This window comes from Agrobacterium sp. MS2, assembly GCF_003261015.1.
Taxonomy (GTDB): domain Bacteria; phylum Pseudomonadota; class Alphaproteobacteria; order Rhizobiales; family Rhizobiaceae; genus Agrobacterium; species Agrobacterium pusense.
In genome coordinates, this window is record NZ_QLNF01000084.1 from 461,296 (window position 1) to 559,968 (window position 98,673).

General features: G+C 59.0%; 87 protein-coding genes, 1 tRNA gene, 1 other RNA gene and 1 riboswitch. Of the genes, 45 read left to right on the top strand and 44 right to left on the bottom strand.

Annotated elements, in window-relative coordinates:
• Positions 1-27: 27 nt before the first annotated feature.
• Complete coding sequence (locus DOU54_RS22435; protein ID WP_004439220.1) at positions 28-666, top strand: trimeric intracellular cation channel family protein; 639 nt, start codon at positions 28-30, stop codon at positions 664-666.
• A gap of 75 nt (positions 667-741) precedes the next feature.
• Here DOU54_RS22435 and irrA read toward each other — a convergent pair whose 3' ends face one another.
• A complete protein-coding gene (gene irrA, locus DOU54_RS22440) occupies positions 742-1,161 on the bottom strand; it encodes an iron response transcriptional regulator IrrA (RefSeq protein WP_003493135.1) in 420 nt (139 codons plus the stop codon).
• 316 nt (positions 1,162-1,477) lie between these two features.
• Between irrA and fabA the strand changes: the two genes are divergently transcribed.
• The 5 genes from fabA to DOU54_RS22470 all read left to right on the top strand — a co-directional run bounded on the left by fabA (position 1,478) and on the right by DOU54_RS22470 (position 5,478).
• Positions 1,478-1,993 carry a 3-hydroxyacyl-[acyl-carrier-protein] dehydratase FabA gene (fabA, locus tag DOU54_RS22450; protein WP_003507274.1) on the top strand — a complete coding sequence of 172 codons (516 nt, stop codon included), beginning with the start codon at positions 1,478-1,480 and terminating at the stop codon, positions 1,991-1,993.
• A gap of 75 nt (positions 1,994-2,068) precedes the next feature.
• Complete coding sequence (gene fabB, locus DOU54_RS22455; protein WP_006699799.1) at positions 2,069-3,292, top strand: beta-ketoacyl-ACP synthase I; 1,224 nt, start codon at positions 2,069-2,071, stop codon at positions 3,290-3,292.
• Between the two features lie 6 nt (positions 3,293-3,298).
• The gene (fabI, locus tag DOU54_RS22460) at positions 3,299-4,105 is read left to right on the top strand and encodes an enoyl-ACP reductase FabI (RefSeq protein WP_022555382.1); all 807 of its coding nucleotides are present in this window, start codon (positions 3,299-3,301) and stop codon (positions 4,103-4,105) included.
• A gap of 186 nt (positions 4,106-4,291) precedes the next feature.
• Positions 4,292-4,888, top strand: a complete 597-nt coding sequence (locus DOU54_RS22465; RefSeq protein WP_004439213.1) for a TadE/TadG family type IV pilus assembly protein — start codon at positions 4,292-4,294, stop codon at positions 4,886-4,888.
• The gene (locus tag DOU54_RS22470; protein ID WP_037089524.1) at positions 4,885-5,478 is read left to right on the top strand and encodes a TadE/TadG family type IV pilus assembly protein; all 594 of its coding nucleotides are present in this window, start codon (positions 4,885-4,887) and stop codon (positions 5,476-5,478) included. The genes DOU54_RS22465 and DOU54_RS22470 overlap by 4 nt, the downstream gene beginning before the upstream one ends.
• A 36-nt stretch (positions 5,479-5,514) precedes the next feature.
• On the opposite strand, the gene DOU54_RS22475 is transcribed toward DOU54_RS22470, so the two are convergent.
• The 3 genes from DOU54_RS22475 to DOU54_RS22485 form a co-directional block, all read right to left on the bottom strand.
• A complete protein-coding gene (locus DOU54_RS22475; protein ID WP_113380838.1) occupies positions 5,515-7,284 on the bottom strand; it encodes a diflavin oxidoreductase in 1,770 nt (589 codons plus the stop codon).
• Positions 7,281-12,785, bottom strand: coding sequence for a glutamate synthase-related protein (locus DOU54_RS22480; RefSeq protein WP_113380837.1), 5,505 nt, complete (start codon positions 12,783-12,785; stop codon positions 7,281-7,283). Before DOU54_RS22480 ends, DOU54_RS22475 begins: the two co-directional genes overlap by 4 nt.
• A gap of 406 nt (positions 12,786-13,191) precedes the next feature.
• Complete coding sequence (locus tag DOU54_RS22485; protein WP_113731823.1) at positions 13,192-14,520, bottom strand: MFS transporter; 1,329 nt, start codon at positions 14,518-14,520, stop codon at positions 13,192-13,194.
• Between the two features lie 306 nt (positions 14,521-14,826).
• Between DOU54_RS22485 and cyoA the strand changes: the two genes are divergently transcribed.
• From cyoA to DOU54_RS22530, 9 genes are all read left to right on the top strand, one after another.
• Positions 14,827-15,900 (top strand): ubiquinol oxidase subunit II, encoded by a 1,074-nt coding sequence (gene cyoA / locus DOU54_RS22490; protein ID WP_034496355.1) that lies wholly within the window; start codon positions 14,827-14,829, stop codon positions 15,898-15,900.
• A gap of 72 nt (positions 15,901-15,972) precedes the next feature.
• A complete protein-coding gene (gene cyoB / locus DOU54_RS22495) occupies positions 15,973-17,976 on the top strand; it encodes a cytochrome o ubiquinol oxidase subunit I (RefSeq protein ID WP_004439200.1) in 2,004 nt (667 codons plus the stop codon).
• 6 nt (positions 17,977-17,982) lie between these two features.
• Complete coding sequence (cyoC, locus tag DOU54_RS22500) at positions 17,983-18,609, top strand: cytochrome o ubiquinol oxidase subunit III (protein WP_006699805.1); 627 nt, start codon at positions 17,983-17,985, stop codon at positions 18,607-18,609.
• On the top strand, positions 18,609-19,004 hold the full coding sequence (gene cyoD, locus DOU54_RS22505) for a cytochrome o ubiquinol oxidase subunit IV (RefSeq protein WP_004439196.1): 396 nt from the start codon (positions 18,609-18,611) through the stop codon (positions 19,002-19,004). The genes cyoC and cyoD overlap by 1 nt, the downstream gene beginning before the upstream one ends.
• A gap of 172 nt (positions 19,005-19,176) precedes the next feature.
• On the top strand, positions 19,177-19,938 hold the full coding sequence (locus tag DOU54_RS22510; RefSeq protein WP_113380836.1) for an SURF1 family protein: 762 nt from the start codon (positions 19,177-19,179) through the stop codon (positions 19,936-19,938).
• Positions 19,939-20,051: 113 nt separating this feature from the next.
• Positions 20,052-21,272 (top strand): phosphopentomutase, encoded by a 1,221-nt coding sequence (locus tag DOU54_RS22515; RefSeq protein WP_006699806.1) that lies wholly within the window; start codon positions 20,052-20,054, stop codon positions 21,270-21,272.
• Complete coding sequence (locus tag DOU54_RS22520) at positions 21,269-22,246, top strand: adenosine deaminase (protein WP_113380835.1); 978 nt, start codon at positions 21,269-21,271, stop codon at positions 22,244-22,246. Before DOU54_RS22515 ends, DOU54_RS22520 begins: the two co-directional genes overlap by 4 nt.
• A gap of 95 nt (positions 22,247-22,341) precedes the next feature.
• On the top strand, positions 22,342-22,971 hold the full coding sequence (gene upp, locus DOU54_RS22525; RefSeq protein WP_004439188.1) for a uracil phosphoribosyltransferase: 630 nt from the start codon (positions 22,342-22,344) through the stop codon (positions 22,969-22,971).
• Between the two features lie 131 nt (positions 22,972-23,102).
• On the top strand, positions 23,103-23,624 hold the full coding sequence (locus DOU54_RS22530; RefSeq protein WP_004439183.1) for a TIGR02281 family clan AA aspartic protease: 522 nt from the start codon (positions 23,103-23,105) through the stop codon (positions 23,622-23,624).
• Here the strand turns inward: DOU54_RS22530 and deoA are convergent.
• The 10 genes from deoA to DOU54_RS22580 all read right to left on the bottom strand — a co-directional run bounded on the left by deoA (position 23,617) and on the right by DOU54_RS22580 (position 32,842).
• Positions 23,617-24,933 (bottom strand): thymidine phosphorylase, encoded by a 1,317-nt coding sequence (deoA, locus tag DOU54_RS22535; protein WP_113380834.1) that lies wholly within the window; start codon positions 24,931-24,933, stop codon positions 23,617-23,619. The genes DOU54_RS22530 and deoA overlap by 8 nt on opposite strands.
• Positions 24,930-25,703 carry a deoxyribose-phosphate aldolase gene (deoC, locus tag DOU54_RS22540; protein WP_004439179.1) on the bottom strand — a complete coding sequence of 258 codons (774 nt, stop codon included), beginning with the start codon at positions 25,701-25,703 and terminating at the stop codon, positions 24,930-24,932. The genes deoA and deoC overlap by 4 nt, the downstream gene beginning before the upstream one ends.
• A gap of 2 nt (positions 25,704-25,705) precedes the next feature.
• Positions 25,706-26,506 (bottom strand): purine-nucleoside phosphorylase, encoded by an 801-nt coding sequence (locus DOU54_RS22545; protein ID WP_006699811.1) that lies wholly within the window; start codon positions 26,504-26,506, stop codon positions 25,706-25,708.
• A complete protein-coding gene (locus DOU54_RS22550) occupies positions 26,506-26,922 on the bottom strand; it encodes a cytidine deaminase (protein ID WP_004439175.1) in 417 nt (138 codons plus the stop codon). Before DOU54_RS22550 ends, DOU54_RS22545 begins: the two co-directional genes overlap by 1 nt.
• Positions 26,923-26,926: 4 nt before the next feature.
• Positions 26,927-27,898, bottom strand: a complete 972-nt coding sequence (locus DOU54_RS22555) for an ABC transporter permease (protein ID WP_004439173.1) — start codon at positions 27,896-27,898, stop codon at positions 26,927-26,929.
• A 6-nt stretch (positions 27,899-27,904) separates the two neighbouring features.
• The gene (locus DOU54_RS22560; protein WP_004439171.1) at positions 27,905-29,008 is read right to left on the bottom strand and encodes an ABC transporter permease; all 1,104 of its coding nucleotides are present in this window, start codon (positions 29,006-29,008) and stop codon (positions 27,905-27,907) included.
• A gap of 7 nt (positions 29,009-29,015) precedes the next feature.
• Positions 29,016-30,521 (bottom strand): ABC transporter ATP-binding protein, encoded by a 1,506-nt coding sequence (locus DOU54_RS22565; RefSeq protein WP_034496172.1) that lies wholly within the window; start codon positions 30,519-30,521, stop codon positions 29,016-29,018.
• An 82-nt stretch (positions 30,522-30,603) separates the two neighbouring features.
• A complete protein-coding gene (locus tag DOU54_RS22570) occupies positions 30,604-31,596 on the bottom strand; it encodes a BMP family lipoprotein (RefSeq protein WP_004439166.1) in 993 nt (330 codons plus the stop codon).
• A gap of 214 nt (positions 31,597-31,810) precedes the next feature.
• Entirely contained in the window at positions 31,811-32,461 is a 651-nt protein-coding gene (gene msrA, locus DOU54_RS22575; protein WP_113380833.1) for a peptide-methionine (S)-S-oxide reductase MsrA, read from the bottom strand.
• 63 nt (positions 32,462-32,524) lie between these two features.
• A complete protein-coding gene (locus DOU54_RS22580; RefSeq protein WP_004439161.1) occupies positions 32,525-32,842 on the bottom strand; it encodes a hypothetical protein in 318 nt (105 codons plus the stop codon).
• A gap of 220 nt (positions 32,843-33,062) precedes the next feature.
• Between DOU54_RS22580 and DOU54_RS22585 the strand changes: the two genes are divergently transcribed.
• From DOU54_RS22585 to dnaJ, 3 genes are all read left to right on the top strand, one after another.
• Positions 33,063-33,152, top strand: a tRNA-Ser gene (locus DOU54_RS22585).
• 307 nt (positions 33,153-33,459) lie between these two features.
• A complete protein-coding gene (gene dnaK, locus DOU54_RS22590; RefSeq protein WP_004439158.1) occupies positions 33,460-35,361 on the top strand; it encodes a molecular chaperone DnaK in 1,902 nt (633 codons plus the stop codon).
• Positions 35,362-35,450: 89 nt separating this feature from the next.
• Positions 35,451-36,587 carry a molecular chaperone DnaJ gene (dnaJ, locus tag DOU54_RS22595; RefSeq protein ID WP_004439156.1) on the top strand — a complete coding sequence of 379 codons (1,137 nt, stop codon included), beginning with the start codon at positions 35,451-35,453 and terminating at the stop codon, positions 36,585-36,587.
• Between the two features lie 66 nt (positions 36,588-36,653).
• Here dnaJ and DOU54_RS22600 read toward each other — a convergent pair whose 3' ends face one another.
• The 10 genes from DOU54_RS22600 to polA form a co-directional block, all read right to left on the bottom strand.
• Positions 36,654-37,205 carry a DUF924 family protein gene (locus DOU54_RS22600; protein ID WP_072493789.1) on the bottom strand — a complete coding sequence of 184 codons (552 nt, stop codon included), beginning with the start codon at positions 37,203-37,205 and terminating at the stop codon, positions 36,654-36,656.
• A 12-nt stretch (positions 37,206-37,217) separates the two neighbouring features.
• Positions 37,218-37,430: a SlyX family protein gene (locus DOU54_RS22605; RefSeq protein WP_006699817.1), complete on the bottom strand. Its 213-nt coding sequence runs from the start codon at positions 37,428-37,430 to the stop codon at positions 37,218-37,220.
• 148 nt (positions 37,431-37,578) lie between these two features.
• Positions 37,579-39,084, bottom strand: coding sequence for a tripartite tricarboxylate transporter permease (locus DOU54_RS22610; protein ID WP_004439149.1), 1,506 nt, complete (start codon positions 39,082-39,084; stop codon positions 37,579-37,581).
• A gap of 9 nt (positions 39,085-39,093) precedes the next feature.
• Positions 39,094-39,555, bottom strand: a complete 462-nt coding sequence (locus DOU54_RS22615) for a tripartite tricarboxylate transporter TctB family protein (RefSeq protein WP_004439147.1) — start codon at positions 39,553-39,555, stop codon at positions 39,094-39,096.
• A gap of 100 nt (positions 39,556-39,655) precedes the next feature.
• Positions 39,656-40,639 carry a tripartite tricarboxylate transporter substrate-binding protein gene (locus tag DOU54_RS22620; protein ID WP_006699819.1) on the bottom strand — a complete coding sequence of 328 codons (984 nt, stop codon included), beginning with the start codon at positions 40,637-40,639 and terminating at the stop codon, positions 39,656-39,658.
• A gap of 198 nt (positions 40,640-40,837) precedes the next feature.
• A complete protein-coding gene (locus DOU54_RS22630) occupies positions 40,838-42,184 on the bottom strand; it encodes a sigma-54-dependent transcriptional regulator (protein WP_004439142.1) in 1,347 nt (448 codons plus the stop codon).
• A complete protein-coding gene (locus DOU54_RS22635) occupies positions 42,181-44,007 on the bottom strand; it encodes a sensor histidine kinase (protein WP_113380832.1) in 1,827 nt (608 codons plus the stop codon). The genes DOU54_RS22630 and DOU54_RS22635 overlap by 4 nt, the downstream gene beginning before the upstream one ends.
• A gap of 160 nt (positions 44,008-44,167) precedes the next feature.
• Complete coding sequence (gene rpmF / locus DOU54_RS22640; protein WP_003507205.1) at positions 44,168-44,353, bottom strand: 50S ribosomal protein L32; 186 nt, start codon at positions 44,351-44,353, stop codon at positions 44,168-44,170.
• A 192-nt stretch (positions 44,354-44,545) separates the two neighbouring features.
• Complete coding sequence (locus tag DOU54_RS22645) at positions 44,546-45,265, bottom strand: DUF1868 domain-containing protein (RefSeq protein WP_113380831.1); 720 nt, start codon at positions 45,263-45,265, stop codon at positions 44,546-44,548.
• A 75-nt stretch (positions 45,266-45,340) separates the two neighbouring features.
• On the bottom strand, positions 45,341-48,337 hold the full coding sequence (gene polA, locus DOU54_RS22650) for a DNA polymerase I (protein ID WP_113380830.1): 2,997 nt from the start codon (positions 48,335-48,337) through the stop codon (positions 45,341-45,343).
• Between the two features lie 90 nt (positions 48,338-48,427).
• Between polA and DOU54_RS22655 the strand changes: the two genes are divergently transcribed.
• The 4 genes from DOU54_RS22655 to DOU54_RS22670 all read left to right on the top strand — a co-directional run bounded on the left by DOU54_RS22655 (position 48,428) and on the right by DOU54_RS22670 (position 51,531).
• A complete protein-coding gene (locus DOU54_RS22655) occupies positions 48,428-48,811 on the top strand; it encodes a hypothetical protein (protein ID WP_113731824.1) in 384 nt (127 codons plus the stop codon).
• Between the two features lie 42 nt (positions 48,812-48,853).
• Positions 48,854-49,222 carry a hypothetical protein gene (locus DOU54_RS22660; protein WP_022555355.1) on the top strand — a complete coding sequence of 123 codons (369 nt, stop codon included), beginning with the start codon at positions 48,854-48,856 and terminating at the stop codon, positions 49,220-49,222.
• Positions 49,223-49,540: 318 nt separating this feature from the next.
• Positions 49,541-49,975 carry a MarR family winged helix-turn-helix transcriptional regulator gene (locus DOU54_RS22665; RefSeq protein WP_022555354.1) on the top strand — a complete coding sequence of 145 codons (435 nt, stop codon included), beginning with the start codon at positions 49,541-49,543 and terminating at the stop codon, positions 49,973-49,975.
• A 164-nt stretch (positions 49,976-50,139) separates the two neighbouring features.
• Positions 50,140-51,531: a dipeptidase gene (locus DOU54_RS22670; RefSeq protein ID WP_006699824.1), complete on the top strand. Its 1,392-nt coding sequence runs from the start codon at positions 50,140-50,142 to the stop codon at positions 51,529-51,531.
• 386 nt (positions 51,532-51,917) lie between these two features.
• Here DOU54_RS22670 and DOU54_RS22675 read toward each other — a convergent pair whose 3' ends face one another.
• The gene (locus DOU54_RS22675; protein WP_003492998.1) at positions 51,918-52,127 is read right to left on the bottom strand and encodes a cold-shock protein; all 210 of its coding nucleotides are present in this window, start codon (positions 52,125-52,127) and stop codon (positions 51,918-51,920) included.
• Between the two features lie 470 nt (positions 52,128-52,597).
• Between DOU54_RS22675 and DOU54_RS22685 the strand changes: the two genes are divergently transcribed.
• The 3 genes from DOU54_RS22685 to DOU54_RS22695 all read left to right on the top strand — a co-directional run bounded on the left by DOU54_RS22685 (position 52,598) and on the right by DOU54_RS22695 (position 56,526).
• Positions 52,598-53,056: a YbaK/EbsC family protein gene (locus DOU54_RS22685; protein WP_004439110.1), complete on the top strand. Its 459-nt coding sequence runs from the start codon at positions 52,598-52,600 to the stop codon at positions 53,054-53,056.
• Positions 53,057-53,199: 143 nt separating this feature from the next.
• The gene (locus DOU54_RS22690; protein WP_035206495.1) at positions 53,200-55,509 is read left to right on the top strand and encodes a transglycosylase domain-containing protein; all 2,310 of its coding nucleotides are present in this window, start codon (positions 53,200-53,202) and stop codon (positions 55,507-55,509) included.
• A 288-nt stretch (positions 55,510-55,797) separates the two neighbouring features.
• Positions 55,798-56,526 carry a sugar transferase gene (locus tag DOU54_RS22695; protein WP_035206493.1) on the top strand — a complete coding sequence of 243 codons (729 nt, stop codon included), beginning with the start codon at positions 55,798-55,800 and terminating at the stop codon, positions 56,524-56,526.
• Positions 56,527-56,605: 79 nt separating this feature from the next.
• Here DOU54_RS22695 and DOU54_RS22700 read toward each other — a convergent pair whose 3' ends face one another.
• Positions 56,606-57,181, bottom strand: a complete 576-nt coding sequence (locus tag DOU54_RS22700) for a c-type cytochrome (RefSeq protein ID WP_045533163.1) — start codon at positions 57,179-57,181, stop codon at positions 56,606-56,608.
• Between the two features lie 149 nt (positions 57,182-57,330).
• Between DOU54_RS22700 and DOU54_RS22705 the strand changes: the two genes are divergently transcribed.
• Positions 57,331-58,086: a 3-deoxy-manno-octulosonate cytidylyltransferase gene (locus DOU54_RS22705; RefSeq protein WP_004439098.1), complete on the top strand. Its 756-nt coding sequence runs from the start codon at positions 57,331-57,333 to the stop codon at positions 58,084-58,086.
• Between the two features lie 11 nt (positions 58,087-58,097).
• Positions 58,098-58,961, top strand: coding sequence for a prephenate dehydratase (locus tag DOU54_RS22710; RefSeq protein WP_004439096.1), 864 nt, complete (start codon positions 58,098-58,100; stop codon positions 58,959-58,961).
• A 15-nt stretch (positions 58,962-58,976) separates the two neighbouring features.
• On the opposite strand, the gene nudC is transcribed toward DOU54_RS22710, so the two are convergent.
• Both nudC and DOU54_RS22720 read right to left on the bottom strand, forming a co-directional pair.
• The gene (gene nudC, locus DOU54_RS22715; protein ID WP_077986523.1) at positions 58,977-59,939 is read right to left on the bottom strand and encodes an NAD(+) diphosphatase; all 963 of its coding nucleotides are present in this window, start codon (positions 59,937-59,939) and stop codon (positions 58,977-58,979) included.
• On the bottom strand, positions 59,939-60,367 hold the full coding sequence (locus DOU54_RS22720; RefSeq protein WP_006699828.1) for an HIT domain-containing protein: 429 nt from the start codon (positions 60,365-60,367) through the stop codon (positions 59,939-59,941). Before DOU54_RS22720 ends, nudC begins: the two co-directional genes overlap by 1 nt.
• Positions 60,368-60,432: 65 nt before the next feature.
• Between DOU54_RS22720 and ffs the strand changes: the two genes are divergently transcribed.
• The 3 genes from ffs (at position 60,433) to DOU54_RS22735 (ending at position 62,830) form a co-directional block, all read left to right on the top strand.
• Positions 60,433-60,529, top strand: an RNA gene (ffs, locus tag DOU54_RS22725) — signal recognition particle sRNA small type.
• Between the two features lie 78 nt (positions 60,530-60,607).
• Positions 60,608-62,482, top strand: a complete 1,875-nt coding sequence (locus DOU54_RS22730) for a DNA polymerase III subunit gamma/tau (protein ID WP_113380828.1) — start codon at positions 60,608-60,610, stop codon at positions 62,480-62,482.
• A 24-nt stretch (positions 62,483-62,506) separates the two neighbouring features.
• Positions 62,507-62,830 (top strand): YbaB/EbfC family nucleoid-associated protein, encoded by a 324-nt coding sequence (locus DOU54_RS22735; RefSeq protein WP_004439084.1) that lies wholly within the window; start codon positions 62,507-62,509, stop codon positions 62,828-62,830.
• A gap of 65 nt (positions 62,831-62,895) precedes the next feature.
• On the opposite strand, the gene DOU54_RS22740 is transcribed toward DOU54_RS22735, so the two are convergent.
• On the bottom strand, positions 62,896-63,531 hold the full coding sequence (locus DOU54_RS22740) for an MOSC domain-containing protein (RefSeq protein ID WP_162749539.1): 636 nt from the start codon (positions 63,529-63,531) through the stop codon (positions 62,896-62,898).
• Positions 63,532-63,568: 37 nt separating this feature from the next.
• Here DOU54_RS22740 and recR point away from each other — a divergent pair, with 37 nt between their 5' ends.
• Both recR and DOU54_RS22750 read left to right on the top strand, forming a co-directional pair.
• Positions 63,569-64,174 carry a recombination mediator RecR gene (recR, locus tag DOU54_RS22745; protein ID WP_113380827.1) on the top strand — a complete coding sequence of 202 codons (606 nt, stop codon included), beginning with the start codon at positions 63,569-63,571 and terminating at the stop codon, positions 64,172-64,174.
• Positions 64,175-64,210: 36 nt separating this feature from the next.
• Positions 64,211-65,476 (top strand): lytic murein transglycosylase, encoded by a 1,266-nt coding sequence (locus DOU54_RS22750; protein WP_113380826.1) that lies wholly within the window; start codon positions 64,211-64,213, stop codon positions 65,474-65,476.
• A 163-nt stretch (positions 65,477-65,639) separates the two neighbouring features.
• Here DOU54_RS22750 and DOU54_RS22755 read toward each other — a convergent pair whose 3' ends face one another.
• Positions 65,640-67,268 carry an MFS transporter gene (locus DOU54_RS22755; protein WP_113380825.1) on the bottom strand — a complete coding sequence of 543 codons (1,629 nt, stop codon included), beginning with the start codon at positions 67,266-67,268 and terminating at the stop codon, positions 65,640-65,642.
• Positions 67,269-67,555: 287 nt separating this feature from the next.
• Between DOU54_RS22755 and rimP the strand changes: the two genes are divergently transcribed.
• From rimP to DOU54_RS22800, 9 genes are all read left to right on the top strand, one after another.
• Complete coding sequence (gene rimP / locus DOU54_RS22760) at positions 67,556-68,152, top strand: ribosome maturation factor RimP (protein WP_004439068.1); 597 nt, start codon at positions 67,556-67,558, stop codon at positions 68,150-68,152.
• Positions 68,153-68,215: 63 nt separating this feature from the next.
• A complete protein-coding gene (gene nusA / locus DOU54_RS22765) occupies positions 68,216-69,832 on the top strand; it encodes a transcription termination factor NusA (RefSeq protein WP_003524306.1) in 1,617 nt (538 codons plus the stop codon).
• Positions 69,829-70,530, top strand: a complete 702-nt coding sequence (locus DOU54_RS22770) for an RNA-binding protein (protein WP_035206477.1) — start codon at positions 69,829-69,831, stop codon at positions 70,528-70,530. Before nusA ends, DOU54_RS22770 begins: the two co-directional genes overlap by 4 nt.
• Positions 70,531-70,632: 102 nt before the next feature.
• Entirely contained in the window at positions 70,633-73,368 is a 2,736-nt protein-coding gene (gene infB, locus DOU54_RS22775) for a translation initiation factor IF-2 (protein WP_004439058.1), read from the top strand.
• A 134-nt stretch (positions 73,369-73,502) separates the two neighbouring features.
• A complete protein-coding gene (rbfA, locus tag DOU54_RS22780) occupies positions 73,503-73,919 on the top strand; it encodes a 30S ribosome-binding factor RbfA (protein ID WP_004439055.1) in 417 nt (138 codons plus the stop codon).
• Positions 73,920-73,922: 3 nt separating this feature from the next.
• Positions 73,923-74,870 (top strand): tRNA pseudouridine(55) synthase TruB, encoded by a 948-nt coding sequence (gene truB, locus DOU54_RS22785; protein ID WP_004439053.1) that lies wholly within the window; start codon positions 73,923-73,925, stop codon positions 74,868-74,870.
• A 181-nt stretch (positions 74,871-75,051) separates the two neighbouring features.
• Positions 75,052-75,321, top strand: coding sequence for a 30S ribosomal protein S15 (rpsO, locus tag DOU54_RS22790; protein ID WP_004439050.1), 270 nt, complete (start codon positions 75,052-75,054; stop codon positions 75,319-75,321).
• Between the two features lie 279 nt (positions 75,322-75,600).
• The gene (gene pnp / locus DOU54_RS22795; RefSeq protein ID WP_006699832.1) at positions 75,601-77,748 is read left to right on the top strand and encodes a polyribonucleotide nucleotidyltransferase; all 2,148 of its coding nucleotides are present in this window, start codon (positions 75,601-75,603) and stop codon (positions 77,746-77,748) included.
• A gap of 75 nt (positions 77,749-77,823) precedes the next feature.
• Complete coding sequence (locus DOU54_RS22800) at positions 77,824-78,840, top strand: class I SAM-dependent methyltransferase (protein ID WP_077986513.1); 1,017 nt, start codon at positions 77,824-77,826, stop codon at positions 78,838-78,840.
• 5 nt (positions 78,841-78,845) lie between these two features.
• Here DOU54_RS22800 and DOU54_RS22805 read toward each other — a convergent pair whose 3' ends face one another.
• Positions 78,846-79,790 (bottom strand): AEC family transporter, encoded by a 945-nt coding sequence (locus DOU54_RS22805; protein ID WP_004439041.1) that lies wholly within the window; start codon positions 79,788-79,790, stop codon positions 78,846-78,848.
• Positions 79,791-80,254: 464 nt separating this feature from the next.
• On the opposite strand from DOU54_RS22805, the gene DOU54_RS22810 reads away from it, so the two are divergent.
• A complete protein-coding gene (locus DOU54_RS22810) occupies positions 80,255-81,247 on the top strand; it encodes an adenosine kinase (RefSeq protein ID WP_004439040.1) in 993 nt (330 codons plus the stop codon).
• Here DOU54_RS22810 and DOU54_RS22815 read toward each other — a convergent pair.
• Positions 81,240-81,773: an SH3 domain-containing protein gene (locus tag DOU54_RS22815; RefSeq protein ID WP_034496360.1), complete on the bottom strand. Its 534-nt coding sequence runs from the start codon at positions 81,771-81,773 to the stop codon at positions 81,240-81,242. The genes DOU54_RS22810 and DOU54_RS22815 overlap by 8 nt on opposite strands.
• Positions 81,774-81,953: 180 nt before the next feature.
• On the opposite strand from DOU54_RS22815, the gene DOU54_RS22820 reads away from it, so the two are divergent.
• Positions 81,954-82,958: a 2-hydroxyacid dehydrogenase gene (locus DOU54_RS22820; protein WP_004439034.1), complete on the top strand. Its 1,005-nt coding sequence runs from the start codon at positions 81,954-81,956 to the stop codon at positions 82,956-82,958.
• Between the two features lie 60 nt (positions 82,959-83,018).
• Here the strand turns inward: DOU54_RS22820 and DOU54_RS22825 are convergent, their stop codons facing one another.
• The 3 genes from DOU54_RS22825 to recF are packed head-to-tail and all read right to left on the bottom strand — an operon-like array spanning position 83,019 to position 85,409.
• A complete protein-coding gene (locus DOU54_RS22825) occupies positions 83,019-83,495 on the bottom strand; it encodes a GNAT family N-acetyltransferase (RefSeq protein ID WP_113380824.1) in 477 nt (158 codons plus the stop codon).
• A complete protein-coding gene (locus DOU54_RS22830; protein WP_037089577.1) occupies positions 83,492-84,259 on the bottom strand; it encodes a molybdopterin-synthase adenylyltransferase MoeB in 768 nt (255 codons plus the stop codon). The genes DOU54_RS22825 and DOU54_RS22830 overlap by 4 nt, the downstream gene beginning before the upstream one ends.
• A 22-nt stretch (positions 84,260-84,281) precedes the next feature.
• Positions 84,282-85,409 (bottom strand): DNA replication/repair protein RecF, encoded by a 1,128-nt coding sequence (recF, locus tag DOU54_RS22835; protein WP_113380823.1) that lies wholly within the window; start codon positions 85,407-85,409, stop codon positions 84,282-84,284.
• A gap of 152 nt (positions 85,410-85,561) precedes the next feature.
• Between recF and DOU54_RS22840 the strand changes: the two genes are divergently transcribed.
• Complete coding sequence (locus tag DOU54_RS22840) at positions 85,562-86,674, top strand: alpha/beta hydrolase (RefSeq protein ID WP_113380822.1); 1,113 nt, start codon at positions 85,562-85,564, stop codon at positions 86,672-86,674.
• Between the two features lie 25 nt (positions 86,675-86,699).
• On the opposite strand, the gene nrdF is transcribed toward DOU54_RS22840, so the two are convergent.
• From nrdF to DOU54_RS22880, 8 genes are all read right to left on the bottom strand, one after another.
• Positions 86,700-87,674, bottom strand: a complete 975-nt coding sequence (gene nrdF, locus DOU54_RS22845; protein WP_113380821.1) for a class 1b ribonucleoside-diphosphate reductase subunit beta — start codon at positions 87,672-87,674, stop codon at positions 86,700-86,702.
• A gap of 16 nt (positions 87,675-87,690) precedes the next feature.
• Positions 87,691-89,853 carry a class 1b ribonucleoside-diphosphate reductase subunit alpha gene (nrdE, locus tag DOU54_RS22850; protein ID WP_286079953.1) on the bottom strand — a complete coding sequence of 721 codons (2,163 nt, stop codon included), beginning with the start codon at positions 89,851-89,853 and terminating at the stop codon, positions 87,691-87,693.
• Positions 89,854-89,864: 11 nt separating this feature from the next.
• Positions 89,865-90,263 (bottom strand): class Ib ribonucleoside-diphosphate reductase assembly flavoprotein NrdI, encoded by a 399-nt coding sequence (gene nrdI, locus DOU54_RS22855; RefSeq protein WP_004439016.1) that lies wholly within the window; start codon positions 90,261-90,263, stop codon positions 89,865-89,867.
• Positions 90,264-90,274: 11 nt separating this feature from the next.
• The gene (nrdH, locus tag DOU54_RS22860; RefSeq protein ID WP_004439013.1) at positions 90,275-90,496 is read right to left on the bottom strand and encodes a glutaredoxin-like protein NrdH; all 222 of its coding nucleotides are present in this window, start codon (positions 90,494-90,496) and stop codon (positions 90,275-90,277) included.
• A 296-nt stretch (positions 90,497-90,792) separates the two neighbouring features.
• Positions 90,793-91,016: riboswitch (cobalamin riboswitch) on the bottom strand.
• A gap of 132 nt (positions 91,017-91,148) precedes the next feature.
• On the bottom strand, positions 91,149-91,778 hold the full coding sequence (locus DOU54_RS22865; protein WP_113380818.1) for a nucleoside triphosphate hydrolase: 630 nt from the start codon (positions 91,776-91,778) through the stop codon (positions 91,149-91,151).
• The gene (locus DOU54_RS22870; protein ID WP_004439010.1) at positions 91,775-92,557 is read right to left on the bottom strand and encodes an ATP-binding cassette domain-containing protein; all 783 of its coding nucleotides are present in this window, start codon (positions 92,555-92,557) and stop codon (positions 91,775-91,777) included. The genes DOU54_RS22865 and DOU54_RS22870 overlap by 4 nt, the downstream gene beginning before the upstream one ends.
• On the bottom strand, positions 92,557-93,639 hold the full coding sequence (locus DOU54_RS22875; protein ID WP_004439008.1) for an ABC transporter permease: 1,083 nt from the start codon (positions 93,637-93,639) through the stop codon (positions 92,557-92,559). Before DOU54_RS22875 ends, DOU54_RS22870 begins: the two co-directional genes overlap by 1 nt.
• A 224-nt stretch (positions 93,640-93,863) precedes the next feature.
• Positions 93,864-94,886 carry a sugar ABC transporter substrate-binding protein gene (locus DOU54_RS22880; protein WP_004439006.1) on the bottom strand — a complete coding sequence of 341 codons (1,023 nt, stop codon included), beginning with the start codon at positions 94,884-94,886 and terminating at the stop codon, positions 93,864-93,866.
• A gap of 264 nt (positions 94,887-95,150) precedes the next feature.
• Here DOU54_RS22880 and DOU54_RS22885 point away from each other — a divergent pair, with 264 nt between their 5' ends.
• Positions 95,151-96,383: an ROK family transcriptional regulator gene (locus tag DOU54_RS22885; RefSeq protein WP_004439004.1), complete on the top strand. Its 1,233-nt coding sequence runs from the start codon at positions 95,151-95,153 to the stop codon at positions 96,381-96,383.
• Positions 96,384-96,433: 50 nt separating this feature from the next.
• Here the strand turns inward: DOU54_RS22885 and recQ are convergent, their stop codons facing one another.
• Positions 96,434-98,242 carry a DNA helicase RecQ gene (gene recQ, locus DOU54_RS22890; RefSeq protein ID WP_113380961.1) on the bottom strand — a complete coding sequence of 603 codons (1,809 nt, stop codon included), beginning with the start codon at positions 98,240-98,242 and terminating at the stop codon, positions 96,434-96,436.
• Positions 98,243-98,673 lie beyond the last annotated feature (431 nt).

The following is a 98,673-nucleotide window of genomic DNA, read 5'->3' on the forward strand; positions in this document are numbered from 1 at the left end:
CGCCCGTGTTCCGGGGGGAACCTTTTCATGACACTTCTGGGTTTTCTCGACTATGCCGGCGTGGCCGTCTTTGCCGCAACCGGTGCGCTTGCCGCTTCGCGCAAGCAGCTCGACCTGATCGGCTTCCTGTTTTTTGCGGCGGCCACCGGTATCGGCGGTGGCACGGTGCGTGATCTCGTGCTCGGCAGAACGCCCGTGTTCTGGGTCATCAACCCCACCTATATTCTCGTCTGCGTCTCGGTGGCGGTGCTGCTGTTCTTCACGGCACATCTGTTCGAATCCCGTTACCGGGTATTGATCTGGCTCGATGCGCTCGGCCTTTCTGCTTATTGCGTCATGGGAGCGGCCAAGGGCCTCGCAGCAAGCGGTTCGGCAACTGTCGCCATTGTCACCGGCGTTCTGACGGCAACATTTGGTGGGGTTTTGCGCGATATTCTCGCCGGTGAGCCGTCCGTGCTCTTGCGGCCGGAAATCTACATCACCTGCGCGCTTCTGGGCTCTTCCACCTTCATTGTCGTCTATTTCTTCGGCGCGCCGCTTTACGCCGCTTCGGCAGCGGGCGTGCTGATGGCCTTTGGGATCCGGTCCGGCGCGCTGATCTTCGGCTGGACTTTCCCGCCCTATAAAGGCAAGCCCGGCAGACGCCCGGAAGATGTCATGAAGTGACCCATGGAACGACGCTGAAAACAGAAATGGCGCCCGCGGGCGCCATTTGCACATCCATTGTCGAACCGAAGAACTTCAGCCGCGCTTGCGGCGGAGGCGGATCACCACATCCACATGGGCGATTTCCATGCCCTCAGGCGCTTCCGGCAGATTGCCGATCTGGAGATTGTTGACAGGTATATCGAGAACCTCGTTCTCGCCTTCCACGAAGAAGTGATGGTGGTCCGACACGTTGGTGTCAAAATAGGTACGGGCACCTTCCACGGCGAGAACCCGGATGAGACCGGCCTCGGTGAACTGATGCAGCGTGTTGTAGACCGTGGCGAGAGAAACGGGCACGCCAGCTGTCACAGCCTCATCATGCAGTTCCTCGACGGTGAGGTGGCGGTCACCTTTCGCGAAGAGAAGATCGCCCAAAGCCACGCGCTGGCGCGTGGGCCTCAGCCCAGAGCGCCGCAGCCTCGTTCCGATATCCAATGTGGCGTCAAATGCCATGCAATCCCATTCCAAACAGAGGTATGCCACCCGTCAATTGCAATAGCATATATCTTTTGCAGGGAATGCTTTCAATAGTTTCAGCGCCGCCGAGTGTCGCAAATGGCCGCAAACCGGCCATTCCTGCAAATTTCCTCTGGTTCCGGCCGGATGGTTCCTGTATGCGGACGGCATATTGAGGTAATGACTTCTGCAAAGAAGGTTCGAAGACAAAGAATGGGGGCGGAACCGCCTCTGCCCTTGCAGCGCTTCATTTTGAACCTAACTTGCTCTAGTGAAGTCGATCAACACCAGTAATTGGGGAAGTGAAAGCGGTATGGCAACGAGGCAATCAAGTTACAATTACGAGGAGATCCTGTCCTGCGGTCGCGGCGAATTGTTCGGCCCGGGAAATGCACAGCTCCCATTGCCCCCCATGCTCATGGTTCACCGCATCACCGAAATTTCAGAAACCGGCGGCGCGTTCGACAAGGGTTTCATCCGTGCCGAATATGATGTCAGCCCCGATGACTGGTATTTTCCCTGCCATTTCCAGGGCAACCCGATCATGCCGGGGTGCCTCGGCCTTGATGGCATGTGGCAGCTGACCGGCTTCTTCCTCGGCTGGCTGGGCGAAGAAGGCCGCGGCATGGCGCTTTCCACTGGCGAAGTGAAGTTCAAGGGCATGGTGCGCCCTCACACCAAGCTCCTTCAATATGGTATTGATTTCAAGCGCGTGATGCGTGGCCGTCTGGTGCTTGGAACTGCGGACGGCTGGCTGAAGGCGGACGGCGAAACCATTTATCAGGCGACAGACCTGCGGGTCGGCCTGTCCAAGGAAAAGGCTGCCTGAGGCAGACGGAATAGTTCAGACAAACGCCGGGCGGCTTCGGTTGTCCAGCCGAAATCTTAAGAAAAGGTCCCTTTCATGAGACGAGTTGTTGTCACCGGCCTCGGTATTGTTTCTTCCATCGGCGGTGATGCCGCTGAAGTCACCGCGTCGCTGCGCAATGCCAAATCCGGCATTTCTTTTTCGCCGGATTTTGCCGAACACGGTTTCAAGTGCCAGGTCTGGGGCAAGCCTTCTCTCGACCCCACCGATCTGGTCGACCGCCGCGCCATGCGCTTCCTGTCGCAGGGCGGCGCGTGGAACCATGTTGCCATGAAGCAGGCAATCGCCGATTCCGGTCTGGAAGAGAGCGATATCAGCGGCAATGAGCGCACCGGCATCATCATGGGCTCGGGGGGTCCTTCCACCCGCACCATCGTCGAAGCTGCCGATATTACGCTGAAGAACAACAGCCCGAAGCGCATCGGTCCGTTTGCCGTGCCGAAGGCGATGTCCTCCACCGCTTCGGCCACGCTCGCGACCTGGTTCAAGATCCACGGCGTCAACTACTCCATCTCTTCGGCCTGCTCCACCTCGGCGCACTGCATCGGCAACGCCGCCGAGATGATCCAGTGGGGCAAGCAGGACGTGATGTTCGCTGGCGGCCACGAGGACCTCGACTGGTCGATGTCGAACCTTTTCGACGCCATGGGCGCCATGTCGTCCAAATTCAACGAGACCCCGGACGTCGCCTCGCGCGCCTATGACGTCAACCGCGACGGCTTCGTCATCGCCGGCGGTGCGGGCGTTCTGGTTCTCGAAGAGCTGGAACACGCAAAGGCACGCGGTGCCAAGATTTATGCCGAAATCGTCGGTTATGGCGCGACCTCTGACGGTTACGACATGGTTGCCCCCTCAGGCGAAGGCGCAATCCGCTGCATGCGGCAGGCTCTTTCCACCGTCAAGGGCGACATTGACTACATCAATACCCACGGCACCTCGACGCCGGTTGGCGACAGCAAGGAAATCGGCGCGATCCGCGAAGTCTTCGGCGATAAGATCCCGCACATCCAGTCGACCAAGTCGCTGACTGGCCATTCGCTTGGCGCGGCTGGTGTACAGGAATCGATCTACGGCCTCTTGATGATGCAGGAACGTTTCATCGGCGAGAGCGCGCATATTTCCGAACTCGATCCGGAATTTGCGGGCGTTCCGATCGTTCGCAGCCGCATCGACAATGCCAAGATCGACACCATCCTATCCAATTCCTTCGGCTTCGGCGGTACCAACGCCACGCTCGTCTTCCAGCGTCATAACGGATAATTGCCCATGAACGGCATCATGCAGGGTAAACGCGGCCTCATCATGGGCGTCGCTAACAATCACTCCATCGCCTGGGGTATCTCCAAGGCACTTGCGGCACAGGGCGCGGAACTGGCCTTCACCTATCAGGGTGAAGCGCTCGGCAAGCGTGTCAAACCGCTCGCCGCGGAACTTGGCTCCGACTTCATCGTGCCTTGCGATGTCGAAGATATCGCTTCTGTGGACGCGCTGTTTCAGACGATTCGCGAAAAATGGGGCGCGCTGGATTTTGTCGTGCATGCCATCGGCTTCTCCGACAAGAACGAGCTGAAGGGCCTTTACGCGGATACGACGCGCGAGAATTTCAGCCGCACCATGGTCATTTCCTGTTTCTCCTTCACGGAAATCGCCAAGCGCGCCGCCGAGCTGATGACGAATGGCGGCTCCATGCTGACACTGACTTATAACGGTTCGCAGCGCGTCATTCCGAACTATAACGTCATGGGCGTTGCCAAGGCGGCGCTCGAGGCTTCCGTGCGTTATCTCGCTGCAGATTTCGGCCCGCGCGATATCCGCGTCAACGCCATCTCGGCCGGTCCGGTCCGCACGCTCGCAGGTGCGGGCATTTCCGACGCGCGCGCCATTTACGCATGGAACCAGAAGAACGCGCCGCTGAGACGGACGGCGGATATCGACGATATCGGCGGGTCTGCGCTCTACCTTCTGTCCAACCTCTCGCGCGGCGTGACGGGCGAGTGCCATTACGTAGACTGCGGCTATAATATCACCTCGACACCCACGCTCGAGGTTCTGTCCAAAGCGGACGCGGAATAATCACCGTCCCTCGTTTATTAAAGCCCGGCACCGTGCCGGGCTTTTTTCATTTGGCGTCTGTGTCATTTTCATAAATCACTAAAGTATAAATCACCGAGGTAACTGATTTTAAACATCGGTTGATTATGGTCCGCAACAATTCAACGGTTGCGCTTGCCGCATATGCTTAGAGATCGACACTGCCTCATGCGACTGGCCAAACTGAAGCCATTGCTGGAAAAATTCGGAGTTTCGCGCGACGGGACCGCAGCCATCGAATTCGCGATCCTCGCCATCCCTTATTTCCTGGTTGTTTTCGCAATCATCGAAACCTTCATCGCCATGATCGCGGAGCAGGTGGTCGTCAATGCCACCGAAAGCATGGCCCGGCGGCTGAGGACGGGGCAGATCAGCAGTTCGATTTCGAAAGAAGATTTCCGAAAGAACTTCTGCAACGAAGTCTCGGTGATAATCACCTGCTCGGCGGATGAGATCAAAACGGAACAGAAGCTCTATATCGATCTTCGCTCTTTCACCACCTTCAAGGATATCCCCACCGCCATACCTTTGAAGGCCTTCGGAGAATATTACGATCTTGATACGGCGCAATTCGGCTTCAAGCCGGGTGGGCCGGAAACGATCAACATGCTGCGTGTCTATTATCGCTGGCGCGTGACCGCCGATATCATTCGCCCCTATCTTACAAAAATTCGCCCGGCCGATGGATCGATGCCTTCTCACTTCCTGATCGTCGCGACCGACGCTTTCATGAACGAAAAATACACGACAAGCGGGGGCTCCTGATGGCAGGTCTGATTGCCGCCGTGACGCAAGGCAGGCTGCGTTTCATTGCGCTTGCTTCACGCTTCGCAAGAGATCGCCGCGGTGTTGGCGCGGTGGAATTCGCGATCATTTTCCCGATATTGCTCGCACTTTATGTGACGTCCTTCGAACTCACCATCGGCTACAATACCTACAAGCGGGCAAGCAGCGCCGCCGCGACGATCAACGACCTGATTTCGAAAACGGGTTCTGTAGACAAGACCTATCTTGCAGGCATGGGGGATGTAGCATCCGCAGTCTTCGCGCCCTATAGCACGAAGGGTCTCCGCCTGAAAATCAGCGGTATCAAGATCGATGCTCAGAAACAGGCGAAAATCACCTGGTCCTGGGATGAGAAGAACCAGCGGCCCTATGCGGTCGGCTCTGCGGTGGTGGTGCCGACCCGCCTGCTGATTGCTGACAGCTTCCTCATCCATGTCGAACTTTCTGTCCCGCATGAACTGTTGATGTTCATGACCGACATCTCCTCCTCTGGCGTCAAGTCGATCACCATCGGCCGCGATTATTTCTTCAAGCAGCGCGATGCGGAGACAGTCTGCAGCAATTGCTGAATGCACCGTTGCATCCGGATCCCCTCGCGCTGACGACTAGTAGACATCGCGAAGATAGCGCTTTTCGCGCTTCAGCTGGCTGACATATTCGCTTGCTGCTTCCGCAGAGAGGCCGGCCTCGTCAATGATGATCCGGTGCAGGGCATCGTCTACGTCCTTCGCCATGCGGGTCGCGTCACCGCAGACGTAAAAATAGCCCCCCTCTTCGAGCCACTGATAAAGCGCCTTGCCATTCTGCCGCATGCGCGTCTGCACGTAGATCTTTTCCGCCTGATCGCGCGAAAAGGCGAGATCGAGACGCGTCAGCACGCCCGCACGGCTCATTTCACCCAGCTCACTCTCGTAAATGAAATCCGACTGCCGGTGCTGGTCACCAAAAAACAGCCAGTTCCGGCCGGTGGCGCCCCGCGCCAGCCGTTCCTGCAGGAAGGCCCGGAACGGCGCTATTCCCGTGCCCGGACCCACCATGATAACCGGCGCATCGTCGTTCTGCGGCACACGGAACGCCTTGTTGGGCGAAACGAAAAGCCCGGCCGTCCCCCCTGCCTCCACCCGATCTGCCAGATAGGTGGAGCACACGCCGCCGCGCTCGCGGTCGTGAGCGCGATAACGCACGCTGGCGATCGTCAGATGCACGCTGTTTCCCGCGGCAAGGGGGCTGGAGGATATGGAGTAGGCCCGATGCTGCAGCGGTTTCAGGAAAGTCACGAATTCAGCAAGATCGAAAAGACGCCTGCCGCCAAGATTGAGCAGGTCGAGAATATCCTTGCTCCAGAGAAAGGCGGCCAGCTGCTCCCTGTCGCCGTTCGCAAGAACATGCGCCAGTTCGTCATGACCCGCGCGCTTGTCGATTTCGGCGACCAGTTCACGCGAGGGCGTCGAGATTTCGAACATGCGGAGAAATGCGTCTCCCACCGAACGATCCAGCCCGGCCACTTCGCTATCGGCTTCCGCCTCGAAATGGTCGAGCAACGCACCAGCCAGTTTCGGGCAGTTGACGGGAACGACACCAAGGGCATCACCCGCCTCATAGCTGAGGCCGCTTTCCCCGAGATCGAATTCGTAATGCCTGATTTCCTTCGATGAAGCCGGACCGGAAAGACGGTGATTGACGCTTAGCCGCGCCAGATAGGGATTCTTCCGGTTCCATTCCTGTGTCACCCGCCTGGGGAGTTGGGCCGGACGAGGCATCACGACAGTCGCCGCCTGGTCGCCATCGAGCGCAAGTGCAATGGGCAGGGTCTCATCGATCCAGGCGGCGGCAGCGTCCTCGAAGTCGATATCGCAATCAATCCGCGTTTTCATACGTTTGCCGCCGAGCTGCTCAAAGCGCGTATCGATGAGTTTGCCGGCCTGGCAAAATCCGTCATACCCCGTATCACCCAGCGCCAGCACGGCGAAATTCATCGCCTCCAGTCGTGGCGCACCATCAGCGGCAAGCGCTTCCCAGAATAGCTGCGCATTATCGGGCATTTCACCCTCGCCATAGGTCGAGGTCACGACAATGACCCGTTTCATCGAACCGAGGCGTTCCATGGACACGTCGTCAAGCGCCATCACCGCCGGCTGCATACCCTGCGTGCGGGCGGCGGCGGCGATATCCATCGCCAGCGCCTCGGCATTGCCGGTCTGTGTGCCGAAGAGGATGTTCAGCACGCTCGCCGCCGTCTCGGGAGCGGCAGCGGCGACAGATGCCTCCAGGCCAATGGCCGCGCGGGAGTGGAGCCCGGCTAAAAAACCTGCAAGCCAGGCGCGCTGGTCGCCGTTAAAGGGCGCGTCTTCGGGAATGTAGGGTATCTTCATCATGCTGCCCTGTTCTGGCTGGATGCGGCGGTTAGGTCAGGAATGGCGCGGGCCGCGAAAAGCTCTTCGAAGCCCGGCAGACGACCGATCTTCTCGATGTTTTTGCGGCTCTGCTGAATGATCCAGCCATAGGTGCCTGGACTGTCCACCGACCAGATGTTGCGGCGCGCCAGTGCCTGCTTGTAGTCATCAAGTCGCTTGGCGGCGATCATCACCGCAAGCTGTCCGTCGCTATGGTCGGAAAGAGCCTCGCGCGCATATTTCAGCAGACGCTGCATCAGGGCATAATCTTCCGTAAGAATGAGATTGCGCACCGCTTTTTCGATGGCGGCGTCGGAAGGACCCGATGCCATCGGCAATCGCTGCAAGGCGATGGCCTGCGCCATGCTCAACACAGTGTAATTGTTGATCAGTGCGTACATGTCTTCCGTATCCGTTTCGCCATAGGCCGGCACGGTGCCGTTCAATACGGACTTGCGATCTCGATAGGCCAGCTTGAACTTCCGCAGCTGATGGACAGCAAGTGCGGAAGCCAGTTCCTCCAGCAATTCCTTGCGCGGCTTGGCCTTGAGAATTTCGTCACTGTCCTGATAAAGCAGCAGCGCGCGTGGCATGCCGTAAACGAAATTGTGCTGTTCGCTCTCCCAGTTTTCCAGCAGCCATGCGGCCTTCGCTGAGCCAGTCTCCACCGCGTGCCAGTTCAGAAGCTGGTGAACGGCGTGACGATGGATCGCCGCCTGCTCGTCCTCGCCCGTGATGGAGCCAAGCAGGATCGAATCGTGGCTGACTTTCTTCGGCAGGTCGCCATAGGGGTCGTATTGATAGACGAAACCGCCACTCATACCGTTGCCGAAGCCCTTGCCAAAACTGCCGAGGTTAAGCACCGCACCGTTGGTCATGTATTCGCAGGCAAAATCCCCCACGCCCTCCACAACGGCGGTCGCGCCGGAGTTGCGCACCGCAAAACGGTCGCCTGCCTGCCCTTCCACAAAGGTGCGGCCGCCGGTTGCGCCGAACAGTGCGAAATTACCGACCAGCACATTCCCGCCCGCCTCCTGCGAACCGCCGCCGGGAGAACGCACGACGATGGTGCCACCGCAGGCGCTTTTGCCGACGCCGTCATTGCAGGTACCGGTATGGACCATGATCATGCCGTCGTTGCAGAAAGCGCCAAAGGATTGTCCAGCCGAACCTGATGTATCGATGCGCACCGAACCCGCTTCCAGAAATCGACGGCCACGGCTGTCCCGTCTGACGGCCGGCAGCGCATCCGCCTCTTCGCCGGAAAGCTCATGGTTCAGCATACGTTCGATATCGACGGCGAGCTGGCCGCCGACGCTCTTGTTGCAATTGTTAAGGAAACGGTTGCCGCCAAGCTCGATGCTCTCGCGCCCACCGTCGACCAGTGCCGAGCGCACGAGTTCGATGAAGGCATCGTCCAGCGCGAAGTCCTTTTCCATATAGACCGGGCTATCGATCTTCACTTCCTCGACCACGGTTAGCATTGCCCGGAGGTCAAGCTGGCCAACGCTTGCGGGATGATCGAGTAGGTGAAGAAGATCTGAGCGGCCCCGCGCTTCCCGCAGCGAACGCAGCCCGAGTGCGGCCAGGATCTCGCGCGTTTCATGGGCGATGTTCATGAGATATTGCGCCAGCGCCCGCGGGTCGCCGTTAAACGCCTCTTGATTGGTGGTGAGACCGGCCGGGCATTTGATGTTGCAGTTCTTCGCCATTACGCATTTCAGCATCATCAGCGCCGTGGTGCCGAATTCGAAACTATCCCCGCCGAGAAGAGCCGATTTCACGACATCGCTCGCCGTCTGGTGTGCGCCGGAGCAACGCAACAGCACCTTGGCGCGCAGGCCGGTGGCGCAGAGCGCCTGATGCACCTCCGCAACGCCGATTTCTGCGGCGCGCCCAGTATATTTGAGGCTGGTGACGGCCGCCGCCCCCGTGCCGCCGGTATTGCCAGCGACGTTGATGACATCCGCTCCCGCCTTGGCGACACCGACCGCGATCGTGCCGATGCCTTCTGACGAGACCAGCTTGACGATGACCCGCACGCGCGCTGCCTTGGCATCGTGGATGAGTTGGGCCAGATCCTCGATGGAATAGGTATCATGATGCGGCGGCGGCGAGACAAGCTCGACGCCCGGCGTACCGCCACGCGCGGCGGCGATTTCCACCGTGACCTTTGGAGACGGCAATTGTCCGCCTTCGCCGGGCTTTGCGCCCTGGCCGATCTTGATCTCGATCTCTTCCAGCATCGGATCGGCAAGATAGCCGGCCCAGACACCGAAGCGGCCCGATGCGAACTGCTTGATGCGCGAGGCGCGAATGGTGCCGTATCGCGATATATGCTCGCCGCCCTCACCGGAATTTGACATGCCGCCAACCATGTTGGTGCCGTGCGCCACAGCCTCATGGGCGGCCGCGACAAGCGCGCCATGGCTCATTGCACCAGAGGCGAGGGTCATGGTGATCTCGCTGGCATTTTGCACGGCATTGAGCGAAATGCTCGCCGGCGCGGTGCGAACAAGCGAGAGGTAATCGGAAGCCTCGCCCCTCGCCTGAACCAGAAGAGCGCCCCCTTCAAGCCAATGTCCGACTATGTCCTCGCCGAAGCGATCGATCAGCGATTGGCCAAGTGCTGCGAGCCTGGCAAGCTCATGGCCGTGTGGGCCGGTCAATTGCAGCCGGAAGGCGCCTTCCTCTGCGCCTTCGCAGAGCAAGCCCCGTACCATGAAGCTGTTATTGCCCTTGCGGGAAAACCGACCCATTTCACGGCGAAACTCTTCCGCCGAACCGGCGAACGTCACATCCGCCGGCAATTCCAGGACATCGCGCAGGGCGGCGGGGCGACGTGCTCTTTCTTCCGCCATCATACGGGCAAATGCGCGGTAGCCGGGCGTTACCTCGAAGGCATCGATCGCCTCCGGGGTCAACCGGTCAAAACTGGTGTGATAATAGGCCGCGTCGTCTAGACCGAAGGCATCTTCCAAGCGGTTGAGCGGCAGGAGACGTAACGCCTCTTCGTTTTCGGTTCCCTTGTCGAAGCCGATCTTTTCCTCCGTCATATCCACGAAACCGCGGACGGCCGTCGTGCCATAGGAATGGCCGGCCCCTTCGGCACGCTCCTTGAAAAGACCGAGCAGCGGAATGTCGCTTTCTCCCTTTACAGACAGCGCCTTGCGGTGCCAGTCTGCCACGGCCTGGGCGATGACGGCGAAGCTCACGCCGCCGACCGGCGTTTTCACATTCGGGAAATAACGCTTCAGCACGTCATCTTCCGTATCGAGGAAGTTCGGCTCGAAGAACTCGCCCCCGATATAGCTTTCCGCCGTACACAGGCCCACCTTGCCCATGGTCTTCATCAGCGATTTTTCCGCCGCCTTGGCGAAGCGCTTGAAGGCCTTGTCGGCTTCGCTGCCGAATTTCTCCTCGGCGCGGAACTGCACGGCGAGCGGATAGACCGCCGAAGCGCCAAAGCCGAGACCGGCTGCAATGTGATGGGAGGAGGAGAATTGTCCGCTTTCGACGATCAGCGACACACGCAGCCTGAGGCCTTCCTCGATCAGTCGCTGATTGATGGCGGAAACGACCATGATCATCGGCAAAGCGGCACGACGTGCGGAAACATGCCGGTCAGTGATCACGGCAATGCCACCTTCGCCAGCGGCAAAAGCGGCGACCGCGGCGCACAGTCCGTCTATCGCCTCTCTCAATGCCGCTTCATTGGCCTCCCCTTGATCGAAGACGGGCGCATAGAGCATTTCGAAACGGCACACCGGCGTCTCGGTTTGCTCGCGGATGCGCAGCATGTCCAGGTGGCTAAGGATTGGCGAGCGCACGACGATCTGGCGGGCCTTCTTAGCGCCGCTGTTCGGCTTGGCACCCAGGGCCACCCGTAGCGTCATGCCATCAGCTTCGCGAATACTGTCTAGCGGCGGATTGGTGACCTGCGCGAAACGCTGCGAAAAATACTTGGCGACCCCACCTTCCTGATCGGAAAGCGCGTTGATGGCATTGCCGTATCCCATCGCCGAAATTTTTTCGGAACCGGAAGCCAGCATCGGGTCCATCAGGAATTTAAAACTCTCCTGATTGTGCGAATAGGCGACGTAACGCTGATGACGTTCGAGATCACCATTATAACGCAGCGGTGAGCCCTGCTTTTCCGCTGGCACTTCCGGCAGATCCTCCAGCATGACACGGGCTTCGCGCAGCAGGGATGAATAGTCACGGCGCGCGGCGAGAAGCTCCAGCGCCTCTACGGTGGAAAAGGCGCGGCGCGCGGCGTGGTCGTAATAAAGCATGCCGCCCGCCTCGATGCGGCCGCGCCGGATAACGCTCTCCGCCGGAAAGGCGATCTGCCCGGCCTCCGACATGACGCAGAGATATTCGTCCGTCTCGACGGTGCGTAGCGGGCGCAGGCCAAGCCGATCGAGGCGCGCGCCAACGATAGTGCCGTCGCCGAAGATCAGCGCGGCCGGACCGTCATTTTTCTCCTCATAGAGAGAGAAATATTCCAGCATCGCCCTCACGTCCGGCGACAGGGTGTCGTCGTTTTCCCAGGCTGGCGGCATCATCGAGACCACAGCGGTAACGAGGTCAAGACCGTCCTCCATAACCCGCGCCTGCAAGGTCTGGTCCAGACGGCAGCTATCGGACTGGCCTTTCGGCCTGACGATGCTGGCATTCTTCGCCAAGGCGACTGCCGCTTCCGACAGGCGGTTCTTCTTGTCGGTGTTGAGTTCGCCATTATGCGCCATCAGGCGGAAAGGCTGCGCCATGGATGGGTGCGGATCGGTATTGGTGGAGAACCGCGTGTGGAAATACATCGTATGCACTTCATGGCGCGGATCCGTCAGGTCGCAGAAATAGGGCATCACCTCATGGGAGTTCAGGCGGCCCTTCAGGACCTGCGTGCGGGCGCTGAGCGAGAGCGGATAAAAGCCGGCGAGATCAGGCACGGTATAAGCAAGCGCCTCAATGGCAATCAGTGCCTTGTGGATACGCCAGTCGAATTCCGCCAGAGTTGCGCATTCGGCCGGAGCAGAGAAAACCCATTGGCGGATCGGCAACTGGTAAGGGATGGCGGCAGCACGGATGGCCGCGTCATTTACCGGTACATCACGGACGGTGAGGACCGAAAATCCCTGCTCCTGCAGCGCGCTGCCGATAATGCCAACCGCCTCATCATGGAACGCGGAGTTCTGCGGCAGGAAAAAATTGCCGACGCCGAACTGGCCGGTCTGCAAACCGTGTTCGCCAGTCAATTTCCGAAAGAAGGAGAGCGACAAATCCAGCGACACCCCGGCACCATCGCCGACACCTTCTGCCGACATGCCACCGCGATGCGGGACGGCGCAGAGCGCCTCGTGGCCGCGCTTCAACACATCGTGAGTTTGCACACCGTCCTTGCGGGTGATGAAACCAACGCCACAGCTGCTTTTTTCAAAGGCGGCATCGTAAAGGCCGAATTTTTGCTCCGTCACGCTCAAGGCTCTCTCCTCTCATTGCGCAATTCGCGCGGCATCGCCTTTTTCCCGAATCCGGCGCGTCAGCCGGCGCTCTGCGGGCGGAGCCGCAGGCGACCTGGCTGCTCCTCTTCTTCTGCTTATCGGCGTTTGATGGCGCGAACGGTCGTTTTGCGGCCGTCAAACGGCTGGGCGGCAATCGCCGCATTTTCGCAAATAATGATCGTGTTCGTTCGCATCGCGTTCCCTGATGTTCGATTTTCAAGCGCAAAAAAATACGCCGAATTACGTCAGTATTGCTTACGTAATATTTCATGATTAGGAAAGTCAAGATTAAAATCGATCCGGCGCAATAAAAAAACAAAAACGCCGCGAAATCCGACAGGATTCCGCGGCGTGACTGCTTCAGGAGTTTTTTAAATTGCCCAGATCACTCAGACGGCATTTCGAGCGTGCGGCTAAACCAGAGGGCAATAAGCGTACACAGGGCGCCCGACATGAGGTAGATGCCGACCGCGAAAAGGCCGAATTTGGACGAAAATCCGAGCGCCACGAGCGGCGCGAAGCCGGCACCGATCAGCCAGGAAATGTCCGAGGTCAAAGATGCGCCGGTGTAGCGGTACTCGCGGCTGAAGCGGGAGGCGAGCGCGCCACCCGCCTGACCGAAGGACAGGCCCAGCAGCGAGAAGCCGATCAGCACAAAAAGATAACGGCCGATATCACCGGAACTGAGGAGAACGGGGGCCACAAGGCTGAAGAGACCAATCAGGACCGCCGCGATGGCGAGAAGTTTCCGCCGCCCTATGCGATCCGCCAGAATGCCCGAAACGACAATCATGCCGCCGGCAATGATGGCGCTGACGAACTGCACGAAGAGGAAGTCCGACACGCGCTGGCTGGTGTTGAGAGAAACCCAGCTCAGCGGGAAGACGGTGACGAGATGGAAGAGCGCAAAGCTCGCCAGCGGCACGAATGCGCCGGTGACAACCACCGGGAACTGCGACCGCAGCATTCTGAACATGGGACGCGGCTCCAGTTCATGCTGTTCCAGCATGGCCTGGAATTCCGGCGTTACGATCATGCGAAGGCGGGCAAAGAGCGCAAGCACGTTCAGCGCCAGCGCCACGAAGAAGGGGAAACGCCAACCCCAGGCCAAAAACTCTGCACTGGAAAGCTGCGTGACGAAAACGATGAAGAAGGCGCTGGCGAGACCAAAACCCATGGCCGCCCCGATTTGCGGCATCATGGCGTACCAGCCGCGCTGCCTCGGCGGAGCGTTCATGGCGAGCAGCGAGACAAGGCCATCCCAGGCGCCGCCGAGGCCAAGGCCCTGGCCGATACGGAAAACCGCCAGCAGGCAGGGAGCCAGCATGCCAGCCTCGGCATAGGATGGAAGGAAGCTGATCGCCATGGTGGAACCGCAGAGCGTGAAGAGCGCGGCCATCAGCTTGAAGGCGCGGCCGAACCTGCGGTCGATCTGGAGGAAGATCAGAGAACCGATCGGCCTTGCGATAAAAGCGAGAGAGAAGACAGCGAAGGAATAAAGCGTGGCCGTCAGCGGATCCACATAAGAGAAGAAGACATGCGGAAAAACGAGCGCGGAGGCGATGGCGTAAATGAAAAAATCAAAAAACTCCGTCATTCTCGCAAGAATGACTGCAATCGTAATGCGATCCGGATCGACCTTTACGGGGCCGGCACCGTGTCCGTTCGCCTCTGGCGCCTGCCCAAAAGATGGAGCAGCATTCGTATAACTCATAATATTCCTCCTGCGTCATGGACGAACCATTTCATGTAACGCGCAGGCTCCTCTTCCGTTGCGTTACGATGCGACGGATTGTCACACGCACCCTACGTAACGTCAATTGAAGTTTGAGAAGAAAGGCTTGCCCCACGGGCTTCCTATGCGATAATGCACGCGCTCCGCCTGTAAACGCAGCTTTGACCGCCACATGGTGCATCGCAACGATTTCGCTGCACCGCGACAATATACCTCATTTGAAAAATGATGTTCGGCAATTATTCGCGGCATAATCCAAACTGTACGAGTTCAAAGAACGTGCGCATGATCAAAAAACTCCCATCCGCCCTCCTGGCAATTCCGGCAATGCTGCTGCTCAGCGGCTGTAACCTTGTTGTCATGAATCCCTCGGGCGACGTCGCCATCCAGCAGCGCGATCTTATCATCACGTCCACGGTCTTGATGCTGCTGATCATCGTTCCCGTCATTGCCCTGACGCTGTTCTTCGCATGGAAGTACCGCGAGTCGGCGAAGGCCGAGGATTACGATCCCGAGTGGCACCATTCCACGCGCCTTGAGATGGTGATCTGGTCGGCACCCGTCGCGATCATTCTGATGCTCGGTACCGTGACTTGGATTTCCACCCACCGACTCGACCCTTATCGGCCGCTGGAGCGCATCGACGAGAACCGTCAGGTCACCGCCGATATCAAGCCGATCACCGTCGAAGTTGTGGCCATGGACTGGAAGTGGCTGTTCTTCTACCCTGAACTCGGCATTGGCAGCGTCAATGAATTCGCCGCTCCGGTCGATGTTCCGATCAATTTCAAGATCACCGGCACGACGGCGATGAACTCCTTCTTCGTTCCAGCACTGGCCGGCCAGATTTATGCCATGGGCGGCATGCAGACCAAGCTGCATGCCGTGATCAACAAGGAAGGCGTCTATGACGGCTTCTCGGCCAACTTCTCCGGCCCCGGCTTCTCGCATATGCGCTTCAAATTCCACGGCCTCAGCCAGCAGGGCTTCGACCAGTGGGTGGCCAAGGCAAAGGAAGGCGGCAAGGGCTTCGGGCGCCAGGAATATCTCGAATTCGCCAAGCCTTCGGAACGCGAGCCGGTGCAATATTTCGCTTCGGTCGATCCGGAACTCTACAGCGCCATTCTCAACCGTTGCGTGGAGCCCAACAAGCTCTGCATGCGTGACATGATGCATATCGACGCCAATGGCGGCGGCGGCAAGGAAGGCATCGACATCGCCAAGGCGCTTAACTCCGTCGTCTGCACCCCGCTTGCGCCTTATGGCGTCGCCAGCGGTCCACAATCCACTCCGGCTGCTATCGAAGGCCAGACTTTCGAACCTGCGGCGCTGCCGGAAACCAAACAAGTCGCTGGCTGACGATACGTCCCGGCATTCTGCGGCGCGGCCTGTCCGCGCCGAATTTACGTCTTTGAATCGCAAGAGGCTAAAATGGTCGTCAACTCCGATCAAACGTCGTTCCTGTTCGGACGGCTAACCTGGGAGTCAATCCCGCTTCACGAGCCCATTCTTGTCGCCACCTTCGCGGCCGTGGCTCTGGGCGGCATCGCCGTCGTCGGCGCCATCACCTATTTCAGGCTGTGGGGCTACCTCTGGAATGAATGGTTCACGAGCATCGATCACAAGAAGATCGGTATCATGTACATCATTCTGGCGCTTATCATGCTTCTGCGCGGTTTTGCCGACGCCATCATGATGCGCGTGCAGCAGGCCATCGCCTCCGGCGGATCGGAGGGATATCTTCCGCCGCATCACTACGACCAGATATTCACCGCCCACGGCGTCATCATGATCTTCTTCATGGCCATGCCGATGATCACCGGTCTCATGAACTTCGTCGTGCCGCTGCAGATCGGCGCCCGCGACGTTTCATTCCCGTTCCTCAACAATTTCTCCTTCTGGATGACCACGGCTGGCGCCGTCATCACCATGATCTCGCTGTTCATCGGTGAATATGCGCAGACGGGCTGGCTTGCCTATCCGCCGCTTTCCGGCATCGACGGAAGCCCGGGAGTGGGGGTCGACTATTATATATGGGGTCTGCAGATCGCGGGTGTCGGAACGACGCTGTCAGGCATCAACCTGATCGTGACCATCATCAAGATGCGCGCGCCGGGCATGACCATGATGCGTATGCCAATCTTCGTCTGGACGTCGCTGTGTTCGAACATCCTGATCGTGGCATCCTTCCCGATCCTGACCGCAACGCTCGCGCTTCTGACCCTTGACCGCTACGCTGGTACGAATTTCTTCACCAACGACCTCGGCGGCAATCCGATGATGTATGTCAACCTCATCTGGATCTGGGGCCATCCGGAAGTTTATATTCTGGTACTGCCGGCTTTCGGTATCTTCTCCGAAATCGTCGCCACCTTCTCGGGCAAGCGCCTCTTCGGTTACGCGTCGATGGTCTACGCCACTGCCGTCATCACCATCCTGTCCTATATCGTCTGGCTGCACCACTTCTTCACCATGGGTTCGGGCGCAAACGTCAATGCCTTCTTCGGCATCACGACGATGATCATCTCGATTCCGACGGGTGCGAAGATCTTCAACTGGCTCTTCACCATGTATAAGGGCCGCATCAAGTTCGACGTGCCGATGCTGTGGACGATCGGCTTCATGATCACCTTCGTCATCGGCGGCATGACCGGCGTCCTTCTCGCCGTACCGCCAGCGGACTTCGTGCTGCATAACTCGCTGTTCCTGATCGCCCACTTCCACAACACGATCATCGGCGGCGTGGTGTTCGGCGTTCTCGCCGGCATCGTCTACTGGTTCCCGAAGGCCTTCGGCTATCGTCTCGATCCGTTCTGGGGCAAGCTGTCCTTCTGGTTCTGGTTCACCGGCTTCTATTTTGCCTTCATGCCGCTCTATATTCTCGGCCTGATGGGCATTACCCGCCGCCTCAGCCAGTTCGAAGACAACTCTCTTCAGATCTGGTTCCTGATTGCCGCCTTCGGTGCCTTCCTGATCGCGCTCGGCATCGCCTCCTTCGTCATCCAGCTCATCGTCAGCTTCCTGAAGCGCGACAAGCTGCGTGACGTCACCGGCGACCCCTATAATGGCCGCACGCTGGAATGGTCGACGTCTTCGCCGCCGCCGCAGTATAATTTCGCCTTCACGCCCGTCATTCACGATGTTGACGCCTGGACGGACATGAAGAAGCGCGGTTACAGCCGCCCGCTGGAAGGCTTCATCCCAATCCACATGCCGAAGAATACAGGCTCGGGCGTCATCATCAGCGCCATCAGCGTGGTGCTGGGCTTTGCCCTGGTGTGGCACATCTGGTGGCTGGCAGTTCTGTCGTTCATCGGCATCGTCGCGGTCTCGATCGCCCATACCTTCAACTACAATCGCGAATACTACATTCCAGCCTCCGACGTCTCCACGGTTGAGGCGGAGCGTACCAAGCTGCTCGCGAAACAGGCGTAACGAAACATGGCTCATACACCTGCACAAAGCGTCGACGGCGCTGAACCACCGGTCTTTTACCTGAAGGAAGACCATCATCCCGAGAACGGCACTTCGATCGGCTTCTGGCTCTACCTGATGAGCGACTGCCTGATTTTTGCCGTGCTCTTCGCCACCTACGCCGTCCTCGGCCGCAGCTATGCGGCCGGACCTTCGGGCGCGGATCTGTTCGATCTCAAGCTCGTTGCCATCAACACCGGCTTCCTGCTTTTCTCCTCCATCACCTATGGCTTTGCCATGCTGGAAATGGAAAAGCAGAAGGTGAAGACGACCCTGGTCTGGCTCGGAATCACCGGTCTCTTCGGCCTCGCCTTCCTTGCCGTCGAACTTTACGAGTTCCATCACCTGATCGAAGAAGGAGCCGGTCCGCACCGTTCGGCTTTCCTGTCGTCGTTCTTCGCGCTGGTCGGCACGCACGGTTTGCACGTCACCTTCGGCATCATCTGGCTCGTCACGCTGATGGTGCAGGTCGCCAAGCACGGCCTGATCGCGGCGAACAAGCGTCGCCTGATGTGCCTGTCGATGTTCTGGCACTTCCTCGACGTCATCTGGATCGGCGTCTTCTCCTTCGTTTACCTCATGGGAGTTCTTTGATGAGTTCCGAAGCACACGCACATCACGACGCGCATGGCGACGACCATCATCACCATGATGGCGCGAGCCACGGCACGTTCAAAAGCTACATGATCGGCTTCATCCTTTCGGTCATTCTGACGGCGATCCCCTTCTGGCTGGTCATGGGCGACGTCCTTGAAAACAAGACGCTGCTCGTCATCGCCATCATGGGCCTCGGCGTCATCCAGATCTTCGTGCACATGATTTATTTCCTGCACATGGACACCAAGTCGGAAGGCGGCTGGACCTTCATGGCGCTGATCTTCACCGTCGTGGTGCTGCTGATCACGCTCTCCGGTTCGCTGTGGGTCATGTACAACATGAACAAGAACATGATGCCGCTGCACATCGAAGATGTGAAAAACCTGCCTTAACCAGAAATTGCGGCCTGCCGGAAGCCCGGCAGGCCGCCTTCCGCGCCAACACATAACCCATGAATCGTGGCGCGATTTATGGGGTTATCTGCTGGAAGAAGCGCATTCGGGGCGATGAGGCCCGGTCAAGTGGACGACACCTCCGCCAGACACGCTTCTCAAGGACCGTGACATGACCAAAACAACGCCCCCCAGGCGCGGCATTCGCCCCGCAGCCATCGTCGTTCTGTTTCTGACCGTCGCCCTGACAGGGCTGCTGCTGGCTCTTGGAACCTGGCAGGTCAAAAGACTTTCCTGGAAGCTCGACCTGATTGAGCGTGTCGAGGCCCGTGCGCACGCGGAGCCCACCGATGCGCCCGCCGCCGGGGAGTGGCCGGCGCTCGGCGAGCCAGCGGAGTACGAATATCGCCGTGTGAGACTTTCGGGCACTTTCCTCAACGACAAAGAGGTCCAGGTCTATACCGTTACCGATCTCGGCCCGGGTTACTGGATCATGACACCGCTGAGACGAGATGATGGCACGAGCATCATCGTCAATCGCGGCTTTGTCCCGTCCGACAGGCGAGATCCGTCATCGCGACAGGAAGGTCAGCCGACAGGCCGCGCGGAGGTCATCGGGCTGATGCGTGCCCCCGAAACAGGCGGGCTTTTCCTCCGCACCAATGACCCCGCAAATGGACGCTGGTACTCCCGCAATATTCCGCAGATATCGCAGGCCTCCGGCCTTGCGGGCGTCGCACCGTTTTATGTCGATGCCGATGCGGCACCCAACCCCGGCGGTCTGCCGGTCGGCGGCAAGACAATGCTTACCTTCCCCAACAACCATCTCTCCTACGCCATTACCTGGTACATTCTCGCGGCCATGGTCGTCGCGGCGGGCTGGTATGTGCTGCGCAATCTGAACGCCCCGAGGTCAAAGCAGGGCAAGGATTGAGCGGCCGATTTTACCGAATGGTTCACAAAACCCCTTCCTTCTTCACGTTTTGCTGATCTATAACGACAGTTCGGCCTGACATGCCCGTCGGCGCAGCTTCGTTTCGGTGAGTTATGGCAAGAGCATTTCTTCTCGTTCTGGATTCTTTCGGCGTCGGCGGTGCGCCCGATGCGGAGCACTATGGCGATCTTGGAGCGAATACGCTCGGTCACATCGCGGAATTCTGCGCTGCCGGTGCAGCTGACAGAACGGGACTACGGTCCGGACCGCTGAAGCTGCCGAACATGTGTTCGCTCGGCCTGCTGGAGATCGCAAGGCAGGCAAGTGGTGATATTCCCGCCGGCATGGAGGCGCCGGAACGCATTTTTGGCCTGCATGGCTGCGCCAGCGAGGTTTCGAAGGGTAAGGACACTCCGTCCGGTCACTGGGAGATCGCGGGAACGCCGGTGACGTTCGACTGGGGATATTTTCCGACGGAGGGCGATGCGTTTTCGCCGGAACTGGTGAAAGCGATCTGCGAGGAGGCGGATCTTCCGGGTATTCTCGGCAATTGCCATGCTTCCGGCACCGAGATCATCGCGCGGTTCGGCGAAGAACATATCCGGAGCGGCAAGCCGATCTGTTACACATCTTCGGATTCCGTGTTCCAGATTGCCGCACACGAAACGCATTTTGGCCTGGGGCGGCTCATCGCGCTTTGCGAGACGGTACGCAAGCTGCTCGATCCGCTGAACATAGGCCGCGTCATCGCGCGCCCCTTCGTTGGCGAAACGGTCGCGACCTTCGAACGCACCGGCAACCGCCGCGATTTTTCCGTGCTGCCACCGGAGCCTACTCTGCTCGACCGGCTTGTGGAGGCCGGCCGAAAAGTGCACGCCATCGGCAAGATCGGCGATATCTATGCCCACCAGGGCGTTTCACGCGTCATCAAGGCAAACGGCAACGCCGCCCTGATGGATGCGACGCTGCAGGCTATCGACGAGGCAGAAAACGGCGATCTCGTCTTTACCAATTTCGTCGATTTCGACATGCTTTATGGCCATCGGCGCGACGTTGCCGGTTACGCCGCCGCCCTTGAGGCTTTCGATGCGCGAATCCCCGAAATCCACCGCAAGATGGCGCCTGGCGATATCGCTCTTCTTACCGCCGATCACGGCTGCGACCCCACATGGCGGGGCACGGACCACACACGGGAAAGGGTGCCGATCATGGCATTCGGCCCGGGCATCCGCTCGCGCGATGTCGGCATTCGTTCAAGCTACGCCGATATCGGCGAAAGCATCGCCCACCATCTAGGTATCGAGGCCGGTTCTCACGGCAGGAGCTTCATTTGACATCGCATTTGCTGAAGGCGGAAATTCACTGCCACATCGAAGGTGCGGCCCCGCCCGCCCTCGTCGCGAAACAGGCTGAAAAATACGGAATCGACACCAGCAGCTTTCTGCGGGACGGCCAATATGTATGGTCGGATTTCGCCGAATTCATCCGTTGTTATGATGCGGTGGCGCAAGTGTTCAAGACGGATGAGGATTATGCCGTTCTCACCGAAGCCTATCTGACCGAACTCGCGGAAGCCAATACGATCTATAGCGAACTGATCATTTCGCCCGACCATGGCGACCGCATCGGGCTTGGCGCCGACGCTTATCTGGCCGGCATTGCCGAAGGCATCCGGATTGCAAGGGACAAGACGGGTATCGAAACCCGCATCATCGTCACAGGCGAGCGGCACTTCGGTCCGGAGCGGGTGATCGCCGCGGCCGAATATGCGGCGCGCACCCAACATCCGCTGGTGACGGGGTTCAACATGGCGGGCGAGGAGCGCATGGGCCGCGTCGCCGATTATGCGCGCGCCTTCGATATCGCACGCGATGCCGGCCTTGGATTGACCATTCATGCCGGCGAGGTTTGCGGGCCGGAAAGCGTGGCCGATGCACTCGATCTCGTCAAACCATCCCGCATCGGGCATGGCGTGCGGGCAATCGAGAATGCCGGTCTCGTTGCACGGCTCGCCGAAACCGGAACAGTCCTTGAAGTCTGCCCCGGCTCCAATATTGCGCTCAAGGTCTATCCCGACTTCGCCAGCCATCCGCTGAGAGCCCTCAGCGACGCGGGAGTGCGGGTCTGCATCAACTCCGACGACCCGCCATTCTTCTTTACCTCACTTGCACGGGAATATGCGCTGGCCGCCGACGAGTTCGGCTTCAGCGATGGCGAGATAAACAGCATGACCCGCACCGCACTGGAATGTGCCTTCGTTGACGAGGCAACGCGCGGAGGGCTGCTTAAAAAACTCGACGGGGCCTGATGCAGCTGTTGGCAGGGTAAAACCACGAAGAAGGCTTGCGAAAAGCCGACTTTCGGTCAATTACAGGGGCACAAGAAAAAAGGAAGGCCAGTTTCATGGACGGCGTCACAGTCATCGAACATCCGCTGGTGCGGCACAAACTCACCATCATGCGCAAGAAGGAAACCTCCACAGCCGGCTTCCGCCGCCTGCTCAGGGAGATTTCGACGCTGCTCTGCTATGAAGTGACGCGCGATCTTGAAATGACGATGGAAACCATCGATACGCCGCTCGAGACCATTCAGGCACCAGTGCTGGAAGGCAAGAAGCTGGTTTTCGCCTCCATCCTGCGCGCAGGCAACGGCCTTCTGGAAGGCATGCTCGAACTGGTGCCTTCGGCGCGCGTTGCCCATGTCGGCGTCTATCGCGACCACGATACGCTCGAGGCCGTCGAATATTATTTCAAAGCTCCGGAAAGCCTCGATGCCCGTCTGGTCATCGTTGTCGACCCCATGCTGGCGACCGGCAACTCCTCCATCGCCGCCGTGGAAAAGCTGAAGGAGCGTGGTGCGAAGAACATCCGCTTCCTGTGTCTTTTGGCAGCCCCCGAAGGCATCAAGAATTTCCGTGAGGCACATCCCGATGTGCCGATCTACACCGCCGCGATCGACAGGCATTTGAACGAGAAGGGTTACATTGTTCCCGGCCTCGGTGATGCCGGCGACCGCATGTACGGCACCAAGTAACCATTCATCATCGCTTAACCTTTTACGCCATTCGCCGCCCGATCAGCGGCGGATGGCTTTTTCTTTTAAGATTTCGGCATGTTTTGCGTCTATTCTTGCCAGGGGTAACCGGCCCTCGGAGGAGTGAAGACTTGCTGGCGCGCGCGATTTTTCTGCTTGTTGGCCTTTCCATCGGCGCCACGCAAATACCCGTTCTGATGGACAAATTTCAGCCGCGCCCGGAAAGCAGCGTAGCAAAAACCGAAATTGTGGCCGAAGCAGCCAAACCCCAGCCTGTTTCGTTGGGCGGAGTCAATCTGAAAGCTGACGCCCGCGGCCACTTCAACGCCACCTTTCGTATCAACGGCAAATCATTCGACGGACTTATCGACACCGGTGCTTCAACGGTTGCCATCAATGAGACGATTGCACGTCGGCTCGGATACGGCGTCAACAGTCTGGATTTCAAATACGCGATCTCAACCGCCAACGGTCAGACCATGGCCGCCTATGTGAAGCTCGACCGGGTGGAGATAGGCACGATCCGCGTGCAGAATGTCGACGCCATGGTGCTGAAGGACAATGCACTGAGCAACATGCTGGTCGGCATGAGCTTCCTGAAGCAATTATCGTCGTTCAAGGTTTCTGGCGGCGAAATGCGGCTGGTCAGGTGATCCGCTCGAGAACGGGTGCAGCGACTTCCGGCGCGTCGTCGCTGATTCCATAGCAGGCCGTTATCGCTTTAATGGCGTAGGCTGCGTCTTCTCCGGACGCTGCATGGACAATGGCAATCGGTTCTCCCTTTTCCACCTTCATCCCAAGCGGCAGGATATTCGAAATACCAACGGCGGGATTGATCCTGTCCGAGGGTTTTCGTCTGCCGCCGCCAAGTCCGACGACGGCGATGCCGAGTTCGCGCGTTGCGCAGGATGTCAGCCAGCCGCTGCTCACGGCCTGGACCGGAAGAGTGACTGGCGCGGACGGCAGATAAAGGAAAGGATTTTCAACGAAATCCGTTGGCCCGCCCAATGCCGAAATCATTCGCGCGAAAATTTCCATTGCCCGGCCGGAGGAGAGGGCGGCCGACGCCAGTGCTGCGCCTTCTTCCAGTGTGGCCGTTTTTTGAGCCTGCACGAGCATTTCCGCCGCGAAAGACAGAACCACGTTTTCCAGACGGCTGCCAGCCTTGCGACCAGCCAGAAAATCGAGACAATTGACGATTTCAACGGCATTGCCGGCGGCATCGCCAAGCGGCTGGTTCATATCTGTTATCAGCGCCGTTGTCGGCAAACCTGCGCCAACAGCCACATCGACCAGCGCGCGGGCGAGCGTCCGTGCATCGTCAATGCTTTGCATAAAGGCGCCGTTGCCGACCTTGACATCAAGCACAAGCGTCTGCAGCCCGGCCGCCAGCTTCTTCGACAGGATGGAAGCCGTAATCAGCGGTATGGAATCGACCGTCGCGGTCACATCGCGAATGGCATAGAGGCGTCTGTCAGCGGGGGCGAGGTCGCCCGTCTGACCGATGATGGCACAGCCGACCGTCTTCACCGCCCGGCGAAACAGAACCTCGTCCGGCATGACATTGTAACCGGGAATCGCTTCCAGCTTGTCCAGCGTGCCGCCGGTATGCCCAAGGCCCCTGCCGGAAATCATCGGCACAGCGAGACCACAGGCGGCTATGATCGGGGCGAGCATCAGAGAGACATTGTCTCCAACGCCACCGGTCGAGTGCTTGTCGGCAACCGGCCTGCCGATATCGCTCCAGGACAGGACATCACCGCTGTCACGCATGGCAAGCGTCAATGCCACCATCTCATCCCGATTCATTCCACGGAAAAACACCGCCATGGCAAAAGCCGCCGCCTGCCCTTCCGAGATGCCGTCTTTCGACAGCGCTTCGATGAATGCGGCGATCTCCTGCGGCGAGAGCGCCAGGCCATCGCGTTTGCGTCGGATGGTTTCCTGCGGGATCAAGCTCAATACCCGCTGGCGGTCCTGGCGGGCTCTCCGCCGGCCAGAACGTTCAGCACGTCGTCAAGGAGACCTGAAGCGCCGAAACGGAACGTCGAAGGCATGGCCCAGTTCGGCGCCATGATGGTTTCCGCCAGCCGCAGGTAAAGTGTCGCGTCCCCCACGGTACCGATCCCGCCGGCCGGCTTGAAGCCCACCTTCTGTTTGCTGTCGCGGATCGCCTGCAACATGATGTCAGCCGCCTCCAGCGTGGCGTTGACGGCAACCTTGCCTGTCGAGGTCTTGATGAAATCGGCGCCTTCGGCAATGGCAATTTCGGAAGCCCGACGGATCAGGGCCTTGTCCTTCAGCTCGCCGGTTTCGAGAATGACCTTGAGCAGCACGGGTGTAGCGCAGGCCTTGCGAACGGCGGCCACCATGTCGGAAACCGCGGTTTCATCGCCCGCGATGAATTTGCGATAGGGAATGACAAGATCGATTTCATCCGCACCGTCGCGGATCGCCACCTCGGTTTCCGCGACCACGGTTGCGACATCAAGATCACCCGACGGAAAATTGACGACCGTTGCAATGCGGATCGTGTGATCCTTTCCGAAGGCGGCGCGCGCCTGCGCCACGAAACGCGGCCAGATGCAGATGGCGGCCGTATTGCCAAACTCCGTATGCGCCCGCTGGCAGAGCGCGGCGATCTGCTGTGGCGTGCAGTCTTCCTTGAGGTTGGTGAGGTCCAGCAAGGACAAAGTGAGGGCAGCCGCTTCGCGCGGACGCTGGAGTTCCATGGTCACGCTCCTCCTGCGATCATTTCCTTCAGAATGGCGGCAAGCCTTTTGCCACCCACGGGAGCCATGTCCTTGGTTTCTTCATGGCTCAGTTCCGCGCCGGTCATGCCGGCACCGTAATTGGTAATAACCGATGCGGCAGCGACGCGCATCCCGAAAAAGCGCGCAAGGATGACTTCCGGCACGGTAGACATGCCCACGGCATCCGCCCCCAGCAGCCGCGCCATGCGGATTTCCGCCGGTGTTTCGAAGCTTGGGCCAGAGAACCACATATAGACACCGCCGAACAATGGCACCGTCGCACGGATGGCGGCATTGCGCATGGCAAGCATAAGATCAGGATCATAAGCCGTCGTCATGCCGACGAAGCGGCGGTCGCTTTCCTCACCGATCAGCGGGTTCATGCCGGAATAATTGATGTGATCGGTGATCTGCATGACGGAGCCGGGTGGCATATCCTGCCTGACCGAGCCCGCCGAATTGGTGAGGATGAGCGACTGCACGCCCAGGCCGGCGAGCGCTTCGATGACCGGGCGCATCGCTGCGGGATCACCCTTTTCGTAGAAATGGACCCGACCCGACAGCATCATGACGGGCTCACCGCCGAGATAACCAGCCACCAGTTCGCCCGCATGGCCGGAAACGCCGCCAGCGGGAAAGCCGGGCAGCTCGGCGTAAGGAATACGGATCGGCTCGCTCACCTCTTCCACCAGCGATCCCAGACCGGAGCCAAGCACGATGGCGACGCGCGGCATGAGGCCGTTCAGGCGGTCCACCAGAATGTCGATCAAACCGTCGGTCATCAGGGCAGCTCGGTCTTGAAGACGGAGGGTAGCAGCTCTTCCATGGTCATGACCTTCTGGACGCCGGTTTCGTCACAAAGATAGATCTTTGTCTCCGGCGTGGCGAACTCGGCGATCTTCTGGCGGCAGCCGCCACAAGGAGAGCAGAGCGGCAGCTTCTCGGCGATAACGGCGACTTCATTGATCTTTTTCGCCCCGCCCATGATCATGGCGCTGATGGCTGATGGTTCTGCGCACCAGCCCTGCGGGAAGGAGATGTTCTCGATATTGGCGCCCTTGTAGATCTTGCCGTCTTCGGCGCGGATTGCCGCACCGACCGGAAATTTTGAATAGGGGGCATGGGCGAAGGCCATGGCCTCTACTGCCGCCTCAAACAGGGCATGGGCCTGCGGATCGGATTTCGGGTCGGAGGACATGGGGTTAACGCTCCTTCGCATAAGCAACGCCACCGGCCTTCGGGGGCTTGGCAACGCCGATGAAACCCGCAAGCAGGATGCAGGTCAGAATATAGGGCATGGCCTGGAATATCTGCACCGGCACTTCGCCGATGCCAGGCACGGATTTACCCTGCATGAAGTTCGCGACAGCATCCAGAAAACCGAACAGAAGGCAGGCGAACATAACCGGCACCGGCTTCCATTTCGCAAAGATCAACGCCGCGAGCGCGATGTAGCCCTTGCCCGCCGACATGTTGGCGATGAAGGCAGCGGATTGAGCCACAGCAAGATAGGCGCCCGAAAAACCGCAGAGAAAACCGGCGACAATGACAGCGCGGAAGCGCATCCACGTCACCGAAATACCAGCCGTATCGACAGCGCCCGGATTTTCACCGACCGCGCGCAGGCGCAGGCCGAAACGCGTTCGGTAAAGCACCCACCAGGACAGCGGCACCGCCAGGAAGGCAAGATAGGTGAGGATGTTGTTGCCGGAAATGACGTTTGCATAGAGCGGGCCGATGAAGGGAACCTCGCGCATGGCATCAGCGCCGGGCAGTATGATCGGGGCAAAACGCCCCTCGCCCGGAAGCTGCGGTGTGCGTCCGCCCTGGCCGAACCAGGCCTGTCCCAGTACCACGGTCAGGCCGGCGGCAATGAAGTTCAACGCCACGCCCGACACGATCTGGTTGCCGCGATTGGTGATGACAGCAAAGCCGTGGATCAGCGAGAACAGGATCGAGACGGCAATACCGGCCAAGAGGCCAGCCCAGGGGTTCGCCGTGATATAGGCAACGCAGGCGGAAGCGAAGGCCGCTGCCAGCATCTTGCCCTCAAGGCCGATATCGAACACGCCGGCCCGCTCGGAAAAGAGCCCGGCCAGTGCGGTAAAGAGAAGCGGAATGGTGAGACGAACGGTCGAGCCCAGAATACTGACCAGCATATCGAAGAAATCCATGTCAGCTCACCCCTTTGCCAGACGCTGGTAAATGCGGACGATTGCAGGCCGGTACATATATTCCAGCGCGCCGGCGAAAAGGATCACAAGACCCTGAATGACCACGATCATCTCGCGGGTAATGTTGGGCATCTCGAAGGAAAGGTCTGCGCCGCCCTGATAGAGAATGCCGAACAGCAATGCCGCAAAGATGATGCCGAGCGGATGGCTTCGGCCCATCAGCGACACGGCGATGCCGACGAAGCCTGCACCGGCGACGAATTCCACCTGCAGACGGGCCGACGCGCCCATAACCGGGTTCAGCGCCATCATGCCCGCCAGACCGCCAGAGATGAGCATGGCGATGATGACGGTGCGTGCATAGGGAATACCGGCATAAATGGCGGCGGAGGGGCTGATGCCGAGCGTGCGCATTTCATAACCGAGCTTGGTGCGCCAGATGAGCACCCACACCAGAAAACACATCACCAACGCTATCAGGAAGGAGACGTTAAACGGCGCCGGACCAAGCTTCAGGCCGAAGAGGGCCATCAGCCAGTCGAGTTTCGGCAATTGGCCGCCCGGCAGAAAAGTGCGGGTTTCCGGCGCCATCTTGCCGGGCACGATCAGCACGTTCACCAGCAGGTAAACCATCAAGGCCGCAGCAATGAAGTTGAACATGATGGTGGTGATGACCACGTGACTGCCGCGTTTTGCCTGCAGCCAGGCCGGAATGAAGGCCCAGGCGGCGCCAAAAACAGCAGCGCCGATGACGGCGAAGGGCATCGTCACGTACCATGGCACATAACGATCGAGCGCCAGCGCCACCAGCGCCGCGCCAAGGCCACCGACATAGGCCTGACCTTCGGAGCCGATATTGAAGAGCCCGGCATGGAAGGCGACGGCGACGGAGAGGCCGGTGAAGATGAAACTCGTCGTATAAAACAGCGTGAAGCCGATGGCATCACCACGGCCGAGCGCCCCTTCGATCAGCAGGCGCAGCGCCGCAAGCGGGTTTTCACCGATGGACCAGACAACGAGGCCGGAAATCAGAAAGGCGGTAACGACATTGAGAAACGGCAGGAGGCCGTAAGTAATCCAGTTTGGCAGCGGTACGGAAGCGGTGCTCATTCATGCCTCATGCGGCGATGCCGGCCATCATCAGGCCCAGCGTCTGTTCTTCGGCTTCCGCCGTTTTTTCTCCGACGACCCGGCCTGCGAACATGACCATGATCCTGTCCGACAGCGACCGGATTTCATCGAGTTCGACGGAAACCAGCAAAATCGCCTTGCCAGCATCGCGCATTTCGATGATGCGGCGATGAATGAATTCGATCGCGCCGATATCCACGCCGCGTGTCGGCTGGCCGATTATCAACATCTTGGGGTCACGCTCGATTTCACGGGCGACAACGATCTTCTGCTGGTTGCCGCCGGAAAAGTTGGCGGTCTTCAGCTGCGGGTTTGGCGGGCGGATATCGTATTTCTCGATCTTCTCGACCGCATCCCTGCGAATGGCCTCGGGGTTGAGGAACGGCCCTTTGCCGTAACGTTCGTCGTGATGATAACCAAGGATGGAGTTTTCATATTCCTCGAATTTCAGCACCAGCCCCATGTGATGGCGGTCTTCCGGGATGTGGGCGAGGCCAAGCCTGCGTAAAATTGCGGGATCGGGGCGATCCACCTTCTTTCCGTCCACCCAGATTTCGCCGGAATAGGGCTTTCGGATGCCAGCGATGGCTTCCAGCAGCTCCGACTGGCCGTTGCCTGCGACACCGGCTATACCGACGATTTCACCTGCTCGGACATCCAGCGAAACGTCATCGACCATGGTGACGCCGCGGCTATCCTTGACGGTGAGATTGCGGATCGACAGAAGAACGTCGCCCGGCGTCGTTTCGCCCTTCTCCACCCGCAGCAGCACCCGTCTGCCGACCATCAGTTCGGCCAGCTCCTCGACGCTCGTCTCGGAGGTTTTCCGGGTCGCCACCATCTCGCCACGACGCATGACGGAAACGGAGTCCGTGATCGCCATGATCTCGCGCAGCTTATGGGTGATGAGAATGACTGTCTTGCCCTGATCACGCAGCACGCCGAGGATCTTGAACAGGTGATCGGCCTCTGCCGGCGTCAGAACGCCGGTCGGCTCGTCAAGGATCAGGATTTCCGCGCCACGATACATGGCTTTCAGAATTTCGACGCGCTGCTGGAGGCCGACTGGCAATTCCTCGATCACCGCATCGGGATCGACTTCCAGTCCATAATCGTCTTCCAGGCGCTTCAGCTCCCTGCGTGCACCAGCCCGGCCGTTGGCCAGCAGCGCACCGCCTTCTGCGCCCAGCATGACATTTTCCAGCACAGTAAAATTTTCGACCAGCATGAAGTGCTGATGCACCATGCCGATACCGGCATTGATGGCGGCCTGACTGTCGCGGATCGAAACCGGCGTGCCGTTCACCCGGATTTCACCGGCATCCGCCTGGTAAAAACCGTAGAGGATCGACATCAAAGTCGACTTTCCGGCACCGTTTTCCCCGATGATGCCGTGGATCGTACCCCTGGCAATTGTCAGATTGATGTTCTTGTTGGCGTGTACGGCACCGAATTTCTTGTCGATGCCCACGAGTTCGATTGCAGGGTCCATATTCAAACCGAAACCTCTCCGAAGGCTGGATATGAAAAGGGCGCAAGATGAAAAACATCACGCGCCCCAGCCACATATCATATCATTTCGGGCAGGAATTGTCCGCCATGTAATCATGGACCTTGACGGCGCCGGAGATGATGTCGGCTTTGGCCTTGTCCACGGCAGCAGTCATTTCAGGCGTGATGAGCGCCTTGTTGTTATCGTCGAGCGCGTAGGCAACGCCGTCTTCCTTGACGCCGAGAGCAACGATGCCAGGCGTGAACTTGTCATCCTTGGCGTCCTTATAGGCGTTGTAAACGGCCAGATCGACGCGCTTGACCATCGAGGTCAGAACCGAACCGGGATGCAGGTGGTTCTGGTTGGAATCGACGCCGATCGAGAATTTCTTGTTGTCGGCGGCAGTCTGGAGCACGCCGATACCGGTCGCACCGGCTGCCGCGTAAATCACGTCCGCGCCCTGATCGATCTGGTTTTTGGTAAGCTCGCCGCCGCGCACAGGGTCGTTCCAGGCAGCGCCGGTGGTGCCGGTCATGTTCTGGAAGACTTCGATCTTGTCGTTGGCAGCCTTGGCGCCTTGAGCGTAACCACAGGCGAACTTGCGGATCAGCGGAATGTCCATGCCGCCGATAAACCCGACCTTGCCGGTCTTGGAAGCCATGCCGGCCAGCAGACCGACGAGGTAAGAACCTTCGTGCTCCTTGTAGACGACCGAGCGGACGTTCGGCAGTTCAACGACGGAATCGACGATCACGAACTTGGTGTCGGGGAATTCGGCGGCAACCTTTTCCATGGCCGAGGTCCAGGCGAAGGATACGGCGACGACAGGGTTGAAACCCTTGCTGGCGAAGTTGCGGATGGCCTGCTCGCCCTGCGTGTCGCTGGTCGGTTCGAAATCGCGGAATTCGATGCCGGTTTCCGCCTTGAACTTTTCAGCGCCGGCCGCAGCGGCCTCGTTGAACGACTTGTCGAACTTGCCGCCCGTGCCATAGACCAGCGCAGGCTTGATATCCGCGGCGAGCGCGGAGGCCGACATCGCGGCAAGCGCAAAAAGCGTCAGAAGGGATTTTTTCATTGTGCAGCCCTGTTGTTGCAATTGATATTTTAAGGGTCCTCCCGCAATCCCGTTTCCCGGGAATGTCTGCGGAACCGCCAGCCGTTATACCGGCTGTGCTTGCCTCATATCCTTGCATGGCTCAATGAAAAATTCATCCGGTTTTTTTGACCCGGTGGAAAAACTTTGATCTGGCGATTTTTTAGTCTTTCCACCGGGCAGAACTGCAAAAAAACTAGTCGATATTACAGCTTACGCCGGTTCCCCTGAGGCCGCAGTAGCCACCCGGGTTCTTGGCAAGATATTGCTGGTGATAGTCCTCAGCGTAATAAAAGGTTTCAAGCGGCCCGATCTCGGTGGTGATGGCGCCGGCATGGCCAGCCTCTTCCAGAGCCTGCTGAAATGCGTCTCGAGCTTTCTGCGCCTGCTGCAGCTGCCCTTCCGTCGTTGCATAAATGGCGGAACGATAGGTCGTGCCGATGTCGTTGCCCTGCCGCATGCCTTGAGTGGGATCATGCTCCTCGAAAAATATCTTCAAGAGCGCCCCGAGCGAGATCACCGCCGGATCGTAGACAACCTTGACCACCTCGGCATGGCCCGTCTGACCCGTCGTCGTTTCCTGATATGTCGGGTTGCGGGTAAAGCCGCCGGCATAACCGACCGCCGTCACCCAAACGCCGGGCGTCTTCCAGAACAACCGCTCCGCGCCCCAGAAGCAACCCATGCCGAGATAGATGGTCTCTAAGCCATCCGGATAAGGCCCCTTCAGAGGTCTGCCGTTGACGAAGTGAAGTTCCGGCACAACGAGAGCCTCTTCACGGCCAGGCAACGCCGTCTCTTCGGTCGGCATCGTCGTTTTTTTAGAAAGCGTATCGAACAGGAACATTCGGTCCTCCATGCGGCCAGTTCCGCCGCTTCTCACGGTTCACATCCGCGGGCGCCAGCCCCGTCAGACCGACAAACGTCTCGTCGCCTTGTATTTTCTGTAACCGGCCATCCAGCAGAGGAGGGACAGAGCGAGGAAAAAGGCAAATGCAGGCAGTGCCGACAGGGCATTTTCTATGAAGCGCCACGCTTCAGGGTGAATATAGTGAGCCAGAGACGCTTCCACCATGGTTCGCGAAGCAGGAAGAAGATAGTTCCAGACTGACAATATGCCGGTGATGGTGACTGATGACGTGGAAACAGAGCGGATCGAATCGAGCACACCCAGAAAAATCGCTGCGGCGAGGAAAAGAAAGCTCAAAAACCGCAAAAAAGCTTTCATTGGGATACCTCGCTCACGGTCTGCCGCTTACGGCAGCCACATTTTGAAACATTTCCTGCATGGATAAAGGCCGGAAAACGCGATTGCAATCGCATCGAAAGGCATGAAATTGCCGACAATTCAAAAAACTGTCAGATTCGTGTTGATCCCTGCGAATTCATCGGTATATATCGCGCCGTTCCAGTGATTTGCATTCTTCATGACATGCAGACTTGAAAAAGGACAGGTGGCCGAGTGGTTTAAGGCGCACGCCTGGAACGCGTGTGTGCGTGAAAGCGTACCGTGGGTTCGAATCCCACCCTGTCCGCCATTTCGCCCACTTCAAACCATTATAGTGGCATCCCGGAAGTCCTTGTGCCTGCGGCGCCGGACGACTGCGCAGCATAGCGTCAAAGTCGCGTTTTTCGGCTTACGCAAGCCTTGATGGCTATGCATCTGCAAAGAAAGAGTTTCCGGCGCTTTTTTGCTGCCTTTCCCCTGGTCTTGCGCCTTGCAGCCGCAAAAATCGCTCCTTATATACGCCGCATAACAGCAGCGAAGGCTGCAAATCCAAGTCAAGGTGCTGTCAAAGGAATGCCTCACGGGGTTCAGACAGCGCGCTTCAAGGAGAGAAGAGCATGGCAAAAGTAATCGGTATCGACCTTGGCACAACCAACTCCTGCGTCGCAGTGATGGATGGCAAGGACACGAAAGTTATTGAAAACGCGGAAGGCGCACGTACCACGCCGTCCATGGTGGCATTTTCCGATGACGGCGAACGCCTTGTCGGCCAGCCGGCCAAGCGCCAGGCGGTCACCAATCCGACGAACACCCTGTTTGCGGTAAAGCGCCTGATCGGCCGCCGTTATGAAGACCCGACCGTCGAGAAGGACAAGGCTCTTGTTCCCTTCGAGATCGTCAAGGGCGACAATGGCGACGCCTGGGTGAAGGCGCAGGACAAGAATTATTCCCCTTCGCAGATTTCCGCGATGATCCTGCAGAAGATGAAGGAAACCGCTGAAGCCTATCTCGGTGAAAAGGTCGAGAAGGCCGTCATCACCGTTCCGGCGTACTTCAACGACGCGCAGCGCCAGGCAACCAAGGATGCCGGCCGCATCGCCGGCCTTGATGTTCTGCGCATCATCAACGAGCCGACCGCGGCAGCACTCGCTTACGGCCTCGACAAGAAGGACGGCAAGACGATCGCCGTTTATGACCTTGGCGGCGGCACCTTCGATATTTCCGTTCTGGAAATCGGCGACGGCGTCTTCGAAGTGAAGTCCACCAATGGCGATACCTTCCTTGGCGGTGAAGACTTCGACATGCGTCTGGTCGAGTATCTGGCCGGCGAGTTCAAGAAGGATCAGGGCATCGATCTGAAGAACGACAAGCTCGCTCTGCAGCGCCTCAAGGAAGCTGCTGAAAAGGCGAAGATCGAACTGTCGTCCTCGCAGCAGACCGAAATCAACCTGCCGTTCATCACGGCTGACGCTTCCGGTCCGAAGCACCTGACGCTGAAGCTGACCCGTGCGAAGTTCGAAAGCCTGGTCGACGACCTCGTGCAGCGCACCGTTGCACCTTGCAAGGCAGCGCTCAAGGACGCCGGCGTCTCCGCTTCCGAGATCGACGAAGTCGTTCTCGTCGGTGGCATGAGCCGCATGCCGAAGGTGCAGGAAGTCGTCAAGCAGCTGTTCGGCAAGGAGCCGCATAAGGGCGTGAACCCTGATGAAGTTGTTGCCATGGGCGCGGCCATTCAGGCCGGCGTTCTGCAGGGCGACGTCAAGGACGTGCTGCTGCTCGACGTGACCCCGCTGTCGCTCGGCATCGAAACGCTGGGTGGCGTCTTCACGCGTCTGATCGATCGCAACACGACGATCCCGACGAAGAAGAGCCAGACCTTCTCGACCGCCGAAGACAACCAGTCGGCCGTGACCATCCGCGTCTCGCAGGGTGAGCGCGAAATGGCGCAGGACAACAAGCTGCTTGGTCAGTTCGACCTCGTTGGCCTGCCGCCGGCACCGCGTGGTGTTCCGCAGATCGAAGTTACCTTCGATATCGACGCCAACGGTATCGTGCAGGTTTCGGCCAAGGACAAGGGCACCGGCAAGGAACAGCAGATCCGCATCCAGGCCTCCGGTGGCCTTTCTGACGCCGACATCGAAAAGATGGTCAAGGACGCCGAAGCCAATGCTGAGGCCGACAAGAAGCGTCGTGCGGGCGTGGAAGCCAAGAACCAGGCTGAAAGCCTCATCCATTCTACCGAGAAGTCGGTGAAGGAATATGGTGACAAGGTTTCCGAAACCGACCGCAAGGCGATCGAAGACGCCATTGCCACCCTGAAGACCGCGGTTGAGGCTTCCGAGCCTGACGCCGACGACATCCAGGCGAAGACCCAGACCCTCATGGAAGTCTCCATGAAGCTCGGTCAGGCCATCTATGAAGCGCAGCAGGCCGAGGCTGGCGATGCTTCCGAAGGCGGCAAGGATGACGTCGTCGACGCTGACTACGAAGAAATCAAGGACGACAAGAAGTCCGCATAATCGCGCGACTTTCCGTCTCCTGACAATTTATGCAAGACATCCGGCTGCCGCGTGCAGCCGGAAATCCATTTGCGGGGCTTGTTAACTGAATGGCGAAAGCAGACTTTTACGAAACACTCGGCGTCAGCAAGACTGCGGACGAAAAAGAGCTGAAAAGCGCCTTCCGCAAACTCGCGATGAAGTACCATCCGGACAAAAACCCTGATGATGCCGATTCCGAACGGAAATTCAAAGAAATCAACGAAGCATACGAAACGTTGAAGGATCCGCAGAAGCGCGCGGCCTACGATCGTTTCGGCCATGCGGCCTTTGAAAATGGCGGCATGGGCGGCGGTGGCGGCTTTGGCGGCGGCGGTTTCGCCAATGGCGGCTTCTCGGATATTTTCGAAGACATCTTCGGCGAGATGATGGGCGGCGGTCGCGCGCGCCGGTCTTCCGGCGGTCGCGAACGCGGTGCCGATCTTCGCTACAACATGGAAATCACGCTGGAAGAAGCCTTCACCGGCAAGACGGCGCAGATCAGGGTTCCGACCTCGATCACCTGCGACGTCTGTTCCGGCTCGGGCGCCAAGCCCGGCACGCAGCCGAAGACCTGCGCCACCTGCCAGGGTTCAGGCCGCGTGCGCGCCGCGCAGGGCTTCTTCTCGGTGGAGCGCACCTGCCCCACCTGCCATGGCCGCGGACAGACGATCTCCGACCCCTGCGGCAAGTGCCATGGTCAGGGCCGCGTAACGGAAGAGCGCTCGCTCTCGGTCAACATTCCCTCGGGCATCGAGGATGGCACACGCATTCGCCTGCAGGGCGAAGGCGAAGCCGGCATGCGTGGCGGTCCGGCGGGCGATCTCTATATCTTCCTGTCCGTGCGTCCGCATGAGTTCTTCCAGCGCGACGGTGCCGATCTCTATTGCACCGTGCCGATCTCGATGACGACGGCAGCGCTCGGCGGCACCTTCGATGTCACGACGCTCGATGGCACGAAGTCGCGCGTCACGGTTCCGGAAGGCACCCAACCGGGCAAGCAGTTCCGTCTGAAGGGCAAGGGCATGCCGGTGCTGCGTTCGGCGCAGACGGGCGATCTCTATATCCAGATTCAGATCGAGACGCCGCAGAAACTCAGCAAGCGACAGCGCGAGCTGCTGCAGGAGTTCGAGCAGCTGTCTTCCAAGGAGAATAATCCGGAATCGACGGGCTTCTTCGCCCGGATGAAGGAATTCTTCGACGGCTGAGTGCCGCCGTTCTTCACCATCAAAAACGCCGCCATCCCTTGGACTGGCGGCGTTTTCTTTTTGGGGTCAGCCTGAAAAGCCGCCCTCTTCCAGATATCGCCGCTCCTCCGGTGTTGTTTCCCGCAACAATATCTTGTTACGGTGCGGAAAGCGGCCGAAACGTTCGATGATCTCGCGATGTTCTTCGGCGTGATGCAGATAAAGCCCGCCAAGCGGCCGATTGAGACGGCACGCCCGGTGCTGCGCCTCCAGATCTTCTGCGTGAGAAAACGGTAGATAGAAGAAGACCCGCAGATCCTCACTCACCGCCTGATCATGTCCGCGCCGGATGGCTTCATCGGCCAAAAGCCGCGCCAGAGGATCGGTCGCATACATGTGCGCCGTGTCGCGAAAGCAGTTGCGCGGAAACTGATCCAGCAGCAGCATCAAGGCGAGGCTGCTTTCTGCACCCTCCAGCCAGCCATCCAGTTCCCGCCTCGCGGCAGCGAAATGAGCGTCACGGAACCGGTCGTGAAAGTGACTGTCGAAGGCGGCGTCCTTGTCGAACCATTTTTCCGGGCCAGCCTTCTTCCAGAAGTCGACGATTTCTTCAGCGAGCTTGGCTGTGTCGTTTTTCATCCTGTACTCCCGTCAGTAATGCGGTGGCCTTGTGATGGCGGGCGCGTCCAATGACTGCTCCTCAAGACTCAGGAACCGCTCTGTCAGGCGATCAAGCTTGGCGCGGGTCTGTTCAACAACCTTCCACTGCTCCGCCAGCTGGTCCGACAGTTCCTCTATCACCTTCACCTGATGCGCGACCGTTTCCTCGAGCGCGATGATCCGTTCTTCGGTTTCCGACGTCATGGTGACCTCTCTTTCCAGCCCTTCCTTGGGCCTAAAGGCTCGCGAGTCAACCATATGTCGCTTTCGTGAAGGGAATTCGGCATGGCGGAAACAGAGACAGAAAAGCCGGCGATGTCTCCATCGCCGGCCTCATGAGTTTATCGCATTCTCAGTCTTCTTCTACGAAAACCTCTTCGCGTTTCTTTTTCACGCTGGGGAGGAAGACGATGATCAGCACGGCGAGCGCAATGAAAAGCAGGGTGGCGCTGATCGGCCGGGTCACGAAGGTCGACGGATCGCCACGCGACAGGATCATGGCACGTCGCAGGTTCTCCTCCAGCAGCGGACCGAGCACGAAGCCGAGCAGCAAAGGGGCAGGTTCGCAGCGCAGTTTCACCAGCACGTAACCGATGAAGCCGAAGAAGGCGACGGCATAGAGATCGAAGACGTTTGAATTGACGCTGTAGACCCCGATGGCGCAGAAGGCCATGATGATCGGGAAGAGCACGTAGTAGGGCACCGTCAGCAGCTTCACCCACAGCCCGATCAGCGGCAGGTTGAGGATGACGAGCATCAGATTGCCGATCCACATGGAGGCGATGATGCCCCAGAACAGCGCCGGCTGTTCGGTCGCCACATTCGGACCGGGAACGATGCCCTGAATGATCATCGCGCCGATCATCAGCGCCATCACCGGATTGGCCGGAATGCCGAGCGTGAGCAGCGGAATGAACGACGTCTGGGCGCCGGCATTGTTGGCTGATTCCGGACCGGCCACACCGGCAACCGCGCCGTGCCCGAATTCTTCCGGGTTCTTGGAGACACGTTTCTCCACGGTGTAGGAGGCAAAGGCGGCGAGGATCGCCCCGCCGCCCGGCAGGATGCCGAGAGCCGAACCAATGGCCGTGCCGCGCAGAACCGGCCCTACCATGCGCTTGAAATCATCCTTGGTCGGCATCAAGCCGCTAACCTTGGCGATCAGCACCGAACGGGTCCGCTCGTTTTCGAGGTTGCGCAGGATTTCGGCGATACCGAAGACACCCACAGCCACAGCCACGAAATTCAGGCCATCGGCATATTCGCGGATACCGAGGGTGAAACGCGGCGTGCCGCTATAGATATCCGTGCCGACGAGACCGAGCAGCAGGCCAAGCACGACCATGGCCAACGCCTTGACGATGGAGCCATGGGCGAGCGCGATGGAAGACACAAGGCCGACGACCATCAGCGAGAAATACTCCGCCGCGCCGAATTCCAGCGCGATTGCCGTGAGCGGCGGCGCAAAGATTGCGACGAGGAAGGTTGACACCGTGCCGGCGAAGAACGATCCGATGGCGGCGATGGCAAGCGCTGCACCCGCCTTGCCCTTGCGTGCCATCTGGTAACCATCGATGGCGGTGACGGCAGAGGACGATTCGCCGGGCATATTGATCAGGATCGCCGTGGTCGATCCACCATATTGCGCACCGTAATAGATGCCGGCGAGCATGATCAGCGACGAGACGGGCTCAAGCTGGAAGGTGATCGGCAGCAACATGGCGATCGTCGCCGTCGCGCCGATGCCGGGCAGAACGCCGATGAGGGTGCCAAGCAGCACGCCGATCAGGCAGAAAAAGAGGTTTGCCAGCGACGAGGCGGTGACGAAACCGAGCGCAAGATTATCGAGCAAATCCATCGCTATACCTCAGAAGTTGAGCCAGGGGCCGAAGCGCTGGAAAGGCAGGCCAAGACCATAATTGAAAACAGCGACGGAAAAGACAGTGATAGCCGCGGAAAGAACGACCGCCATCAACGGGCTCATCTTGTGTGAGGCGAAGGACGCAATGAGCGCGCTGAAAAACAGCGCCGGCACAAAACCCAGGCCCCGAACAGTGAAACCAAAAAAGATCGGCGCGGGCAGGATGAAAAATATGCCGCGCCAGGCGATTGCGCCGATGCCCTCGCCAGCCGGCCGGGTTGCGCGCAGGAATATGACGCCGCCAAGCAGGATCAGGATGATCGCGAGTACCAGCGGGAAGTAGCCCGGCCCCATACGGAAGGCGGTTCCGATTTCCAGACCATAGGACTGCAAGGCAAAAAAGACGCCAAGCCCCATAAAAATTGCCCCGCAGACTGCTTCGGCAGGGTCATTAAATAACGACTTCATGAAAGATGCCCCTCCACGGCGCCCGACATTCAGCCGGTTCGCCTGTTAAAGTTGATCACGGTCGACCGGCGGCAGGAAACCGCCGGTCTTTCCGCGTTCATCAGTCGGCATATTGGCCGGCAGCCTCAATCACCGGCTTCCAGCGGGCGATTTCGCTCTCAAGCTTGGCCTTCAGCGCCGCCGGTGTCGCATCGCTTTCCGGCGACGGCGTAGTGCCGAGCTCCGCAAAACGCGCCGCGACATTCTTGTCCTTCAGCGCGATCTGCAGCGACTTGGAGAGCTTCTCGTTGATTTCCGCGGGCGTGCCCTTCGGCGTGTAGATGCCGTGCCAGATGCCGACTTCGAGTTTGGGCAAGCCAGCTTCAGCAACTGTCGGCACGTCCTTCAGCACATCCAGCCGCTTCGGCGAGGTTACGGCGTAAGCCTTCACAGTGCCGCCCTGAATCTGCTTGGTGGTGTTGGTGGTCTGGTCGCACATGATATCGACCTGGCCGCCCAGCAGATCGGTCATGGCAGGGCCGGTGCCCTTGTAGGGCACGGTAACGAGCGGCGTCTCGATGGCGCTCATGAACAGCATGCCGCACAGATGAGAGGCCGCGCCGATGCCGGCATTGGCAACGGTGACCTTGTCCTTGTTCGCCTTGGCGTAATCGATCAGCCCCTTGAGGTCCGTGGTCTCAAGGTTCTTGCGCGACAGGATGGTCATCGGCACTTCCGTGACCAGACCAACATATTCGAAAGCACTTGTCGTGTCGTAAGCGAGCTTTCGATAGAGCGTGGCGCTAGTCGCCATGCCGATGTGGTGGAGAAGGATGGTGTAACCATCGGGATCTGCGGAGGCAACGCGGCCAGCGCCAAGCGTGCCGCCGGCGCCGCCGACATTTTCCACGATGATCTGCTGGCCAAGATCCTTCGACATGGATTCAGCCACAAGACGCGCCACCGTGTCCGTCGGGCCACCGGCCGAGAAAGGCACGACCATGGTGATGTTACGCTCGGGATAGGTCTGAGCGGATGCGGACAGCGCGAAAAGGGAAACGGCAGCGGCGGCAGCAAGGCCGGAAACTGTCTTCAGTATTTTCATCGATTCCTCCCGGATGAAAATGATCGCCACTTCAGCCGCGCATGCTCCTCCATGGCGGCCGGGGTGACGATATTTGCGATCCCGAAGTGACATTCAGCAACGGCACTGTTGCGATGAAACGCAGTTTTATCCGTGTAACCAAAGATAATGGGTGGATTTCAACCCATGACTGCCTAAAGATGGGTGGAAATCCACCCATCAGATCTCGGTCATATGCCGGTGAAGCTCGTATTTCTGCATCTTCTCATAAAGCGTTTTGCGGGAGATGCCGAGGTTCTCATAAACGGATTTCAGATTTCCACCATGGGCTGCGATGGCCTGCGCAATCAGGCTTTTTTCATATGCCGCGACCCTCGGGGCAAGAGCCGACCTGCCATCATCCTGAAACGCCGGCGACGCATCGGATACGTCGGTTTCCAGGCCCAGCGCGAAGCGGTCCGCAGCGTTGCGCAATTCCCGGACGTTGCCCGGCCATTCCCTGAGCGAAACAGCGGAGAGCAGGTGCTGCGGCACCTCCATATCCTCCCGCCCGTAGCGGGCGGCAGCTTCTCGTACCAGATGGAGGAAGAGCAGCGGAATATCCGCGCTGCGCTGCGAGAGCGATGGCACGAGAATTGTTGCGACGTTAAGGCGGTAAAGAAGGTCGGCGCGAAAACGGCCAGCCGCAACTTCCTGTTCCAGATCTACCTTGCTGGTGGCGATGAAGCGCACGTCGAGTTCGACCGTTTCATTCGAGCCGAGACGGGTAATCACTCTTTCCTGCAGCACGCGAAGCAATCGGCCCTGCAGTTCGAAAGGCATAGAGCCGATTTCATCCAGCAGGATGGTGCCGCCGCGCGCGTGTTCGAACTTGCCATAACGCGGGCGCAGCGCGCCCGGAAAGGCGCCGGCCTCGTGACCAAACAACTCGCTCTCAATCAATGTCTGCGGAAGCGCCGCACAGTTGATCGCGACAAAGGGCCGGTTGGCTCTGCTGCTGATATCGTGCAATGCCCGCGCAACCACCTCCTTGCCTGCGCCTGTATCGCCGACGATCAGTGTATCGGCATCCGTCGCACCGATGGCGCGAATGCGGTACCGCAGATCGACCATCACCTGGGTTCTGCCCGGCAGGCGCGTTTCGAGATCGTCATGCTTGCCCGCCACCGCCTTGAGACGGCGATTTTCCAGCACCAGCGCCCGCCGGTCATTGGCCCGCTTGATGATGCCCGCGAGATATTGCGGTGTGAACGGCTTCTCGATGAAATCATAGGCGCCATTGCGCATGGCGTTGACCGCCAGCTGAACATCCCCGTGACCCGTCATCAGAATCACAGGTATTTCCGCATCGAGCTCCCTCACCTTCTGCAGCAGCGTCATGCCGTCCATGCCGGGCATGCGGATGTCGCTGACCACGACCCCATCAAAACTGTAGCCGATGAGTTCGAGCGCGTGTTCGGCGCTCGCCAGCATGGTAACGGCAAAACCGGAAAGCTCCAGCGCCTGGGCAGTGGAGAAGCGCAGTTCCTCTTCGTCATCGATCAGCAAAACCCGCGACATGGTCATTCCGCAGCCGCCTCCATGCGCCAGGCGGCGGCGGGCAATTCGATCTCGAATTCCGCGCCCCCTTCCTCATGATTTCTCACCCGCAACTGGCCGCCAAAATCCTTGATGATGTTATAGGAGATGGAAAGCCCGAGGCCGAGGCCACGCCCCACACCCTTGGTGGTGAAAAACGGATCGAAGATGCGATCCGAAATTGCCGGCGGAACGCCTGGTCCCCGGTCGCGGATGAAGACGGAAACCGTCTGGCCGTGCTGTACGGCCTCGAGCGCGATGCGCCGATCCTCGCGCCCCTCCACGGCGTCCGCCGCGTTGGAAATGATGTTGACGAGCACCTGCTGCAGCCGCACCGGACCAGCTTTCACCGCAAGTGGCACCGGGCCGAGATTGACATCCAGCACCGCATTGGCGGCCTTCAACCGGGCACCGACGATTTCAAGCGTGTCGCGAAGCACGGTTTCCAGGCTGACCGCAGTCATTTTTTCGTTCGGCTTTCGGGCGAAATTCCTGAGGTGCCTGCTGATCGAGGCCATGCGATCGATCAGCCCCGATATGCGCCTGAGGTTTTCCCTGACCTCGTCCAGCCGCCCGCGCTCTACAAGAAGCGACGCGTTTTCGGCATAATTCTTGGCTGCGGCAAGCGGCTGGTTGATTTCATGCGACAAGGCTGCCGACATCTGTCCGAGCGCCGCAAGCTTGCCCGCCTGCACCAGATCATTCTGCATCTTGCGTAATTGTTTTTCCGTCTGGCGGCGCTCGGCGATTTCGTGTTCGATCTCCTCGTTCACACGCGCCAGATCGGCAGTGCGTTCCTCGACCCGACGTTCCAGCTCCGCCTGGGCTTCTGCCTGATGGGTCAGCCGTTCACGCAGCCGTCGCCGTCTCTGCAGCATCGCCGCAATGAGCGCCGCTGCCAGACACAGGCACAGGATGATCGCGATCATTGCCGTCTTCACCTGTGTCCGCAATGAACCGGTATCCATCAGCACGCTGACGGTCCATCCTGCATCCGCCATCGGCTGCGACAGGACCATATATTCCCTGTCCCCCTCATTCTGGGTAATCGTCATCAGCTGATGCGAGCCGAAACTGCCGTGTTTCAGCGGCAGTTCCTTCAGCGTGGCATTGGCGTAACGGCGTGAGGCCTCGGTACGCGCCAGTCTCTCGGGCGTCAGCGGCATCAGGCCGGAATAAAGCCATTGCGGTGTGCCGGTCATGAAAATGATGCCTTCGGGATCCGACACAAGAATACGGTTTTCGCCATCGCCGAAGGAGGCCTCTATGCCTTCGATGTCGACCTTGAAGACGATGACGCCCTTTATTTCCGCATTGAAGAGAATAGGCGCGGAGAAATAATATCCGCGCTTGTGCGAGGTCGTGCCGAGCGCGAAGAACCGCGACTGCAGGCCCTTCGCCGCATCCTGAAAATAGGGACGGTAGCTGAAATTCTCACCGACGAAGCTTGTCGGACCATCATAGTTGCTGGCCGCGATTGTCTCGCCATCCAGCGTAATGATGTAGATATCGGAGGATTCCAGCAGGGTGTTGATGGATTTGAGGTAGACATTGGCGCGCTGTCGCAGGGCTTCATCCTTGGGATGTGCGACCAGCTCCTCAATGTCATCATGATCTGCAATCAAGGCAGGCAGCGGCTCGTAACGATTCAACAGCCCGCCAAGGGCGGAGACGGCAAGCCGGAGCGTCGTGCGCCCCTGCTCGGACATTTCACCGAAATAGCTTTCTGCAATGACGCCGCTTCCTTTTGTCACGGCGCCGTAACCGAGGCCAAGACCGAGCATCATCAACAAAATCCAGCGATATTTCACCGAAACTCCCCTCACGCGGCAGGCATCTAACCCGCTCTCCCGAAGCGAGTGTAGGAGGAGTGACGAGATTTTCCAAGTGAGCGCTGGACACCGTTATAGCTCGCTAAAAACAAAAAACCGGCCACGAGGGCCGGTTTTTGCAAAGTCACGTCGGAAAAGCTTATGCGCTTTCCTTCGGCGTCAGAACCTGACGGCCGCGATACATACCGGTCTTCAGATCGATATGGTGCGGACGGCGCAGTTCGCCGGAGTTCTTGTCTTCAACATAGGTCGCAGACTTGAGACCGTCAGCCGAGCGGCGCATGCCACGCTTGGACGGGCTTGTTTTTCTTTTTGGTACAGCCATTTTTGTTACTCCACTTAAGCGGCGAAACAACGGAACCGGCCAGAACCAAAGGCCGAATGTCGGATGTCTCGATATCGGAAATTTGGCGCGCTTATACATGCCCAAACGGGCTTTGACCAGCCCTGACGCGCATTTTTTCCGATTCGGCAAAAACCATGCGGCGAACTGCCCTCAGGCAACGCAAATCATGCTTCACCTTCTATCGAAAACAACGAGCTCCTTGAAGTGGTTCATATCCCTGAATTCACAGAAAGCCGGCGGACGCATCTCCATAACTGGCGCCGCGGCACGCAGCTTTTCCAGTTCCTCGTCAAGCATCGCCTGCCAGCGCGGCAGGCACTCAGGCTTGAACCAGCTGATGATGTAGGACAGGGTGATGTGAAACTCGTAGCTGTCATGGTCAGGATGGCGATATCCGAAGAAATCGGCGAATGCATCCCGCCACAGGGCCACAATGCGATCATCCTCGGCGGTGGCTCCCGTCAGGACCAGACCTACCGGCCGCAAACCGGTGACCTGCATGTTGAATCCCGGCAGCGCCGGAAAAGCAGAAAGGCGGTCGCGATAATAGTCCGTCATCGTGTCGATCGGTGTATCAAGCGGCATTGTCTGCGGCCAATAGGGCAGAGCACGCCGAAACTCGATGATGCCCTGAAACACCGTCATGTGCAGGCTGGAAGCCGGTGTGAAAGCAAGCTGGGATGCCTCCGGCATATCCAGGAAGCGCTGACGCGTCGCAATGATCGCGTTTTCGGTCTGCGAGCCCCCGACAAGATGGCAGACGACCGTATTGCCCGGCTCAGGCAGAAACTCACCATTCTCATTAAAGCGGCTGCCGAGATGGCGCGGCGGCTGATCATGACAGGCAGCAGAAATATAGCCGAGATCTTTCGAGACGAGCGGGGCGTGCATGGGAAACTCCTCGTGAAGCGTTTCCTCTAATCCGTGCACGCGACACAGCCATGACATGGACCGGCCAAAAGCCGGTCAATGCGCCTCGTCCCAGTTGTCAGCCGCGCGGGCATCCACCTGCAATGGCACCTTCATGGAGATTGCCGGCATGGCCGCATTTTCCATGACCGAGACGACGACGGGCAGAGTTTTCTCGATTTCCGCTTCATCGACCTCGAAGATGAGTTCGTCATGCACCTGCAACAGCATGCGGGCGGAAAGGTTTTCAGCCTCCAGCGCCGGTTCGATACGGACCATGGCGCGCCGTATGATATCCGCCGCGGAGCCCTGGATCGGCGCGTTAATGGCGGCGCGCTCGTTGAAGGCCTTCACGGAAGGGTTGGACGAGCGGATTTCCGGATAATGGGCGCGGCGGCCGAAAATCGTCTCGACATAACCGTTCTCACGGGCGAAAGCCTTTGTCGCCTCCATGTAGTCGCGGATGCCGGGAAAACGCTCGAAATATTTCTTGATATATTCGCCGGCTTCAGAACGGGCGATACCGAGCTGGTTGGCGAGACCGAAAGCCGAAATACCGTAGATAATGCCGAAATTGATGGCCTTGGCGCGGCGGCGCACTTCCGAGGGCATGCCTTCGACAGGCACACCAAACATTTCCGAAGCCGTCATGGCATGAATGTCGATGCCGTTTTCGAAGGCGTTGCGAAGCTGCGGAATATCGGCGACATGGGCCAGCACGCGCAGTTCGATCTGGCTGTAGTCGGCGGAAAGAAGCTTGTGGCCGGGCGTGGAGATGAAAGCCGTGCGGATTTTTCGCCCTTCCGCCGTGCGGACGGGGATGTTCTGAAGGTTCGGTTCCGAGGACGACAGACGGCCTGTTGTGGTGGAGGCCAGCGCATAGGATGTATGCACACGTTTCGTCTCCGGGTGGATATATCCCGGCAGTGCATCCGTATAGGTGGATTTAAGCTTCGTCAGCTGCCGCCAGTCGACGATCTTGCGGGGCAGTTCAATACCTTCAGCCGCCAAATCCTCCAGCACCTGTGCCGAGGTCGACCATTGGCCGGTCTTGGTCTTGGAGCCGCCCGGCAGGCCCATCTTGCCGAACAGGATGTCGCCGAGCTGCTTTGGCGAGCCGATGTTGAAACGCTCGCCGGCCAGCTCGTAGATTTCCTCTTCAAACGCTGCCGCCTTCTGGGCGAGTTCGCCGGAAAGACGTGAGAGGATTTGCCGGTCGACGGTGATGCCACGCTCCTCCATATGAGCCAGAACAGGCACAAGCGGACGTTCCAGCCGCTCGTAAACCTTGGTCAGCCGTTCTGAAACAAGCCGCGGCTTCAGCGCCATCCACAGCCGCAAGGTGACGTCAGCGTCCTCCGCTGCATATGCCGTCGCCTTGTCGATGTCGACAAAATCGAAGGTAACGCTCGACTTGCCCGATCCCGCCACGTCCTTATAGGGGATCGGCGTATGGCCGAGCCAACGTTCGGACAGCGAATCCATGCCGTGCGTCGCTTTGCCAGCCTCAAGCACATAGGAGATCAGCATCGTATCGTCGAAACTCTGCATGACGACGCCATGGCGTTTCATGAGCAGATAGTCATATTTGAGATTTTGCGCGACCTTCAGCACGGCCTCGTCTTCAAGCAAGTCCTTGAGACGGACCAGTGCTTCGTCAAAGGGCACCTGGCCTTCGGCGAGCCTGATACCATCGCTGAATAGATCGCCGCCGGAGCCAGTCTTGTGCGTCAAGGGAATGTAGGCGGCGCGTATATCGCTGCCCGAGGCATCCTTGCCATTATCGGCGATTGCCAGCGAAAACCCGACGAGCTCCGCCTGCATCGGATCAAGCGAGGTCGTTTCAGTATCGAAGGCGACGACCCCCGTTTCCCGCGCCGCCGCAACCCAGAGGTCCAGCGTCGCAAGATCCCTGATCGTCGTGTAGGCGCTCGTGTCGATCTTCGCGGCGGCAAAAAGCGTCTGACGGGCGGTGGCAAGATCAGCCGGCGCGCTGCCCTCCCCTGCACCTTTCCGCGCCGGAATAGCGGGCGAAACCGCAGTGCCCGTTACGCCAGCAGCCGCTTCGCCCGGAGCCGGAGCGGACGGCGCATCGAGATCGGGACCATGGGCGTCAGCGCCCCACTGAACCGGCACATTGGCGGACTCAATGGCGGAAGCATCGGTCTCTGTCGCTTCGGCAACCCGCCGCGTCAGCGTGGTGAATTCCATCGCCTTCAGGAAGGCAATGAGTTTCGGGCCGTTCTGAGGTTCCAGCACCAGTGCTTCAAGCGGCTGATCCAGCGGCACGTCGGTCCTCAGGGCCACGAGCTGTCGGGAAATACGAGCAAGTTCCGCATTGGCGATGATATTTTCCCGACGCTTCTGCTGCTTGATCTCACCTGCCCGGGCGAGCAGCGTATCGAGATCGCCGTATTCTTCCAGCAATTGCGCGGCCGTCTTTGGACCGATGCCGGGGATGCCCGGAACATTGTCGGTCGAATCGCCGGTCATGGCCTGCAGGTCGATCATCTTTTCGGGACCCACGCCCCATTTCTCTATGACATCAGGGATGCCGATCTGCTTGTCCTTCATCGCATCGTACATGTGGACATTGGCAGTGACGAGCTGCATCAGATCCTTGTCGGAGGAGATGATGGTGACATCGGCCCCAATGGCCTCCGCCTGCCGGGCATAGGTGGCGATGATATCGTCCGCCTCGAAGCCTTCCGTCTCGATGCAGGGAAGGTTGAAGGCGCGCGTCGCCTCCCGTATCAGCCCGAATTGCGGCACCAGATCTTCCGGCGGCGCCGTGCGATTGGCTTTATAGAGATCATAAAGCTCATTGCGGAATGTCTTTGACGAATAATCGAAAATTACCGCAAAATGCGTGGGCGTCACGCCGACATCGGTGTTGCGCGCATCCTTCAGGAGCTTCCACAACATGTTGCAGAAGCCGGAAACGGCGTTGACCGGCAGCCCGTCCGACTTGCGGTTCAGCGGCGGGATGGCATGGAAGGCCCGGAAAATGAAACCGGACCCGTCGACGAGGAAGAGATGATCGCCTTTTTTCATGGGTAGCATGGATAGCGCGCCAGAGGCGAAAGGTCTATCGTCGAGATCGGATGCGAGGCTATATCTTTGATGATTTCTAGGGAAAAGCCGATGTCGAAAAATGCTATCTTACAAACTTATTTTGGAGCGCTTTTATTCGCCACTGCCACAGGTCTTTTCGTGTGGTTCAATGGTGAGGATGGGGTTTCTATTTTTCAGAAGTCCCTGCTTGCACCACTTTATCTTCTGGCGACGACGGGACTGCGCCATTTTTTTCCAAGAGAACGAGACCACCGCCGTGGCATTTTGACGATGCTCGAGTATCATGCTCTCGAAGCGGCAGTTCTCGGTATATTCTTGCTAATTGTCATTGATCCATTGCCCAACGATCTGCGCGGTCAGATCCTCTATTTCTGCCTGTTCGTCATAGTCGTAGGCGGCGCGAATTTTGCTTTAGGAACGCTTCAAAAAAGCAGACATGGTGAGAACCGTTAAATAGATATCACTTTAAAATTTCCCGGAGTTAGGGAGCCTACCTTGCGCGACCGTATAGTATCAGCATTAACAGGTGGGATCTCATTGACCGCCGCCACTGTTCTCCTCTCTTGGTTTGGAGGGAGTGATGCAACGGAGATTTTTCATCACGGGCTGCTAGCCATGATGTATTGCACGGCTATCCAAGGGCTCAGCAGTTTTTCCGCCGTCGCATTGCAAAGCCCCGCTGGAACGGCCCTTTATCTTGTCGCCAACGCAGCACTTTTTACCGCGTTTCTCGTTCTGGCCATTTTGCCCTCAGAGCTTGGCGTCGGCCGCCAGGCACTCTTTTTTTTATGTACAACAGCTGCGCTTGCTGGAGTGGGTTTTGCGCTGATTGTTTACGTGGAGCGCAGGAGGCGAGAGTTTTGAAACGCCGGCTCATACCTTACCGATTTGTAATCCATCTTTCCCTTGAAAAGCCGCATTTGCAGACACATTTCTTAGAGGACGGCGCCTGATCACGCCGTAGTCTGATAGCTGGCTCGTCCCCCGCCGCGTCAGACCGGACAAAGGCCTTTCCCCCTCTCCGGGCCTTTGTCCTCCAATATGACCGCCATGGCCGTCCCCTCCAGGCCATGGCGGTTTTATTTTGCGCCTGTTACCGGCTGGCAAAAACATATCGTGCGATATATATCGCACTATTGAATTGCCGGCGCCGCCTGGCCAAACTGTCTGAGGGACGGAGGAATGGGGTTTTCCCGGGATGAATCGGCCATCTATCTCGCCGCCAAAATGGCGCGGGAGTTCACTATGGCGCTGCAGAAAAGAGCCGCCGCATTGGGCTTCTCTCCCGGCCAATTCCCCATTCTCATCGAGCTCTGGCATGAAGAAGGGCTGACGCAAAGGCAGTTGCTCGACAGAATCGATGTCGAACAGGCAACGCTTGCTAACACGCTCTCACGCATGGAGCGCGACGGGCTGATCGTGCGAAAGACGCATCCCGGTGACCGCCGCGCCCAGATCATCGAATTGACGCAGCGCGGCAGGGACCTGGAAGCGAATGCCATTGCCGCTTCTGAGGCCACCGAAGACATGTTGCTTGCGGATTTCCGGCGTTTTGAACGCCAGCTTCTGCTGGAATATATGCGCCGCGCCATCGAGAGCGCAAAAAAAGCAAAATAGCGCTTCCAACTCGAAACCGCTTCGCAGTTTTCCTGAACTGCTCTATCGTTCCCGCGGCCGCGCGTTTGCCGATTCACGACACGCCGGCCCTTGTTTCCCGCGATGCGCGATGCCCGGATGTTTCGTCTTATCGCCGGGTCACGACAGACATGACAGGATCAGCGATGACAGACGTTTCCCCCATTCTTTCCACTGCCGATGACAATCTCACCTCCAGCCTCGAGCGACTGTTCGAACTCGTTCGCATTCCGTCGATTTCCACGGACCCCGCTTACAAGGCCGAGTGCCGCAAGGCGGCGGAATGGCTCGTGAGAACGCTTTCAGCGCTTGGCTTTACCGCCTCCGTTCGCGATACAGCCGGTCACCCCATGGTGGTGGCGCATCACGATGCGGCCAATGAAGACGCCCCACATGTGCTTTTCTACGGCCATTATGATGTACAGCCGGTCGATCCGCTCGATCTCTGGGAAAACGATCCTTTCGAACCCGCCGTCAAGGATATCGGCGCAGGCCGTCAGGTGATTACAGGACGCGGTACGGCGGATGACAAGGGCCAGCTGATGACCTTCGTGGAGGCCTGCCGCGCCTACAAGGCCGTGAATGGCGGCCTGCCGGTGCGCGTCACCATTCTTTTTGAAGGTGAAGAAGAATCCGGTTCGCCCTCGCTGAAGCCGTTCCTCGAAGCGAATGCGGAAGAGCTGAAGGCGGATTATGCCCTGGTCTGCGATACCGGCATGTGGGACCGGGATACGCCCGCCATTGCCGCGGCGCTGCGTGGTCTGGTCGGCGAAGAAATCGTCATCACCGCCGCCGATCGCGATCTGCATTCGGGTCTTTTCGGTGGTGCCGCCGCAAACCCCATCCACATCCTGACCGACATTCTCGCTGGCCTGCATGACGAGACCGGCCGCGTGACGCTCGACGGCTTCTATGACGGCGTGGAAGAAACGCCCGCCAATATCAAGGCTGCCTGGGAGACGCTGGGCCGCACCGCAGAAACCTTCCTCGGTGAAGTGGGCCTTTCGGTTCCCTCGGGTGAAAAGGGCCGCTCCGTGCTGGAACAGACCTGGGCGCGGCCGACAGCGGAGGTCAACGGCATCATAGGCGGGTACACCGGTGATGGCTTCAAGACCGTTATTGCAGCAAAAGCTTCCGCCAAGGTGTCGTTCCGCCTTGTCGGCGAACAGAACCCCGCCGCCATTCGCGAAAACTTCCGGGCCTATGTACGCTCGAAAATTCCGGCTGATTGCTCCGTGGAATTCCACGAGCATGGCGCATCGCCGGCGATCCAGCTTTCATACGATTCACCCGTCCTGACCAAGGCGAAGAACGCCCTTTCGGAAGAGTGGCCCAAACCGGCCGTCGTGATCGGCATGGGCGGCTCTATCCCGATCGTGGGCGATTTCCAGAAGATGCTCGGCATGGATTCGCTGCTCGTCGGTTTCGGCTTGACGGACGATCGCATTCATTCGCCGAATGAAAAATACGACCTGCAGTCCTTCCACAAGGGCATTCGCTCCTGGATCCGCATTCTCGACGCACTGGCCGCGAAATAAAAAAGAGGAGGCGCCACTGGTCGGGCGCCTCCGCTCACTCCAAAAACAAAAAGGCCGGGCAAGCCCGACCTTTCCATCCGTTTTCCGTCAATGCCAGTACATCCGTGGTCAAAGCGGTTCAACGGTCTGATGTTTCAGAGCGCGTCGATTTCCGACGCCGCTTTCACAATCAGGATCATCTGTTTTGGTTAATCTTTGGTTAACGCAACAACAGCGGCATCTTAAGACGCCCCTGACAGTTTTCATCTGAAACACTGTTGGACCCCATATCGGTATACGTACTGCCGTTTTCAAGACCCCGCCCGCCGGACTTCCTTCCAAAGAAAAAGGCCGGAAAAATCCGGCCTTTCAGTTCATGCAAGAAACCCTTTCGGGCCTGTTGCGTATCAGGCAGCGACGAGGTTGCCTGCGGACATCTTGCCAGAGCGGCGGTCCTGCATCAGCTCGTAAGAAAGCTTCTGGCCGTCGTTGAGGGCGGTCAGACCTGCGCGCTCAACAGCCGAGATGTGAACGAATACGTCCTGCGAACCGTCGTCCGGCTGAATGAAGCCGTAGCCCTTGGTTGCGTTGAACCACTTTACTGTACCAGTCGCCATAACGATTTCCTTCCGTTGGCAATTGTATTTGCGCTGCGAGCAGCGCGGTCTTGGGGTCGAATTTGAAGGAAAAGATCGTCGTGAGCGTCTGGAAAGACGCCGAAGCTCTGGTCGTCAAACAAATATCGATGGCGAAGTACCTAGGTTGGAAGGGGCTGAAAGTCAAGTTTCTTTGAACGAAACTATCGCATCAGGGGTCCGCCAGGGCTCGAAAAAGGAAGCGCCAAATAGCAAAAACCCGGCGCGGGAGGAGGTGCGCCGGGTTCTTGAAACTGACTGACAATTGGGAGGAGGAGTATTGTCAGTCCAATCGGGCGACGCTGGGAGGAGGAGTGCGTCGCTTCGATGTTTTGAACATACAACATCGCCGCTCAAAAAACAGACATTCTATCGCAGCGCAGCATTGCGATTATTGCATAGCTAAAGCATGACATCTTGAACAACCATTTCTAACCGCCTAACAAATACGCATGTCTATTCAATCCGTCAGAGCATTTTTTGCCGAAAAATCACCCGAGGTGACGATCATTGAAACGGAAGCCAGTTCGGCAACCGTTGCGCTCGCCGCTGAAGCACATGGCGTTGAGCCAGACCAGATCGCCAAAACGATCTGCCTCAAGGCGGGCGATGCAATTCTGCTCGTTGTCACCGCGGGTACGAAACGCCTCGACAACAGGAAATTCCGTGATCATTTCGGAACGAAACCTCGCATGCTGGGGGCGGACGAGGTGGTTGCGGTGACCAGCCATCCTGTCGGCGGCGTATGCCCCTTCGGCTTGCCGTCGCCTTTGCCGGTGTTTTGCGACATATCGCTGAGAGATTATCTTGAAGTGGTTCCGGCAGCCGGCGCTACCAATGCAGCGGTGCGGATTTCTCCCCATGTGATGGCCGAACTGACTAAAGCTGAATGGGTCGACGTCTGCCAATGACGCCGATTTGATCCGGCCTGGGCTTAACCCCGCCTTAAATTGCCGCATTTAAACTCTTCATCCTGGATTAAGGATCGCGCAGGCATAGACGCCTGAGACCGACAAGGCACAGGCGGTCCCCCAAAAGGAGCGATTTCGGCTGGATGGCAGGCAAGGGTAGATCACGCGAACGGGTAGAACCCTCCTTCGGGGATTTCCACGAGTCCGGTGACGATCTGCGTCTTGACGCCAGCGAGCGCATCAGCGGCACTGCAAAACAGTCGCCGAAGAAACCGAAACAGGCTTCACGCCGACCCAAGACGAAAAACGAAAAGCGCGCCCGCGGCACAGGTCGGGGGGCGACGGGTTTCATCCGGTCCCTCGTCTATTGGTGCATCGTGCTGGGCATTTGGGGCGGTATCGGGATTGCCGGACTTGTGCTTTATTATGGCGCGCGCATGCCGAGTGCCAGCAGCTGGTCCATTCCAGAACGTCCGCCGAATGTGAAGATCGTTTCCGTGAATGGCAGCGTGCTTGCAAACCGCGGCACGACCGGCGGCGAGGCGCTCGCGCTGGAAGACATGTCGCCCTATATTCCACAGGCTGTGATGGCGATTGAGGACCGGCGGTTTTATTCCCATTTCGGGGTCGATCCGCTTGGTCTCGGACGTGCCATCGTCACGAATGTGCTGACGGGGCGAACCGTGCAGGGCGGCTCGACACTGACGCAACAGCTGGCGAAAAACCTTTTCCTTTCGCCGGACAGGACCCTCGAACGCAAGGTTCAGGAAGTGCTGCTGTCCTTCTGGCTGGAGCACAAGTTCACCAAGGATCAGATCCTGGCGATGTACCTCAATCGCGTCTATTTCGGATCCAACGCCTATGGCGTCGAGGCGGCCTCGCGGCGCTACTTCAACAAATCCGCCCGCGACGTCAATCTGGGCGAAGCGGCAATGCTCGCCGGGCTTCTCAAAGCGCCGTCGCGCCTTTCGCCGGCACGGGACCCACAGGCAGCGGAAGAACGGGCGCAGGTCGTGCTGCAATCCATGCGCGACGTCGGTTTCATTACCGATGATGAGATCAAGACCGCCATGTCGCAGCCGCCGACCAAAGCGAAACGCTTCTGGTCCGGTGCCGAACATTACGCCGCCGACATGGTGCTGGAAGAGGTGCGCGGCCTGGTTGGCGAGGTCAAGCAGGATATCGTCGTCGATACGACAATCGATCCCGATCTCGAGCGCGATGCCGAAAAGGCGCTGACCCACGTGCTGCAGGGCGACGGCAAAAAACAGGGCGCCTCCCAGGCGGCACTGGTTTCCATCGATGGTACGGGGGCGATCAGGGCCGTGGTAGGTGGTGCGGATTATGCCGAAAGCCAGTTTAACCGCGCTGCCAAGGCAAAACGGCAACCCGGCTCGGCATTTAAGCCCTTCGTCTACGTCGCCGCTCTCGAATCCGGGCTTACGCCCTATACCATTCGTAATGATGGGCCTGTTCGTATCGGCAACTGGACCCCGGAAAATTATGAGAAGAAATTTCGCGGCGAAGTGACACTGGCCACAGCGCTGGCCAACTCCCTGAACACCATCGCCGCCCAGCTGGTGATGGAGGTCGGTCCCGAGCGGGTGACACAGGTGGCGCATCGCATGGGCATCGAATCGGAGCTGCAGAACAATGCCTCCATCGCGCTCGGCACTTCGGAAGTGTCGCTGATGGAACTGACAGCTTCTTATGCTCCTTTCATGAATGGCGGCTATAAAGCCACGCCGCACATCGTGAAGCGTATCACCGATGCCGATGGCAAGGTGCTTTATGAAAACAAATATGACAATCCGCCACGGGTGCTAAGCGAAGAAATTGCCGCCACGATGAACGGCATGCTGTCGCGCGTCATCACCGAAGGTACCGGCAAGGCCGCGCGCCTGCAGGGCTGGCAGGCAGCGGGGAAATCCGGTACCACGCAGTCTTTCCGCGATGCGCTCTTTGTTGGCTATACGAGCAATCTGACGACCGGCGTCTGGTTTGGAAACGACGACGGCACCTCCATGAAAAAGGTCACGGGCGGCGGCCTTCCTGCAAGGGCGTGGAAAGAGTTCATGACCGCGGCTCATTCCGGTCTTTCGCCTTCGCCCCTCTTCGGTCTTGGTGCAGGCGGCGTGCCGCCGCTCATGGATATGCAGCAACCGGCGCCGGAGAATGCGCCCTCCTCCATTGGCGACATCATTTCCAACGCGCTGGGCGGCGGAACGACTGATAATCGCGCCTATCCCGCGGCGCCGGCATCACCCACGCCGAATCAGCCAGATGGGCAGCCGGGAGGGCTGACGCCGCCGGCCAATATTCCTTCGCGGGATATCGAACCCCGTTATTCCGCCGGCAACGGCCCTGTGCCGCCGGCCGATATTGGCGGTGAAGCGCCTGACGTGTCGGGACCGAAACAAACCACCCTGCTCGACATTCTGATGGGTCGCTGACAGGTTTTTAAATCGTCGCCAAGTCCCGGCAACGAAGGACGAAGCGACCGAGGTCCGCGTCCTCACCCCTTTTGTTTCACGCTTTTCGGTGGCCGAACCGGCCGCCGCCCCATCCACGGCGGCGAATCGGCGCCTGAAGCGCAACACCTGCGTGCATACGTTAACTTTAGATTGATATTTGCCTAGACACGGCTACATTTCGGATGACTTTTTAGGGTAAATGAATTATTAATCGTTCATATAAATTAAATTTCTTCTATCAAAATAAGTTTTTCAGGATCCTATATTATGTTGGGTACTAAAGGCTCATCCCATGCCGTTTTTTTCGGCGATCCCTATTCCTCGGCCATCACTTTCGAGACACCGGAAACGCAGCCCTGCATTTTTGAGAAACGGGTATCTCCACTACAACGCGGCCAGTTCGCGCTCAAAAGAACGATGGACATTGCGGGGGCGTCCATCGCCCTCGTCGCACTGGCTCCCGTCCTGCTGACGGTGGCAGCGCTCGTCAAGCTCGACAGCCGCGGGCCGGTCCTGTTCTCGCAGGTCCGCTGGGGCATGAATGGACGGAAGATTCGCGTCTATAAATTTCGCTCAATGAGAACAGACATGTGCGACGCCACCGGCGTGGCGCAAACAGTGAAGAATGACCCGAGAATAACCCGCATCGGCGCCATTCTCCGGCGCACGAATATTGATGAGCTGCCACAGCTCATCAATGTGCTCAAGGGTGACATGTCGCTGGTCGGACCGCGCTGCCATGCCATCGGCATGCTGGCGGCCGGCCGTCTCTACGAGGAGCTGGTTCCGCACTATCACCTGCGGCACCGGATGCGGCCAGGCATCACGGGACTTGCCCAGATGCGGGGCCTGCGCGGGCCGACGGATCGCAGCGACAAGGCAAGGGCACGCATCGTATCCGATCTTTATTATGTCGAAAATTTTTCGGTCTGGCTGGATGTCAGGATCATGGTCGGAACGGTGATTTCCGAGTTGCGGGGCGGCAAGGGCTTCTGATCTTCAAGAGGCAAGGCAAGATTGCAAAAAGAAAAGCCCGGCATCTCTGCCGGGCTTTTCTCATGAACTGTCGTCACCTTCAATTTGTCGGCGCGGGAGCTGCAGCCGGGTCCGGCAGCGGCGCCGGGTTCGCAGACAGCGTGCGGAGATAGGCAATAAGATCTGCTCTTTCCGTTTCTTTCTTCACACCCGCAAAGCCCATGGCCGTGCCTGGAACGTGCTTTTTCGGAGCTTCGAGAAAATAGTTGAGATGATCGTAATCCCAGTGCTCGGATCCACCCTTCGAGAAATCCTTCATCGCTGCGGAGTAGCTGAAACCTTCGTGGCTGGCGATCGGCCGGTTGACGACATCGAAGAGATTGGGGCCGACCTTGTTTGCACCACCACTCTCTCCGGTATGACAGCTCGTACATTTCTTGAAGACCGCTTCGCCCTTGGCGGCGTCCGCGCTGGCGAGCAACTGTGCGATCGGGGTGGCCGCAGCCGCCGCTTCTCCGCCGCCCGTTCCGCCGCTGCTTTCTTCCGCGACGATGGCGTAACCTTCCTTTTCGGGCGCGGGCGCATGGAAAATGCCCTCGGACGCAATCGACACCGACATCAGGACGAATACTGTACCCAGAAACGCCCCAACGCCCATATTAACATAAGAATTCATCTAAACGCGCTCCCTCGCATCCGCTCAATATAACGGGCATCTTGAAATTGCTCGAAAGCTATGGCTTTTGCACAGCCTGCGCAACTTGAATAATGCTCCCCACACCGTGACGTTTTGACACTTTTCGGGCGGGATTTGAAGGGTGTCGGATGAATAATCGGGATTTCGAGAAAGCTGTCGTCCTCATACCGGCGCGAATGGCCTCCACGCGCCTGCCCGGCAAGCCGCTTGCCGACATTGGTGGCAAGCCGATGATCGTGCAGGTTGCGCAGCGGGCACGTGAGGCCGGCGCGGAGCGAATCGTCGTCGCGGTCGATGACGAACAGGTATTTTCGGCGGTTCAGAATGCCGGTTTCGACGTGATGATGACGCGTGACGACCATCAATCCGGTTCGGATCGCATTTTCGAAGCGCTGCAGAAGGCCGACCCCTATGGCAAGGCGGAATATGTCATCAATGTTCAGGGCGACCTTCCAACCATCGAGGCGGAAACTATACGCGCCTCGTTGCGCCCGCTGGAGAACGCCGCCGTCGACATTGCGACACTGACGGTCGAAATCACCGACGAGGAAGAAAAAACCAATCCGAACGTAGTGAAAGTTGTGGGCAGCCCACTTTCCGAAACACGTCTGCGCGCGCTTTATTTCACCCGCACCACCGCGCCTTACGGCGAGGGGCCGCTTTATCATCATATCGGGCTTTACACGTATCGCCGTGCTGCGCTCGAGACATTCGTGAGTCTACCGCCCTCACCGCTGGAAAAGCGCGAGCGGCTGGAGCAGCTGCGTGCTCTCGAAGCGGGCATGCGCATTGATGCCGAGATCGTCCGCTCCGTGCCGCTCGGTGTCGATACGCCGCACGATCTCGAAAAAGCCCGCAAAATTCTTGCAAGCAGAACCCTTTAACGGACAGTCCCATGAGCTTGATCACCAATCGCATTGCCTTTCAGGGCGAATTCGGCGCGAACTCCGACATGGCCTGCCGCGACATGTTTCCGAACATGGAACCATTGCCGTGTCCGACATTCGAGGATGCGTTCAACGCCATTGAAAACGGCGAAGCCGATCTCGGCATGATCCCGATCGAAAACACTCTGGCCGGCCGCGTGGCGGATATTCATCACCTGCTGCCGGAATCGCGCCTGCATATCATCGGCGAATATTTCATGCCGATCCGCTTTCAGCTGATGGTGATGCCGGGCGTGAAAAAGGACGAAATCCGCACCGTCCACAGCCACATCCACGCACTTGGCCAGTGCCGCAAGATCATTCGTTCCAACGGCTGGAAACCCGTCATCGCCGGCGATACGGCAGGATCGGCAAGGCTCGTTTCCGAAACGGGCGACCGCAGCATGGCGGCGCTTGCGCCGCGTCTTGCCGCCAGCCTTTACGGTCTCGATATTCTCGCCGAGAATGTCGAGGATTCGGAAAACAACGTCACGCGCTTCGTAGTGCTTTCCCGCGATGAAAACTGGGCCAAGCGCCAGTCGAGCGAAGAAATCGTCGTCACGACCTTCGTTTTCAACGTCCGCAACATTCCCGCGGCACTCTACAAGGCCATGGGTGGCTTTGCGACGAACGGCATCAATATGACGAAGCTCGAAAGCTACCAGCTCGGCGGCAAATTCGTGGCGACGCAATTTTATGCCGACATTGAAGGCCATCCCGATGACGAACCCGTGCGGCATGCGCTGGACGAGCTGCGCTTCTTCTCTGAAAAAGTCCGCATTCTCGGCGTCTACAAGGGCCATGCGATGCGCGGCAAGCTCAACCAGAGCTGAGCCTGCCGCGATTTCCTACTTCGGCCATTCCACCCAGTCGCGCATCAGGCGATGCGCGATGGCTCCCATAGGCGGCGCAGAAAGACCTTCGCCCGCCGGGGCCTCCAGCATCTTTGCCACCTCTTCCCGCGTGAACCAGCGGCAATCCTCAAGCTCGACCTCGTCGCGTGCGATCTCAAAAGACAACGCCTCGGCATAACAGCCGATCATCAGCGTATGCGGCATCGGCCAAGGCTGGGAGGCGTGATAACGGACGCGGCCGATTTCGACACCGGATTCCTCGTGCGTTTCACGGCGAACAGCCTGTTCGATGGTCTCGCCCGGTTCCACAAAACCGGCGAGGCACGAATACATGCCCGGCGCAAAATGCGCTCCGCGGCCAAGCAGGCACAGATCGCGCTCGATATCGATCGTCATCATGATGACGACGGGATCGGTGCGTGGAAAAATAGTGTGGCTGCAGGCGGCGCAGATGCGCTTGTAGCCGCCGATTCGCAGCTCCATGGCCCCACCGCATTTCCCGCAAAAGCGGTTGTCGGCGTTCCAATGTGTGAGGCTGACGGCCTGGGCGACCTCACTCAGCAATTCCTCTTCCAGCAGGTGATCGCGATACAGCGTGCGGGCGTCGGCGAGTTTGTAGTGGCTCGCCAGCTGGTCTTCGGCCACGGCAACCGGAACGGCGATTCGCGGTTCGCCAGTCTCCCGATATCCAAGCAGGACGGCATTGTCGAAATCCGGCTGCAACTCGGCCAGCTCATAGGCGGAAAACAGGGGGTCGATGACCTGTTCGTCATGCTTCAGGACAAGCCGGCTGCCCGAAAAGGCAAAAATATGGGTGCCGTCGACTTTCAGGGCATCGGCAACGCATTCCTCCGTCCGCTTTTCCGCGAAACGATCGAGGGCGTTTTTGGAAAAGGCCGTCAGCAGGCTTGCTTCGGGATGGGGGGCAGTGGTTTCAAAAATTTTCATGGAAATCATCAGAGTGCGCCGGAGATTTTTTTCATCAAAGTTTCCTTTTCGCCCGCGGCATAAGGCACGGGCGTCCCGTGACCCCAGATGGGACCGGGCCAGCAGGTGTCGCCTTCATTGCGGGCGATAATATGGACATGCAGTTGCCGGACGATGTTGCCCAGAGCGCCCACATTGATCTTGGTGGCCGCGGTAATTTCTTTCAAGGCGGACGCGACAAGATTGGTCTCGAATGTCAGCACGGCCTGATCAAGCGGAGTAAGATCGAACAGCTCGCTGACGCCCTCTCGCTGCGGCACCAGCACCAGCCATGGCCAGCGGCTGTCATTTTGCAAACGCAGTTCACATAGCCCCAAACGCGTCACGAGCACGCTATCGCGCGCCAGTCTTTCGTCCAGCTGGAATGTCTCCAAGGTGTCCTCCATGTTTGTTTTCATTGTGATAGCAGTTTTTTGAATGCTTGGCTTGCATTTGCTGTCGATATTGCCGATATGTGGCCCCGGGAGGTTGGTGGTGGACGAGCCACTCGCCAACCGGGTCAGGTCCGGAAGGAAGCAGCCCTAACGAGCCCGGCACGGGTCGCCGTGCCAGCCTCCCACCTTTTAAAAGACGTGCTCAGCTTTCGCCGGGCCAGTTCAGCGCCCCAAGACAAACTGGCAAAACAAACTGGCGAGGCGATGAACGACAGCGTACCCACCACATCAAGCGAATCCCAGGTCGGGACCGGCTATCGGGTACTGGCGCGCAAATATCGCCCGAAGGATTTTTCCGATCTGATGGTCGGACAGGAGCCGATGGTCCGCACGCTGACAAACGCGTTCGAGACCGGACGTATTGCGCAGGCCTATATGCTGACCGGCGTCCGCGGCGTGGGCAAAACGACCACGGCCCGCATTCTCGCCCGAGCGCTGAATTACAAAACCGACACCATCGACAAGCCGACCATCGATCTGCGCATTCCCGGTGAACATTGTCAGGCGATCATGGAAGGTCGCCATGTCGACGTGATCGAGATGGATGCCGCCTCCCATACCGGCATCGACGATATTCGCGAAATCATCGAACAGGTGCGTTATCGCCCTGTCTCGGCGCGTTATAAGGTCTATATCATCGACGAAGTGCACATGCTGTCGACGCAGGCTTTCAACGGCCTGCTCAAGACGCTGGAAGAGCCGCCGGAGCATGTGAAGTTCATCTTCGCCACAACGGAAATCCGCAAGGTTCCGATCACGGTTCTGTCACGATGCCAGCGTTTCGACCTGCGCCGCATCAGCGCCGCCGATCTCGTCGGCCTTTTTACCGCCATCGCCGGCAAGGAAGGTTTCGAAGCCGAACCGCAGGCGCTTTCGATGATCGCCCGCGCGGCGGAAGGGTCTGCCCGTGACGGCCTGTCGCTGCTCGATCAGGCAATCGCCCATGGTGGTGGCCGGGTGGAAGCTGAAGCGGTACGCGGCATGCTCGGTCTTGCCGACCGGGCCCGCATCGTCGATCTCTTCCAGCACGTCGTCAAAGGCGATGTCGCGGCCGCTCTGTCGGAATTCAACGGTCAATATGAGGCGGGCGCGAACCCGGTTGTGGTCCTTAACGATCTCGCCGATTTCACCCATCTCGTGACCCGCATGAAATATGTGCCGGATGCAGCGGAAGATCCCTCGCTTTCTGAAATAGAGCGCGTGCGCGGTGCGGAATTTGCCGACACGATTGCGGTCACCGCGCTTTCGCGCATCTGGCAGATGTTGCTGAAGGGCATACCGGAAACGGAAAACGCCTCGCGCCCGGCCGGTGCTGCCGAAATGGTTCTCATCCGGCTGGCGCACGCTGCCAATCTTCCCGCACCCGAAGATGCTGCCCGGCGCTTGCTGGAGCTTTCGAACGGTGACGGGGGTTACGCCAATGGCGGACCTTCCGGCGGCGGCAATGGCGGCGGTGCGCGTGCCTATTCGTCAGCACAGACCGTGGCCGCGGGACGACCTGTCGATCTTCCCACCCAGCGCCAGGCAACGCCACAGACCTCCGCCATACTGCGCGCCATTCCAGATAGCCGCCCGCAGGAGATGCAGGTCGCAGCACCGAAAACGGAGGAGCGGCCGGAGCCGAAAGTTCCCGTCAGTTCCGTGCAGGATATTGCCGATCTGTGTCAGAAGAACCGCGATCCCGTCATGCGGGCGAAAGTGCGCAACTTTGTACGGCTGGTACGGCTGGAGCCCGGCCGGCTCGATATGCGCCTCGGGGAAGGTGCCCCCGGCTCCCTGCCCGGCGAACTTGGCGTCAAGCTCAAGGAATGGACCGGCATCCACTGGATCATCAGCCTCAGCAAGGAGCAGGGGGAACCGACCCTTGTCGAGGCTGAGGGCAACGCACGGGACGCGCGTCTTGTCGATGCACGCCAGGACCCTGATGTGGCTGCCATCCTGGCGCAGTTTCCCGGCGCAAAAATTACCGACGTGCGCATCCGCGCTGCCGTACAGGATGAGGCTGAAGAGATCGCGCCGCCATCGGTTGCCGAATCGAGCGAAGGCGACATCCTTCCCGGCGACGACATCGAGTTTTAAACAAAAAGAACAGGAGATTGGCACATGCGTGACATCATGGGCATGATGGGCAAGGTCAAGGAAATGCAGGCCAAGATGGAGAAGGTGCAGGAAGAAATCGCTGCGCTCGAAATCGAGGGGCGTGCTGGCGGCGGTCTGGTAACCGTCATTCTGAACGGCAAGGGCGAAATGCGCGGCCTGAAAATCGATCCCTCGCTGTTGAAGGAAGACGAGGTGGAAATCCTTGAGGACCTGATCGTCGCAGCGCATAAGGACGCCAAGCAGAAAGGCGAAGCGCAGGCGCAGGAAAAGATGGCTGGGCTGACCGCCGGCCTGCCGCTGCCGCCCGGCATGAAGCTGCCGTTCTGATATAACCGATCTGAAGAGAGGGCGAAGCGCATGGAGCGGGCGCCCTCCTTGTCCCATGGCCGGCTTCAAGCTTCCAGCATTGCGCGAAACCGGCTCGCCAGCGGCGTTTCCAGAAAGGCCCGGCGTTCGGCTGCGTGGAGCTGCATGGGGCGAAAGCGCTGCAGAATGGTCGGTATTGGCAGCTTCAATCCTCGATAGGGTTTGAATACGATATCCTCCCCGGCAGCCAACATGCCGCCTTTCAGCACCCGGCAGTACAATCCCGGTTGGCCCGCCCGACGGAAACGCAGTGCGAAATCGGGATCGCCGATGCGAACCGACAGGGTGGCGCAGGGAATGCGGGCGGCGGTCACTTCCAGCTCAACGTCATTTGCCGAGAACCTGTCGCCAACGTGGAGTTTTGCGCTGTCGACACCATCAAGAACGAGGTTCTCACCAAAAAACCCGGGTTCGACCGCAAAGCCCAGAGAGCGGGACCAGAAGTCGAGATCGGCGGAGCCCATGACGTAAATCGCCTGATCCGGCCCGCCGTGATGTTTGCGATTGCAGACGGCGTCACTGACGATGCCTTCCGCATCGACCATGACGGGACCCTGCACGGCGTGTTTGAAGATGCCCGTCTTCGTGGTCTTTCCCGGCAGCCTTTTCGCCTCGCCCCGGCACACCGCCCTGATTTTCATGAACAACCCTTTGCGCTTCATGATTCCCGTTTCCCGATTTATGCAGTAGAAAGCGCTCATGGCAAAACGAGTCACCGGCCCCGAAATCGAAAAACTGATCCAGCTCCTGGCAAAAGTGCCGGGGCTTGGGCCCCGCTCGGCGCGGCGGGCAGCACTGCATCTCATCAAGAAGAAGGAACAGCTTCTCGGGCCGCTGGGCCATGCCATGGGCGAGGCCTATGACAAGGTGAAGATCTGCTCCTGCTGCGGCAACGTCGATACGACAGACCCCTGCACCGTCTGCGCCGACGACCGGCGCGACCAGTCGGTCATCATCGTGGTGGAAGATGTGTCTGATCTCTGGGCGCTGGAGCGGACGGGTGCGATGAACACTGCCTATCACGTGCTGGGGGGCACTCTGTCGCCGCTCGACGGGGTCGGGCCGGAGGACCTGAACATCAAGGGCCTGATCGACCGCGTGAGCGCCGGCGGCATCCGCGAGCTCATCATCGCCGTCAATGCGACGGTGGAAGGGCAGGCAACCGCCCATTACATCACCGACCGCCTCTCCGGTCTCGACATCAAGATCACCCGGCTTGCGCATGGCGTGCCGGTGGGCGGTGAACTCGATTATCTCGACGAGGGCACTTTGACGGCCGCGCTTCGGGCGCGAACGACAATCTGAAGTCCCCCTCTCCCCGTCATTCAAAGAGGAGACCGAATGCGAAACCGTTTTGCCCCGAAGGCACTGGCTGCCTTCCTTTCCGTTTTTTCAGCAACGACGGCGTTGGCGCAATCGGCACCGACAGGAGCAGCAGCAGCCCGATATGATGCCGAATTTAATGCCTGGCTGAAAAAGGAAATCTGGCCGGAAGCGCGCAAGGCCGGCATTTCGCAAAGGACGCTTGAGGCCACGCTCAGCGGTCTCTCCATCAGCTGGAACCTGCCCGATCTCGTCATTCCCGGCCAGAAGCCGCCAAAGGAGCAGAGCCAGAGCCAGGCGGAATTTTCCTCGCCCGGCGCCTATTTCTCGGAAAAGCGGCTGCAGGGTCTTGCCGCTACCGGGCGTTCGCTTGCTTCCACCCACCGGGCGACGCTGCGCCGGATAGAGGCGAAATACGGTGTGCCGGGTGATATCGTCGTTGCGATCTGGGGCCGCGAATCCGGTTTCGGCCGAGCCAAGCTGCCGCATTCCGTGGTCGATGTGCTGGCCACAAAAGCCTATATGTCTACCCGCAAGGAGATGTTTCGCGCCGAGTTGATCGATGCGCTGAAGATCGTCGAGAGTGGCGATATCGCGGCCTCTCGCATGATGGGCTCCTGGGCCGGCGCGCTCGGCCAGCCGCAATTCATGCCGTCGAGCTATCTGAAGTATGCCGTGGACTTTGATGGCGACGGCCACCGCGACATCTGGAACTCCGTGCCGGACGCGTTGGCATCCATAGCTAACTATCTTTCTCAGCGTGGCTGGCAACGCAATCGCGACTGGGGTTTCGAAGTCTCGATCCCCGCCAATGTTTCCTGCGCGCAGGAAGGGCCTGATCTCGCACGACCTGTGGCGGACTGGGCGAAAATGGGCATCACGCGCATTTCCGGAAAAGCCTTCCCGGCCAATGACCTCTCTGCAGATGGCATGATGCTGGTCCCGGCTGGGCGACACGGGCCGGAATTTGTGGTGACGCCGAATTTCTACGTCATCAAGGAATATAATAATTCCGATCTCTATGCGCTTTTCATCGGCAATCTCGCCGACCGTATCGCCCACGGCGCGGGGCCGTTCCAGGGGGAATGGGGCAATGTCGGATCGATGCTGCGCTCGGATGTTTTAGCGATGCAGAAGGCGTTGGTTGCCAAGGGCTATGATGTCGGCAAGGCAGATGGCCTCGCAGGTTTCAAGACGCGCCGCTCACTCGGGGACTGGCAGTTGAAAAACGGGCTCGCTCCAACCTGCTTTCCCGATGCGACGTTGAAGGCGAAGCTGAAGTAGCGTTGCTGGCAGCGTGTGAAAACCTCTCCTCCGTCATGGTCGGGCCTGTCCCGAGCATCTGCAACCGATTGATTTAATGATAGGTGTTTTGATCCTCGGGACAGGCCAGAGGATGACGGGGAGTGTGTGGGAAGGGCATCGCCACTCACTTATCCATCGTCTCTCAATGCTGATCGGTATGAGGCTTGTGAAAGATATCGTCGGTCGGCGGGATGGTCTGCCGTTCGATCATCCGGTGCACCCGTGGCCGCGTCTTGCCGCGGTGAAGCTCCAGCAGCCGGTCCCAGGCCTCTGCATCTGCCTGGGTGCGGCGGTGATTATGGCGGACATATTCCACCCAGGTCGGCACATGGTAACTTTCCGTCCAGATGTCGGGGTTTTCGAGATCCCGCATCAGGTTCCAGTTGCGCGCGCCGTCACGAATTCGAATGCGGCGGCGCTCGGCCATCAGCGGCAGGAATTCGCCGAGATCCTCGTCATGGATTTCATAATCGATGAGGATGGCGATGGGGCCGCTGCGCGGCTTGATGTCCAGTCTCAGCGGCGGCTCCACGAAACGGTTGAGCGGATCGAGATTAAGCGAGGCAAAGGCTGGCATGGCGAGCTTGAGGCCGACGACGACGCCAAGCAGCATCAGTGCGCAGGAACAGAGCAGCGAATAGGAAATGCCGTAATCTTCCGCCAGCTCACCCCACAGCCAGCTGCCGACCGCAATGCCGCCGAAGGTGAGCGTCTGGTAAAGCGAGAGCGCCCTGCCAACCACCCATCGCGGGGTGGAGAGCTGGACAATGGTATTGAAGAGCGACAGTGCCAGCACCCAGCAGGCGCCGGCAACGGTCAAGACCAGTGACGTGATGATCGCGCTCGTGCTCACCGCCGTTACGCCGGCGCTGAAGGCGAAGCCTAGAAATGCGACGCGCACGATCCATTCGCTGGACAGCACCTCGCGCAATCTCGCGCTGATCAGCGCACCGCCAATCGCGCCGACGCCGAAGGCACCCAGCATGACGCCATAGGTCAGCGGGCCGCCCTCCACCAGGTCGCGGGCGACGATGGGCATCAAGGCGAGGATGGCGCTGGCTGAAAGGCCGAAAAGGAAGCCGCGCACCAGCACCTTGCCGATATTGGGCGACATCGCCACATAACGCATGCCGGCCGAAATGGCGGCCAAAAGCTGCTCCCGCGGCAGGGTCGAGGGATATTTGGGCGGCTGCCAGCGAAACAGGGCGTAGATCAGCGTGAAATAGCTCAGCGCATTCACGAAAAATGCGGCGGCCGCACCGGCGGCGGCGACGATGATACCGCCGATGGCCGGGCCGACACTGCGGGTAATATTGAAGCCGACACTGTTCAGCGTGACGGCGGCGGGCAAATCCTCGCGCGGCACCATTTCACCGACGGAGGCCTGCCAGGACGGATTGTTGAGGGCCGTGCCACAGCCGATCATAAAGGTGAAGAAGAGCAGCAGCCAGGGCGTGAGCCAGCCGGACCAGGCAAAGACCGTCAGCAGCACGGACGCCGTCAGCATCAGCAGCTGCGCCGAAATCATGATGCGGCGGCGGTCGAAACTATCGGCCAGCGCGCCTGAAATCAGCGAGAACAGCATGATCGGCAAAGAGGTGGAGGCCTGCACCAGCGCGATCATGTTTTCCGAACTGGAGAGCGACGTCATCATCCATGCGGCGCCCACCGCCTGGATCAATCCGCCGAAATTCGAGGCAAGGCTCGCGATCCAGATTCGTCTGTAAGTCAAATGCCTTAAAGGCGCGAGTGGCGATTTACGGTCAGGCACGCTCTGTCCACTTGATGCAACTGCAATTTATCAAACGGCAACTATAGACAGTGCCGAAAATCATGCCAGCCTTTCCCGCACGGGAAGGGTGAAAATATGGCCGAGGGCGCAGCGGAAGCGACTCTACCCGCGAAAACCTTGCAATCCTGCACCGATGGGTCTATATGACCACTGAAATTCTTGATCGCTTGATGAAGAGTGGGGCCGCAAGGCTCCGCTCTTTTTCGTTAGGCGGACCGGAAACAGAGGGCTGAAAGCCCGGCGACAATCCAAAACCGGAAGGCCAGATGGCAGACACCGCACACGAACCGCGACTTATAACCGAAACCGGCATCGACCAGCGTATTGCCGAGATCATCGAACCCGTTCTGACGGGTATGGGCTATGTTCTGGTGCGCGTGCGGCTTTCCAATCAGAACGGCATGACGCTGCAGGTGATGGCGGAACGGGAAGACGGCACGATGACCGTTGAGGACTGTGAAGCCATTTCCATGGCCATTTCACCGGTTCTTGATGTGGAAGATCCGGTCGATAAAGCGTATCATCTTGAAGTTTCCTCGCCCGGCATCGACCGGCCGATGGTTCGCAAATCGGATTTCACCCGTTGGCAGGGCCATCTGGTGAAGGTCGAAACCTCCATTCTGGTCGAGAACCGCAAGCGGTTTCGCGGCAAGATCGTTGAGGTTGATGCTGACGGTTTCAAGCTGGAACGCGACCAGATCGCTTATGGCGAAGAGCCGACAGTCGTTATTCCGTTCACTGCGCTTTCCGATGCGAAGCTCATTCTGACGGACGACCTTATTCGTGATGCGCTGCGGGCAGACAAGGCGGCCAAGGCCGCTGCCGCAAACCAGAACGACGAAAACGAAGCAGACGAAGACTAATTCCAACGTAAAGCCCGGAAAACGGGCGATCCCCGCAATTATGCGACTTACGGAGATAAAAAAATGGCAGTGAGTGCTAACCGGCTTGAGCTTCTGCAGATCGCCGATGCTGTGGCGCGCGAAAAGGTCATCGACCGCGAAATCGTGCTTGCCGCAATGGCCGACGCTATCCAGAAAGCCGCCCGCTCGCGCTATGGTTCGGAAACCAATATCCGCGCCGACATCAACTCCAAGACCGGCGAAATCCGCCTGCAGCGTCTTCTGGAAGTTGTCGAAGCGGCTGAGGACTATTCGACCCAGATCCCGCTGGAGCTTGCCCGCGACCGCAACCCGGACGCCAAGCTCGGCGACTTCATTGCAGATCCGCTGCCGCCAATGGATTTCGGCCGTATCGCCGCCCAGTCCGCCAAGCAGGTCATCGTGCAGAAGGTGCGCGAGGCCGAGCGTGACCGCCAGTATGACGAGTTCAAGGACCGTATCGGCGAAATCGTCAACGGCACCGTCAAGCGCGTCGAATACGGCAACGTCATCGTCGATCTCGGCCGTGGCGAAGGCATTATCCGTCGTGACGAGATGATCCCGCGCGAAAACATGCGCTACGGCGATCGCGTACGCGCCTACGTCTACGACGTTCGCCGCGAACAGCGTGGCCCGCAGATTTTCCTGTCGCGTACCCATCCGCAGTTCATGGTGAAGCTCTTCACCATGGAAGTGCCTGAGATCTACGACGGCATCATCCAGATCAAGTCGGTTGCCCGTGATCCTGGCTCACGCGCCAAGATTGCCGTCATCTCGAACGATAGCTCGATCGACCCGGTCGGCGCCTGCGTCGGTATGCGCGGTTCGCGCGTTCAGGCCGTCGTCGGCGAACTCCAGGGTGAGAAGATCGACATCATTCCATGGAGCCAGGAGCCGGCGTCGTTCATCGTCAATGCCCTGCAGCCGGCGGAAGTCGCCAAGGTCGTTCTGGATGAAGAATCCGAGCGTATCGAAGTGGTCGTTCCCGACGAGCAGCTGTCGCTCGCCATCGGCCGCCGCGGTCAGAACGTGCGTCTGGCATCGCAGCTGACCGGCTGGGACATCGACATCATGACCGAGCAGGAAGAATCCGAGCGTCGCCAGAAGGAATTCAACGAGCGTACGGCCCTGTTCATGGAAGCGCTCGACGTCGACGAAATGGTCGGCCAGGTTCTGGCTTCGGAGGGCTTCGCGCAGGTTGAAGAACTGGCTTATGTCGATCTCGACGAAATCTCCTCGATCGATGGCTTCGACGAAGACACCGCCGATGAAATCCAGACCCGCGCCCGCGAATATCTGGAACGCCTGGAAGCCGAAATGGACGCCAAGCGCAAGGAACTCGGCGTTTCCGACGAATTGCGCCAGATCGACGGCCTGACCTCGCAGATGATGGTTGCGCTCGGCGAAGACGGCATCAAGACCATCGAAGACTTTGCCGGCTGCGCAGCGGACGATCTCGTTGGCTGGAGCGAGCGCAAGGACGGCGAGACGAAGAAGTTCGAAGGCATCTTCTCCAAGCTCGATGTTTCGCGCGTCGAGGCCGAGAACATGGTGGTGCAGGCTCGCCTTCTGGCAGGCTGGATCACCGCCGAAGAGCTCGCTTCCGAACAGGAAGCCGATGCGGAAGCTGCCGAGGAGGCGGATACCGCCGAGCAGGAATGACATCGCAGGCGCATGAGCCGGACGAGCTGCCCGAGACTGACGATGACGGGCGGATCAAAGGCGACGTCAATGGACGTATGTGCATTGTGACACGGCAGAGCGGATCGCCAGATGAGCTGATCCGCTTCGTCGCAGGCCCGGACGGCAACGTCGTTCCGGACCTGAAACGCCAATTGCCGGGACGCGGCTGCTGGGTGACACCCGAGCGCGCCCTGATCGAGAAAGCCATCGCGAAGAAGCTCTTCGCGCGGGCTCTGAAACGTGACGTCAAGGCCGGGCCTGAGCTTCTCGCTCTTCTCGACCGTCTGATGGCCCAGCATGTGGCTGGCATGATGAACATGGCGCGCAAGGCGGGCCAGTTCATCAGCGGCGCGACGAAGGTCGATGCTGCCGTCCGGTCCGGGAACGCGATCGCCGTGTTTCACGCGACCGACGCCGCGGCCGATGGCGTCAGAAAACTGGACCAGGCCCGCAAGGCCTGGGCACTCGGCAGCGATGCCGGCAATGAAATTCCGTCCTTCCGGCTCTTTAGCGAAGCCGAAATGGACGAGTTGATGGGCCAGAATGCTTTTATCCATGCCTGCGCGCTTGCAGGGCAGGCGGGTGAGGGTGTAGTGAAGCGCGCAACGATGCTTGAGCAGTACCGCAATGGCGGTCGGGCTCATGCGGAACGCGACGCTGCCCGGACAGAACAATGACGCGGTTGCCCGATATGAACGGTCGCCGCGTTCCGATGCAGCAATTGAACGACGAGACCTGATGAACGTCATCCGGTTCTCGTCCGAAGGAACGGGAACGGAATGACCGACAACAACGACGACAAGACACTCAACGCGCCTGCCAAGAAGACTCTTACCCTGAAGCCGGGCGGGATGAATCAGGGCACCGTGCGGCAGGATATGGGTCGAGGTCGCACCAACGCGGTTGTCGTGGAAACACGCAAGCGCCGCCCCATGCGTCCCGAAGACGAGAAGCAGGTACATTCGGCTGCGGCCCCCGCTCCGAAGCCGGCGGCTCCCGCCGCAGCAGCGCCGCGTCCACAGGCTCCGCAGCCACGCATCCACCAGCCCAGCAACCAGCAGCAGCGTCCGGGTTCTTCCCCTTCGCAGCAGCAGCGTCCCGGTTCGTCTGCGCCCCAGCAGCGCCAGCCGGAGCGTCCGCGCGGCAATGTTCTGCATGACCTTTCCGCCGGTGAAATGGAAGCCCGTCGCCGCGCACTGATGGAAGCGCAGGCCCGTGACGTCATTGAAGCCAAGCAGCGCGCCGAAGAAGAGGCTCGCCGCAAGGTGGAAGAAGAACGCCGCATTGCCGCGGAAAAGGAAGAGGCCGCCCGCCGCGCCGCCGAGGAGGCTGAAGCAGCAAAGCTCGCGGCAAGCCAGCCGGCCGCGGAAGCGAAATCCGAACCGGCCGCTGAAAAGCCGGTTTCTGCCGCTCAGCCGGCGCCGCGCGCCGAGGCTCGTCCTCAGCCCGCCGCTGCCCCTGCCCGCCCGGCCACCGAAACCGCCGCTCCGCGCGGTCGCCGCACTGACGGCGACGAGGAGGACGATCGCGGTGCACGCCGTGGTAACCTGCCAGTCCGTGGCAAGGTTGCAGCGCCGGCGCCGGCCAAGCCGGCTGCACGCCTGAAGACAGAAGAAGAACGCCGCCGTGGCAAGCTGACCGTAACCTCGTCCAACCTGGATGAAGACGGTACGCCACGTGGCCGCTCCATGGCATCCATGCGCCGCCGGCAGGAAAAGTTCCGCCGCAGCCAGATGCAGGAGACCCGTGAAAAGGTAATGCGCGAAGTGATCCTGCCGGAAACCATCACCATTCAGGAACTGTCGCAGCGCATGTCGGAACGTGCCGTCGACGTCATCAAGTTCCTGATGAAGGAAGGCCAGATGATGAAGCCGGGCGACGTGATCGACGCCGATCTGGCGGAACTGATTGCGGTCGAATTCGGCCACACCGTCAAGCGCGTTTCCGAATCCGACGTGGAAGAAGGCATCTTCAACCAGGCGGACGACGAAGGCGAAATGCTGCCGCGTCCGCCCGTCGTGACGATCATGGGTCACGTCGACCACGGCAAGACCTCGCTTCTCGACGCCATCCGTCAGGCGAACGTTGTTGCCGGCGAAGCCGGTGGCATCACCCAGCATATCGGCGCCTATCAGGTCGAGAAGAACGGTCAGAAGATCACCTTCATCGACACCCCCGGCCACGCCGCCTTCACCGCCATGCGTGCCCGTGGTGCGCAGGCGACGGATATCGCCGTTCTGGTGGTTGCCGCAGACGACAGCGTGATGCCGCAGACGATCGAGTCCATCAACCACGCCAAGGCGGCGGGTGTTCCGATCGTCGTTGCGATCAACAAGATCGACAAGCACGAGGCCAACCCTGAAAAGGTTCGCCAGCAGCTTTTGCAGCACGAAGTCTTCGTGGAATCGATGGGCGGTGAAGTTCTTGACGTCGAAGTTTCGGCCAAGAACAAGCTCAACCTCGACAAGCTGCTTGAAGCGATCCTGCTGCAGGCCGAAATCCTTGACCTCAAGGCGGACCCGAACCGCACGGCGGAAGGTACGGTCATCGAAGCCGAGCTCGACCGCGGCCGCGGCGCCGTTGCCACGGTTCTGGTTCAGAAGGGCACGCTGAAGCCCGGCCAGATCATCGTTGCCGGTGATCAGTGGGGCCGTGTGCGCGCGCTCGTCAACGACAAGGGCGAACATGTCAAGGAAGCCGGTCCGGCCATGCCGGTCGAGATTCTCGGCCTTTCCGGCACGCCGTCGGCGGGTGACCGTTTCGCGGTTGTCGAAAATGAAAGCCGTGCTCGCGAGATTTCCGAGTACCGCCAGCGTCTGGCACGCGACAAGGCTGTCGCACGTCAGACCGGCCAGCGCGGTTCGCTGGAACAGATGATGAGCCAGTTGCAAACGTCGGGAATGAAGGAATTCCCGCTGGTCATCAAGGCAGACGTGCAGGGCTCGGTCGAAGCCATTATCGCTTCGCTCGACAAGCTCGGCACCGACGAAGTCCGCGCTCGTATCGTTCATTCGGGTGCTGGTGCCATCACGGAATCGGATATCTCGCTTGCCGAGGCCTCCAACGCCGCAATCATCGGCTTCAACGTTCGCGCCAATGCACAGGCACGTACGGCTTCCGAACGCGCCGGTATCGAGATCCGCTACTACAACATCATCTACGATCTGGTGGATGACGTGAAGGCGGCGATGTCGGGTCTGCTTTCGCCGGAACGTCGCGAGACCTTCCTCGGCAATGCCGAAATCCTCGAGGTGTTCAACATCACCAAGGTCGGCAAGGTCGCGGGTTGCCGTGTCGTCGAAGGCAAGGTGGAACGTGGTGCGGGTGTTCGTCTGGTTCGCGACAACGTCGTCATCCACGAAGGCAAGCTCAAGACCCTCAAGCGCTTCAAGGACGAAGTCAACGAAGTGCCTGTTGGTCAGGAATGCGGTATGGCCTTCGAAAACTACGAAGACATCCGCGCCGGCGACACCATTGAGTGCTTCCGCGTCGAACACATCACGAGAACGCTCTAAAGCATTTCCAGGAAAAGTGGACCCCCGGTTTTCCGTCCGGAAATGCGATAGAACAAAGAGCGTTCTCGCCGCAAAACAGGACTTTACTGTCGGGCGCCGGCTTACCGGCGCTCGCTCCGTTTGAGGCATAACCCATGGCAAAAGCTACATCATCGGCCCCTTCCCAACGCATGCTGCGCGTCGGCGAACAGGTGCGCGCCGCCCTGACCCAGATTCTCCAGCGCGGTGAAGTCCGCGACGATCTGATCGAAAGCACCGTCATTTCCATTTCGGAAGTGCGCATGTCTCCCGATCTCAAGATCGCCACCGCTTACGTGACGCCGCTCGGCGTTGCCGACCACACCGATATCATCACGGCACTCAACCGCCATGCCAAGTTCATGCGCGGCCGCCTCGGCCCGCAGCTCCGGCAGATGAAATACATGCCGGAACTGCGTTTCCGCGACGATACGAGTTTCGACAATTATCAGAAGATCGACGCGCTTCTACGCTCGCCCGAAGTGCAGCGCGATCTTGGACCTTCAAACGAAAAAGACGACGAACAGAACTGAAGCATGTCCAAACCACGCAAACAGCAGAACCGCAAACCCAAGGGCCGTCCGATTTCCGGTTGGCTGATCCTCGACAAGCCGCTCGATTTCGGCTCTACCGAGGCCGTCTCCAAGATCAAGTGGCTGTTCAATGCCCAGAAGGCAGGCCATGCGGGCACGCTTGATCCGCTGGCCTCCGGCATGTTGCCGATCGCGCTTGGTGACGCCACCAAGACCGTGCCGTACGTCATGGACGGCCGGAAAATCTACGAATTCACAGTGACCTGGGGCGAGCAGCGCACGACAGACGATCTGGAAGGCGAAGTGGTCGAATCTTCCGATCAGCGCCCGGACGAGCAGGCGATCCGCGATCTTCTGCCCAATTATACCGGCGTGATCATGCAGACCCCGCCGCAATTCTCCGCTATCAAGATCGCCGGTGAACGCGCTTATGATCTGGCACGTGACGGCGAGACCGTGGAAATTCCCGCACGCGAGGTGGAAATCCATCGCTTGACGTTGCTGGCCTGCCCGGATGCCGATACGGCCCATTTCGAAGTGGAATGTGGCAAAGGCACCTATGTGCGGGCGCTTGCGCGTGACATGGGCCGCGATCTCGGCTGTTTCGGCCATATCTCGGAACTGCGCCGCACCATGGTCGCTCCATTCGGCGAAGACATGATGGTGCCGCTCGAAACGCTCACCGCGCTTGAAGCCGTTGAAGACCGCGACGAGCGGCTGGAAGCGCTGGACGCCTATCTGATCGACACGGCCGAAGCGCTTTCCGCCCTTCCCCGCCTTATTATCAATGACGACCAGGCGCACCGGCTGAAGATGGGCAACCCTATCCTGCTGCGCGGGCGCGATGCGCCGGCCAGCCATCCGGAAGCCTACGCTACGGCACATGGCAAGCTGGTCGCCATTGGCGAAATCGGCGAAGGCGAGTTTCGCCCGAAGAGGGTTTTCGGCTGAGTCGGACCGTCACGCGTTTGCTGACGCGTGGCGGAGCGCTGTCAATCGCCTCTTTCCATTGCACCCGGAATAGTTTATAGGCAGCGCCAGCTTGGGCTTTGCCTTCGCTTTTCATGGCCAGAGCTGGACGACATCCCGGCTCTAGGCGTCCCGTTTTCCTTAAAACTGAAAGGATCGTCCGATGTCGATTACTGCAGAGCGTAAAGCCGCCCTCATCAAGGAATATGCAACGAAGGAAGGCGACACCGGTTCGCCGGAAGTTCAGGTCGCAATCCTTACCGAGCGGATCAACAACCTGACCGGTCACTTCAAGGATCACAAGAAGGACAACCACTCGCGTCGTGGCCTTCTGACCCTGGTTTCGAGCCGTCGTTCGCTTCTCGACTATCTGAAGAAGAAGGACGAAGCCCGTTACACCAAGCTGATCGGTGCTCTCGGCATTCGCCGCTAATAAGGTTTCCGGCGGGCTTCTCAATGATGCCCGCCGGTTTTTAATTCCGGCCCTTCAGGCCGCATGATTTTCCGGGCGTTTGCCGCAGATGTGGCCCCCGGGCGATAAGGGTGAACCGGATGGGCCGGTGCCGCCTTTTTCAACCGCAGACCTGTCATGGGGCAGGATTGCCGGATGCTTGCCCGTCCAAGCCTCCCGCTGTCTTGCCCGTGATTGAGTCACAGCGCTGCCACGGCCGGTCACGATGACCGGGCGGGCAGCCACAACCAAGGACAAGATATGTTCAATCAACACTCCGTGGAAATCGAATGGGCAGGCCGCCCGCTGAAGCTCGAGACCGGCAAGGTTGCCCGTCAGGCTGATGGCGCCGTCATCGCAACCTACGGCGAGACCATGGTTCTCGCGACTGTGGTTTCCGCTAAGTCTCCGAAGCCGGGTCAGGATTTCTTCCCGCTCACCGTCAACTATCAGGAAAAGACCTACGCAGCCGGCAAGATCCCCGGCGGTTACTTCAAGCGTGAAGGCCGTCCGAGCGAAAACGAAACGCTGGTCTCGCGCCTGATCGACCGCCCGATCCGTCCGCTCTTCCCTGAAGGTTACAAGAACGACACCCAGGTTGTCGTCACCGTTATCCAGCACGACCTGGAAAACAATCCTGACATCCTCTCCATGATCGCCACATCCGCGGCGCTCACGCTTTCCGGCGTTCCCTTCATGGGCCCGGTCGGCGGCGCGCGCGTTGGCTACATCAACGGCGAATATGTTCTGAACCCGCATCTCGACGAGATGGATGAGTCGGTTCTGGACCTGGTTGTTGCCGGCACGCAGGACGCCGTCCTGATGGTGGAATCGGAAGCCAAGGAACTCAACGAAGACGTCATGCTCGGCGCGGTCATGTTCGGTCACCGCGGTTTCCAGCCCGTTATCGATGCGATCATCAAGCTCGCCGAAGTTGCCGCCAAGGAACCGCGCGAATTCGAACCGGAAGATTTTTCCGCTCTCGAAAACGAGATGCTGGCACTCGCCGAAGCTGAACTGCGCGACGCTTACAAGATCACCGAAAAGGCCGCCCGTTACGCCGCCGTCGACGCCGTCAAGGCTAAGGTGAAGGCGCACTTCCTGCCGGAAGAAGGCGAAGCCAAGTACACGCCGGAAGAAATCGGCGCTGTCTTCAAGCACCTTCAGGCCAAGATTGTTCGCTGGAACGTTCTCGACACCAAGAGCCGCATCGACGGCCGCGACCTGTCGACCGTTCGCCCGATCGTTTCCGAAGTCGGCATTCTGCCGCGCACGCACGGTTCGGCGCTCTTCACCCGCGGTGAAACCCAGGCGATCGTTGTTGCGACCCTCGGCACCGGCGAAGACGAGCAGTATGTCGACAGCCTCACCGGCATGTACAAGGAACGCTTCCTGCTGCATTACAACTTCCCGCCCTACTCGGTCGGTGAAACAGGCCGCATGGGCTCTCCGGGCCGTCGTGAAATCGGCCACGGCAAGCTCGCATGGCGCGCTATCCGTCCGATGCTGCCGACTGCCGAACAGTTCCCCTACACGCTGCGCGTCGTTTCCGAAATCACCGAATCCAACGGCTCCTCGTCGATGGCAACGGTTTGCGGCACCTCGCTGGCGCTGATGGACGCAGGCGTTCCGCTTGCCAAGCCGGTTGCCGGTATCGCCATGGGCCTCATCCTCGAAGGCGACCGTTTCGCGGTTCTCTCCGACATCCTCGGTGACGAAGACCACCTCGGCGACATGGACTTCAAGGTCGCAGGTACGGCTGACGGCATCACCTCGCTGCAGATGGACATCAAGATCGCCGGTATCACCGAAGAGATCATGAAGATCGCTCTGGAGCAGGCACAGGGTGGCCGCAAACACATTCTCGGCGAAATGGCCAACGCCATCACCGAGAGCCGCGGTCAGCTCGGCGAATTTGCGCCGCGCATCGAAGTGATGAACATCCCGGTCGACAAGATCCGTGAAGTCATCGGCTCCGGCGGCAAGGTCATTCGCGAAATCGTCGAAAAGACTGGCGCGAAGATCAACATCGAAGACGATGGCACCGTCAAGATCGCTTCTTCTTCCGGCAAGGAAATCGAAGCGGCCCGCAAGTGGATCCACTCGATCGTTGCAGAACCGGAAGTCGGCGCCATCTATGAGGGCACTGTTGTCAAGACCGCTGACTTCGGCGCTTTCGTCAACTTCTTCGGCGCCCGTGACGGCCTCGTCCACATCTCGCAGCTCGCTTCCGAGCGTGTTGCCAAGACCTCCGACGTCGTCAAGGAAGGCGACAAGGTCTGGGTCAAGCTGATGGGCTTTGACGAGCGCGGCAAGGTTCGCCTGTCCATGAAGGTTGTCGACCAGGAAAGCGGCAAGGAAATTGTTGCCGACAAGAAGAAGGAAGACGGTGAAGCCGCTGCCGAATAAGGCCGCGCCACCAGATCCTGTCGAGGCGCGGGTTTTGCCCGCGCCTTTTTTCTATTCTACCGTGAGGATGCTCCCATGAGCCGTGACGCCGTAAAAACTCTTTTCCATCCCTTTGCCTCTGACATGCTTGCCATGCCGAAAAACGGCGAACGCGTTCTTTTTCTGGGAGCGGAGGCGGGTCCGCGGCTCGACGGTTTCGACGCGGAGATCGTCGCGGTTCAGCATCTTCGGCCGCTCTATCGCGCTCTTGAAGCTCAGGGTGCAAAGGTCACTCCGGATATTTCGGGCGAAGATTACGATGCGGCGCTGCTGCTTTGCGGCAAACACCGCGGCGAAAATGAAAACCGTGTCGCTGAAGCGCTTTCCCGGGTGAAGGCCGGCGGCCTGATCGTCGCAGCCGGATCGAAGGAAGACGGTATTCTGACGCTGCGTAAGACGCTGACAAAGCTCGGCATCGAGGTGGACTCGACGCCGAAATATCACGGCGTCGCCCTGTGGTTCAAACGGCCGGACGATATCTCTGCCGTCGTGTCGAAACTTGCTCAGAAGCCCGTGACGGTGGAAGGCCGCTTCACTGCCCTGCCCGGCATGTTCTCGCATGACCGCGTGGATGATGGTTCGGAACTGCTCGCATCGCGCCTGCCGACCGATTTCGACGGCAATGCTGCCGATTTCGGTGCCGGCTGGGGTTATCTCTCCATCATGCTGGCGGAAAAATCGCCGCGCACGGCCCGTATCGATCTGTTCGAAGCGGATTGGAATGCGCTCGAATTCGCCAAGACCAATCTTCTCGAAAACAACCCTCGCCTGACGGCGCGTTTCTTCTGGCAGGATCTGGCAAACGAGCCGCCGAAGGAGAAATACGACCTCATCATTATGAACCCGCCTTTCCATTCAAGTGGACAGGCGGCAGAGCCGGCGCTGGGTCAGGCCTTCATCAAGGCTGCGGCCGGGGCGCTGCGCAGCGGTGGCAAGTTGCTGATGGTCGCCAATCGCGGGCTGCCCTATGAGCCGGTGCTGGCAGCAGAATTCCGCACCAGCACGGAAGTATGCCGAAATGCCCGCTTCAAGATTCTGAGCGCCCAGAAGTAAGAAAATCAGCTCAATAGCCAGGCCCATAGCGACACGGAAAGGACACCGGTCGCCGTGGATATGCTGATGGTTGAGGCCGCAACGCTGTGGCCGATGCCGAAACGGTTGGCGATGAGCCAGGCATTCACGCCCGTTGGCACCGACGAGGTGAGGACAAGCGCCGCCGTCCATTCACGGCTTAGCCCGAGTACATGGCCCATGGCCCAGACACAGGCTGGCAGGAGCAACAGTTTAAAAAAAGTCATGGTGACGGCAATGCCCATATTGCCGCGGATGGTGTATTTCGTCAGCGCCATGCCCAGCGAGATCAGGGCTGCGGGTCCTGCCATGGAGGCGATCTGATCCACCACTGTTTTCAGGACAGGCGTCAGCGCCAGACCGGAAACGTTGGTCGAAAGCCCTATGACGAGGCCAATCACAAGAGGATTGGTGACGAGATTTCTGCCGACCTGCTTGAAGACCGCGGCCGTGCTGCGCTTTTCTCCACCGATTGCCTTGTGCGTTGCATTTTCCATCAGGATCGTGCCGGCGATCATCATGACCGGCAGGTGGATGGCGAGCAGGATGGAAAGGGCAACCAGCCCTTCGTCGCCCACGGAGCGACCGACAAGAGGCAGGCCAATGAAGATATTATTCGCAAAGGCCGAGGAGATGCCGGCAATGACGGCGATGCGGACATCCTGCTTGAACACATGGCGGGTGACGATATGCCCGACTGTCCAGGTGACGGCCACGCCAGCAAAATAAGTGAGCCAGAGCCGGAACGGCGAGGCACCGTGGAAATTCGCTTCCGCAAGGGTACGGAAAATCAAGGTCGGCACGGCGATCTTGAAGACGAAGTCGCTCAAGATTTCTCCTGCGTCTGCCCGGAAGAGGCCAGCTCTCACGGTCAACCAGCCGATCAGGATGAGAATGAAAATCGGGGCGACATTCGCGGCAACGGCAGACATGGAGGGAAAGCTTTCGCGGCTTTTGCGGGAGGATACTCCGCTTTAGAGCCTTTTCGGCCGGAATGGAATCCGAAAACGCTTCATGTTCCGGTTTTAATCGCGGCATGGAAGGCTGGGCAGCCTTCGCACCACATCTACCGGGCGGGCGTGCGGCCCATGCGATGGTGACGTCTGCCTAAAAGAAAAAGCGGGGTCTCCCCCGCCTTTTATGTCCGTTATATGCCGCCAGTACATCCGTGGCGGAGATAACGGTTGAGCCAGAAGACCTCATGTCTTCCACTTCGGTACGCATTCACACACCTCTGCTCTGGTCGCAGAGATAGCTTAACCATATTACAGGCAAATGACGCGTTTTCTTCTTTCGCGCAGAACCGCATATTTCCGCTTTAGGCTTTTCTTGCCGCCAGAAATGTTTAAGACCTTTGAAAAAAAGACGCACACCCCGTGCGAACCGGATAGGGCCAATGACGAAATTTGACGTACTGACTGTCGGCAATGCCATCGTCGACATCATTTCCCGCTGCGATGACCGCTTTCTCAACGACAATGCCATTACCAAAGGGGCGATGAACCTCATAGACGCAGAACGGGCAGAGCTGCTTTATTCGCTGATGGGGCCGGCTCTCGAAGCCTCCGGCGGCAGCGCTGGCAATACGGCGGCGGGTGTGGCGAATTTCGGCGGCAAGGCTGCCTATTTCGGCAAGGTGGCGGAAGACCAGCTCGGCGAAATCTTCCAGCACGACATCCGCGCTCAGGGCGTTTATTTCGAAACCAAGCCGCAAGGCACCTTTCCGCCAACGGCCCGTTCGATGATCTTCGTGACCGAAGATGGCGAGCGTTCGATGAACACCTATCTCGGCGCCTGCGTCGATCTGGGCCCTGAGGATGTGGAAGATGACGTGGTGGCGCAGACCAAGGTCACCTATTTCGAGGGTTATCTGTGGGATCCGCCGCGCGCCAAGGATGCGATCCGCGAATGCGCCCGCATTGCTCATGAAAACGGCCGCGAAGTTTCCATGACGCTTTCCGACAGTTTCTGCGTCGGCCGTTACCGTGAGGAGTTTCTCGATCTGATGCGCTCCGGCACAGTGGATATCGTTTTCGCCAACAAGCAGGAAGCGCTTTCCCTTTATGAAACCGACGACTTCGAGCTTGCGCTGACCAGGATCGCCGCCGACTGCAAGATCGCGGCGGTGACGATGAGCGAAGAAGGCGCGGTTATCCTGCGCGGCACGGAACGCGTGAAGGTGGATGCCTATCCGGTGCATGACGTGGTCGACACGACGGGTGCGGGCGATCTTTTCGCCGCCGGCTTCCTGTTCGGTTATACGCAGGACCGGTCGCTCGAAGATTGCGGCAAGCTTGGCTGCCTTGCGGCTGCCGCTGTCATTCAGCAGGTCGGGCCTCGTCCCATGTCATCGCTGAAGGCGCTTGGCGAGAAGCACGGCCTTATTTAAAGGCTTCACCCGGGTAAGCACCCCAGATTTCGCCCTGCGAAACCCAGCCCGAGGCCTGACCGGCCTCGGCGCGACACCAGTCCCCATTGCATTCGCCGATCCTGAAGACCACGCCCGGCTCAAGCCGTGCCACGACGGCTGCGCCGGACTGCGCCTCGCGACGCATGTTGACATAGACTTCCTTGCCCTTGCCGCGCATCCATGGGGCAGCGACGGCCGTGCGCTCACCGGAGAGAAGGGCTTGGTTGACCCAGCCTTCCGTCCCATCGGCATCACGGATGCGCCGCCAGTTTTCATATTCCTGGATGATCTCGACCGGCATCCCGGATTTCAGATACATCCATGACACGGCGTAATCCGTGCTCGGACCGATGCGCATGTTCACGCGTTTGGATTTCAGGCTGACAAAACGCGGCAGCGGCAGGCCGCTGGCGCCTTTCGCGGCGCCCTGCGCCATGGCGTCGGTTGCCGCACCGAGGAGGCCCAAAGACAATGCAATGCAAACAATAGAAACCACACTGCGCATGCCCATTTCCGTTTCCCGCCTTCTGCAAACCGGATGATATTTAAGGAGGCTCGTTTCCACATGCCTCAAGCTTCAGCGAGTTTTGTTTGTCTTCGCCGGTGGGTCTGGTAGAAACGCCCTGATTGAAAGAAATTATCGCTCTTTCTGGTTAATGACTTCTGAACAAGGCAGCGGCAAACGATGACCCCCAAGAAGAGACCGACAGTCTATATCACCCGCAAATTGCCTGATGTCGTCGAAACCCGAATGCGCGAACTTTTCGACGCAGAACTCAATATCGATGACACCCCGCGCAGCGAGGAAGAACTGGTCGCCGCCATGCAGCGGGTGGACGTGCTGGTGCCAACGGTCACCGATCGCATTACCGCCCCGATGATCGAGCAGGCTGGACCGCAGCTGAAGCTGATCGCGAGTTTCTCCAACGGCATCGACCATGTGGATGTGGACGCCGCGGCCCGCAAGGGCATCACCGTGACGAACACGCCCAACGTACTGACCGAGGACAGCGCCGATATCACCATGGCGCTGGTGCTGGCCGTACCGCGCCGCATGATCGAGGGCACACGCGTGCTTGCCAATGGCGCGGATGAGTGGCTCGGCTGGTCACCAACCTGGATGCTGGGACGGCGCATTTCCGGCAAGCGCATCGGTATTGTCGGGATGGGCCGCATCGGCACCGCGGTGGCGCGGCGCGCCAAGGCTTTCGGGCTTTCCATTCACTATCACAACCGCAAACGCGTCAATCCGGCGACGGAGGCGGAGCTCGAAGCGACCTATTGGGACAGTCTCGACCAGATGCTGGCGCGGGTGGACATCGTTTCGGTCAACTGCCCTTCGACGCCCGCGACCTATCACCTGATTTCCGCCCGGCGGCTCGCGCTGATGCAGCCGACGAGCTACATCGTCAATACCGCGCGCGGCGACATCATCGATGAGGCAGCGATGATCCAGTGCCTGCGCGAGGGCAAGATCGCCGGCGCTGGACTGGATGTCTACGAGAACGAGCCTGCGGTGAACCCCAAGCTCATCAAGCTTGCCAAGGAAGGCAAGGTGGTGCTGCTTCCACATATGGGTTCAGCGACAATCGAAGGCCGCATCGAGATGGGTGACAAGGTCATCATCAATATCCGCACGCTGTTCGATGGTCACCGCCCGCCGAACCGGGTGTTGCCCGGGCGAAACTGAAACAGAGGCCCGAAGATCGGACCTCCCGGTTCTTGTCAATCGCGCCGGAGGGAAGTCGCTTCAGCCGAGGATCTTGGTCATCTCGATCGAGGTCGTGCGATCATATCCCGCATGGGCATTTTCTGCCGTCTTGACGAAACCCCAAGCCCCGAACTTTGCATGATTGGCGACAAGCTCAATCCGAGTTTCCAGCCGTAGCGCCGGCAGCGCCAGTTCACGGGCCAAGGCCTCGGCTTGCGCCAGCAACATTTTACCGATGCCCTTTCCCTGCGCTTTCGGGGAAACGCACAATTTGCCGACGTAAAGACAGGATGGCGGCTCCGGCCTGCAGAAAAGGCAGCCCAGCAGTTCATTCCCGTCCAAAACCACGAAAGCAATCTCCGCCCTTGCCTTTTCGGCAAGATTTTCAGGCGTCAGGCGATGGGCTGAAGATGGTGGGTCGATGACGCCATCCATGTAAGCGAAGGACGTCATGATAAGCGCCAGCAATTCATGCCAGCGGTCGAAGTCGTCGCCAATTCTTTTGATTTCCATCATGTTTTCTTTGTCCCTTGACGCCGCTTGTATCGCACTGTTTCGAAACGCGCCGACAGGGCGTCATAGAGGAGCAGACGGCCAATCAGCGGTTCGCCGGCACCGGTGATCAGCTTGATCGCCTCCATGGCCATCAGCGTGCCGATAACGCCGGTCAGCGCGCCGACAATCCCTGTTTCCGCACAATTCGGGATGAGCCCCTGCGGCGGCGGCTCGGGAAACAGGTCACGATAGCCGGGCAGCAACGTGCCTTCGGCATTTGTTTCATAGGGCTTCAGCACCGTCACAGAACCATCAAAACGGCCAACGGCGCCCGTCACCAGCGGCCTTTTTGCCGTTTCCGCCGCGTCCGCTGCGGAATATCGAGTGTCGAAATTGTCCGATCCGTCAATCAGGAGATCGAAAGATTGCAAATGATCATGCGCCCAGACCTGCGAAAAGCGGTCTTCATACACGATTGTACGCACATGAGGATTGAGGCGAGCAATGGCCTTTCGGGCACTTTCCGTCTTCTGCTCGCCAATCGTCCCGCTATCGTGGATCACCTGGCGCTGAAGGTTGGAGAGAGACACGACGTCATCGTCGATCATGCCGAGTGTGCCGACGCCGGCGGCGGCGAGATAATGAAGCACGGGCGCACCGAGACCACCCGCCCCGATGACCAGCACGCGCGCGGCCTTCAGCCGTTGCTGGCCTGCACCGCCGATTTCCGGCAGCAGGATATGGCGTTTGTAGCGTTCTATTTCTTCCGGGCTCAGCGGGTCCATGTCGCACTCCCTCTCTTTGCCTTCATGCGGTGATGCTCCCGTGGGATACATTGAAGAATTGTGCCCGCTCGCCAAGGGCGGAGAACATGGCCGCATCCGTTCCAGTCATGAAACTCTGTCCCCCCAGCGCGTGGATGAGATCGAACAGGGCCGCCCGCCTGCCCTCGTCCAGATGAGCGGCAATCTCGTCCAGCAGCAGAACCGGTGCATAACCCGTCATGTTGGCGGTCAGCTGCGCATGCGCGAGCACCAGACCCACCAGCAGCGCCTTCTGCTCCCCCGTCGAACAGCGTTCGGCTTCCATGTCCTTTTCCGCATGCCGCACGAAGAGATCGACACGGTGCGGCCCATCAAGCGTGCGCCCGGCGGCGGCGTCCCGGTAGCGACCTTCACGCAGCATCAAGCCATATTCGTCTTCCAGATCGACGGCGGGACGGTTCAGGCCATCATCCATAAAGCCGGAAAGCGACAGCGTCGCAGAGGGGAAGGCCGCATCGCCCGTCCGCCCTTCGATCAAACTCCGGAGCAGGCCGAGCATCTCATAACGGGCAACCGCCATGGAGATGCCGAGTTCAGCCATCTGCTTTTCGATACCATCCAGCCAGACCGGATCAAAACGGCCCTCGGAAAGCAGTCTGTTACGCCCACGCATAGCTTTGTCAAAATCGCTGGCGCGTCGACCATGGGCGGGATCAAGCGATAGCACAAGTCGGTCAAGGAAACGCCGGCGGTCAGACGATGAGCCTGTAAAAAGGCCGTCCATGGCGGGGGTGAGCCACAGGACGCGCAGATGGTCGGTCAATTCATCGACGGATTTGACTGCCGTGCCGTTCAGCCGCAGCCGGCGCGACACCACCTCGCCATCGCCTTCAATCCCCGTGCCGATTGCGACCTCGCCATCCATGCCATCGACATCTGCGAAAATAGAAAAGCCGGTAGCTTGCGCACCCACGCGCGTGACGTCGGACAGAACCGCGCGGCGAAGTCCGCGTCCGGGCGACAGAAACGACACCGCCTCCAGAAGGTTGGTCTTGCCGGACCCATTGTCGCCGGTCAGCACCACATGGCGGTCATCCAGGGAAAGCGATGCCGCCGCGTAGTTGCGGAAGTCCGTGAGTTTCAGTCGGGAAAGCGAGACCTTGTTCGTCATGGTTACGGCCTAAAACGAAGCTGCCCCAATGGCAAGGCGGCTCTTGTCCATGTTTATTGCCTAGCGCCGAAACCATGCGAATTATTCAGTAGTGGCAACTTTTTTAGCGGGCGGCTATTTATAGCCGGTTCGTTATCACCGGTAACTCTTCCATGCGTCTCCTTCTGCCTCTTTTCATCATGCTCGGTCTTCTTTCCTCCTGCGCCGGACGGCCGGGAGCGGACGTGCTGCAAGCGGTCGACACCAGGGCGAAGGATGCCAAAATCGTGACCGCCTATGTGGCAAGCACGCGCGAAAAAAGCGAGGAGGCCAAAAAGGGCTTCAGTGCGCTCAGAGCGGCCGAACCGAATTATGCCCGCTTCGACATTTCGATACCGCCCACCCACAAGAGTGGAAACATTGAGTGGTCGACCGGCAAACCCGACGCGAAGAAGGATTTTGTCGTCACGCAGGCGCAGATGTTGAGCAAGGCTCGTTTCAACGATGACCTCGGAGATATCACCCGCTCCGGCAAGCAGATCGCGCTTTTCGTGCATGGCTATAATTACAGCTATCAGGAAGCGCTTTTCCGGGCAGCGCAGATGGCAGCCGATGCCAATCTGGATGGCGTGCCGCTGGTATTTTCCTGGCCCTCGCAGGCGAATGTCGCCGGCTACGTTGCCGACAAGGAATCGGCGACCTACTCCCGTGACGCACTCGCCAATCTGCTGACAGACCTCACACGCCGTTCTCCACGCAAGAACATTGTCGTTTTCGGCCATAGCATGGGCGGCTGGCTGGTCATGGAAGCGCTACGCCAATTGCGTTTCGAGGGGCGAAGCGACGTTATTGCCAAGCTGCAGGTGGTTCTTGCCGCGCCCGACATCGATGCCGATGTCTTCCGCAAACAGATCGAGGTGGTTGGCCGGCTCAACCCGCCGCTCACCGTTCTGGTTTCCAAGGACGACCGCGCCCTGAAAGCCTCCTCCATACTGGGCGCAGACGTCACGCGGATCGGCGCACTTGACGTCACGGATCCGAAGGTGCAGGACGCCGCCCTCAAGGAGGGCGTTCAGTTCGTGGATATTTCCAAGCTGAAGGCGTCTGACCCGCTCAACCACGACCGCTATGCTGCTTTGGCGTCACTCGTGCCGCAGCTGGAGGCAAGCCGCAACGGCAATGGACAAAACGGCATCGGCCGTGCGGGCGCTTTCGTGTTCGATGCCATCGGCGCGACCGTATCGAGCCCCTTCCGGCTTGCCAGCCAAGTGGTGAACCCGCAGTGAAAATACTGCGGGTTGCCCAAAGGTTTCAAAAGTCCCAGTCTTCGTCCTCGGTCGCGACCGCCTTGCCGATGACGTAGGACGAGCCGGAGCCGGAGAAGAAGTCGTGGTTCTCATCTGCATTGGGCGAGAGCGCTGAAAGGATCGCCGGATTGACCCGGCAAGCCTCGGCGGGAAACAGTGCCTCGTAACCCAGATTCATCAGGGCCTTATTGGCGTTGTAGTGCAGGAACTGCTTGACGTCCTCAGTCAGGCCGACGCCGTCATAGAGGTCCTCGGTATATTTCGCCTCGTTGTCGTAAAGCTCAAGAATCAGGTCGAAGGCGAAATCCTTGATCTCCTGCCTTTCGTTTTCATTAAGACGGTCTATCGCCCTTTGGAACTTGTAGCCGATATAATAGCCGTGCACGGCCTCGTCGCGGATGATCAGGCGGATCAGGTCCGCCGTGTTGGTAAGCTTGGCGCGGCTTGACCAGAACATCGGCAGGTAGAAGCCGGAATAGAACAGGAAGCTTTCCAGAAAGACGCTGGCGATCTTTTTCTTCAGCGGATCGCCGCTGTCATATTCCCGCATGATCAGTGCGGATTTGCGCTGCAGGAACTCGTTTTCCTCCGACCAGCGATAGGCATCATCGACGTCAGGCGTGAGGCACAGCGTCGAGAAGATCGATGAATAGGAACGGGCGTGCACCGCCTCCATGAATGAGATATTCGAGAGAACCGCCTCCTCATGCGGTGTTGCCGAATCCGCCATCAGGCGCACCGCGCCGACGCCGTTCTGGATTGTGTCCAGCAATGTCAGGCCGGTGAAGACACGGATCGTCAATTTCTGCTCCTCGGGCCTCAGTGTTCCCCAGGAGGGGATGTCGTTGGAAAGCGGCACCTTTTCCGGCAGCCAGAAATTCGAGGTCAGGCGGTTCCAGACTTCGAGGTCCTTGTCGTCCTCGATGCGGTTCCAGTTGACCGCGCGGATGCGGGACACGGGTTTTACGGCGATGTTCATGGACTTTTCCCTCAAATCAGAGCGTGCAGGAAACGCAGCCCTGAACCTGCGTGCCTTCCAGCGCCATCTGGCGCAAACGGATGTAGTAGATGGTCTTGATGCCCTTCTTCCAGGCATAAATCTGTGCCCGGTTGATGTCGCGGGTCGTGGCCGTATCACGGAAGAACAGCGTCAGAGACAGGCCCTGATCGACATGCTGGGTAGCCGCCGCGTAGGTATCAATGATCTTTTCAGGGCCGATCTCATAGGCATCCTGGTAATATTCGAGATTGTCGTTCGAGAGATAAGAAGCCGGGTAATAAACTCGGCCGATCTTGCCCTCTTTACGGATTTCGATCTTCGAGACGATCGGATGAATGGAGGATGTGGAGTGGTTGATATAGGAGATCGAGCCTGTCGGCGGCACGGCCTGAAGGTTCTGGTTATAGAGGCCTGATGCCATGACCTCCTGCTTCAAGATCTTCCAGTCTTCCTGGGTCGGAATGGCGATACCGGCCTTTTCGAACAAGTCGCGGACCTTCTCCGTCGCAGGCAACCATTTCCGGTCGGTATATTTGTCGAAATACTCGCCCGAGGCATATTGGGAGTTTTCAAAGCCCTTGAAGCTCTGGCCTCTTTCCACCGCCAGCCGGTTGCTGGCGCGGATAGCGTGATACGTCACGGTGTAGAAATAGATATTGGTGAAATCTATGCCTTCCTCCGAGCCATAAAAGATGCGCTCGCGCGCCAGATAACCGTGCAGGTTCATCTGACCGAGCCCGATGGCATGGCTTTCGTCATTTCCCTTTTCAACAGACGGAACGGAGGAGATGTGGCTCATGTCCGAAACCGCCGTCAGTGCCCTGATGGAGGTTTCAATGGTCTTGCCGAAATCGGCCGAATCCATTGCCGTGGCGATATTCAACGAACCGAGATTGCAGGAAATATCCTTGCCCATGTGACTATAGGAGAGATCGGCGTTGAACGCGCTCGCTTCGCTGACCTGCAGGATTTCCGAGCAGAGATTGCTCATGCTGATGCGACCGGCAATCGGATTGGCGCGGTTCACCGTATCCTCAAACATGATGTAGGGATAACCGCTCTCGAACTGGATTTCGGCGATCACCTGGAAGAATTCGCGCGCCTTGATCTTCTTCTTGCGGATGCGGCTGTCGGCGACCATCTCGTGGTATTTTTCCGTCACCGAGATTTCGGTGAAGGGCACGCCGTAGACCCGCTCCACATCATAGGGAGAGAACAGATACATATCCTCGTTGTTGCGGGCGAGCTCGAAGGTGACGTCGGGGATGACGACGCCGAGCGACAGGGTCTTGATGCGGATTTTTTCGTCGGCGTTTTCACGCTTGGTATCGAGGAAACGCATGATGTCGGGGTGGTGGGCATGCAGATAGACAGCACCCGCACCCTGGCGGGCGCCGAGCTGGTTGGCATAGGAAAACGAATCTTCCAGTAGCTTCATCACGGGTATGACACCGGAGGACTGGTTTTCGATCTGTTTGATCGGCGCGCCAGCCTCGCGAATATTGGTCAGTGAAAGGGCAACGCCGCCGCCGCGCTTGGAGAGCTGCAGCGCCGAATTGATGGAGCGGCCGATGCTTTCCATATTGTCTTCCACGCGCAGCAGGAAACAGGAGACCAGCTCGCCGCGGCTCTTCTTGCCCGCGTTCAGGAACGTCGGGGTCGCTGGCTGGAAGCGGCCGGAAATGATCTCGTCGACCAGATTGCGCGCCAGCTGCTCATCACCGCGCGCAAGGGAAAGCGCCACCATGCAGACGCGATCCTCGTAACGCTCCAGATAACGTTTTCCGTCGAAGGTCTTCAGCGTGTAGGAGGTGTAATATTTGAACGCACCGAGGAAGGTCGGAAAGCGAAACTTCCGGGCATAGGCCTCGTCATAGAGGTCACGAACGAAATTGAAGGAATACTGGTCCAGCACCTCCTGTTCGTAGTAGCCCTCCGCTACCAGATAATCGAGCTTTTCCCTGAGGTTATGGAAAAACACCGTGTTCTGGTTGACGTGCTGGAGGAAATATTGACGGGCAGCAAGACGATCCTTGTCGAGCTGGATTTTTCCGTTCTCGTCATAAAGGTTCAACATCGCGTTCAGCGCGTGGTAGTCCAGGCCTGCATCGAGCGGCGTCTGGCTTGCGGCTGTTGGCTGTTTGGTGTCCTTGCGCAGCGCGTTAGCGGTCAGCGTGTCCAAAATCGTTCCAATCCATGTTTGACGTTGGCGACATCCTCCTCAGTGCCGAGAAGCTCGAAGCGATAGAGAAACGGCACCGCGCATTTGCGCGAGACGATGTCTCCGGCGGATGCGAAAGCTGCGCCAAAATTGGTGTTTCCCGCCGCGATGACGCCGCGAATGAGATTGCGGTTGGAGGGTTCGTTTAAAAACCGGATGACCGGCTTCGGCACGGCACCCTTGGTGCCGCCGCCGCCATAGGTGGGCGTGACGAGCACATAGGGTTCCGACACCTGAGGCACGTCATCCTCAGCGCCGAGCGGCAGGCGAAGCAACCGCCGCCCCAGTTTCAGAAGGAAACGATGGGTGTTTTCGGAACGACTGGAATAATAGACGATCAGACCCATCGCCTGCCGCCTCAGCCGATCGAGCCGATCATGTCCGGCCGGAACCCCGCCCAATGGCGTTCACCGGCAACCACCACCGGAACCTGCATGTAACCGAGACCACGGACATGATCGAGAGCGTCAGCATCTTCGGAAATATCGACGATCTCATAGGGAACGCCTATGCGGTCGAGTGCGCGATAGGTGGCGGTGCACTGGACGCAGGCGGGTTTGCTGTAAACGGTGATGGTCATAATTTCCCTTTCGAAGCTATTTTGGACGCGGCAAAGCGTTGCCGATTGCAATCGCAATCGGGCGGCGGTGGTTTTGTCATTCAGGTAGGGCGTGCTCTCTCGGAGTTTTCTCGGGAACTCCGACTGGTTCTCCTGGAACTGCTGAAAGCCGCAGAAAATCACTCCCTACGCAGATGAGCGTAGCAACTCAAAAATATGCACTGGCATGACTTCACCCCGAAGCTTGTTCTGGAGGGGGCAGAAAAGGGCGCACGCAAATCATCTGCGTCTACACCTTCCTCCGGACACCCCGCCCGTGGACGTTTGCGCTCAAGGCAGGTCTCCTGACTTGCGGGTCACAACATCTATTCCGGCCTTCCCGGAGCGCTCAGCTCCAGTGACTCAAATCGGAACGATGCTCGCCGCTTACAGTTGCGGGGGCAGTTTCGGCCTTGCTTCACCATGATGGCGTTACGCACCGAATTCCCGTCTTAGCTCCCAATCCTTGCGAATCGGAAGAACCTCGAACACCACATATAGTATATGAGGAAATTTTCTCGTCAATAAATAGACACACAAAAGCCCCGCCCTGTGGATCAAAAAGATTCAACACATGGCCAACAATGACTTAACGGCGGGCCGGACACACCGCGCGGGAGATGAAGATCCTAATCTATTCGCAGATATCGATATGGATATCGGCGGGACGGGCGTTTTCGATCACCCTTTTCCCGTTGGGAAGATCGTTTGCGAAAAGCTTGGCGTGGATCTGAGCTGCATCGAGACCATAACCCAGCCATCTGTTTCGCAGCCTCTCTTCCAGCACCGCGACGGACGGACCCACGAAGATAGTGAGATCAAAGCTTCCGGAAAGGTTTGTCCAGGGCGCTTCGTTCAGCAGCAGATAATTGCCCTCGGCGAGGATGAAGCGTGTTTCCGGAGCAATCGCACGGGCAGACGCGATGGCGATTTCACGGGAGCGATCAAACACCGGGACAAGCACCTCCTGCCCGCCCTTGCGAACGGCGGAGACGATATCGAGGAAGCCACGCACATCGAATGTTTCCGGCGCACCCTTCCTTGGCAGCAGTCCTCGCTCTTCGAGGATGCCATTGTCCATATGGAAGCCGTCCATGGGCAGAATGGCGGCCGTTTCGCCCCGTGCGCGCAAGGCGTCGCAAAGAGCATCCGCCAACGTGGATTTGCCGGCCCCAGGGGGACCGGCAATCGCGACGATGAAACGGGAGTGGCCTTCTGCCCGCTGAAGAACCTCTTCGACGATCGTCTCAAGCTTCAGCGTCATGCGGCGAGCGTTTCCTTCGGTGCTTCCTTGGCACCGGTCATGAAGGCGACGGCATCCGACATGGAATAGTCCTTCGGATTGATGACGCACAGGCGCTTGCCAAGCCGATGGATATGGATGCGGTCGGCAACCTCGAAAACATGCGGCATGTTATGCGAAATCAGAACGATCGGCAGGCCGCGGGAACGCACGTCGAGAATAAGTTCCAGGACACGGCGGCTTTCCTTGACCCCAAGCGCGGCAGTCGGTTCGTCGAGGATCACGACCTTGGAACCGAAGGCGGCTGCACGTGCCACCGCGACGCCCTGGCGCTGACCGCCCGAGAGGGTTTCCACCGCCTGATTGATGTTCTGGATCGTCATCAGGCCGAGTTCCGACAGTTTTTCGCGGGCGAATTTTTCCATTGCCGGACGATCCAGCGCGCGGAAGAGGCTGCCCTGTATGCCGGGCTTACGGATTTCCCGGCCAAGAAACATATTGTCGGCTATGGAAAGTGCAGGAGACAAGGCCAGGTTTTGATAGACGGTCTCAATACCCGCCTTGCGCGCCTCAATCGGCGAACGGAACTGCACAGGCTGGCCCTCCAGCCGGATTTCCCCCTCATCGGGCGTAACCGCGCCTGAAATCGCCTTGATGAGAGAGGATTTTCCGGCGCCGTTGTCGCCGATCACGGCCAGGATTTCGCCCGGGTAGAGATCGAAATCGGCGTGATCCAGGGCGGTCACACGGCCATAGCGCTTAACGAGATTGCGTGCTGTGAGAATGGGTTCTTTTGTCATCAGCCTGCTACCTTTCTGATCCACTGGTCGATTGCGACAGCCAAGATGATGAGGACGCCGATCAACAGATAGGTCCATTGCGGGTCTGTCCCGATAAGCCTGAGGCCGAGCGAAAAGACGCCGACGATCAGGGCGCCGAAGATCATGCCCATGATGGAGCCGCGTCCACCGAACAGTGATAGGCCGCCGATAACCACCGCCGTGATGGATTCGATATTGGCGAATTGGCCAGCAGTCGGCGAAACCGACCCGATGCGGCCGATGAGAGCCCAACCGGCAAAGGCGCAGATGAGGCCTGACAGGGTGTAAACAGTGGTCAGCATACGTTTGACATTGACACCGGCGAGCTCTGCGGCATCCGGATCGTCACCCACGGCATAAAGATGGCGGCCCCAGGCGGTGCGGTTCAGGACATACCAGAGCAGAGCAACAAGCAGAACCATGGCGATGACGCCGTAGGTGAAGACCGCATTGCCTATACGAAGATTGGCGCCGAAAAATTGCAGGATCGGTGCCTGCTGGGCAATATCCTGAGCCCGGATCGTCTCATTTGCGGAATAGAGGAAGTTGGTCGCGAGCACGATCTGCCACATGCCAAGCGTGACGATAAAAGGCGGCAGGCGCATGCGCGAAACCAGAACGCCGTTTATGAAGCCGCAAAATGCGCCAACGGCGAGACCACAGAGAATGGAGAGCTCCGCTGGCAGACCGTAACGGAAAGTGAACTGCCCCATGACTACCGAGGACAGAACCATGATCGCGCCGACCGAAAGGTCGATGCCCGCCGTCAGGATGACCAGCGACTGTGCCGCGCCGACGATGCCGACGATCGCGACCTGCTGCAGGATGAGGGTCAGCGAGAAGGCCGAGAAAAACTTGCCGCCAAGGAGCAGGCCGAAAATAATCAGCGACAGCACCAGAACGATAAGCGGCACGGCCGCCGGACTGGAATGGAGAAAGTGCTGGAATTTTTCCAGCGCGCTCTTGTCGTGCGTATCGAAAGCGGCGACCTGCGTCGAACTTCCGGAGAGCACTTTTTCAAATTCATTATGCGGCTGAGCCCGCACCGGCTGATCGCTCATGGATTTTCCTCCCGATCGCTCCATCGCATCCGCCCTGACACCGAGGTCTATCTCCAAAGAGAGTGATGCGTAGATTTCAAAGTGTTGAAGCGGCCTTTGTCATCCCCGAAGGGCGCGCAACGCGCTCGTTTGTTCCTTTGTCCGATCCCCCGGATCGTGCCTGATATTCATTCTGGCCCAAGGGCGGGGGCACGAATGCCCCCGCGGGTTTCAACGGTGAGGCATCAGCCCCAGCATTTGTTGAGACCTTCCTTCGTATCGATCGAGTCGAGGCCCTTGACCGGCTTGTCGGTTACCAGCGTCACGCCGGTGTCGACAAAGTTCTTGCCTGCTGTCGGCTTCGGCTTTTCACCCGTGTCCGCAAACTTCTTGACGGCTTCGACGCCAAGCGCCGCCATCAACAGCGGATATTGCTGCGAGGTCGCGCCGATAACGCCCTCCGCGACGTTCTTGACGCCCGGGCAACCGCCATCGACGGAAACGATCAGCACGTCCTTTTCACGGCCGACGGCCTTCAGCGCCTCATAAGCGCCGGCAGCCGCAGGTTCGTTGATGGTGTGGACGACATTGATGGTCGGGTCCTTCTGCAGCAGATTCTCCATCGCTGCACGGCCGCCTTCCTCGTTACCATTGGTGACATCGTGGCCCACGATACGCGGGTCGTTCTCGTCACCGATCTTGTTGATGTCCTTCACATCAATGCCAAAGCCCTTCATGAAGCCCTGGTTGCGCAGCACATCCACAGTCGGCTGGGAAGGGGTGAGGTTGAGGAAGGCGATTTTTGCGTCCTTGGCTTTGTCGCCCAGCGTGCCGGCGGCCCACTTACCGATCAGCTCGCCAGCCAGAAGATTGTCGGTGGCAAAGGTGGAATCAGCGGCATCGACAGGCTCCAGAGGCGTGTCGAGGGCAATGACCAGAAGCCCCGCATCACGTGCCTTTTGCACGGCCGGAACGATGCCTTTGGTATCCGATGCTGTGATCAGAATACCTTTGGCGCCATCGGCGATGCAGGTCTCGATCGCTGCGACCTGGCTTTCGGAATCGCCATCGATCTTGCCTGCATAGGATTTCAGCGTCACACCAAGCTCCTTGGCCTTCGCAGTCGCGCCTTCCTTCATCTTGACGAAGAATGGATTGGTGTCGGTCTTGGTGATGAGGCAAACAGATGTGTCGGCGGCGGAAGCGGCGGAAGCGAAAGAAACGCCAAGCGCAAGCGCGCCCAGAAGAGCGGAAACAGTGGTCTTCATGAGATCCTCCCAATGGATATTTGAGCACCTATTCGGCTACCCGACGATCTCGTCTCCTCCGAGAACAATGATCGTTAGCTCCGATGGAACCACCAAAGGAAACGGCTGTCAATAAATAAATCCGATTGAATTATTAATTCTGTGTGGCATTCTGAGGCCCGGCATGGAGGAATATCGCCAATGACGTTTACGTTGCGATAGCAAGATTGCCATAAAGCCAGCTGTATCGGCCGCGGCAGATATGGAAGGCGGGAGGATGACATTATGAGACAATCTGTCGAGACGGCGCAGCAAGCGCCGCCCACTACCATGGATATGAGCGGTGGCGCCAACCAGATCGGTGTACGCGCTTATAACGAGCGGCTTGTGCTCTCTCTCGTTCGCCGCCATGGCGGGTTGTCAAAAGCCGAAATTGCCAGACTTTGCGGTCTCTCCGCGCAGACCGTTTCGGTTATCATGCGCTCACTCGAAAAGGACGGGCTTCTCATTCGCGGCGAAAGGCTGCGCGGCAGGGTCGGCCAACCATCGACCCCAATGCGCCTCAATCCCGACGCCGTGTTCTCCTTCGGTGTCAAGATCGGCCGGCGCAGCGTCGATCTGGTGTTGATGGATTTTGTCGGTCACATCAGGCTCAAGCTCCGCAGGACCTACCCCTATCCGCTGCCGGAATGGATATTACCCTTCGTGATCGAGGGTATGGCGGAACTGGAATCGAAGCTTTCCCCCGCAGAACGGCAGAAAATAGCCGGTGTAGGTATCGCCGCCCCGTTCGAACTCTGGAACTGGGCGCAGGAGGTCGGGGCGCCGCAGATTGAGATGGAACGGTGGCGGGATGTCGATATTCGGGCAGGCATCGCCGAAAACGTCAGCTACCCGGTGTTCCTGCAGAATGACGCAACCAGCGCCTGCGGAGCTGAACTGGTATTTGGTGCGGGCCAGAATTATACCGATTTTCTCTACGTCTTTATCGGCTCCTTCATAGGCGGCGGCGTTGTCCTGAATTCAGCGCTGTTTTCCGGAAAGACCGGTACCGCAGGCGCAATCGGCCCACTGCCCGTCCAGGGGGAGGATGGTAATACCGTTCAGCTCCTCAAAATTGCATCCATCTTCGTTCTTGAGAACATGCTGCGCGAAAGGGGCATCGATCCGCGACCCCTCTGGTTCTCGCCCGACGAATGGATCGATTTTGGCGAGCCGCTGGAAAGCTGGATCGGAAAAACTGCGGCAGCCTTGGCCCAGGCTGTCATCGCCGCAGCATCCATCATCGATTTTTCCAGCGTCATCATTGATGGCGGCTTTCCGGACTGGGTCAGGACAAGGATCGTCGCCGCCACCCGGGAAGCGCTCAAACGCCACGATCTTCAGGGCGTCACGCTGCCGGAGATCGTCGAAGGCGCCGTCGGCAGCCAGGCGCGTGCAATCGGTGGCGCCAGCCTGCCCTTGTTTTCCCGTTACCTCATCGATCAGAACGTTCTGTTTAAAGACACGACCGGTTGACCCGGCTCATGTGACTTATTCCGACTGGATTTCCTCTGGGTGTCGGCCGGTCAGTCGCTGGCGGCATGCTGCATGATCGCCTCAAGAAAGGCCGGACCGTAACGTTCCAGTTTGGTATCCCCCACGCCTGGAATCTGCGCCATATCCTTCACGGAGACAGGTTTTGCGGCGGCAAGCTCGATGAGCGTCTTATCGTGAAAAATCACATAAGGCGGAACGTTCTGTGCGCGGGCGATTTCCATGCGTTTTGCGCGCAGAACCTCAAAGAGGCCGCGGTCAGCCTCTGGCAGGGCGGCCGATGCGGCGTTTCGCGGCGCCTGCTGCCGGGCTGCACGGGGCGTAGATGGTATTCTCAGCATCAGCGACGGTTTTTCACGCAGGAACTGCCTCCCGTCGGCGGAAATGGACAATCCGCCATGTCCGGACAAATCGACATCAATCAGTCGCAACGCGACCAGTTGGCGAAGAATGGCGCGCCAGGTGCGATTGTCGTGCTCCTTACCGATGCCATAAGTGGTTATGCGATCATGCCCGAATCGGGAAATCCTTTCGTCTTCGAGGCCCAGCAGGACGCGGATGACATAGGCTTGTCCGAATCTTTCTCCGGTGCGGTAAATACAGGAAAGCAGTTTTTGGGCGGCTATGGCGCCGTCGAACAGATCCGGCGGCTCCGCGCATGTATCGCAATTGCCGCATGGCTCGCATCTGTCGCCGAAATAGGAAAGCAATATCTGCCTGCGGCAGCTTGCCGTCTCCGCAAGGCCAAGCAGCGCGTCGAGCTTCTGCCGCTCCATATGTTTGCGCTGATCCGCCGCGTCCGATTCCTCGATGAAACGATTACGCAACCCAATGTCTTCATAACCGTAGAGCATGAGCACGTCGGACGGGAGACCATCACGGCCTGCACGGCCGGTCTCCTGATAATAGGCTTCAATGCTGCCGGGCAGATCAATATGGACGACAAAACGTACGTCCGGTTTGTCGATGCCCATGCCGAAGGCAACCGTCGCGACGATGATGACGGCTTCGCCGTGCTGGAAACGGGTCTGGTTCTCCTCCCGCGCGGCTTTGTCCATGCCGGCATGATAAGGCAGTGCGTCACGTCCTTCTTCGCGCAGCCAGGCAGCCGTTTCCTCGACCTTGCGTTTCGACAAGCAGTAAACGATGCCGCTTTGGTCTTCCCGGTCTTTCAGAAAACGTCTGAGCTGAGCGCGGGGATTATCCTTTTCCATGATCGCGTAGCGGATATTGGGACGATCGAAACCCGCGATGAAGGCATCGTCCTCTTTGATATCCAGATGGCCGAGGATTTCGGCGCGGGTAGGTTCGTCGGCTGTTGCCGTCAGCGCCATGCGCGGCGTATTCGGAAAACGCTCGATAAGCAGATCGAGTTGGCGATAGGGCGGACGGAAGTCGTGCCCCCATTGCGAAAGGCAGTGAGCCTCGTCGACAGCGATCAGTGACAGATCAATGGATTGAAGTGCTTCGAGAACCTCCGGTTTGAGAAGGGTTTCCGGCGCAGCATAGAGAATATCGACATTTCCGGAGCGCATGGCCTGCCAGAGCGCACGCCGCTCTTCTGGCGAAAGGTCGGAGTTGAGTGCCTCGGCCCGCACGCCGGCCTGCCGAAGCGCCGCCACCTGATCGACCATCAACGCGATCAGCGGCGAGACGATCAGCCCCATGCCTTTGCGGGCGAGCGCCGGAATCTGGTAACACAGTGACTTTCCGCCACCCGTCGGCATCAGCACGAAGGCGTTGTTTCCGGACGAGACATGCCGAATGATTTCCGCCTGTCGCCCACGGAAGCTGTCATAGCCGTAAACGGTCTTGAGGATTTGCAACGGATCGTCGTTCACGGCTTCTTCTTCTGTGTCTCGAGGATGGCGCATCATCGCCAGTTTCGGTTCCATGGCAATCCCGAATGTGGAATTGGCCGCTAAGACAGAAGCTGCGTCAGGCGTTGGCGTACAGAAACCGCTTGAGGCACGCCGACATCACAAGCCATCCGGTCGGGTCCTCCCCGGAGGGACGCCTGGAACGAGCGGCTTCCTGTATGGCTTCAGATTGCACGGCTTCGGGCCAGGGTCGCATCCGGGACTTTGTGAAGCCGGGTTGTTTTCGGATTGTTCGACTGTGTTTGGGTGCATCCACTTGCGCGCGTGCTCGGGGGCTGGATTTGTGCTGTCGTAGAGCTATGCCCAAAACGCAAGAACGCCCTCTTTTGGGAGAGGGCTTTCGTGTTGGCTTTCTTCGTAATTTTGGTTGCGGGGGCAGGATTTGAACCTGC

Bases quoted from the DNA above. Each gene is read 5' to 3' on its own strand.
- DOU54_RS22435 (WP_004439220.1), top strand. From the start codon at position 28: ATGACACTTCTGGGTTTTCTCGACTATGCCGGCGTGGCCGTCTTTGCC.
- irrA (WP_003493135.1), bottom strand. From the start codon at position 1,161: ATGGCATTTGACGCCACATTGGATATCGGAACGAGGCTGCGGCGCTCT.
- fabA (WP_003507274.1), top strand. From the start codon at position 1,478: ATGGCAACGAGGCAATCAAGTTACAATTACGAGGAGATCCTGTCCTGC.
- fabB (WP_006699799.1), top strand. From the start codon at position 2,069: ATGAGACGAGTTGTTGTCACCGGCCTCGGTATTGTTTCTTCCATCGGC.
- fabI (WP_022555382.1), top strand. From the start codon at position 3,299: ATGAACGGCATCATGCAGGGTAAACGCGGCCTCATCATGGGCGTCGCT.
- DOU54_RS22465 (WP_004439213.1), top strand. From the start codon at position 4,292: ATGCGACTGGCCAAACTGAAGCCATTGCTGGAAAAATTCGGAGTTTCG.
- DOU54_RS22475 (WP_113380838.1), bottom strand. From the start codon at position 7,284: ATGATGAAGATACCCTACATTCCCGAAGACGCGCCCTTTAACGGCGAC.
- DOU54_RS22485 (WP_113731823.1), bottom strand. From the start codon at position 14,520: ATGAGTTATACGAATGCTGCTCCATCTTTTGGGCAGGCGCCAGAGGCG.
- cyoA (WP_034496355.1), top strand. From the start codon at position 14,827: ATGATCAAAAAACTCCCATCCGCCCTCCTGGCAATTCCGGCAATGCTG.
- cyoB (WP_004439200.1), top strand. From the start codon at position 15,973: ATGGTCGTCAACTCCGATCAAACGTCGTTCCTGTTCGGACGGCTAACC.
- cyoC (WP_006699805.1), top strand. From the start codon at position 17,983: ATGGCTCATACACCTGCACAAAGCGTCGACGGCGCTGAACCACCGGTC.
- cyoD (WP_004439196.1), top strand. From the start codon at position 18,609: ATGAGTTCCGAAGCACACGCACATCACGACGCGCATGGCGACGACCAT.
- DOU54_RS22510 (WP_113380836.1), top strand. From the start codon at position 19,177: ATGACCAAAACAACGCCCCCCAGGCGCGGCATTCGCCCCGCAGCCATC.
- DOU54_RS22515 (WP_006699806.1), top strand. From the start codon at position 20,052: ATGGCAAGAGCATTTCTTCTCGTTCTGGATTCTTTCGGCGTCGGCGGT.
- upp (WP_004439188.1), top strand. From the start codon at position 22,342: ATGGACGGCGTCACAGTCATCGAACATCCGCTGGTGCGGCACAAACTC.
- deoC (WP_004439179.1), bottom strand. From the start codon at position 25,703: ATGGAACTCCAGCGTCCGCGCGAAGCGGCTGCCCTCACTTTGTCCTTG.
- DOU54_RS22545 (WP_006699811.1), bottom strand. From the start codon at position 26,506: ATGACCGACGGTTTGATCGACATTCTGGTGGACCGCCTGAACGGCCTC.
- DOU54_RS22550 (WP_004439175.1), bottom strand. From the start codon at position 26,922: ATGTCCTCCGACCCGAAATCCGATCCGCAGGCCCATGCCCTGTTTGAG.
- DOU54_RS22555 (WP_004439173.1), bottom strand. From the start codon at position 27,898: ATGGATTTCTTCGATATGCTGGTCAGTATTCTGGGCTCGACCGTTCGT.
- DOU54_RS22560 (WP_004439171.1), bottom strand. From the start codon at position 29,008: ATGAGCACCGCTTCCGTACCGCTGCCAAACTGGATTACTTACGGCCTC.
- DOU54_RS22565 (WP_034496172.1), bottom strand. From the start codon at position 30,521: ATGGACCCTGCAATCGAACTCGTGGGCATCGACAAGAAATTCGGTGCC.
- DOU54_RS22570 (WP_004439166.1), bottom strand. From the start codon at position 31,596: ATGAAAAAATCCCTTCTGACGCTTTTTGCGCTTGCCGCGATGTCGGCC.
- msrA (WP_113380833.1), bottom strand. From the start codon at position 32,461: ATGTTCCTGTTCGATACGCTTTCTAAAAAAACGACGATGCCGACCGAA.
- DOU54_RS22580 (WP_004439161.1), bottom strand. From the start codon at position 32,842: ATGAAAGCTTTTTTGCGGTTTTTGAGCTTTCTTTTCCTCGCCGCAGCG.
- dnaK (WP_004439158.1), top strand. From the start codon at position 33,460: ATGGCAAAAGTAATCGGTATCGACCTTGGCACAACCAACTCCTGCGTC.
- dnaJ (WP_004439156.1), top strand. From the start codon at position 35,451: ATGGCGAAAGCAGACTTTTACGAAACACTCGGCGTCAGCAAGACTGCG.
- DOU54_RS22600 (WP_072493789.1), bottom strand. From the start codon at position 37,205: ATGAAAAACGACACAGCCAAGCTCGCTGAAGAAATCGTCGACTTCTGG.
- DOU54_RS22605 (WP_006699817.1), bottom strand. From the start codon at position 37,430: ATGACGTCGGAAACCGAAGAACGGATCATCGCGCTCGAGGAAACGGTC.
- DOU54_RS22610 (WP_004439149.1), bottom strand. From the start codon at position 39,084: ATGGATTTGCTCGATAATCTTGCGCTCGGTTTCGTCACCGCCTCGTCG.
- DOU54_RS22615 (WP_004439147.1), bottom strand. From the start codon at position 39,555: ATGAAGTCGTTATTTAATGACCCTGCCGAAGCAGTCTGCGGGGCAATT.
- DOU54_RS22620 (WP_006699819.1), bottom strand. From the start codon at position 40,639: ATGAAAATACTGAAGACAGTTTCCGGCCTTGCTGCCGCCGCTGCCGTT.
- DOU54_RS22630 (WP_004439142.1), bottom strand. From the start codon at position 42,184: ATGACCATGTCGCGGGTTTTGCTGATCGATGACGAAGAGGAACTGCGC.
- rpmF (WP_003507205.1), bottom strand. From the start codon at position 44,353: ATGGCTGTACCAAAAAGAAAAACAAGCCCGTCCAAGCGTGGCATGCGC.
- DOU54_RS22645 (WP_113380831.1), bottom strand. From the start codon at position 45,265: ATGCACGCCCCGCTCGTCTCGAAAGATCTCGGCTATATTTCTGCTGCC.
- polA (WP_113380830.1), bottom strand. From the start codon at position 48,337: ATGAAAAAAGGCGATCATCTCTTCCTCGTCGACGGGTCCGGTTTCATT.
- DOU54_RS22655 (WP_113731824.1), top strand. From the start codon at position 48,428: ATGTCGAAAAATGCTATCTTACAAACTTATTTTGGAGCGCTTTTATTC.
- DOU54_RS22665 (WP_022555354.1), top strand. From the start codon at position 49,541: ATGGGGTTTTCCCGGGATGAATCGGCCATCTATCTCGCCGCCAAAATG.
- DOU54_RS22670 (WP_006699824.1), top strand. From the start codon at position 50,140: ATGACAGACGTTTCCCCCATTCTTTCCACTGCCGATGACAATCTCACC.
- DOU54_RS22675 (WP_003492998.1), bottom strand. From the start codon at position 52,127: ATGGCGACTGGTACAGTAAAGTGGTTCAACGCAACCAAGGGCTACGGC.
- DOU54_RS22685 (WP_004439110.1), top strand. From the start codon at position 52,598: ATGTCTATTCAATCCGTCAGAGCATTTTTTGCCGAAAAATCACCCGAG.
- DOU54_RS22690 (WP_035206495.1), top strand. From the start codon at position 53,200: ATGGCAGGCAAGGGTAGATCACGCGAACGGGTAGAACCCTCCTTCGGG.
- DOU54_RS22695 (WP_035206493.1), top strand. From the start codon at position 55,798: ATGTTGGGTACTAAAGGCTCATCCCATGCCGTTTTTTTCGGCGATCCC.
- DOU54_RS22700 (WP_045533163.1), bottom strand. From the start codon at position 57,181: ATGAATTCTTATGTTAATATGGGCGTTGGGGCGTTTCTGGGTACAGTA.
- DOU54_RS22705 (WP_004439098.1), top strand. From the start codon at position 57,331: ATGAATAATCGGGATTTCGAGAAAGCTGTCGTCCTCATACCGGCGCGA.
- DOU54_RS22710 (WP_004439096.1), top strand. From the start codon at position 58,098: ATGAGCTTGATCACCAATCGCATTGCCTTTCAGGGCGAATTCGGCGCG.
- nudC (WP_077986523.1), bottom strand. From the start codon at position 59,939: ATGATTTCCATGAAAATTTTTGAAACCACTGCCCCCCATCCCGAAGCA.
- DOU54_RS22720 (WP_006699828.1), bottom strand. From the start codon at position 60,367: ATGAAAACAAACATGGAGGACACCTTGGAGACATTCCAGCTGGACGAA.
- DOU54_RS22730 (WP_113380828.1), top strand. From the start codon at position 60,608: ATGAACGACAGCGTACCCACCACATCAAGCGAATCCCAGGTCGGGACC.
- DOU54_RS22735 (WP_004439084.1), top strand. From the start codon at position 62,507: ATGCGTGACATCATGGGCATGATGGGCAAGGTCAAGGAAATGCAGGCC.
- DOU54_RS22740 (WP_162749539.1), bottom strand. From the start codon at position 63,531: ATGAAGCGCAAAGGGTTGTTCATGAAAATCAGGGCGGTGTGCCGGGGC.
- recR (WP_113380827.1), top strand. From the start codon at position 63,569: ATGGCAAAACGAGTCACCGGCCCCGAAATCGAAAAACTGATCCAGCTC.
- DOU54_RS22750 (WP_113380826.1), top strand. From the start codon at position 64,211: ATGCGAAACCGTTTTGCCCCGAAGGCACTGGCTGCCTTCCTTTCCGTT.
- rimP (WP_004439068.1), top strand. From the start codon at position 67,556: ATGGCAGACACCGCACACGAACCGCGACTTATAACCGAAACCGGCATC.
- nusA (WP_003524306.1), top strand. From the start codon at position 68,216: ATGGCAGTGAGTGCTAACCGGCTTGAGCTTCTGCAGATCGCCGATGCT.
- DOU54_RS22770 (WP_035206477.1), top strand. From the start codon at position 69,829: ATGACATCGCAGGCGCATGAGCCGGACGAGCTGCCCGAGACTGACGAT.
- infB (WP_004439058.1), top strand. From the start codon at position 70,633: ATGACCGACAACAACGACGACAAGACACTCAACGCGCCTGCCAAGAAG.
- rbfA (WP_004439055.1), top strand. From the start codon at position 73,503: ATGGCAAAAGCTACATCATCGGCCCCTTCCCAACGCATGCTGCGCGTC.
- truB (WP_004439053.1), top strand. From the start codon at position 73,923: ATGTCCAAACCACGCAAACAGCAGAACCGCAAACCCAAGGGCCGTCCG.
- rpsO (WP_004439050.1), top strand. From the start codon at position 75,052: ATGTCGATTACTGCAGAGCGTAAAGCCGCCCTCATCAAGGAATATGCA.
- pnp (WP_006699832.1), top strand. From the start codon at position 75,601: ATGTTCAATCAACACTCCGTGGAAATCGAATGGGCAGGCCGCCCGCTG.
- DOU54_RS22800 (WP_077986513.1), top strand. From the start codon at position 77,824: ATGAGCCGTGACGCCGTAAAAACTCTTTTCCATCCCTTTGCCTCTGAC.
- DOU54_RS22805 (WP_004439041.1), bottom strand. From the start codon at position 79,790: ATGTCTGCCGTTGCCGCGAATGTCGCCCCGATTTTCATTCTCATCCTG.
- DOU54_RS22810 (WP_004439040.1), top strand. From the start codon at position 80,255: ATGACGAAATTTGACGTACTGACTGTCGGCAATGCCATCGTCGACATC.
- DOU54_RS22815 (WP_034496360.1), bottom strand. From the start codon at position 81,773: ATGCGCAGTGTGGTTTCTATTGTTTGCATTGCATTGTCTTTGGGCCTC.
- DOU54_RS22820 (WP_004439034.1), top strand. From the start codon at position 81,954: ATGACCCCCAAGAAGAGACCGACAGTCTATATCACCCGCAAATTGCCT.
- DOU54_RS22825 (WP_113380824.1), bottom strand. From the start codon at position 83,495: ATGATGGAAATCAAAAGAATTGGCGACGACTTCGACCGCTGGCATGAA.
- DOU54_RS22830 (WP_037089577.1), bottom strand. From the start codon at position 84,259: ATGGACCCGCTGAGCCCGGAAGAAATAGAACGCTACAAACGCCATATC.
- recF (WP_113380823.1), bottom strand. From the start codon at position 85,409: ATGACGAACAAGGTCTCGCTTTCCCGACTGAAACTCACGGACTTCCGC.
- DOU54_RS22840 (WP_113380822.1), top strand. From the start codon at position 85,562: ATGCGTCTCCTTCTGCCTCTTTTCATCATGCTCGGTCTTCTTTCCTCC.
- nrdF (WP_113380821.1), bottom strand. From the start codon at position 87,674: ATGAACATCGCCGTAAAACCCGTGTCCCGCATCCGCGCGGTCAACTGG.
- nrdI (WP_004439016.1), bottom strand. From the start codon at position 90,263: ATGGGTCTGATCGTCTATTATTCCAGTCGTTCCGAAAACACCCATCGT.
- nrdH (WP_004439013.1), bottom strand. From the start codon at position 90,496: ATGACCATCACCGTTTACAGCAAACCCGCCTGCGTCCAGTGCACCGCC.
- DOU54_RS22865 (WP_113380818.1), bottom strand. From the start codon at position 91,778: ATGACGCTGAAGCTTGAGACGATCGTCGAAGAGGTTCTTCAGCGGGCA.
- DOU54_RS22870 (WP_004439010.1), bottom strand. From the start codon at position 92,557: ATGACAAAAGAACCCATTCTCACAGCACGCAATCTCGTTAAGCGCTAT.
- DOU54_RS22875 (WP_004439008.1), bottom strand. From the start codon at position 93,639: ATGAGCGATCAGCCGGTGCGGGCTCAGCCGCATAATGAATTTGAAAAA.
- DOU54_RS22880 (WP_004439006.1), bottom strand. From the start codon at position 94,886: ATGAAGACCACTGTTTCCGCTCTTCTGGGCGCGCTTGCGCTTGGCGTT.
- DOU54_RS22885 (WP_004439004.1), top strand. From the start codon at position 95,151: ATGAGACAATCTGTCGAGACGGCGCAGCAAGCGCCGCCCACTACCATG.